This is a genomic window from Amycolatopsis sp. NPDC051373 (genome assembly GCF_040689465.1).
In the GTDB taxonomy this organism is placed as follows: Bacteria; Actinomycetota; Actinomycetes; order Mycobacteriales; family Pseudonocardiaceae; genus Amycolatopsis.
Window position 1 is genome coordinate 112,087 of record NZ_JBFBAE010000013.1, and the last position, 114,558, is coordinate 226,644.

Annotated in this window: 107 protein-coding genes and 1 pseudogene (2 of these 108 cut by a window edge); 63 read left to right on the top strand and 45 right to left on the bottom strand. The window is 69.8% G+C overall.

Translation table 11 applies throughout. The features are described from left to right. The 3 genes from AB0383_RS25005 to groL all read left to right on the top strand — a co-directional run. Positions 1–385: the 3' end of an alkyl sulfatase dimerization domain-containing protein gene (locus tag AB0383_RS25005; protein ID WP_366188676.1), read on the top strand. The gene continues 1,415 nt to the left of window position 1, outside the view; the window shows 385 of its 1,800 coding nt (coding positions 1,416–1,800); the start codon falls outside the window, past its left edge; its stop codon occupies positions 383–385. A gap of 352 nt (positions 386–737) precedes the next feature. Continuing rightward, positions 738–1,250, top strand: coding sequence for an ATP-binding protein (locus tag AB0383_RS25010; protein ID WP_366188677.1), 513 nt, complete (start codon positions 738–740; stop codon positions 1,248–1,250). A 311-nt stretch (positions 1,251–1,561) separates the two neighbouring features. Then, positions 1,562–3,190, top strand: a complete 1,629-nt coding sequence (gene groL, locus AB0383_RS25015) for a chaperonin GroEL (RefSeq protein ID WP_326566586.1) — start codon at positions 1,562–1,564, stop codon at positions 3,188–3,190. A 578-nt stretch (positions 3,191–3,768) separates the two neighbouring features. Here groL and AB0383_RS25020 read toward each other — a convergent pair. Continuing rightward, on the bottom strand, positions 3,769–3,999 hold the full coding sequence (locus AB0383_RS25020; protein WP_366188678.1) for a PspC domain-containing protein: 231 nt from the start codon (positions 3,997–3,999) through the stop codon (positions 3,769–3,771). A 203-nt stretch (positions 4,000–4,202) separates the two neighbouring features. Continuing rightward, positions 4,203–5,138, bottom strand: coding sequence for an o-succinylbenzoate synthase (locus tag AB0383_RS25025; protein ID WP_364180241.1), 936 nt, complete (start codon positions 5,136–5,138; stop codon positions 4,203–4,205). A 57-nt stretch (positions 5,139–5,195) separates the two neighbouring features. Here AB0383_RS25025 and AB0383_RS25030 point away from each other — a divergent pair, with 57 nt between their 5' ends. Continuing rightward, positions 5,196–7,949, top strand: coding sequence for a BTAD domain-containing putative transcriptional regulator (locus AB0383_RS25030; RefSeq protein WP_366188679.1), 2,754 nt, complete (start codon positions 5,196–5,198; stop codon positions 7,947–7,949). A 1,094-nt stretch (positions 7,950–9,043) separates the two neighbouring features. Here the strand turns inward: AB0383_RS25030 and AB0383_RS25035 are convergent. Next, positions 9,044–9,889 (bottom strand): DUF72 domain-containing protein, encoded by an 846-nt coding sequence (locus tag AB0383_RS25035; RefSeq protein WP_366188680.1) that lies wholly within the window; start codon positions 9,887–9,889, stop codon positions 9,044–9,046. Positions 9,890–10,144: 255 nt separating this feature from the next. Continuing rightward, a complete protein-coding gene (locus AB0383_RS25040) occupies positions 10,145–10,906 on the bottom strand; it encodes a DUF4253 domain-containing protein (protein WP_364180249.1) in 762 nt (253 codons plus the stop codon). An 851-nt stretch (positions 10,907–11,757) separates the two neighbouring features. On the opposite strand from AB0383_RS25040, the gene AB0383_RS25045 reads away from it, so the two are divergent. Beyond that, positions 11,758–12,204: a nitroreductase family deazaflavin-dependent oxidoreductase gene (locus tag AB0383_RS25045; RefSeq protein WP_366188681.1), complete on the top strand. Its 447-nt coding sequence runs from the start codon at positions 11,758–11,760 to the stop codon at positions 12,202–12,204. On the opposite strand, the gene AB0383_RS25050 is transcribed toward AB0383_RS25045, so the two are convergent. Then, positions 12,205–13,851: a DNA repair helicase XPB gene (locus AB0383_RS25050; RefSeq protein ID WP_364180253.1), complete on the bottom strand. Its 1,647-nt coding sequence runs from the start codon at positions 13,849–13,851 to the stop codon at positions 12,205–12,207. It abuts the gene before it with no gap. 89 nt (positions 13,852–13,940) lie between these two features. Here AB0383_RS25050 and AB0383_RS25055 point away from each other — a divergent pair, with 89 nt between their 5' ends. After that, complete coding sequence (locus AB0383_RS25055) at positions 13,941–14,588, top strand: hypothetical protein (protein ID WP_364180255.1); 648 nt, start codon at positions 13,941–13,943, stop codon at positions 14,586–14,588. On the opposite strand, the gene AB0383_RS25060 is transcribed toward AB0383_RS25055, so the two are convergent. Further along, entirely contained in the window at positions 14,585–15,550 is a 966-nt protein-coding gene (locus tag AB0383_RS25060) for an ABC transporter substrate-binding protein (RefSeq protein ID WP_366188682.1), read from the bottom strand. The two genes, AB0383_RS25055 and AB0383_RS25060, sit on opposite strands and share 4 nt — an antisense overlap. A gap of 197 nt (positions 15,551–15,747) precedes the next feature. Between AB0383_RS25060 and AB0383_RS25065 the strand changes: the two genes are divergently transcribed. Genes AB0383_RS25065 through AB0383_RS25080 form a run of 4 tightly spaced genes read left to right on the top strand, consistent with a single transcriptional unit; the run spans position 15,748 to position 20,886 of the window. Continuing rightward, positions 15,748–18,621 (top strand): nitrate- and nitrite sensing domain-containing protein, encoded by a 2,874-nt coding sequence (locus tag AB0383_RS25065; RefSeq protein WP_366188683.1) that lies wholly within the window; start codon positions 15,748–15,750, stop codon positions 18,619–18,621. Positions 18,622–18,636: 15 nt separating this feature from the next. After that, positions 18,637–19,314 (top strand): copper homeostasis protein CutC, encoded by a 678-nt coding sequence (locus tag AB0383_RS25070; RefSeq protein ID WP_366188684.1) that lies wholly within the window; start codon positions 18,637–18,639, stop codon positions 19,312–19,314. 57 nt (positions 19,315–19,371) lie between these two features. Next, positions 19,372–20,109 (top strand): GAF domain-containing protein, encoded by a 738-nt coding sequence (locus AB0383_RS25075; RefSeq protein ID WP_364180263.1) that lies wholly within the window; start codon positions 19,372–19,374, stop codon positions 20,107–20,109. Positions 20,110–20,145: 36 nt separating this feature from the next. Next, on the top strand, positions 20,146–20,886 hold the full coding sequence (locus AB0383_RS25080; RefSeq protein ID WP_366188685.1) for a GAF and ANTAR domain-containing protein: 741 nt from the start codon (positions 20,146–20,148) through the stop codon (positions 20,884–20,886). Positions 20,887–21,140: 254 nt separating this feature from the next. On the opposite strand, the gene AB0383_RS25085 is transcribed toward AB0383_RS25080, so the two are convergent. After that, positions 21,141–21,734 (bottom strand): sigma-70 family RNA polymerase sigma factor, encoded by a 594-nt coding sequence (locus AB0383_RS25085; protein ID WP_366188686.1) that lies wholly within the window; start codon positions 21,732–21,734, stop codon positions 21,141–21,143. A 596-nt stretch (positions 21,735–22,330) separates the two neighbouring features. On the opposite strand from AB0383_RS25085, the gene AB0383_RS25090 reads away from it, so the two are divergent. The 4 genes from AB0383_RS25090 (at position 22,331) to AB0383_RS25105 (ending at position 28,132) form a co-directional block, all read left to right on the top strand. Then, on the top strand, positions 22,331–23,971 hold the full coding sequence (locus tag AB0383_RS25090) for a S53 family peptidase (RefSeq protein ID WP_366188687.1): 1,641 nt from the start codon (positions 22,331–22,333) through the stop codon (positions 23,969–23,971). A 326-nt stretch (positions 23,972–24,297) separates the two neighbouring features. Next, positions 24,298–25,200, top strand: a complete 903-nt coding sequence (locus AB0383_RS25095; protein ID WP_366188688.1) for a class I SAM-dependent methyltransferase — start codon at positions 24,298–24,300, stop codon at positions 25,198–25,200. An 86-nt stretch (positions 25,201–25,286) separates the two neighbouring features. After that, complete coding sequence (mdlC, locus tag AB0383_RS25100; protein WP_364180273.1) at positions 25,287–26,870, top strand: benzoylformate decarboxylase; 1,584 nt, start codon at positions 25,287–25,289, stop codon at positions 26,868–26,870. A gap of 44 nt (positions 26,871–26,914) precedes the next feature. Continuing rightward, positions 26,915–28,132 carry an acyl-CoA dehydrogenase family protein gene (locus AB0383_RS25105; protein WP_366188689.1) on the top strand — a complete coding sequence of 406 codons (1,218 nt, stop codon included), beginning with the start codon at positions 26,915–26,917 and terminating at the stop codon, positions 28,130–28,132. Positions 28,133–28,184: 52 nt separating this feature from the next. Here AB0383_RS25105 and AB0383_RS25110 read toward each other — a convergent pair whose 3' ends face one another. From AB0383_RS25110 to AB0383_RS25125, 4 genes are read right to left on the bottom strand one after another with little or no spacing between them, the layout of a single operon-like run. Beyond that, positions 28,185–29,042 (bottom strand): ABC transporter ATP-binding protein, encoded by an 858-nt coding sequence (locus tag AB0383_RS25110; protein ID WP_366188690.1) that lies wholly within the window; start codon positions 29,040–29,042, stop codon positions 28,185–28,187. 22 nt (positions 29,043–29,064) lie between these two features. Continuing rightward, positions 29,065–29,892: an ABC transporter permease gene (locus AB0383_RS25115; protein WP_366188691.1), complete on the bottom strand. Its 828-nt coding sequence runs from the start codon at positions 29,890–29,892 to the stop codon at positions 29,065–29,067. Continuing rightward, the gene (locus tag AB0383_RS25120) at positions 29,889–30,656 is read right to left on the bottom strand and encodes an ABC transporter permease (protein ID WP_364180280.1); all 768 of its coding nucleotides are present in this window, start codon (positions 30,654–30,656) and stop codon (positions 29,889–29,891) included. Before AB0383_RS25120 ends, AB0383_RS25115 begins: the two co-directional genes overlap by 4 nt. 1 nt (position 30,657) lies before the next feature. Further along, a complete protein-coding gene (locus AB0383_RS25125; protein WP_364180517.1) occupies positions 30,658–31,620 on the bottom strand; it encodes an ABC transporter substrate-binding protein in 963 nt (320 codons plus the stop codon). Positions 31,621–32,327: 707 nt separating this feature from the next. On the opposite strand from AB0383_RS25125, the gene AB0383_RS25130 reads away from it, so the two are divergent. From AB0383_RS25130 to AB0383_RS25160, 7 genes are all read left to right on the top strand, one after another. Further along, on the top strand, positions 32,328–35,462 hold the full coding sequence (locus AB0383_RS25130) for a nitrate- and nitrite sensing domain-containing protein (RefSeq protein WP_366188692.1): 3,135 nt from the start codon (positions 32,328–32,330) through the stop codon (positions 35,460–35,462). Between the two features lie 14 nt (positions 35,463–35,476). Further along, positions 35,477–35,935 (top strand): roadblock/LC7 domain-containing protein, encoded by a 459-nt coding sequence (locus AB0383_RS25135; RefSeq protein ID WP_220247186.1) that lies wholly within the window; start codon positions 35,477–35,479, stop codon positions 35,933–35,935. 27 nt (positions 35,936–35,962) lie between these two features. Further along, complete coding sequence (locus AB0383_RS25140) at positions 35,963–36,727, top strand: DUF742 domain-containing protein (RefSeq protein ID WP_364180283.1); 765 nt, start codon at positions 35,963–35,965, stop codon at positions 36,725–36,727. Continuing rightward, positions 36,708–37,316 (top strand): ATP/GTP-binding protein, encoded by a 609-nt coding sequence (locus AB0383_RS25145; RefSeq protein ID WP_220244630.1) that lies wholly within the window; start codon positions 36,708–36,710, stop codon positions 37,314–37,316. Before AB0383_RS25140 ends, AB0383_RS25145 begins: the two co-directional genes overlap by 20 nt. A 393-nt stretch (positions 37,317–37,709) precedes the next feature. After that, on the top strand, positions 37,710–38,135 hold the full coding sequence (locus tag AB0383_RS25150) for a roadblock/LC7 domain-containing protein (protein ID WP_364180285.1): 426 nt from the start codon (positions 37,710–37,712) through the stop codon (positions 38,133–38,135). Positions 38,136–38,138: 3 nt separating this feature from the next. After that, positions 38,139–39,788, top strand: a complete 1,650-nt coding sequence (locus tag AB0383_RS25155; RefSeq protein ID WP_366188693.1) for a DUF742 domain-containing protein — start codon at positions 38,139–38,141, stop codon at positions 39,786–39,788. Between the two features lie 43 nt (positions 39,789–39,831). Then, a complete protein-coding gene (locus AB0383_RS25160; protein WP_366188694.1) occupies positions 39,832–40,776 on the top strand; it encodes a 5,10-methylenetetrahydrofolate reductase in 945 nt (314 codons plus the stop codon). 37 nt (positions 40,777–40,813) lie between these two features. Here the strand turns inward: AB0383_RS25160 and AB0383_RS25165 are convergent, their stop codons facing one another. Beyond that, a complete protein-coding gene (locus AB0383_RS25165; RefSeq protein WP_366188695.1) occupies positions 40,814–43,054 on the bottom strand; it encodes a helicase-associated domain-containing protein in 2,241 nt (746 codons plus the stop codon). Between the two features lie 92 nt (positions 43,055–43,146). Here AB0383_RS25165 and AB0383_RS25170 point away from each other — a divergent pair, with 92 nt between their 5' ends. The 4 genes from AB0383_RS25170 to AB0383_RS25185 all read left to right on the top strand — a co-directional run bounded on the left by AB0383_RS25170 (position 43,147) and on the right by AB0383_RS25185 (position 46,444). Further along, entirely contained in the window at positions 43,147–43,329 is a 183-nt protein-coding gene (locus tag AB0383_RS25170) for a hypothetical protein (protein WP_366188696.1), read from the top strand. 126 nt (positions 43,330–43,455) lie between these two features. Continuing rightward, positions 43,456–44,853, top strand: coding sequence for an NAD-dependent malic enzyme (locus AB0383_RS25175; RefSeq protein WP_285972095.1), 1,398 nt, complete (start codon positions 43,456–43,458; stop codon positions 44,851–44,853). Positions 44,854–44,942: 89 nt separating this feature from the next. Beyond that, positions 44,943–45,416 carry a cyclic pyranopterin monophosphate synthase MoaC gene (gene moaC / locus AB0383_RS25180; protein WP_366188697.1) on the top strand — a complete coding sequence of 158 codons (474 nt, stop codon included), beginning with the start codon at positions 44,943–44,945 and terminating at the stop codon, positions 45,414–45,416. Next, positions 45,413–46,444, top strand: coding sequence for a molybdenum cofactor biosynthesis protein MoaE (locus AB0383_RS25185; protein ID WP_366188698.1), 1,032 nt, complete (start codon positions 45,413–45,415; stop codon positions 46,442–46,444). The genes moaC and AB0383_RS25185 overlap by 4 nt, the downstream gene beginning before the upstream one ends. Before the next feature lie 143 nt (positions 46,445–46,587). On the opposite strand, the gene AB0383_RS25190 is transcribed toward AB0383_RS25185, so the two are convergent. From AB0383_RS25190 to moaA, 3 genes are all read right to left on the bottom strand, one after another. Then, complete coding sequence (locus tag AB0383_RS25190) at positions 46,588–47,235, bottom strand: transglycosylase family protein (protein WP_364180296.1); 648 nt, start codon at positions 47,233–47,235, stop codon at positions 46,588–46,590. Between the two features lie 668 nt (positions 47,236–47,903). Then, a complete protein-coding gene (locus AB0383_RS25195; protein WP_220244621.1) occupies positions 47,904–48,155 on the bottom strand; it encodes a MoaD/ThiS family protein in 252 nt (83 codons plus the stop codon). Positions 48,156–48,180: 25 nt separating this feature from the next. Then, a complete protein-coding gene (moaA, locus tag AB0383_RS25200; RefSeq protein ID WP_364180298.1) occupies positions 48,181–49,254 on the bottom strand; it encodes a GTP 3',8-cyclase MoaA in 1,074 nt (357 codons plus the stop codon). A 450-nt stretch (positions 49,255–49,704) separates the two neighbouring features. Here moaA and AB0383_RS25205 point away from each other — a divergent pair, with 450 nt between their 5' ends. The 6 genes from AB0383_RS25205 (at position 49,705) to AB0383_RS25230 (ending at position 54,540) form a co-directional block, all read left to right on the top strand. Then, positions 49,705–50,109: a TOBE domain-containing protein gene (locus AB0383_RS25205; RefSeq protein WP_364180300.1), complete on the top strand. Its 405-nt coding sequence runs from the start codon at positions 49,705–49,707 to the stop codon at positions 50,107–50,109. Then, positions 50,106–50,912 carry a molybdate ABC transporter substrate-binding protein gene (gene modA, locus AB0383_RS25210; protein WP_366188699.1) on the top strand — a complete coding sequence of 269 codons (807 nt, stop codon included), beginning with the start codon at positions 50,106–50,108 and terminating at the stop codon, positions 50,910–50,912. The genes AB0383_RS25205 and modA overlap by 4 nt, the downstream gene beginning before the upstream one ends. 13 nt (positions 50,913–50,925) lie before the next feature. Next, a complete protein-coding gene (locus AB0383_RS25215) occupies positions 50,926–51,735 on the top strand; it encodes an ABC transporter permease (RefSeq protein ID WP_364180304.1) in 810 nt (269 codons plus the stop codon). After that, a complete protein-coding gene (locus AB0383_RS25220; protein WP_366188700.1) occupies positions 51,732–52,808 on the top strand; it encodes an ABC transporter ATP-binding protein in 1,077 nt (358 codons plus the stop codon). The genes AB0383_RS25215 and AB0383_RS25220 overlap by 4 nt, the downstream gene beginning before the upstream one ends. 105 nt (positions 52,809–52,913) lie before the next feature. Continuing rightward, positions 52,914–53,708 carry an HAD-IIA family hydrolase gene (locus tag AB0383_RS25225; protein ID WP_364180308.1) on the top strand — a complete coding sequence of 265 codons (795 nt, stop codon included), beginning with the start codon at positions 52,914–52,916 and terminating at the stop codon, positions 53,706–53,708. Between the two features lie 37 nt (positions 53,709–53,745). Continuing rightward, a complete protein-coding gene (locus AB0383_RS25230; protein WP_364180310.1) occupies positions 53,746–54,540 on the top strand; it encodes a metallophosphoesterase family protein in 795 nt (264 codons plus the stop codon). Here AB0383_RS25230 and AB0383_RS25235 read toward each other — a convergent pair. The 6 genes from AB0383_RS25235 to AB0383_RS25260 form a co-directional block, all read right to left on the bottom strand. Continuing rightward, on the bottom strand, positions 54,524–54,910 hold the full coding sequence (locus AB0383_RS25235; RefSeq protein ID WP_364180311.1) for a YccF domain-containing protein: 387 nt from the start codon (positions 54,908–54,910) through the stop codon (positions 54,524–54,526). The genes AB0383_RS25230 and AB0383_RS25235 overlap by 17 nt on opposite strands. After that, positions 54,910–55,686 (bottom strand): PhzF family phenazine biosynthesis protein, encoded by a 777-nt coding sequence (locus AB0383_RS25240; protein ID WP_366188701.1) that lies wholly within the window; start codon positions 55,684–55,686, stop codon positions 54,910–54,912. The genes AB0383_RS25235 and AB0383_RS25240 overlap by 1 nt, the downstream gene beginning before the upstream one ends. A gap of 534 nt (positions 55,687–56,220) precedes the next feature. Next, a complete protein-coding gene (locus AB0383_RS25245) occupies positions 56,221–57,684 on the bottom strand; it encodes a hypothetical protein (RefSeq protein WP_366188702.1) in 1,464 nt (487 codons plus the stop codon). Further along, positions 57,681–58,163: a hypothetical protein gene (locus AB0383_RS25250; protein WP_366188703.1), complete on the bottom strand. Its 483-nt coding sequence runs from the start codon at positions 58,161–58,163 to the stop codon at positions 57,681–57,683. The genes AB0383_RS25245 and AB0383_RS25250 overlap by 4 nt, the downstream gene beginning before the upstream one ends. A 93-nt stretch (positions 58,164–58,256) precedes the next feature. Continuing rightward, entirely contained in the window at positions 58,257–58,625 is a 369-nt protein-coding gene (locus AB0383_RS25255) for a hypothetical protein (RefSeq protein ID WP_366188704.1), read from the bottom strand. Positions 58,626–58,901: 276 nt separating this feature from the next. Then, complete coding sequence (locus AB0383_RS25260; RefSeq protein ID WP_366188705.1) at positions 58,902–59,672, bottom strand: ESX secretion-associated protein EspG; 771 nt, start codon at positions 59,670–59,672, stop codon at positions 58,902–58,904. Between the two features lie 133 nt (positions 59,673–59,805). Here AB0383_RS25260 and AB0383_RS25265 point away from each other — a divergent pair, with 133 nt between their 5' ends. Next, on the top strand, positions 59,806–61,464 hold the full coding sequence (locus tag AB0383_RS25265) for an AMP-binding protein (RefSeq protein WP_364180324.1): 1,659 nt from the start codon (positions 59,806–59,808) through the stop codon (positions 61,462–61,464). 309 nt (positions 61,465–61,773) lie between these two features. Here AB0383_RS25265 and AB0383_RS25270 read toward each other — a convergent pair whose 3' ends face one another. Both AB0383_RS25270 and AB0383_RS25275 read right to left on the bottom strand, forming a co-directional pair. Next, entirely contained in the window at positions 61,774–62,742 is a 969-nt protein-coding gene (locus tag AB0383_RS25270) for a R2-like ligand-binding oxidase (protein WP_364180326.1), read from the bottom strand. 16 nt (positions 62,743–62,758) lie between these two features. After that, positions 62,759–63,397, bottom strand: coding sequence for a TetR family transcriptional regulator (locus AB0383_RS25275; RefSeq protein ID WP_364180327.1), 639 nt, complete (start codon positions 63,395–63,397; stop codon positions 62,759–62,761). Between the two features lie 102 nt (positions 63,398–63,499). Here AB0383_RS25275 and AB0383_RS25280 point away from each other — a divergent pair, with 102 nt between their 5' ends. Further along, entirely contained in the window at positions 63,500–64,105 is a 606-nt protein-coding gene (locus tag AB0383_RS25280; protein WP_366188706.1) for an HAD hydrolase-like protein, read from the top strand. 3 nt (positions 64,106–64,108) lie between these two features. Here the strand turns inward: AB0383_RS25280 and AB0383_RS25285 are convergent, their stop codons facing one another. Continuing rightward, positions 64,109–64,339 (bottom strand): hypothetical protein, encoded by a 231-nt coding sequence (locus AB0383_RS25285; RefSeq protein ID WP_220244600.1) that lies wholly within the window; start codon positions 64,337–64,339, stop codon positions 64,109–64,111. Positions 64,340–64,470: 131 nt separating this feature from the next. On the opposite strand from AB0383_RS25285, the gene AB0383_RS25290 reads away from it, so the two are divergent. After that, complete coding sequence (locus AB0383_RS25290; RefSeq protein ID WP_364180520.1) at positions 64,471–64,857, top strand: cold-shock protein; 387 nt, start codon at positions 64,471–64,473, stop codon at positions 64,855–64,857. 60 nt (positions 64,858–64,917) lie between these two features. Here the strand turns inward: AB0383_RS25290 and AB0383_RS25295 are convergent, their stop codons facing one another. The 3 genes from AB0383_RS25295 to AB0383_RS25305 are packed head-to-tail and all read right to left on the bottom strand — an operon-like array spanning position 64,918 to position 68,280. Then, positions 64,918–65,394, bottom strand: coding sequence for a DUF2771 family protein (locus AB0383_RS25295; RefSeq protein ID WP_220244599.1), 477 nt, complete (start codon positions 65,392–65,394; stop codon positions 64,918–64,920). A gap of 10 nt (positions 65,395–65,404) precedes the next feature. After that, positions 65,405–67,444 (bottom strand): MFS transporter, encoded by a 2,040-nt coding sequence (locus AB0383_RS25300; RefSeq protein WP_366188707.1) that lies wholly within the window; start codon positions 67,442–67,444, stop codon positions 65,405–65,407. A gap of 38 nt (positions 67,445–67,482) precedes the next feature. Next, on the bottom strand, positions 67,483–68,280 hold the full coding sequence (locus AB0383_RS25305; protein WP_366188708.1) for a glutaminyl-peptide cyclotransferase: 798 nt from the start codon (positions 68,278–68,280) through the stop codon (positions 67,483–67,485). Positions 68,281–68,330: 50 nt separating this feature from the next. Between AB0383_RS25305 and AB0383_RS25310 the strand changes: the two are divergent. Beyond that, a pseudogene (locus AB0383_RS25310) lies at positions 68,331–69,074 on the top strand (DUF3027 domain-containing protein); the annotation flags it as partial. 1,517 nt (positions 69,075–70,591) lie between these two features. After that, positions 70,592–73,357: a molecular chaperone Hsp90 gene (locus AB0383_RS25315; RefSeq protein WP_366188763.1), complete on the top strand. Its 2,766-nt coding sequence runs from the start codon at positions 70,592–70,594 to the stop codon at positions 73,355–73,357. A 71-nt stretch (positions 73,358–73,428) separates the two neighbouring features. On the opposite strand, the gene AB0383_RS25320 is transcribed toward AB0383_RS25315, so the two are convergent. Further along, positions 73,429–73,656 carry a DUF2530 domain-containing protein gene (locus tag AB0383_RS25320; RefSeq protein ID WP_220247183.1) on the bottom strand — a complete coding sequence of 76 codons (228 nt, stop codon included), beginning with the start codon at positions 73,654–73,656 and terminating at the stop codon, positions 73,429–73,431. A 107-nt stretch (positions 73,657–73,763) separates the two neighbouring features. On the opposite strand from AB0383_RS25320, the gene AB0383_RS25325 reads away from it, so the two are divergent. From AB0383_RS25325 to AB0383_RS25335, 3 genes are all read left to right on the top strand, one after another. Continuing rightward, a complete protein-coding gene (locus AB0383_RS25325; protein ID WP_366188709.1) occupies positions 73,764–75,230 on the top strand; it encodes an NCS2 family permease in 1,467 nt (488 codons plus the stop codon). A gap of 64 nt (positions 75,231–75,294) precedes the next feature. After that, a complete protein-coding gene (locus AB0383_RS25330) occupies positions 75,295–75,726 on the top strand; it encodes a MarR family transcriptional regulator (protein ID WP_364180336.1) in 432 nt (143 codons plus the stop codon). Positions 75,727–75,935: 209 nt separating this feature from the next. After that, entirely contained in the window at positions 75,936–77,195 is a 1,260-nt protein-coding gene (locus AB0383_RS25335; protein WP_220247182.1) for an MFS transporter, read from the top strand. A 267-nt stretch (positions 77,196–77,462) separates the two neighbouring features. On the opposite strand, the gene AB0383_RS25340 is transcribed toward AB0383_RS25335, so the two are convergent. The 5 genes from AB0383_RS25340 to AB0383_RS25360 form a co-directional block, all read right to left on the bottom strand. Continuing rightward, complete coding sequence (locus AB0383_RS25340; RefSeq protein WP_364180338.1) at positions 77,463–78,275, bottom strand: arylamine N-acetyltransferase; 813 nt, start codon at positions 78,273–78,275, stop codon at positions 77,463–77,465. Positions 78,276–78,373: 98 nt separating this feature from the next. Then, positions 78,374–78,997 carry a superoxide dismutase gene (locus AB0383_RS25345; protein WP_364180340.1) on the bottom strand — a complete coding sequence of 208 codons (624 nt, stop codon included), beginning with the start codon at positions 78,995–78,997 and terminating at the stop codon, positions 78,374–78,376. 209 nt (positions 78,998–79,206) lie between these two features. Beyond that, positions 79,207–79,875, bottom strand: coding sequence for a biliverdin-producing heme oxygenase (locus AB0383_RS25350; protein ID WP_364180342.1), 669 nt, complete (start codon positions 79,873–79,875; stop codon positions 79,207–79,209). 66 nt (positions 79,876–79,941) lie between these two features. Next, complete coding sequence (locus AB0383_RS25355) at positions 79,942–80,559, bottom strand: TetR/AcrR family transcriptional regulator (RefSeq protein ID WP_364180344.1); 618 nt, start codon at positions 80,557–80,559, stop codon at positions 79,942–79,944. Between the two features lie 63 nt (positions 80,560–80,622). Beyond that, complete coding sequence (locus AB0383_RS25360; protein ID WP_364180345.1) at positions 80,623–82,122, bottom strand: glutamate-cysteine ligase family protein; 1,500 nt, start codon at positions 82,120–82,122, stop codon at positions 80,623–80,625. Between the two features lie 226 nt (positions 82,123–82,348). Here AB0383_RS25360 and AB0383_RS25365 point away from each other — a divergent pair, with 226 nt between their 5' ends. The 4 genes from AB0383_RS25365 (at position 82,349) to AB0383_RS25380 (ending at position 84,591) form a co-directional block, all read left to right on the top strand. Next, positions 82,349–83,152 (top strand): RNA methyltransferase, encoded by an 804-nt coding sequence (locus AB0383_RS25365; RefSeq protein WP_366188710.1) that lies wholly within the window; start codon positions 82,349–82,351, stop codon positions 83,150–83,152. Positions 83,153–83,292: 140 nt separating this feature from the next. After that, a complete protein-coding gene (locus AB0383_RS25370; protein ID WP_364180348.1) occupies positions 83,293–83,421 on the top strand; it encodes a hypothetical protein in 129 nt (42 codons plus the stop codon). Positions 83,422–83,619: 198 nt separating this feature from the next. After that, the gene (locus AB0383_RS25375) at positions 83,620–84,216 is read left to right on the top strand and encodes a DUF2537 domain-containing protein (RefSeq protein WP_364180524.1); all 597 of its coding nucleotides are present in this window, start codon (positions 83,620–83,622) and stop codon (positions 84,214–84,216) included. An 18-nt stretch (positions 84,217–84,234) separates the two neighbouring features. Continuing rightward, entirely contained in the window at positions 84,235–84,591 is a 357-nt protein-coding gene (locus tag AB0383_RS25380) for an MmcQ/YjbR family DNA-binding protein (RefSeq protein ID WP_364180350.1), read from the top strand. On the opposite strand, the gene sepH is transcribed toward AB0383_RS25380, so the two are convergent. The 7 genes from sepH to AB0383_RS25415 all read right to left on the bottom strand — a co-directional run bounded on the left by sepH (position 84,588) and on the right by AB0383_RS25415 (position 91,764). Next, a complete protein-coding gene (sepH, locus tag AB0383_RS25385) occupies positions 84,588–85,436 on the bottom strand; it encodes a septation protein SepH (RefSeq protein WP_364180352.1) in 849 nt (282 codons plus the stop codon). The genes AB0383_RS25380 and sepH overlap by 4 nt on opposite strands. 272 nt (positions 85,437–85,708) lie before the next feature. Continuing rightward, positions 85,709–86,836 (bottom strand): phosphoserine transaminase, encoded by a 1,128-nt coding sequence (gene serC / locus AB0383_RS25390; RefSeq protein ID WP_364180354.1) that lies wholly within the window; start codon positions 86,834–86,836, stop codon positions 85,709–85,711. A 116-nt stretch (positions 86,837–86,952) separates the two neighbouring features. Beyond that, on the bottom strand, positions 86,953–88,299 hold the full coding sequence (locus tag AB0383_RS25395; RefSeq protein ID WP_366188711.1) for a serine hydrolase domain-containing protein: 1,347 nt from the start codon (positions 88,297–88,299) through the stop codon (positions 86,953–86,955). A 24-nt stretch (positions 88,300–88,323) separates the two neighbouring features. Next, positions 88,324–88,947 carry a response regulator transcription factor gene (locus AB0383_RS25400; protein ID WP_220244584.1) on the bottom strand — a complete coding sequence of 208 codons (624 nt, stop codon included), beginning with the start codon at positions 88,945–88,947 and terminating at the stop codon, positions 88,324–88,326. Beyond that, entirely contained in the window at positions 88,944–90,116 is a 1,173-nt protein-coding gene (locus AB0383_RS25405) for a sensor histidine kinase (RefSeq protein ID WP_366188712.1), read from the bottom strand. Before AB0383_RS25405 ends, AB0383_RS25400 begins: the two co-directional genes overlap by 4 nt. Continuing rightward, complete coding sequence (locus AB0383_RS25410) at positions 90,113–90,928, bottom strand: ABC transporter permease (RefSeq protein ID WP_366188713.1); 816 nt, start codon at positions 90,926–90,928, stop codon at positions 90,113–90,115. The genes AB0383_RS25405 and AB0383_RS25410 overlap by 4 nt, the downstream gene beginning before the upstream one ends. Then, on the bottom strand, positions 90,925–91,764 hold the full coding sequence (locus AB0383_RS25415; protein ID WP_364180358.1) for an ABC transporter ATP-binding protein: 840 nt from the start codon (positions 91,762–91,764) through the stop codon (positions 90,925–90,927). The genes AB0383_RS25410 and AB0383_RS25415 overlap by 4 nt, the downstream gene beginning before the upstream one ends. Positions 91,765–91,992: 228 nt before the next feature. Between AB0383_RS25415 and AB0383_RS25420 the strand changes: the two genes are divergently transcribed. Together AB0383_RS25420 and AB0383_RS25425 are read left to right on the top strand one after the other, a co-directional pair. Then, entirely contained in the window at positions 91,993–93,696 is a 1,704-nt protein-coding gene (locus AB0383_RS25420) for an SDR family oxidoreductase (protein ID WP_364180526.1), read from the top strand. 14 nt (positions 93,697–93,710) lie between these two features. After that, positions 93,711–94,298 carry a TetR/AcrR family transcriptional regulator gene (locus AB0383_RS25425; protein ID WP_366188764.1) on the top strand — a complete coding sequence of 196 codons (588 nt, stop codon included), beginning with the start codon at positions 93,711–93,713 and terminating at the stop codon, positions 94,296–94,298. Between the two features lie 56 nt (positions 94,299–94,354). On the opposite strand, the gene AB0383_RS25430 is transcribed toward AB0383_RS25425, so the two are convergent. Together AB0383_RS25430 and AB0383_RS25435 are read right to left on the bottom strand one after the other, a co-directional pair. Next, positions 94,355–95,500 carry a citrate synthase 2 gene (locus tag AB0383_RS25430; protein WP_366188714.1) on the bottom strand — a complete coding sequence of 382 codons (1,146 nt, stop codon included), beginning with the start codon at positions 95,498–95,500 and terminating at the stop codon, positions 94,355–94,357. Continuing rightward, positions 95,497–95,652, bottom strand: a complete 156-nt coding sequence (locus tag AB0383_RS25435; protein WP_364180362.1) for a hypothetical protein — start codon at positions 95,650–95,652, stop codon at positions 95,497–95,499. Before AB0383_RS25435 ends, AB0383_RS25430 begins: the two co-directional genes overlap by 4 nt. A gap of 150 nt (positions 95,653–95,802) precedes the next feature. Between AB0383_RS25435 and AB0383_RS25440 the strand changes: the two genes are divergently transcribed. The 11 genes from AB0383_RS25440 (at position 95,803) to AB0383_RS25490 (ending at position 105,767) form a co-directional block, all read left to right on the top strand. Beyond that, entirely contained in the window at positions 95,803–96,105 is a 303-nt protein-coding gene (locus AB0383_RS25440) for an urease subunit gamma (protein WP_220244579.1), read from the top strand. Positions 96,106–96,114: 9 nt separating this feature from the next. After that, positions 96,115–96,435 carry an urease subunit beta gene (locus tag AB0383_RS25445; RefSeq protein WP_364180364.1) on the top strand — a complete coding sequence of 107 codons (321 nt, stop codon included), beginning with the start codon at positions 96,115–96,117 and terminating at the stop codon, positions 96,433–96,435. 1 nt (position 96,436) lies between these two features. Then, positions 96,437–98,158 carry an urease subunit alpha gene (locus AB0383_RS25450; protein WP_364180366.1) on the top strand — a complete coding sequence of 574 codons (1,722 nt, stop codon included), beginning with the start codon at positions 96,437–96,439 and terminating at the stop codon, positions 98,156–98,158. 13 nt (positions 98,159–98,171) lie between these two features. Further along, positions 98,172–98,858, top strand: coding sequence for an urease accessory UreF family protein (locus AB0383_RS25455; RefSeq protein WP_366188715.1), 687 nt, complete (start codon positions 98,172–98,174; stop codon positions 98,856–98,858). Continuing rightward, on the top strand, positions 98,815–99,561 hold the full coding sequence (ureG, locus tag AB0383_RS25460; RefSeq protein WP_364180370.1) for an urease accessory protein UreG: 747 nt from the start codon (positions 98,815–98,817) through the stop codon (positions 99,559–99,561). Before AB0383_RS25455 ends, ureG begins: the two co-directional genes overlap by 44 nt. Beyond that, entirely contained in the window at positions 99,558–100,256 is a 699-nt protein-coding gene (locus AB0383_RS25465) for an urease accessory protein UreD (protein ID WP_364180372.1), read from the top strand. Before ureG ends, AB0383_RS25465 begins: the two co-directional genes overlap by 4 nt. 498 nt (positions 100,257–100,754) lie before the next feature. After that, positions 100,755–101,372, top strand: coding sequence for a TetR/AcrR family transcriptional regulator (locus tag AB0383_RS25470; RefSeq protein WP_364180374.1), 618 nt, complete (start codon positions 100,755–100,757; stop codon positions 101,370–101,372). A gap of 160 nt (positions 101,373–101,532) precedes the next feature. Further along, positions 101,533–102,216 (top strand): pyridoxamine 5'-phosphate oxidase, encoded by a 684-nt coding sequence (pdxH, locus tag AB0383_RS25475; protein WP_364180376.1) that lies wholly within the window; start codon positions 101,533–101,535, stop codon positions 102,214–102,216. A 246-nt stretch (positions 102,217–102,462) separates the two neighbouring features. Next, on the top strand, positions 102,463–103,803 hold the full coding sequence (locus AB0383_RS25480) for an MFS transporter (RefSeq protein ID WP_364180377.1): 1,341 nt from the start codon (positions 102,463–102,465) through the stop codon (positions 103,801–103,803). Positions 103,804–103,827: 24 nt separating this feature from the next. Further along, the gene (locus tag AB0383_RS25485) at positions 103,828–104,358 is read left to right on the top strand and encodes a hypothetical protein (protein WP_364180379.1); all 531 of its coding nucleotides are present in this window, start codon (positions 103,828–103,830) and stop codon (positions 104,356–104,358) included. 38 nt (positions 104,359–104,396) lie between these two features. Then, positions 104,397–105,767 (top strand): APC family permease, encoded by a 1,371-nt coding sequence (locus AB0383_RS25490; protein WP_364180381.1) that lies wholly within the window; start codon positions 104,397–104,399, stop codon positions 105,765–105,767. Here AB0383_RS25490 and AB0383_RS25495 read toward each other — a convergent pair. Next, the gene (locus AB0383_RS25495) at positions 105,745–106,548 is read right to left on the bottom strand and encodes an MBL fold metallo-hydrolase (protein WP_366188716.1); all 804 of its coding nucleotides are present in this window, start codon (positions 106,546–106,548) and stop codon (positions 105,745–105,747) included. The genes AB0383_RS25490 and AB0383_RS25495 overlap by 23 nt on opposite strands. Further along, positions 106,548–107,126: a TetR/AcrR family transcriptional regulator gene (locus tag AB0383_RS25500; RefSeq protein ID WP_366188717.1), complete on the bottom strand. Its 579-nt coding sequence runs from the start codon at positions 107,124–107,126 to the stop codon at positions 106,548–106,550. The genes AB0383_RS25495 and AB0383_RS25500 overlap by 1 nt, the downstream gene beginning before the upstream one ends. A gap of 88 nt (positions 107,127–107,214) precedes the next feature. Between AB0383_RS25500 and AB0383_RS25505 the strand changes: the two genes are divergently transcribed. The 3 genes from AB0383_RS25505 to AB0383_RS25515 are packed head-to-tail and all read left to right on the top strand — an operon-like array spanning position 107,215 to position 109,837. Next, complete coding sequence (locus tag AB0383_RS25505; RefSeq protein WP_364180385.1) at positions 107,215–108,120, top strand: aldose 1-epimerase family protein; 906 nt, start codon at positions 107,215–107,217, stop codon at positions 108,118–108,120. Further along, positions 108,087–108,605, top strand: coding sequence for a GNAT family N-acetyltransferase (locus tag AB0383_RS25510; protein WP_366188718.1), 519 nt, complete (start codon positions 108,087–108,089; stop codon positions 108,603–108,605). The genes AB0383_RS25505 and AB0383_RS25510 overlap by 34 nt, the downstream gene beginning before the upstream one ends. Before the next feature lie 11 nt (positions 108,606–108,616). Continuing rightward, positions 108,617–109,837, top strand: a complete 1,221-nt coding sequence (locus tag AB0383_RS25515; protein WP_364180389.1) for an amidohydrolase — start codon at positions 108,617–108,619, stop codon at positions 109,835–109,837. A gap of 265 nt (positions 109,838–110,102) precedes the next feature. Here AB0383_RS25515 and AB0383_RS25520 read toward each other — a convergent pair whose 3' ends face one another. Continuing rightward, positions 110,103–111,248, bottom strand: coding sequence for an acyl-CoA dehydrogenase family protein (locus AB0383_RS25520; protein ID WP_364180391.1), 1,146 nt, complete (start codon positions 111,246–111,248; stop codon positions 110,103–110,105). Between the two features lie 125 nt (positions 111,249–111,373). On the opposite strand from AB0383_RS25520, the gene AB0383_RS25525 reads away from it, so the two are divergent. The 4 genes from AB0383_RS25525 to AB0383_RS25540 form a co-directional block, all read left to right on the top strand. Then, the gene (locus AB0383_RS25525) at positions 111,374–111,970 is read left to right on the top strand and encodes a TetR/AcrR family transcriptional regulator (protein ID WP_364180393.1); all 597 of its coding nucleotides are present in this window, start codon (positions 111,374–111,376) and stop codon (positions 111,968–111,970) included. Positions 111,971–112,011: 41 nt separating this feature from the next. After that, the gene (locus AB0383_RS25530; RefSeq protein WP_366188719.1) at positions 112,012–112,953 is read left to right on the top strand and encodes a carbohydrate kinase; all 942 of its coding nucleotides are present in this window, start codon (positions 112,012–112,014) and stop codon (positions 112,951–112,953) included. Between the two features lie 191 nt (positions 112,954–113,144). Continuing rightward, positions 113,145–114,461 (top strand): citrate synthase, encoded by a 1,317-nt coding sequence (locus AB0383_RS25535; protein WP_364049496.1) that lies wholly within the window; start codon positions 113,145–113,147, stop codon positions 114,459–114,461. Between the two features lie 70 nt (positions 114,462–114,531). Continuing rightward, a protein-coding gene (locus AB0383_RS25540; RefSeq protein ID WP_366188720.1) for a deoxyribodipyrimidine photo-lyase crosses the window boundary here: on the top strand, positions 114,532–114,558 show its 5' end (the start). It continues 1,314 nt past the right edge of the window; 27 of the gene's 1,341 nt are visible here — the first part of the coding sequence; the start codon lies at positions 114,532–114,534; its stop codon lies off the right edge, out of view.

Sequence of the window (114,558 nt, forward strand, 5' to 3'; positions counted from 1 at the left end):
CCGCAAGGGCATCACCCCGCCGCCTCTCGACATCGGCAGCGGCATGACGGCGGCGCTCACGGTCGAGCAGCTCTTCGACTCCCTCGCCATCCGCGTCGACGGTCCCCGCGCCGCCGCCGACCCGCTCACGATCGAGTGGCGCTTCACCGACCTCGCCACCACGATCCGCACCACCTTGTCCAACGGGGCGCTGATCCAGACCGCGAACCCGACGTCCGCCGCGGACGTCGACCTGACCCTCACGTTGACCAAGGAACAGCTGCTCGGCCTCCTGTCCGGCGGCGACCCGGCTGACCTCGACCACACCGGCGACCCCGCGCTCCTCGGGCGCCTGCTCGCCCTCCTGGACTCGGACGACCCGGGCTTCGCCATCGTCACGCCCTGACAAGCGTGATCACTGACCTGCGGCAAGCACAGGGCAGATATCCGTCCCCACAGGATCGGCTGTCCGCTATGGTCAAGGCATGTGCTGCTGCGCACCCACGACGACAACCGCCGCTTAGCGGCGGTACCGCGGTTGCTGCAACCGCGGCCATTGCCTGCCCCCTCGCGCGGGGCAGCGCCATGACGTACCGCCGGATCAGTGTCCTGCCGGCAGTCACTCGTATTCCTGTGATGCCGGGTCATCCTGCCTGATCAGGGAAGTCATGTCTCAGTCGCAGCGCTTCGATTCACAGCACCCGCACACAGCCGGACCCAGCACTGCACAGCACCTGCGTGCCGCCACCCTGCTCCTGATGGTCGGGCTCCCCGGTGCTGGGAAAACCACCCGTGCCAAAGAGTTCGCCGCAACCCGGCGGGCGCTGCGGCTGACCCCGGATCACTGGATGATCCCGCTGTTCGGCGATTCGATGGCCGACGGCAAGCGCTGGGTGCTCGAAGGGCGGCTCATCTCGGTCGCCCTTCAGGCGCTGCGGCTGGGGACCAGCGTCGTACTCGACTTCGGGCTCTGGAGCCGCGATGAACGGTCGGCACTGCGCTGGCTGGCCCGGTCGGTCGGGGCGTCATGCCAGGTGGTCTACCTGCCCGTGGACAAGGACGTCCAGCTCGCCCGGATCGTGCACCGCCAGGAAACGACACCGCATCAGACGTTCCCGATGAGCGAGGCCGACCTGGATGCGTGGCGAGAGCAGTTCCAGGTGCCTGACGCCGCCGAACTCGACGGCGGCGAGATTCCCACCGCACCGGCGGGCTGGCCGAGCTGGCTGGAATGGGCGGCAGACAAATGGCCCTCGTGCACCGATAGCTGACCCGGACGGCCCGCCAACTCGACGACCATCGCCGATGGTGACCTTGACGAGCGAGATCAGCCGCCACTGACCTGCGGTTCTTGCACTCTCACCGTGGGAGTGCTAAACACGGCATTGGCACTCGACGCCGTTGAGTGCCAAGCACGCGGTCACCGACTGCGCGCTTGAAGGTCGGGACGGTGAGGCTGGCCCAGGTCAGTCGTCCGTCGCGGGCACCGAGCCTGGCCGAGGACGTGTCCTGCTGCCGCCGCTGACAGTCGTTTGACGACACAGCGCGGCGGTGGCGCCCAATACCGGAGGACCACACCGCAATGGCCAAACTGATCGCGTTCGACGAGGACGCCCGCCGCGGTCTCGAGCGCGGCCTGAACACCCTCGCCGAAGCCGTCAAGGTGACGCTCGGCCCGCGTGGCCGCAACGTCGTGCTCGAAAAGAAGTGGGGCGCGCCGACGATCACCAACGACGGTGTCTCCATCGCCAAGGAGATCGAGCTCGAGGACCCGTGGGAGAAGATCGGGGCCGAGCTCGTCAAGGAAGTTGCCAAGAAGACCGACGACGTCGCGGGTGACGGCACCACCACCGCCACCGTGCTCGCCCAGGCGCTCGTGCGCGAGGGCCTGCGCAACGTCGCCGCGGGTGCCGACCCGATCAGCCTGAAGCGCGGCATCGAGGCGGCCGTCGAGGCCATCACCGAGCAGCTGCACAAGATGGCCGTCCAGATCGAGACCAAGGAGCAGATCGCTGCTACCGCCTCGATTTCGGCCGCTGACCGCACCATCGGCGAGCTGATCGCCGAGGCGCTGGACAAGGTCGGCAAGGAAGGCGTCGTCACCGTCGAGGAGAGCAACACCTTCGGCCTCGAGCTCGAGCTCACCGAGGGCATGCGCTTCGACAAGGGCTACGTGTCGGGCTACTTCGTGACCGACCCGGAGCGCCAGGAAGCCGAGCTGGAGGACCCCTACATCCTCCTCTTCGGTTCCAAGATCTCGAACGTCAAGGACGTTCTGCCGCTGCTGGAGAAGGTCATCCAGTCCGGCAAGCCGCTGCTGATCATCGCCGAGGACGTCGAGGGCGAAGCCCTGGCCACCCTGGTCGTCAACAAGATCCGCGGCACCTTCAAGTCCGTCGCCGTCAAGGCCCCGGGCTTCGGTGACCGCCGCAAGGCCATCCTGCAGGACATCGCGATCCTGTCTGGTGGCCAGGTGATCTCGGAGGACGTCGGCCTCAAGCTGGAGAACGCGGACCTGTCGCTGCTGGGCCGCGCCCGCAAGGCCGTGATCACGCGCGACGAGACCACGATCGTCGAGGGTGCGGGCGACGCCGACCAGATCCAGGGTCGCGTCAACCAGATCCGCGCGGAGATCGAGAACTCGGACTCCGACTACGACCGTGAGAAGCTGCAGGAGCGCCTCGCGAAGCTGGCCGGCGGCGTCGCCGTCATCAAGGCCGGTGCCGCGACGGAGGTCGAGCTCAAGGAGCGCAAGCACCGCATCGAGGACGCGGTGCGCAACGCCAAGGCCGCCGTGGAAGAGGGCATCGTCGCCGGTGGTGGCGTGGCTCTGATCCAGGCCGCCGAGGCTGCCTTCGCGGGCCTGAAGCTCGAGGGCGACGAGGCCACTGGTGCCAACATCGTCAAGGTCGCCGTCGAGGCGCCGCTCAAGCAGATCGCCATCAACGCCGGCCTCGAGGGCGGCGTCGTGGCGGAGAAGGTCAAGTCCCTCCCGCAGGGCCACGGCCTCAACGCCGCCACCGGTGTCTACGAGGACCTGCTCGCCGCCGGCGTGCCGGACCCCACGAAGGTCACCCGCTCCGCGCTCCAGAACGCCGCCTCCATCGCGGCGCTGTTCCTGACCACCGAGGCTGTCGTCGCGGACAAGCCGGAGAAGGCTTCCGCCGCTCCGGCCGACCCGTCCGGCGGCATGGGTGGCATGGACTTCTGAGTTCGGCTGCTGTTCGACGCTAGATCCGGAAAAGCCCGGTCCACTTCGGTGGGCCGGGCTTTTCCCTTTGTCGGCCACGGTTTCGTGCCTGCGGTCGGGCTTCGGCGGCTTCGATCGGTGCCGGTCCTGCGGCGCGATGTAGCGGTCGGCTGTGGGCATGGGCGTTGGTCTGGCTGGTGCCTGTGGCGTGTGAGCCGTTCCGATGTGCGCGTCGGCCCGTGTGGTGTTGCGGGTGGGCGCGGGTTTGACTGCCGTGGGTCGGTTGCGGGTGGTGGCGGTGAGGCAGTCGGCCGGCGGAGGTCGGTCGTCGTCGGTGCCGATGTGCGGGTTACCTGGCATCGTGTGGGTGCGAGATCGGCCGGTATCGATCGGGTCGTCGGCGGCAGTGACACGCAAGCCGGCGAGGCGAGTCGGTTCGTGTCGTCTGGTGTTCGGCCGGCCGGCCGGCGCATTCGCGCGTCTCGTCCGATGTGGACATACGAAAAGACCGGGGCGCTCCCCACGCCCGGGTCTTGCCGTCCCCCTTGGTTGTGCCACCCCGTTCCCCCAGTGCCGCGGCCCTCCCCGGCCGCGGTGGGTCAGGCGGCTTCGGTCAGCTGGGTCGCTTCGGGCGTCAGCACGGCAGCGGCGACGTAAACCGGCAACATGATCCCGGCCGACAGCACCGTCGCGGCCACGACCGCGATGCGGACCATCGTCGGGTCGACGCCGAGGTAGTCGGCCCAACCCCCGCACACCCCGGTCAACATCCGGTCGGTGCGGCTGCGGAAGAGCTTCTTGGTTTCCGGGGTGTACACGCTGTTCGTCATGCCATGAATACTCCGCCGCGCGGCCCCTCGGCACATCGGGGAACGGCCCGGAGGCCGACCCTGGACTCCGACCCTGAGGTGAGGTCAGGGAAATTCGCGTGCGCACCAAGGCCCGCCGCCGCGCCGGTGCGTCTCCGCTGGCGGAGGAGCCGGACCAGGAGTGGGCGGGGGCCCGTGCTCACCCGGGCCGGTGGCGCTGAAGGTCAGCGCAGCGCGCGCACCCGGTCCAACCGCGCCAGCCAGGCCTCGGTGACGTCCGGCGCTGCGGCGAATTCCTCGAACCGATCCGGCACCGGTGCCTGCGGCAGGACCGGGAGGTAACCGTCTACAGGGGACAGCGACGTCGTGCTGACGTCGCCGTTCAGCAGGGACATCGTGCCCAGGCCGCAGGCGAAGTCGAGCTGCGGGAGGGCGCCCGCGAGGGCCAGGCCGGCGGCGAGGCCCACGCTGGTCTCCACGGCGGACGACACGACGCACGGCAGCCCGCACGCCTCGGCCACCTCCAGCGCGCGCCGCACGCCGCCGAGGGGGGCGACCTTCAGCACGGCGATGTCGGCGGCCCCGGCGACAGCGACCTTCAGCGGGTCCTCGGCGCGGCGGATCGACTCGTCGGCGGCGATGCGCACGGACACGCGGCGCCGGACGGCGGCCAGCTCGTCGATGGTGCGGCACGGCTGTTCGGCGTACTCGAGGCCGCCGGCCGCCTTGTCGAGGGCGGCGAGCGCGGTGACGGCGGTGTCGACGTCCCAGGCCGTGTTGGCGTCGACGCGGATGGCGCCGGCCGGGCCGAGGGCGTCGCGGACGGCTTCGAGGCGGGCGCAGTCGTCGGCGAGCGTGGAGCGCTTGTCGGCGACCTTCACCTTCGCCGTGCGGCAGCCGGAGGCGCGGACCAGCGCGTGGGCGCGGTCCGGCGGCACGACGGGGACGGTCGTGTTGACCTCGACACGTTCGCGCACCGCGGCGGGCCAGCCCTGCTCGCTCGCCTCCAGGGCGCTCGCCAGCCACGGCACGCTCTCGGCGTCCGAATAGTCCGCGAACGGGCAGAATTCACCCCACCCGGCGGGTCCTTCGAGCAGGACGCCTTCACGGACGGTGATGTCCCGGAACCGGTTGTGCAGGGGCAGCGCGTAGACCTTCATCACCGCAGATCATGCCACTGGCGAAGTCACGTGCCGATCGGGCGGCGACCGGCCAGAATGAGACGTGTGGACGGCCTCGACTTCCGGGTGCTCGGCCCGGCCGAGGTCGTGGCCGGGGGCCGAGCCGTGCCGCTCGGCGGGAGCCGCCCGCTGATCGTGCTCGCCGGGCTGCTGCTGCGCGCCAACCGCGTGGTGTCCGTGGACGAGCTCGGCCGCTGGCTGTGGGACGACGACCAGCGCCGTTCGAAGGGCGCCCTTCAGACGTACGTGCTGAGGCTGCGGCGCGCGCTGGGCCCGGGTGTTGCGATTCGCACAGAGCGTGGTGGTTATCTGCTGGAGCTTGATCCGTTGGCAACGGATCTTGGTCGTTTTCGCACACTCGCCGCCCGGGGGAGGGCAGCTTTCGAACAAGGCGAACACCGTCGTGCCGCGGGGTTGTTCGCCGACGCACTCGCGGAGTGGCGCGGGCCGGCGCTGCAGAACGTCGAGTCCGACGCCCTGCACCGCGATGAGGCCGGCCAGCTCGCCGAGGAACGCATCCGGGTGCGCGAGCTGTGGGCCGACGCGCTGATCGCCGTCGGCGAGTTCGGCACCGTCGTGCCGGAGCTGACGCGGCTGACCCGGGAACACCCGTTACGGGAACGGCTGCACGAGCAGCTCGTGCTCGCGTTGTTCCATTCCGGACGGCAGGCCGAGGCGTTGGAGGTGTACCGGCGGATCAGCGCGGTGCTCGCCGAGGAGCTGGGCCTCGATCCCGGCGCCGGCCTGCAGCGCGTGCACCGGCTCGTGCTGGGTGGGGCGCCTTATCAGCCGGCGGTGGAGCCGCAGGTGCCGCACCAGTTGCCGGCCGACCTCGGCGCTTTTGCCGGTCGTGAGGCGGATTTGAAGGCGCTGCGTGCTTTGCTTCCGGCGGAGGACAGCACGTCGACGCCCATCGCCTCCGTGGAAGGCATGGGTGGCATGGGGAAAACCACGCTGTCCGTACACTTCGCACACGAGATAGCGGATGCGTTCCCGGGTGGACAGGTGTTCCTGAACCTGCGCGGGTACGGCCCTGGCGAGCCGGTGGAACCGTTGTCGGCGCTGGAAACTTTACTGTCGGCGCTGGGTGTCCCCGGTGACCAGATGCCGGCCGATGTGGACGGTCGCGCCGCGACGTGGCGCACGCACACGGCGGGGCGGCGGCTGCTCGTGGTGCTGGACAACGCCAATAGCACCGATCAGGTGCGGCCGCTGCTGCCGGGGCCGGGCTGCCTGGTCGTGGTGACGAGCCGCTGGCAGCTGCGCGGCCTCGTCGCGACGCACGGCGCGCGCCGGATCGCGCTCGAGGAGCTGGACGAGGCGGGCGCCGTCGAGCTGCTGGCCTCGGCGATCGGCGTCGACCGGGTCAACGCGGATCCTGGTGCCACGTCACGCTTTGTGGAGTACTGCGGTGGGCTGCCGCTGGCGATCCGGATCCTGGCCGTGCGGGCGGCGCAGTTCCCGGACTACCCGCTGGGTTCCTTTGTGGACGCGCTGGACGCCGAGCCTGACCGGCTCGGGTTGTTCGACCTCGGTGATGGCGAGGAGACGAACATCCGCTCGGTGTTCTCCTACTCGTACCGGGCGTTGCCGCCGGATGCCGCGCGGTTGTTGCGGCTACTGGGCCTGCCTTCGGGCCCGGATGCGACGCCCGCCGTCGCCGCGGTGCTGCTGGGGTCGCCGCCGGGGTTCGCTCTGGACGCCCTGGTGTCCGCGCACCTCCTTACTCAGCCGCAGCCGGGGCGCTACCAGTTCCACGATCTGATTCGGGCGTACGCGGCAGAGCTCGCGTACCATGTGGACAGTTCGGAGGAGACGTCGGCGGCGCGGTTGCGACTGTTGGATTTCTACCTTTCTTCGGCGTTGAACGCTTCGCGAGCGATGCGGCCCGAGCGGATCTACGGGTCGCTGGAGTTGCGTGTGGACGGTGGCCTCGAGTTCGCCGACTACCACGCCGGGCTGGCGTGGTTCGCCGCGGAGTACGGGAACCTCGTCGCGGCAGTGCACCTGGCGTTCCGGCTGCGGGAATACGCGCATTGCTGGAAGCTCACTTGGCTGATGTTCACCTACTTCGCCGGCCGTGCGGGCGCCGACGACTGGCGGGCGCTCAACGAGCTGGCCCTCCGGGGCACGAGGCTGTCCGGCGATCGGGTTGGCGAGGCCGGGATCCTCAACTGTCTCGGCGTGATCGACGGGGTCGTGCGCGATTACGCGTCGGCGCGGCGGTACCTCGAGCAGGCGCTGGTGCTGCAACGCGAGCTCGGCTCGCGCGAGGGCGAGGCGCGGGCGCTGTACAACCTGGCCATGGCGGCCGATTCGTCGGCCGACTTCCCCGCGGCGCTCGCCCACGGCACGCGGGCGCTGGAGATCGTGCGGGACCTGCGGATGACCGGCTTCGAGGCCAACGTGCTGCGCGCGCTGGGGGATTTGTGCTGCCGGTTCGGGGATTTCCCCCGAGCGCTGGCTTTGGCAGACGAGGCCTTGGCCTTGTCGCCTTCTCCTCGTGACGGCCGCTTCTCCCTGACCACCCGCGCCAAAGCCCTCCTCGGCGTGGGCCGGTCGGCTGAGGGCATCGAGTGCATGTCGGACGCCGTGGACATGTTCTTCGCGATGGACGAGCACTACGAAGCCGCCGACGTCCTGTCCCAACTCGGCACGGCCCACCTGCGCCTCGGCCACCCCGCCGCCGCCCGCGACTGCTGGCTCCGCTCGGTCCACCTCCTCACCGACCTCGCCCACCCCGACGCGGCCGACGTCCGGGCCAAACTGGCGGCGATGGTTTCGGGCTGAGTTGCCGGCCGTGGCTGGGGTGTTGTTCGGTGTGGTGGGTTGCTGGTCGTTCGTGTGCTGCTGGGGTTGTACGTCACGCGGGCTGGCGGTGATGGTTTCGGGCTGAGCTGCCGGCCGTGGCTGGCTTGCCGTTCGACGTGGCGTGATGCCAGGCGCTCCTGCGCTGCTGGGGTCGTACGTCGCGCGGGGCTGGCGGCGATGGTTCGGGCTGAGTTGCCGGCCGTGGCTGGGGTGTCGTTCGGTGGTGGGGTGCCGGTCGCTGGTGTGCTGCTGGGATCGGACGTCGCGCGGGGCTGGCGGTGTTGGTTTCGGGGTGAGTTGTCGGCTGTGGTTGGCGTGGCGTGGTGCCAGGTGCTCCTGCGCAGTTGGGGTCGTACGTCACGCGGAGCTGGCGGCGATGGTCTCGGGGTGAGTTGTCGGCTGTGGTTGGCGTGCCGGTCGGTGCGGCGGGCTGCCATCCGCTCGAGCCAGGCCGCGGCCGACGTGCACCCGAACTTGGCCGAGTTGCTTCGGAGCGAGCGTCTGGGCTTGCCATTGAGTGTGGCGAGATGCCACGTGCTCCTGGCGTCGCCGCGGCAGACGTCTGGGCGGAGCTGGCGGTGGTGGTCTCGGGGCGAGCTGCCGGTGGCGGCCGGCTTGCCATTTGGTGCGGCGTGGTGCCACTCGCTCCCATGCCGCCGTCCGGCGTTCATGCGAAGTTGGCCGGGATGTATCGCGGTGAGCGGCGAGCGTGCCGTTCGATGTGGCGAGATGCCGCCGGTGCAGGCGATGTGCCGGTCAGCGGGGAATGTTGCTGTGGGGTTTGGCAAATTGCCAGTGGGCTTGGCGACGGTCGCTGGTTTGTCAGGCTGTGGGAGTTGCCGCGATGTCTGGCATGTTGCCGGGGGCATTGGCGCTTGCCAGGGCTTGCCGTGGATTGCCGGTTCGGGTTGCGAGTTGCCGGATCATGGTGGGGATTGCCGTGGGGCGTGGCAAGTTGCCAGGGGCACGTGGTGCGGTGGTCTGCGTGCCGACCCCCAGAGACAGCAGGCAGACCACCTGCACCCGTACGCCTCAGCCAACCGGATGGCGCTCACTGTGCGCTCACTGTGCGCTCACTGTGCCGGTGGCGGCTTGAGGTGCAGGAGGTTCGAGAGGGTGATGGCGTTGCGGGGAGCTTCGACTTTGACGTCGTTGTCGAAGTATACGTGGACGTCGCGGTGGCCGTCGGTGTGCCAAGCGGTGATCTTGGTGGCCCAGGTGCGCAGGGCGGAATCGGTGTAGCCGCTGGTGTAGAGCTCGACGTCGCCGTGAAGGCGGACGTAGGTGAAGTCCGTGGTCTGGTCCTCGCGGTACGGCCAGCGGCCGGCGGTGTCGGCGACGACGAGGGCGACGTCGTGTTTTCGCAGCAGGTCGAGGGCTTCCGGCGTGACGAAGCTGGGGTGGCGGACTTCCAACGCGTGCCGGATGGGCCGGTTCTTGCCGGGTTCGAGGTGGGGCGGGATCTTGAGCTTGTCGTCGTGCTTCGCGCCGAGCGCGGCGGCTTCGGTGGTGGTGCGGGGCAGCAGGCCGAGGAAGGTCTCGACGCGGTCGGGGTCGAACTCGAGCCGCGCGGGCAGCTGCCACAGGACCGGGCCCAGTTTTTCGCCGAGCGCGAGCACGCCGGAGGCGAAGAAGTTGGCGACGGCGGGCTCGACGTCACGCAGCTGCTTGAGGTGCGTGATGAAGCGCCCGCCTTTCACGGCGAACACGAAATCGGCCGGGGTCTGGTCGACCCAGGCGCGGTAGCGGTCGGGGGTCTGCAGTGAATAGAACGACCCGTTGAGCTCCACGGAGTTCAGCCGCCGCGACAGGTACTCCAGCTCGCGGCGCTGCGCCAGCCCCTCGGGGTAGAACTCGCGGCGCCACGGCGGGTACCGCCACCCCGACGTCCCGATCCGAATCCCGGCGATCTCCCTCACCGCCTTCCTCCGCGGCGTGATTCCCCTCGGCAGATTCCGGTAAACCCGCCCGCGCAACCGCCGCCCGGACACCCGCACCGGACTTCGGGACAGCCGACCCAACCGAGAGGACATCTGTCTCACGTCCTGTCTTGCTCAGTGTGGTGGAAAGTGCGGTGGACCGCCTCGCCCCGCCGCCGGGAAACGACGGCGACGTTGGGTGCGCCGGCCGGGCCTCGGGGACCAGGAGGCCCGGCCGGCGCGGGTGGGGTGGTGTCAGGCCCACGAGAAGGTCCACAGGCGGGTCTGCACGAGGCCGCTGGCGTACTCGCGAAGGGTGCCGGGCTGGGAGAGGTACGTGGGGAGGCTGAAGGCGCGATGCTCGGCCGCCACGGTGAGGGCGCGGGCCTGCGTCCGCGGCGGGGCGGAGACGGACAGCGTGAGGGAGTCGAAGCCCAGGGAAAGCAGGGTGGCGCCGAAGCGGTCTTCCCAGCTGCGCAGGACGGCGGAGAGCTCGGCGACCTGGTCGGTGGACTTGATCATGCCCGTCCAGCCGAGGAGGGCGGGGATGTCGGCCGGGCGGTCGGTCTGGACCAGGCCGAGGCGGTGGGCGCTGCGGTTGGCCAGGATGGAGCCGGTGTTGCCCGCCTCGGCGAGGGGGTCGGCGCGGCGGTGCGAGCGGCGCGCGAGGCCGGGGAAGCGGGCGCCGAAGGGACGCAGGCACGCGCCGTCGCAGCACGAGGTGTCCCACCAGCGCGCGAGGGCGTCGGCGGGGTCCACGGAGTCGACGCGGTGGCCCGCCGGGGCGAGGCGGCCGCGGTCGTCGAGCCAGTCTTCCCCGCGTGCGGCGAACCGCTGGTCGTGCGGGATGAGCACGGGCCAGAGCCCGGAGCGCTCGAACTCCGCGACGCACTCCAGGTACCGGTGCGGCCGCGCGAGCGGCTCCTCGGACACCCAGATGCGCCCGTGCCACTGCCCGGGTGGCAACGTCTGGACCGGCGGTGCCCCGAGGCCGGGGCGGAACGGTGCGATCGTCATGAGCTTCCCCTCGAACTGGTGTTCGGTCCTGCATGTCGAACAGTAGTTCGAGGGACCGACAATTTCCAGGGAGAGTTTCGCTCATCCGTTCGAGTGAATGTGGAAAAGTGCAGGTCGGGGTGAGTCGCGAGGGGCTGCTGTGACCGATGAGGTCACTGCGGCAGATGGGTGACGCGAAAGTTCGATGTTCACCGGCGGCTAGGCGCTGTGAGGCACCGCGGCGCGGCGAGTGCGACGCGGTGCTGGCGCGTTCATCGCGGGTGGGGTGCGTGATGGCGAGCGGTGTGGGGCTTGGCGGGTGGGGTGCGCGGCGGTGAGGGGTGTGGGGCATGGCGGGTGGGGTGCGCGGCGGTGAGGGGTGTGGGGCATGGCAGGTGGGGTGCGCGATGGCGAGCGGTGTGGGGCTTGGCGGGTGGGGTGCGCGGCGGTGAGGGGTGTGGGACATGGCAGGTGGGGTGCGCGGCGGCGAGCGGTGTGGGCATGGCGAGTGGGGTGCGCGGCGCGGGCAGGGCAGGGCCGACCAATGGTGCGTGGGGCGCGACCACAGGCAAGTCGCGGAGTGGCACCAGCGCGGCGAGGGGCACTCCGATCTTCGTTCACCACCGCGAGTTCGGCTTCCACGTCCACGCCCATGCGCGCGCGAGCCCGGACCCGCACCACGCCATCCGCCCAGGCCAACCGAACGACAAGCGCCAACTCAACCCACAGGCCGGCGCGATCCCCGATCACCACGAGCGAAGAACCGGTAATTTCCCGTCCACCCGATGTCGAGAACCCGCCACCGGCTCCGTCTCCCGGGCACGAACGGCCGCCGAGGCCGTAACCCAGAGCAACACGAGAGGACCACCACCATGGCCGTCGCCGAGGACATCGACCGCGCTACCGACTCGAAGTGGGACTGGGTGGCCGAGCAGACGCGCAAGTACGTGAGCTCGGGCGGCCGGGAGGGGCACGAGCAGAACGGCGTCTACACCCTCATCCTCGCCACCACCGGCCGCAAGACCGGCGAGCCCCGCCGCACCTGCCTGATCTACGGCACTAGCGGCGAGGACTTCGTCGTGGTCGCCTCCAAGGGTGGGGACGACGACCACCCGGCCTGGTTCAAGAACCTCGAGGCCGAGCCGAGCGTCGGCGTGGAGGTCGGTGCGCGGAGGTTCGACGCGCGCGCCCGGATCGCCGGCAACCAAGAGCGCGCGAAGCTCTGGCCGAAGATGGCCGAGATCTTCCCGTTGTACAACGAATACGCGCAGAAGACCGAGCGCGTCATCCCGATCGTCCTGCTCACGCCGAACCGGTGACTACAGCGGTCGGCGCAGGTCCTCCGCATCCACGATGTGGTACGCGTACCCCTGCTCCGCCAAGAACCGCTGCCGGTGCGCCGCGTACTCGGTGTCCACTGTGTCCCGGGAAACGATCGAATAGAAGTGCGCCTGCCGTCCGTCGCCCTTGGGGCGCAGCAGCCGGCCGAGCCGTTGCGCCTCTTCCTGCCGGGAGCCGAAGGTGCCCGAGATCTGGATGGCCACCGACGCTTCCGGCAGGTCGATCGAGAAGTTCGCCACCTTCGACACCACGAGGGTCCGCAGCTCACCGCGGCGGAAGCGGTCGAACAGCTCCTCCCGCTCCTTGTTGCGCGTCGATCCCTGGATCACGGGTGCGTCCAGCTCCGCGCCCAGCATCTCCAGCTGGTCCAGGTACGCCCCGATCACCAGGGTGGGCTCGCCGACGTGGCGCTCCACAATGGACTTGATCACGGGCATCTTCGTCATCGCCGTCGCCGCGAGCTTGTACCGCTCGTCCGGCTCCGAAGTCGCGTAGGCGAGCCGCTCGGCGTCCGTCAGGGTCACGCGGACCTCGGTGCACTCCGCGGGCGCGATCCACCCCTGCGCCTCGATGTCCCGCCAGGGAACGTCGTACCGCTTGGGTCCGATCAACGAGAAGACGTCACCCTCACGGCCGTCCTCGCGCACCAGGGTTGCCGTCAAACCCAGGCGACGGCGCGACTGCAGATCCGCCGTCATGCGGAACACAGGCGCCGGCAACAGGTGGACCTCGTCGTACACAACGAGGCCCCAGTCCCGCGAGTCGAACAGCTCCAGGTGCCGATACTCGCCCTTGGTCTTGCGCGTCACGACCTGGTACGTCGCGATCGTGACCGGGCGGATCTCCTTCTTCTCACCGGAGTACTCGCCGATCTCGTCCTCGGTCAGCGAAGTGCGCGCCACCAGCTCGCGCTTCCACTGCCGCCCCGCGACGGTGTTGGTCACCAGGATCAGCGTGGTCGCCTTGGCGTGCGCCATGGCCGCCGCGCCCACCAGCGTTTTGCCCGCGCCACAGGGCAGAACCACCACGCCCGAGCCGCCGGCCCAGAACGCCTCCGCGGCCTGGCGCTGGTAGTCGCGCAGGTGCCAGTCCTGCTCGTCGAGATCAATGTGGTGCGCTTCGCCGTCCACGTAGCCCGCGAGGTCCTCCGCGGGCCAGCCGACCTTCAGCAGCGCCTGCTTGAGCCGCCCGCGTTCGGACGGGTGCACGAGCATCGTGTCCTCGTCGATGCGGGCGCCCAGCATCGGGCTGATCTTCTTGTGCCGCGACACCTCTTCCAGCACCGCGCGGTCCGTGGTCGACATCACCAGGCCGTGGGCCGGGTGGTTGGTGATCTGCAGCCGCCCGAAGCGGCCCATCACGTCGACCACGTCGATCAGCAGCGGCTGCGGCACGGGGAAGCGCGAGTACGTGGTGAGCGCGTCCACCACCTGCTCCGCGTCGTGCCCGGCGGCGCGCGCGTTCCACAACGCCAGGGGCGTGATGCGGTACGTGTGCACGTGCTCGGGCGCGCGTTCCAGCTCGGCGAACGGCGCGATGGCGATCCGCGCGTCGTTGGCCTGAGGGTTGTCGACCTCGAGCAGCACGGTCTTGTCGGACTGGACGATCAGGGGGCCATCAGTCACCCGTCCTTTATACGTTCCCCCGAGCCGTCCCCTCCCGTCGCGGCCGTCCGGGTGCCAAGATGATCGGCAGGAAAAGCTGGAGGGGACCTTTGACCACACCACCGTTCGGCGTGCCGTCCGCCGCCAACCCGTTCCAGCCGCCGGGCACCGGCTCGTTCAAGCCGCCTCGGCCTGGCGCGCCCCGAGCGTTCTCGAGCACCGCGAAGGTGCTGGTCGCAGCTGGAATCGTGGTGGCGCTCGGCGTGGGCGTGCTCGCCGCGTTCGGCGTGGCCGCGATCGCCCGCTCATCGGGCACGCCGGTGGCCGGCAGCTGCCTGTACCTGTCCGACGAGAGCGTCAGCACGCAGAGTTACCACGGCGTGAGCTGCTCCGAGCAGCGCGCCACCTACCGCGTCGACGACGTCGAAGACGGCACCTCGAGCTGCCACGGCGGCGACTACGTGCGCTTCCAGCTCTTCCGCGGCACCAGCAGCTCCAGTAGTTCGAGCCGCACCAGCGCACCGCGCGAGACGCTGTGCCTGGCGCTCAACGTCTCGTCCGGCGACTGCCTGCGCGACGTCGACGACGAGGCCGAGATCAGCAAGGTCACCTGCAGCGACCCCGACGCCGAGGCCCGCGCGGTCGTCCACCAGGGCAGCAGCGACGAGGACTCGTGCGGCGCCGCCGACACCGCCCTCGTCTACGCCGGCCCACCCGAGCGCACGGTCTGCCTGCAGCCCGCCGGCGAGAACATCTAGGGCTGGTCCTCCTCCGGCAGCATCGCCTGCACGTCGAGCCGGCTCGGGAGCAGGCCCGAGGTGTGCATGAGGTCGGCCACGCGCTGCAGCCGGATGCCGGACAACGTGGTCGGGTAGGTGCCCAGCGAGATCAGCGCCGCCGTGGTCGGGTCGATGTCGGAGAACGTGGGCAGCGCGTCGCGGACGATTGCCGGGTCGGCGGCCGTCTGCTGCGCCTGCATGAGCACGCGCCGAAAAACGGCCAGCGTGCGCGGGTTGTCGCGCGCGAACGCGCCGGTCGCCGCGTAGCCCGAAGCCGGGAAGTCGAGGGTGGCGCCACTGGACCCGTCGGCGAGGATCTGCGCGCCGAGCTCCTTCTCCGCCCGGGTGATGTACGGCTCCACCATCAGCGCCGCGTCGGCGTCGCCGGACTGCAGCGCGTCGGGCATCCGGTCGAAAGGCTTGGGCACGAAGTGGATCTTCGCCGCGTCGACGCCCGCGGTCGCGAGCACGGAACGCGCGGTCAACGCGCCGATGTCGTCGAGATCGTCCACCGCGATCTTCGGCGACTTCTTCGCCGTCGGCTCGGTGTAGTCGGAGTCCGGCAGCGTCACCAGCGCGATCGTGTTGTTGCCCGACGTGTACGCCTCGCCTTGCAGCTGCAACGCGGTTCCGGCGTTGGCGGCGCGGAAGAGCGACACGTCGCTGGCGAACGTCACGTCCAGCTGCCCGGAGTTGAGTTTCGCCAGGCCGTCCTGGGTCCCGAGGTCCACGAGCGTCACGTTCAGCCCTGCCTCGCGGAACTTCCCGGCGGCCGCCGCGATGCGCAGCGGCGCGGTGTCGATCGGCCCGCCGACGCCCACGCGCAGAGTGGTCCGCTCCAATGGCGCCGGCGCCGCTGCGTCACCGGAATCGAACAGCGAGCAGCCGCTGATGGCCAGCAAGACCGCCACCAGCGGCAACACCAGTGCACGCACGTTCATCCGCTCTCACCTACCGGGAGAATCTCGGCATCACGCTGGATCGTATGGGCCGCTGCCCATACGATCCCCGACAGGGCCGTGACCCCGCCAGTGCGGCTTCCCGATCCGATCGAGCCAAGTTACTGCCGAGTAGACTCGATTCGGACACCCCCGATGTCGTCCGCGGATGAGGTGCCGCGGTGGAAAAGGAAGCTTAGGTGAGCCGTCGCGACCAGCGTCCCCGAACGGGCGACGCGACGGATCCCGCTGCCGCCAGACAGGTCGGGGGCCGCTGGCGCCTTCGCAACTGGCACCTGCGGACCAAGCTCTTCGTCGTCCTGCTGATTCCCGCGCTCGCCGTGATCGGGCTCGTCGGCCTGCGCGTGAGCACGGACCTGCGCGACGCCCAGCAGCTCGCCGAGTTCGCCGCCCGCGGCCGCGTGGACAGCACCGTGGCCGAGGTCCTGCACCAGCTGCAGCGCGAGCGCGACGTCACGGTGCGGTTCGTCGCCGGCAACCGCCAGGGCGCCACCACCGACCTCACGGGCCAGCGCACGCGCGTGGACCAGGCGATCGGCACGTTCGAGAAGACGCTCGCCGACAGCAAGCCGCGCCTCGACGCCGTGGCTGCCAGCAGCCTGCAGCAGAGTGACGACCGGCTGCGCGTGCTCAGCGGCCTGCGCTACTCCGCCGAGCACTCCGCGTTCCCCGCCGATGCCGTGCTCCGCTCCTACAGCGAACTGATCTCCGGCCTGCTCGACATCAGCGACATGGCCGCCGCCGACGTGTCCGATCCCGATCTCGCCCGGCTTCGCCTGGCCGGCAACGCCCTCGCGCGGATCAAGGACCAGATGTCGGTCAAGCGCGCGATCATGTCCGAGGCGCTCGCCGAGGGCAGCCTCAACCGCGACCGCACGCGCGCGCTGCTCGGCGCGGAGGCCGAGCTCAACGCGGCCCGCAACGACTACCGCACCTTCGCCTCGCCCGACCAGCAGCGGATGTACGACGACACGGTGATCGGCCTCGTCGTCGACATCGGCAACGACATGGTCGAATCGGCCCTCACCCGCGCGGAGAACGGCCAGTCGCTGCAAGGTCTGGACCCCAACCAGTGGGACACCGCCGCCACCTACACCGTGAACCTCGCCCACCAGGTGCAGGAAGCGCTGCTCGTGCAGCTCCAGGAGCAGACCGATTCGCTCGCCGCGCGCGCCCGCACGTCGACGATCTGGGACGGCGGCGTGGTCCTCGCCGTGCTGCTCGTGGCCGGCATCCTGTCCGTGGTCATCGCGCGCTCGCTGCTGCGGCCGCTGCGCGTGCTGCGGCGCACGGCGCTGGACGTGGCCGACCACCGGCTGCCCGAGGCCGTCCAGCGGCTGTTGACCGATCCCGATCCGGCGCCGGAGAACCTGCGCCACCGCGCGGCCGTCGCGCCCGTGCCGGTGTTCACGCGCGAAGAGGTGGGCCAGGTCGCGCGCGCGTTCGACGCGGTCCACGGCGAGGCCGTGCGGCTGGCGGCCGAGCAGGCGATGCTGCGCGAGAACGTCAACTCGATGTTCGTCAACCTCTCCCAGCGAAGCCAAGATCTCGTCGAACGACAGCTGTCCGTGCTCGACCGCATGGAGGCCGGTGAGCAGGACCCGGACACGCTCGCGGGCCTGTTCGAGCTCGACCACCTCGCCACGCGCATGCGCCGCAACAGCGAGAACCTGCTGGTGCTCTCGGGCACCGACCTCGTGCGCGAGGACAGCGGGCCGGTGGTGGCCGACGAGATCGTGGGCGCCGCACTGTCCGAAGTGGAGGATTACCAGCGCATCGAGCTCGGCTCCGCGCCGACGCTCGCGGTGCGCGGCGAGGCCGTGAACGACCTCGTGCACGTGGTGTCCGAGCTGCTCGAGAACGCCACGCGCTACTCCTCGGAGCGCGCAGGCGTCACCGTCGAGAGCGCGGAAACCGAAGACGGCGGCTGGCGCATCGAGATCACCGACCGCGGCGCCGGCATGCCGCAGGCCGAGATCGACCGCACCAACGCGCGCCTGGCCAACCCGCCGGACGTCGATGTCGAGGTCTCGCGCCGGATGGGCCTGTACGTGGTCGCGACGCTGGCTCAGCGCCACCACATCGACGTCTCGCTGCGGCTGGCCGAGGGCACCGGCATCACCGCGACGGTGCTCGTGCCCACCCAACTGATCGTCGACGCGCCGCCGCTGCCCGAGCCGCCCGCGCCCGTCGCCGCCGAACCTGAACCGGCTCCGGACCTGCTGCCGCCGCTCGCTCCGCTGGTCGCGGCGCCCGTCGTCGAGGAAGAAGAACCCGAGCCGCCGGCGGAGGCGCCGATCGTTCCCGTGCTGGAGCCCGGCCCGCCGCGGCGCGCGCCGGTGGTGGAGAGCACGCCGTGGCCGGCGCCCGAGGACCGGTCGCATCTCGATCTCGACGCGCCCACCGAACGCATGCCGGCCTACCGGGACGTGTTGTCGCGGTGGTTCGACGCCGCCGCGCCGCCGCCCGAGGGACGCGCGCCCGCGCCGCCGGAACCGCTGTCGGTGGCGGAACCCGCACCGCAGCCGGAACGCCGGCCGGAACCGCAGCCGGTACGCCGGCCGGAACCGCAGCCGGCACTCGCACCGCAGCCGGAACGCGGACTCGCACCGCAGCCGGTACGCCGGCCGGAACCGCAGCCGGAACCAGTGCCGGAACCCCCAGCTCCGGAAGCCCTCCCACAACCCGAGCAACCCGCGCGCCACGCCCGCGCCGCGCCGGAACCCGGCTACGTCGAGCCCGCGTTCCCGGCCGAGCAGTTCCCCACCACCGACCCCGACGAGAACCCCTCCCCGCCGGAATGGCCGACGTCGGACGAGCTGGCGCAGGAGGACGGCGCAGAGGAAACCTGGCCGTTCCTGCGCGTCTCCGATGTCGAAAACGCAGGCGGGGAAGACGGCGAGGACGGCATGGAGGCCAGCCCCGGGCAGGTGCCCGAGCAGCGGCCGATACTCTCGCTTTCCCCCGAAGCGGTGCGCGAGCGGATGACGAGCCTTCAAGGCGGGTTCAGGCGTGGTCGCCACGCCCGGGGGGACGAGAACCCCACGACCTGATCGAACGGATGACCCATGAGCTCGAAGACCGCCCTGCTGGAAGTGATCGCGCTGGGGCCGGAAGACGCGCAGCGCGCTCAGGAAGGCGGGGCGGACCGGCTCGAACTGGTCGCGGACATGGCCCAGGACGGGCTCACGCCTTCGGAGCAGACGGTGCGCGACGTGCTCGCCGCCACCGACTTGCCGGTGCGCGTGATGCTGCGTGGTGGCGCCGGTTTCGCTGCCGGTGATCTCGACGCGCTGCGCGCCGACACCGCCAAGCTTGTGGCCGCCGGTGCGCGCGAGTTCGTGTTCGGGTTCCTCACCGAGGACAACGAGATCGACATCGACGCGTGCCAAGCGCTGCTGAAGGAGATCAACGGCTCGCCTTGGACTTTTCACCGCGCGATCGATCGCGCGCACAACCCGCTCGCCGCATTCGACGTGCTCACCGAGCTCGGCTGCGACACGGTGCTGGCGGCGGGCAGCCCGCACGGTGTCGGCAGCGGGCTGTCGGTGTTGCAGCAGCTCGCGCGGCGGACTGATGGCCCCGCACTGCTCGTCGGGGGTGGCCTGAGAGCGCAGCAGGTGCACCTCTTGCGCGCCGGGGGCGTCCGCGGGTTCCACGTCGGCAGCGCCGTTCGCCCGGATGGCTGGGGGTCCCCCGTAGGTGTCGCCGCCGTTCGCGAGTGGGCCGAATTGGTCAGGGGCTGAGCTAAAGTTTCGGCAGTTCTCCGGGGCATCCGGGTAATCGAGCCGAAAGCGCGGGCTGTGGAGGCGAGTCAGCACGGGCGAAGCAACGAGACCGCACTTTCTCGTGCCTGGAAGCGGGTCAATGAGCAGGCGCGGCGGCTGCGCAGCGATGTCAACGTGTCGATCTTGTGCCGATCGGCGGTCTCGTGGCTCGGTGTTGAGGGTGGCTGTTTGTTGGTTAATACCGGACCGGGAACACAGGAAGTGAGGGTGGCGACCGACAACCTCGCCGCAGTGCTCGCCGAGCTCGAGACCACGGTCGGGGAGGGACCGATGCGCAGTGCCCGCAAACTCGGTTCGCCGGTACTCGTGGGTGACTTCGACGGCGCCGAGCAGTCGCGCCGCTGGCCGTTGTACGCTCCGCTCGCCGTGCAGGCGGGCGTCCACGCCCAGTTCGTGCTGCCATTGCGCGTCGGTCTCATTGATGTCGGGACACTTGTGTTCCACCGAAAGGACCCAGCTCCGCTGGAACCGGTTCTGCTGGCCGACGCGCTGGCCTACGGTGAACTAATGCTCCTGCTCCTGCTTGATGAACAGTCCGGTGCGGCGCATACGGAACCCGTCGGCCTCTCGCTGAAATCCACGTACGTGCACCAGGCCACCGGCATGGTCGCGGCGCAACTCGACGTGAGTCTCGACGACGCATTTGCCGCACTGCGCGCGCGGGCGTTCGCCGAGCAGCGTCCCCTATCGGAAGTTGCGGCAGATGTAGTGGCCAGACGGTTTAGGTTCGAACGCGAGGGGGGAACCCGATGATGGTCGCGTGTTGTGCGTGGCGTGGTGTGGTGGGAGATGGTGCCGGTGATTGACGGACGCCTGGTCGACACGTTCGTCGAATTGGCGGACACGCTCACGGACGACTTCGATGTGATCGACTTCCTGCACCTGCTGACGGCGCGCAGCGTGGAGCTGCTGCCGATCGACGCAGCGGGGCTCCTCGTCGCCGGCCCGGCCGGTGACCTGCAGCTCGTCGCGAGTTCGAACGAGCAGGTACGGATGCTGGAGCTCTTCCAGCTCCAGCGAGACGAAGGACCTTGTCTCGACGCATACCGGCAGCGTAGCTCCGTGACCGTTCCCGACCTGGCTCGCGACACCGGGAGCTGGCCGTCGTTCGCCGCGGCCGCGCTCGGGCACGGGTTCCGCGCGGTGCATGCGCTGCCGATGCTGCTGCGCTCCGAGGTGATCGGCGCGCTGAACCTCTTCTCGGTAGGCCCCGGCGAGCTGTCGGAGGAAAGCCTGCGGATCGCGCGCGCGATGGTCGACGTCGCGACCATCGGCCTGCTGCAGGCGCGCACGATCCAGCAGCACGAGGTGCTGGTCGAGCAATTGCAGACCGCGTTGAGCAGCCGGGTCGTGATCGAACAGGCGAAGGGGTTCATCGCGGAGCGGCTGAACCTGGAGACGGACGAGGCGTTCGCCTTGCTGCGGCGGTTCGCGCGGCGCACCAGCCGCAAGCTGAGCGCGGTGGCGGCCGACGTCGTGAACCGGTCCGAGAGCGCGCGCGAGCTGTTCCAAACGCCGCCCGTGCACTGAAACGTTTCGACCGGTCGGTGGAGTGCACGGCGGCGTTTCGGCGCTAACGTCGGTTACTTCGTCCTGGACCCCGGCGGAAATCGGTTCCGGTCCGGCAGGTGCGGGGAGGCGCGTGATGGCCGTGCGGATCAGCTTTGGTGTGCGCTCGAGGAATCGGCGAGGGGTTTCCTCGATCGCGGCGCACCCGCTTGTGGTGGGTGTGCGGCTGATCCGAAGGCTCTCGCATCACCGGGCTTGGAGCCGGCGTTGACGGGTCAGTCGTCCTTCTTTTTGGGCGCCGGCCCGTTGTGCATCAGGCGACGCAGCTTCGTGAGCGCGCGGTGCTGGCTCACGCGCACGGCGACGGCGCTCGGCAGGCCCAGCGCGGCCGCCGTCTCCTCCGCCGAGTAGCCGAGGACGACGCGCAGGGTCAGCAGCTCGCGCTGCTCCGGCGGCAGGTGGCCCAGCAACTCCTCGATCTGCAGCCGGGAATCGGTCTGGGCGAACTCGTCGGGGCCGGGGCTGTCTTCGTCGCCCGCGTCGGCGACCGGGTCGGCGCGGTTGCGGGAGCGGCGGCGGAATTCGTCGGCGACCTTGTGGCCCGCGATGCCGAACACGAACGGCAGGAAGCTGTCGGTCTCGTAGCGGTAGCGCGGCAGCTCCACGAGCACGGCGAGCAGCACCTCCTGCGCGCAGTCCTCGGCGCCCCCGTCGGCTCCGCGCATGCCGAGCCGGCCGCGGCAATAACGGAGCACGAAGGGACGTAAGAATTTCACGAGCTCGGCCACCGCGGCGCGATCGCCCGCCACGGCAGCCGCGACGAGCCGGCTGTCCGGACGCGGCGAGGGCGCGCGCTCGTCGGTGGCCATTCACATCGTTTCCCAGGTCGAGCGGGCCGCCGGACCGGAGTGCCGCGACGGGAGAGCGCGCTAGACAACCGGGGACTGGGGACGCTTCGCGGGCCGAACGAAAGCCTGCTCCGCAGGGCCCGGATTGTCCAATGCAAAACGACCTCGGGCACTCGCGTGTCTTCGCGCCTTCCACGAAGACGTCAAAGGGATTCCGCGCGGCCAGAGGTATTCCCCGGAGCCGCCAGACGAAGCACTTCGCCCTTCCGGCCCGGCCGAGTTCGCGAGCGAAAGCGTCGACGCTGCCGTCGTCGGGTTCGATGTGCCGCGCGTTGGCCTGGGCGCCATCCCTAGCCGTGGATGGCTCGTCTGGCCAGGGCCGGGAGGCTCATCGGGCAACCGGCGAAGGATCCGACAAAAGCGTCAATAACGAGTAAAGCGGCAATGCGGGAGTTACCGATCGGTACTGCCATAAACGTCGCGAAATTGCTTCCGTGAAACATAAACGGACTGTGAAAAGCTCAGCCAAAAGTAGGTTCCTCGGCGGCTTATGCTCCTTCCCGGGTCGGGACACGATGTGTTTCGGCCAGGTCCCCCACCGTTTGAGAGGAATTGCCATGCGCTTGCGCAAGCTCGTCGCCGCAGCGGTCCCGCTGCCGGCGTTGCTGTGCCTTTCCCTGGCCGGCGTGGCCCACGCCGATCCCTTGATCACCATGAGCGCCAACACCGCGCCGCTCGCGTCAAGCGCCCGCAGTGGCGACGTCGACGCTGGTCAGCAGATCAACGCCGCCCTGTCGCTCAAGCTGCACAACCAGCAGGCCCTCCAGCAGTTCCTCTCCGACGTCCAGAACCCGGCCTCGCCGCAGTACGACCACTTCCTCACTCCGGAGCAATTCAATACGGCATTCGGCCCAACGCAGGCCGACGTGGCGAAGGCCGTTTCATTCCTGAAACAAAACGGCGCGAAGGGAATCGAGGTTTCCGGTAACCGGCAGGCGATCACGTTCACCGGTTCGGCCGCACAGCTTGAATCGACATTCCACACCCGCCTCGGCAATTACACCGACACCACCAACGGTCGCAAGTTCTTCGCCAACGACTCCGCCCCCGCTCTGCCCGCCTCCGTTTCCTCGGTGGTGCAGGCCGTGGTCGGCCTCGACAACCACGCCGTGAAGGAGCACTCGGCCACCACCGCCGCTCCGAAGGTCGTGAAGGCCGTGACGCCGAGCATTCTGAAGACGGCGTACTCCACCAGCGGCCTCTCGGCCACGGGCTCGGGCGTGAACGTCGGCTTCGTCGAGTTCGACGGCTACCGCAAGTCCGACATCACCAGCTACGACTCGAAGTACGGCCTGTCCGGCGGCACTGTCACCACCGTCCCGGTGAGCGGCGCCAACTACGACTCGAGCCCGGGCGACGGCGAGGTCGAGGTCGACCTGGACATCGAGGTCGTGCACGCGCTCGCGTCGAAGGTGAGCTCGTACGTCTACGAGGCCCCGAACTCCAACGCCGGCGAGCTGGCGATGTACCAGAAGATCGCGTCGGACGCGCGGGTCAACGTCGTCTCCATCTCGTGGGGCTCGTGCGAGCCGGCTGAGGGTTCGTCGGCCGCCAACAGCGTGAACAACGCGATCGCCTCCGGCACCGCCGAGGGCATCACGTACTTCGCCGCCGCGGGCGACGACGGCACCACCGACTGCGCCCGCCAGACCGGCAGCCTGTCGAAGGCCGTCGACTTCCCGGCGTCGAGCCCCAACGTCACCGGCGTCGGCGGCACCCAGCTCACCGTGACTTCGACCAACGCCTACAGCAGCGAGAAGGCCTGGAACGACGGCGCCTCGGCCGGCGCCGGCGGCGGCGGCATCTCGACGCTGTTCAACGCGCCGTCCTGGCAGTCGCACCAGAGCACCACGAAGCGCAAGGTCCCCGACGTGGCCGGCGACGCCGCTTCGGGCTCCGCGTACACCATCGTCAGCGAGGGCAGCAGCGGCAACGTCTGGGGCACCTCCGGCGCGGCCCCGCTGTGGGCCGCCTTCACCGCCCTGCAGAACCAGGTCCACGGCGGCTCGCTCGGCAACCTGAACCCGACCTTCTACAGCATCGGCAACGGTTCCTCGTACTCCACGGGCTTCCACGACGTGACCACCGGCAACAACACCTTCAACGGCACCACCGGTTTCACGGCCGGTACGGGTTATGACCAGGTGACTGGCTGGGGCTCGTTCAAGGGCACTGGGCTTTCGGGTCTGATCGGCTGAGTTTTCCTTCTTTTCGTTGCGGCGGGGCCCTTTCCGGTTGGGAGGGGCCCGCTTCGCTGTTTACGGCGGGCGACACCAGGCCCGAAAGGAGGGCTCGAAGGTTGCCGCGTTCCGCTGGGCTGACCGCCGACTGTGACCCAGCTGTCCACAGCGATCGCGAGTTGTGGACAACTCGATGCCTCAACGGCTTGCGGCCCGGTTTTTGTCGGGGGTGGCCGATAGGCTGGACATGGGCGCGCCCCCCTAGGGAGGGGGTTTGTGTCGGAGGGTGGCTGCCCCCGGTGCAAGAGAAGGCTTGTGGGTTAACGGAAAGGCAAAGGCGGCGCATGACTTCCACCCGGAGAGACGGAGACACCTGGGACCTCGCGTCCAGCGTCGGCGCGACGGCGACCATGGCCGCGGCGGCGAGGGCGATCGCGACGCGCGAGGGCAGCGCGCTGTTCGCGGATCCGTTCGCCGAGCCGCTTGTGCGGGCGGTGGGCATCGACCTGCTGACGCGGCTGGCGAGTGGCGAAGAGCCGCCGGGAGACCTGGTCGGGCGGGTGGCGATCGAGGTCGCCAAGGTGCGCGGGAAGTTCTACGACGATTTCTTCCGAGAAGCGACCAAAGCGGGCATCAAGCAAGCCGTGATCCTGGCCGCCGGCCTGGATTCGCGCGCCTATCGGCTGCCGTGGCCATCCGAAACGGTCGTGTACGAGCTCGACCAGCCCGAGGTCATCGAGTTCAAGACCCGGGCCCTGGGCGAACTCGGTGCGGAGCCGACCGCGAAGCGCCGAGTCGTCGGGGTTGATCTGCGGGAGGATTGGCCGGCCGCGCTGCGGGGCAAGGGGTTCGACGCGACCGAAAAGACCGCGTGGAGCGCCGAGGGCCTGCTGGGGTACCTGCCGCCGGAGGCGCAGGACCGGCTGCTGGACACCATCACCGAGCTCAGCGCGCCGGGCAGCCGCGTGGCCACCGAGAGCCGGCCCAACCCGAAGCCGGGTGACGAAGAGAAGACCAAAGCCGGCTTGAACCAGATCGCGCAACGCTGGCGTGAGCATGGTTTCGACACCGACATGGCGAAGGTGCGTTATTACGGCGCGCGCAACGAAGCGGGTCCCTACCTGACCAGTCGAGGCTGGGAGCTGAGCGGCGCCACCATCGCGGAACTCCTCTCCACCAACGGCCTGCCCCTCGACGACGACTCCCTGCGCCTGAGCAACGTGCTCTACGTGAGTGGCACGCGCTGACCGGCGTTCCCGGCCGGGAACACCACCCGCAACGTTCACTCGGGTGGGTGAGACAACGCGCCGGGAGCCGGGATAACCTCCGGATCATGCGCACGATTCGCGACGCCACGCGGGAACTGCTCCGGAACCTCGGCCTGACCACGGTGTTCGGCAACCCCGGCACCACGGAGATCGCGTTCTTGACCGAGTGGCCCGACGACTTCACCTACGTCCTCGGGCTGCAGGAGTCGGCCGTGGTGGCGATGGCGGACGGGTACGCGCAGGCGACGCGCCGGCCGGTGCTCGTGAACCTGCACTCGGCGGGTGGCGTGGGCCATTCGCTGGGCCACGTGTTCACCGCCTTCCGCGACCGGGCGCCGCTGATCGTGCTGGCGGGGCAGCAGACGCGTTCGCTGCTGCCGGACGAGCCGTTCCTGGGGGCCGTCGAAGCGGCGAACTTCCCGAAGCCCTACGTGAAGTGGAGCATCGAGCCGGCGCGGGCGCAGGACGTGCCGGCCGCGATCGCGCACGCCTACTACATCGCGACGCAGGCGCCGCAGGGTCCGGTGTTCGTCTCGGTGCCCGTGGACGACTGGGACGCCGAGGCGACCATGCCGCTGCCCGTCGGCAGCAGGACACAGAGCTTCGCGCCCGACCCCGCGGCGCTGCAGGAGCTCGCGAAAGTCCTGGACCACGCGGAAAACCCGGCCCTCGTCGTCGGTGCCAGTGTGGACGGGGACGGCGCCGTGCCGGACGTGGTCGCGCTCGCCGAGAAGCTCAAGGCCGGGGTCTGGGCCGCGCCGATGTCGTCGCGGTGCTCGTTCCCCGAGGACCACGACCTGTTCCTCGGCTTCCTGCAGCCCGAGCGCAAGGCGGTGGCCGAGGCGCTGCGCGAGCACGACGTCGTGGTGGTGCTGGGCGCGCCCGCGTTCACCTACCACGTGTACCGCGGCGAGCCGGAGGAGCCGCTGCCGCCGCTGTACCTCGTGAGCGACGACGAGCAGATCCTCGCCCGGGCGGGCAACGGCACCGGCATCCGCTCCACGCCGAAGCTGGCAATCCAGGCGCTCGCCCAAGAAGTCACCGCGAAGAGCCGGGAAATCCCAGCCCGGCAAGCAAAGTCCGCCAAGCCCGCCGAAACCACGCCGATCTCGCCGGACTTCGCCTACGCCACCGTCGCGGAGCTGTTGCCGGACAACGCGATCGTCGTCGAGGAGACGCCGAGCCACCGCAACTGCCTCCACGACCACCTGCCGATCACGTCCACCGACACGGGGTTCCTCACGGTCGCGAGCGGCACGCTCGGTTACGGCCTCCCGGCGGCCGTCGGCGCGGCGCTGGGGCGGCCCGACCGCAAGGTGGTCGCGATCCTCGGCGACGGCTCCAGCATGTACTGCGTGCAGGCACTGTGGACGGCCGCGCGCGAGAACGTGCCGGTCACCTTCGTGGTGCTGGACAACGCGCAGTACGCGGCCGTGCGGATCCTCGGCGAGTCGGCCGGTGGCAAGAAGGTGCCGGGCACCGAGCTCGGCGGCATCGACTTCGCGCAGCTCGCGCAGAGCATGGGCGTGCCGGCGCGGACCGTGGAGGAAGGCGCCGACCTGCGCGACGCGCTCGCGGAAGCCCTCGCTGAAAACGGTCCCGCGCTCGTGCACGTCAAGGTGGACCCGAATCCGCAGAAACTGTATTGATCTTCGCGATTGACCCGACCGGGTGACGCTGTTTGGATGACCGGGTGCAGCCTCTACTGACTCCCGGACAGCAGGAACTCGTCGCACAGGCCGGCAAGCTCGCCGATGTCTTCGCCGAGCGCGCCAGCCTGCACGACCGCGAGAACTCCTTCCCTCACGAGAACTACGACGACCTGCGGGAAGCGGGTTTCCTGCGCCTGTCCGTGCCGGAGGAGCTGGGCGGCTTCGGCGCGGGTCTGCCGGAGATCCTGCCTGTGCTGGAGCGTCTGGCGATGGGCGACGGCGCCACCGCGCTGGCGTTCACGATGCACCTTTCGCCGCTGGGGCAGTGGGCGAGCGTCTGGCGGCGCACGCAGTCGCCGCGCCTGGCCGAGTTGCTCACGAAAGCGGCTGAGGGCCGGCTGATCTGGGCGTCGGTGACCAGTGAAACGGGCCTGCGCAACGACATGACGGACTCGAACACCGAGGCCGTCCGCGTCGAGGGCGGGTTCGAGCTCACAGGCCGCAAGAGCTTCGCCACCAACACGGCCGTGGCCACGCACTGCTCCACCACCGCGCGTTACGAAGACGCCGAAGGCGGCCCGCGGCTGCTGCTGTGCCAGATCGCCCTCGACCAGCCCGGGGTCCGGATCCACCAGACCTGGGACACCATGGGCATGCGCGGCACGCAGAGCAACGACGTCGAGCTCACCAAGGTGTTCGTCGAGGACAGCGCCGTCGTCCACTCGCTGCCGGTCAAGCACCTCGACGCGCGGGTACTGGAAACCGTGTGGTCGTGGGCGATGCCGGCGTTCTCGGCCGTCTACACGGGAGTCGCGGCCAGTGCGCTCGACTGGACCGTCCGCTCGCTGCGCAAGCGCGGCAAGACGGGCGACCCGGTGCTGCAGGACGTGATCGGCGAGTGCCAGATCCTGCTCGACAGCTCGCGGGCGCTGATCCGCGGCCACGCCGAAGACGTGATGTCGCGGCGCCTCTTCACCGGCGACGTGCAGGACGGAGTGGCCCGCTGCGCCGTCGTGAAGTACGTGGCGGCCAACAACGCCGTGCAGGTGATGCAGCGCCTCGTCGACGTGCTGGGCGGCATGTCGTACACGAAGAAGCTGCCGTTCGAGCGGATGTGGCGCGACGTGCAGGCGAGCACGTTCATGCCGATGGGCAACCTCGCCACGCGCAAGCTGGTGGGCGCCAACGTGCTCGGCGTGCGGACGCTGCCGGAGATCGGCCCCGACGAGACCGGGCCGGACTCGCGAGCGAAGGCCTGAGACGCGAGAACGGGGCACCCAGGCCTGGGTGCCCCGTTCAGCAAGAACAGCCTCAGCTCTTGGCTTCGGCCTTCACCGCGGCCTCTTCGGCAACCTCGGACTCCACCAGCTCACGCTCGGCTTCGTCCGCCACCGCCGCTGAAGCCGGCCCGTGCAGCAACCGAGCCACCTCGCCGCGCAGCGTCACGAACTCCGGAGACTCCCGCGTCGTGATCTGGTCCCGCTCCGCCGGCAGGTCCACGGGTAGATCGGCGACGATCGACGCCGGCGACTTCGACAGCACCAGCACCCGGTCGCCCAGGTACACGCTCTCGTCGATGTCGTGCGTCACCAGCAGGACCGTGGTGCCCTGCTCGCGCTGCACGCGCCGCAGCAGGTCCTCCAGCTCGAAGCGCGTCTGCGCGTCGACGGAGGCGAAGGGCTCGTCCATGATCAGCAGTGCCGGCCGCGAAGCCAGCGCCCGCGCGATCGACACGCGCTGCTGCATCCCGCCCGAAAGCTGCCAGGGGAACTTCGCCCCAACCCCGTCCAGACCGACAGCCGACAGAGCCGCGGCGGCCCGCTTGCGCCGCTCGGCCTTTTCGAGTTTGGTCCAGCGCAAAGGGAACTCGACGTTCTTCCCCACCGTCAGCCACGGGAACAGCGAGCGGCTGTAGTCCTGGAACACCACGGCGAGGTCGTCGGGCACGCCGGTGACCAGGTCGCCGTGCAGGCTCACGGTGCCCGAAGACGGCGGCAGCAGGCCCGCGATCGCGCGCAGCAGCGTCGACTTGCCGCACCCCGAAGGGCCGACGATGCACGCCAGCTGGCCCGCCTCGACGGTGAACGACAGGTCGTTCACGGCGACGTGCGCCTTGTCGCCCGTGCCGTAGCGGTGGCTGAGGTCGGAGACCTCGAGCATGGTCGACATTCTGACTACCTTCCGGAAAGTTCTAGTGACGGCCGGGCTGCCACTTGAGCACCCGGCGCTCGACGGCGAGCAGGGCCGCGTTGAACCCGTAACCCAGGATGCCCAGCAGCACGATCCACGCCCACATCTGGTCGAAGTCGTACGCGCGCTGGGCGGCGATCAGCGCGTAGCCGATGCCGTTGAGCGAGCCGACGAGCTCCGAGATCGCCATGAGGATCAGCGAGATCGACAGCGAGAGCCGCAGACCCGCGAAGATCTTCGGCATCGCGGCCGGCAGCACGACCGTGGTGATCCAGTAGAACCGCGGCGTGCGGAACGCCCGCGCGGTCTCCACCTTCACCTTGTCGACCGAACGCACGCCGTCCACCGTGTTCATCACGATCGGCCACACCGAACCGAAGATGATCGTGGCGATCTGCATGCCCGGTCCGATGTGGAACAACACGATGAACACCGGAACCAGCGCGGGCGGCGGGATCGCGCGGAAGAAGGCGAACAGCGGGCCCACGTAGTCCATGCCGGTCTTCGAGCGCCCGAGCGCTGTTCCCAGTGCGACACCCAGCACCACCGAGAGCAGCCAGCCGCCGAGCACCCGCGCGAGGCTGGGCAGGACGTGGTCGAACACCGCCTGGCCGAGGAAGACGTGCGAAGCCGGGCCGGAGAACCACAGCTTCACCGCCGCCGCGACGATCTTGGTGGGCGACGGGAAGAACACGCTTTCCGTGAACTGCGTGATGACCTGCCAGATCACCACGAGCACCACGAACAGCAGCCACTTGCGCGCGAAGCCGCTCAGGCCGCGGCTCACGCGGCCGCGCGCGGCGCTTACCGGTTTGCCGACGACGGTCACGCGACGTCCCCTTCGTCGTTGCTGCTCCAGCGGAACAGCCGCTTGCCCAGCCGTTCGAGCCCTTCGTTGGCGAGGAAACCCAGCACCCCGGCCACGACGGTGCCCGCGAGCACCAGGTCCATCCGCCCGGAGCCGGAGGACGCCTCGAGCACGAACTGCCCGATGCCCAGCTTCGCGCCGGCGAGGAACTCCGTGCTGATCACCAGGATCAGCGAGATCGCCGCCGACATCCGGATGCCGGTGAACACGAACGGCGCCGCGTGCGGCAGTGCCACCGAGGTCAGCAGCCGCGACTTCGGCGTGCCGTAGGAGCGCGCGGTCTCAATCAGCACCGGGTCGATCTCGGCCATCGCGTAGATGGTGTTGAACAGGATCGGCCACACCGCCGCGTAGACCGCGAGCAGGATCTTCGACTCGGGCCCGCCGCCGACCACGATCAGGATCAGCGGGATCCACGCCACCGACGGGATGGGCCGCAGGAATTCGACGATCGCCTTGGTCGCGTCGCGCAGCCAGCGGACGCTGCCGAGCAGCAGCCCGGCCGGCACTGCGACAGCGATGGACACGGCCATCGCGATCAGCCACGCCAGCACCGACGCGATCACATCACGCACGAACTCGGTGTCGCCGAACAGCTCGCCGATGCGCGCGAACACCACCGTGGGCGGCGGCACGTCGTTCTGGTCGATCAGGCCGGCCCGCACGGCGACCTCCCAGATCAGGAGGAAGCCGAGCAGGCCGACCAGGTTCCGAACGATTCGCACGTCAGGAGGCGCTCGGCTGCGCCACGATCATCTGCGCGACGTCGATCTTGGCCGGGATCGACCCGAACTGCTGCAGCAGGTCCGGCACGCGCTGCAGACGACGGGCGTCCAGAGTGGACTGGAAGGTGAGCAGCGCGGTGAGCGAGGCGGTGGCCTCGTCGACCTTCGAGAACTGCACCATCAGCGGCTCGATCTTCGAGCGGTCCGCGGATTCCTTGGTGGCGCGCAGCATCGCCCGCTGGAACGCCGCCACGGTCTTCGGGCTCGACGAGGTGAACTTGCCCAGCGAGCCGTAGCCCGCAGTCGGGAAGTCCTGCGTGGCACCGGTCGCGGTGTCGATGATCGGGACGGTGCCGTTGGTCTTCGCCGAGCCGGTGATGAACGGCTCCGTGAGGAAGCCCGCGTCCACGTCGCCGCGCTTCACGGCCGCGCCGATGCTCGGGAACGGCAGGGAAACCCACTGCACCTTGGAGAAGTCCACGCCGTTGTCGCGCATCACGGACTTGGTCAGGGTGTCGCAAATGGTGTTCTGCGCGGTGATGGCGATCTTCTTGCCCGCCAGGTCGCGCACGCTCTTCACCGAACCGTTGGGCATGGCCACGATCTCGGTGCTCTTCGGGCCGGCCGAGGAGGCGTCGGACACGAACTTGATGTCCGCGTTGCCCTTGCTCTTCGCGATGAAGAACGGCGTGTAGCTCGCGTACGCGACGTCGACCTCTCCGGACAGGAGCTTCGTCACGGACGCGTCACCGCTGGCGGCGTCGACGGACTCGACCTCGAGGCCTTCGTCCTTAAAGTAGCCGTTCTGCACGGCGAGGTGGAACGGCGCGACGTCGATCGTCGGCATGATCGAGACCTTGATCTTCGTCTTCTCGAGTCCCGACGCGCCGTTGGTGCTGCCCGAGTCGTCCGAACCCCCGAGCAGGCCGCAGCCGCTCGCGGTCAGTGCGACGCCGCTCGCCAGGGCGAGGGAGAGGAAGCCACGGCGCCCGAGTCTTGCCTGGCTGCTCCCGGCTGTTTCAAACAATGCCACTCCTTGGAGAATGAGGTCACATGGGTGTTGACCGTGCTGGGTTTGGTGGGTGTGGCTCATTGTCCGGAGTCACGCGGCTACTGTAGAGAAGCGCCGCATCCATCACAATGGGTGTTCATCAACGGTCCGACAGTGGCGCGAATCACTCGATCAGGGGATCGAGGTGGTCGAGTTGAAGATCATCCGGCACGTCGGAGCCAACTACGAATCGGCTTGATCCGCTACTTGGGTGTTCTGGATCGGCTGTCAAGAGGGTTACAAATCACCGAGTCGTTCGCTACCCTCTGCTCCGGCAGTGTGAGGTGTGGACCACCGATGTAGTGAGAGTCAGCCTCGCTGAGAGGCACTCTGCACAGGCCGACGCTCGTCGGCGAACTGGTGGCTTAGGCCTAATGGACCAGTGATCGACCAGTGCGGGGACCGAACGCCATGCAAGTACTGAACCGATTCCGCGTCCAGGGCGGCGCGAAACCGCACCTGGAAGTGGATCTTTTACCCCGAAAGGGTGTAATGGCCCAGGCCGACCGGGCCGCTGAGGTGCCGGGCGGCCTGCCGGGAGCGTGCGGGTAGTGGTCGCGGGCACGGCAGGCTTCAACTCACAAGGTCCCTCGGGCCCGGACGAAGATGGTGATGCGGCGGTGCCGAACGAAGACACCGCGGGGGTGGGAGGGGCCCCTGCGCGCGAAAGCGGGGCGAATCCCGCACGACGGGGTTCGGTCTTCGCGCTGAACAACTGGCGGCTTCGCTCGAAGCTCGCCCTGATCCTGATCATCCCGACGCTCACCGCGCTGGTGCTCGGCGCGTTGCGGGTGGCGGACGACGCGCAGCAGGCCGTGCAGCTCGGCCACACCGCGGACCAGGTCGCGTTCGCGGGCAAGGTGACCGCGGTCATCCACGACCTGCAGGGCGAGCGCAGCCTCGCCGTCGCCCGGATCTCCTCCGGCGACGCGCTGCGCCAGACCGGGCTCGACGCGCAGATCGCGAAGGTCGACCACGACGTCGAGGACCTGCGCAACTCGTTGGTCAACTTGAATCCCGATGACCAGGCCACCGCTGATCGGTACGCCCGCGGAATCCAGCGCCTCGACGCGCTGCGCCCGTTGCGCGCGGCCGTGGGCTCCTCTTCCTACTCGGACGTCGCGGTGCTGGACACCTACTCCTCGATCCTCAACTCGCTGATCCAGCTGGGCCGCGAGGTGACCACCGCGGTCACCGACCGGGACCTGCTGCGCCTGGGCAACAGCACGCAGGCCATCAGCGAGGCCAAGGAGTTCACGCTCCGCGGCGACACGGCCCTGGAGATCGCGGCCTTCCGCAACGGTTTCCCCGGCGACCTCCTCGACGAGACGCGCGCCGCCGAAGCCAGTGGCGACGCGTCGATCGCGGCGTTCCTCGCGAACGCCACCGACGACCAGGTGCAGCTGTACTCCGACACGGTCTCGGGCCCGGAGGTCGACGACCGGCGCCGCATCCAGACGCAGGCGTTCTCCTTCGCGCAGCAAGGCGAAGCGCTCAACATCGACCCGACGCAGCTCGGGCAGGACAGCACCGTCGCCTCCGACAAGATGCGCGCGGTCGAGACGAACCTGCTCACGCAGCTGCGAACCCAAGCCGACGACCTGGCCAGCTCGGCCGTGCGCTCGGCGTGGGTCGGCGGTGTGATCGTGCTCGCGGCCCTCATCGCGGCGCTGATCCTCATGCTCGTGATCGCCCGCCTGATGCTGCGGCCGCTGCGCGTGCTGCGGACCACGGCGCTCGACGTGGCCTACACGAGGCTGCCGGAGACGGTTCAGTCCATTCTGGACGATCCGGATCCGGTCAACGCCTCCAAGAAGGCCGTCGACCCGGTGCCGGTGACCTCACGCGACGAGATCGGTGAAGTGGCGCGCTCGTTCGACGTGGTCCACGGCCAGGCCGTGAAGATGGCCGCCGAACAGGCTCTGCTGCGCGAGAACGTCAACGGCATCTTCGTGAACCTCTCGCGGCGGTCGCAGCGGCTGGTGGAACGCCAGCTCGGTGTGATCGACCGGCTCGAGGCCGACGAGCAGGACCCGGACCACTTGGCGAGCCTGTTCGAGCTCGACCACCTCGCCACCCGGTTGCGGCGCAACGGTGAATCGCTGCTGGTGCTCTCGGGCGCCGGCCTGGCGAAGTCCGTGCCCAAGCCGGTGCCGGCGGCCGACGTGATCGGCGCCGCGGTGTCGGAGATCGAGCAGTACGCCCGCATCGAGGTCGGCATCGTCCCCGAGGTCGCCGTGCAGGGCCTCGCGATCCACGACCTCGTGCACGTGCTCGCCGAACTGCTCGACAATGCGACCTACTTCTCCGAGCCGGAGACGAAGGTCACAGTGCGGGCGGTCGTCACGCGCAAGAAGGCGCTGGCCATCCAGATCACCGACCACGGCGTCGGTATGACGGAGGACCGCCTCGCCGAGGTCAACCAGCGCCTGGCCGACCCGCCGGACCTCGACGTGTCGGTGACGCGGCGAATGGGTCTGTACGTGGTCGCGCGCCTGGCCCAGCGCCACGGCATCGAGGTGCGGCTGCGCGAGAACGAGGACATCGAGGGCGGCGTGATCGCCCGCGTGGTGGTGCCGGCCGAGCTGCTCACGCAGCTGCGCGTGGCCAACCCCATGCCGCGCCACACGCCGCCGCCGCTGAACCGCAACGAGGTCTCGCACCCGAGCCTGCCGCCGGTCAACCGGCAGCAGTTCGACCAGTTCGACTCGCAGTTCGACTCGACGCCACCGCTCCCTTCGGCACCGCCCGCGGCTCCGCCCGCACCGGCCGTGCCGGCGCAGTCCAACGGTGGCCTCGTGCCGCTCGACCAGCCGATCAGCCTCGACGACCTCGTGGCCGGAAACCGCGCTGCCGGGCCGTTCCTGAGCCCGGAGGCGTCGCTGCCCGAGGCGCCGGCGTGGCCGACGGCGGAGGATCTCGCCCCGCTCACCCAGCAGCCCAACGGGGATGGTGCGAGCCTGGCGGAGACCCAGTTCCCGCCGCTGGTGCTCCCGAAGCGCGAACCGAAGTACGTCGCGCCGGAGGAGCCGCAGCGGCAGGAGCCGGCCGTGGACGACGGCGCGTCGGCCCTCGAGGACGACGTGCCCACGCGGCGCCTGCCGATCTACCAGTCGGTGCTTTCGCGGTGGTTCAGCGAGGGCAGCGACGACGGCGAACCCGGTGCAGCCGACGAGCTCGGCGCCCCGGCAGCCGAAGCGGCTCCGGCCGAGGCTCCGGTCGAACGGGAAGCCGCCGGGGCCCGCGAGGCCGCAGCGGCCAACGGATCCTCGGCTGCCTCGGTGGCGGCTGAGGAGCCGGCCGGGATCGGCGGCGCCTTCGACAGCCGTGAGGAGGAGCCGATCGAAGCAACGCCTCTCTACCCCGGTTCCGACGACGGCTGGAGCAGCGCGTCGGACGAGGGCTGGCAGGCCGCGCAGTCGCTGCTGGAGAAGAAGGCCGAGGAGATCACGCCGGCGGGCCTGCCCAAGCGGGTGCCCAACGCGTACCTCGTGCCGGGCTCGATCGGCGGTGACTCCGCACCGGATGACCAGCACAATTCGTTCACCGACGCGACTTCCGGTCTGCCCGGAACGGGTGCTATCACCCGCTCGGCCGCCGCGGCCCGCAACAGGATGGCAAGCTTCCAGCGTGGGTACACCTCCGGACGGCACAGTTTGAAGGAACGGCCGGCCGACGAAGCCCGGCTCGACGACGAAGGCGTACGAGTCACCGGGTCCGGGTATGTGAGCGACAGCAGTGAGGAGCGACAGTGACACGGGCGGGTGCAGTGCAGCCGGGGGGCGGCTCGGCGCAGCCGAACGGCAGGGCCGGCGGCGGCGTGGCGGGCAGCTTCGCGTGGCTGATCACGGACTTCGTCCACCGGGTTCCGGGCGCGGCCCACGCGGTGGTCGTTTCGGCCGACGGGCTCCTGCTCGCGGCTTCGCGGGGGCTGCCGAAGGACCGGGCCGACCAGCTGGCGGCGGTCGCCTCCGGGCTGACCAGCTTGGCGCGCGGCGCGGCGAAGGTGTTCGAAGGCGGCCCGGTCGCGCAGACCGTGGTCGAGATGGCCAACGGCTTCCTCTTCCTGATGTCGGTCTCCGACGGCTCGTGCCTCGCGGTGCTGGGCGCGCCGGACAGCGACATCGGTCTCGTCGTATACGAGATGACGTTGCTGGTCGAACGAGTCGGCCAGCAGCTGACGCCGGAAATGCGCGCGCAACTGCAGGGCGCTGCGATCCGCCGCTAGGCGGATCGGGAACTTCAGGAGCAGACCGTGGACGACGGGCGCTTGAGGGGCGATGGCCGGCTCGGTGACGATTTCACCGGCGGTTGGGCCGAGGCCGGAGATGGCCGGGAGGACTGGAAGTCCTTCCGGGATCGAGTGGACCGCGAGTGGCGCGCCCGGCGCGCCACGGGATCCGACGCGGACCCGGTGCGGGAGCCGCCGAACTGGCTGACGGACTCAAACGCCGGGCAGCAGCCGATCACCGGCGAGTACCGCGACCGCCTCCTGGGTGGTCCGGGCGCCGAACTGTTCGGCGGCGCGAGCGGGCCGCTGTACGACTCCGCGGAGTTCGCGGCGTTCAGCGCGCAGCGCGACGGCTCGCCGGGACCGTCGTCCAATGAGCTCGCCGAAGCCCTGCCGCAGCAGGCCGCGGGCGAGTACGTGGACGAACCTCCGGTGGCCGAGGTGGAGACGTCCGGGCTCGTGCGCCCGTACTTCCGCACGCGCGGCCGGACGAAGCCGACCTACGACCTCGCGATCGAGGCACTGGTCTCGACCAGCGAGCAGGGGCGCGTGCTCGACCGCGTGCGCGTGCCCGAGCACCGGTCCATCTGCGATCTGTGCATCGACACCCGGTCGGTGGCCGAGGTGGCGGCGCTGCTGCGCCTGCCGCTCGGCGTCGTGCGGGTGCTCATTGGTGACGTGGCGGGTCTCGGACTGGTGCTGGTGCACACGAGCAGCAGCACGACCTCGGGCGACCGCCCCAGTATCGAGTTCATGGAAAGGGTGCTCAGTGGGCTTCGGAGAATTTGACTCCGACGCGAACACACCGCAGGTGACAGGTCCGACCTCGTCGGCCAAGATCGTGGTCGCGGGTGGGTTCGGTTCGGGCAAGACGACAATGGTCGGGGCGATTTCTGAGATCGACCCGCTGACCACCGAGGCCATGATGACCGAGGCGAGTGTCGGCCACGACGACACTTCGGCCACGCCGAACAAGACGACCACCACGGTCGCCATGGACTTCGGCCGGATCTCGCTCGACTCGGACCTCGTGCTGTACGTGTTCGGCACGCCGGGCCAGCACCGGTTCTGGTTCATGTGGGACGACCTCGCCGTCGGTGCGATCGGCGCCGTGGTGCTGGTGGACACGCGGCGGCTCGCCGACGCGTTCCCGTCCATCGACTTCTTCGAGAACCGGAAACTGCCGTACGTGGTCGCGATCAACTGCTTCGACCGGTTGCTGCACCACCAGATCGAAGACGTGCGGCACGCGCTGACGATCTCCCCGTCGGTGCCGATCATGGCCTGCGACGCGCGCGAGCGTGACTCCGCCAAGCAGGTGCTGATCTCGGTCGTGCAGCACGCCATCGCTCACGACACGGCACTGAGGGCAGGCTAGAACCCGAGTACCCGAAACCGGGTGCGGCCGTTGGAGTGAACTCCACGTGCTTCACCCGCTTCGGGGAGTGGTGTCTCCGACCGGGGTAGGACTCCCCGCCCGCTCTTCGGTACGGTCGGGGCCGGCAAGGCCCGAACGGGCAGCCGAACGGCCGGTGACCTGCGCAGACACCCCGCTGCGCACAGTTGCCGGCGCCACCACCGAGTGACCCACGTATGCGTGGTCCCGTATGGGTTCGCGCGATGCGCGTGCGTATGAGTACGCACAGTGCACGGGCGCTCGCCCGACGCGGGCTCGACAGGGTCGGGCGGGTGAATACGCTGGAACGGGTTCTTCACGCCCGCTCGGCGATCATGGCGGTGTTCGGCGGTGTTCGACCAGTTTGGAGGGACAGTGACCGTTTCCGGCCAGGAAGGCCAGGGCACGTTCAGCTGGCTGATCACGGATTTCGTGCGCCGGGTAGCCGGTGCCGCCCACGCCGTGCTGGTGTCGGCCGACGGTCTCCTGCTCGCGCCGTCGGAAGGTCTGCCGCAGGAGCGCGCCGAGCAACTGTCGGCCGTCGCGTCGGGCCTCGTGAGCCTCACTCAGGGCGCCGCACGGTGCTTCGAGGCCGGTGGTGTGAACCAGACCGTGGTCGAGATGGAGCTCGGGTACCTGTTCCTGATGTCGGTGTCCGACGGGTCGTCGCTGGCCGTGCTGGCCGCCCCCACGTGCGACATCGGCACGGTCGCGTACGAGATGACGCTGCTCGTGGAGCGCGTCGGCCAGCAGATCACGCCCGAACTGCGCGCCCAGCTCCAGGGCGGGGTGCGTGGTTAGTACATGAGGATCTCCGGCTTCGGCGAGCAGGACACGGGCGCTTGGGACGCGCTGCACAAGGGCACCGACCGTGAAGGCGTGGACTCGCCGAGCCATTTCGAGCTGAGCACGCTGAAGACGATGCTGCCGCACCGGCGGCCGGCTGCTTCCGCTGTGCCGCCGCCTGCGCCTGTTCGTCCGGTTGCTCCTGTTCCTGCTTCTCCCGGGTCTTCGTCTTCTTCGTCTTCTGAGTACTACGACGATGACGGGTACGAGTGGGTCGAGGACGGCGAGTCGGGGTACTGGGAGGAGACCGGGACCTCCTCGGGGTACTACGACGCCGAGTCGTACTTGACGCACGAGGACCGTCAGGTTCCGGAGGACTCGGCTTATTACCAGGCTCCGGAGCGGCGGCATTTGGCTGCGGTGGAAGAGCCGGCTGGTGGGGCCGGGTACGAGCAGGATGCTGCTCATGCGTCGGGGTACCAGCGTGTTCCGGAATCCGCCGGCTACGAGCGGGCGCCTGCTTCGGATGCCGCGTACGCCTCGGGTTATCACCAGACGCCGGCTGCTGACGACTACGCCTCGGGTTATCACCAGGTGTCGGCTTCGGATGCGTACGCGTCGGGGTACCAGCCGACTCCTACTGCGGATGCTTACGCATCGAGGTACCACCAGGCTTCCGCTGCGGATCCTTACGCCTCGGAGTACCGGCAGGCTGAGCCGTATCCCTCCGGCTACCACCAGGCTCCCGCTTCGGATCCTTACGCCTCGGGGTACCAGCACGCTGAGCCGTATTCCGCTGGCTACCACCAGCTGCCTGCTGCTGACGCGGACTATCCGACGGAGTACACCCGTGCTGTCGCACCGGATTCGCACCCCGCCGAGCGCCACCAGGCACCTGCCACCGAGTACTCCTCGGGCTACTTCGAAGCGCCTGCCTCCGAGTCGACCGGCCGCCACGCCGTCGTGGCGCCTTCGCACTCGGACCAGCGTGGCCGCCGCGCCGCCGTCGACACCGCCGACCGCGATCGGCCCTACCGCCCCACCCCGGCCGACGTCGGCTACCTCCCGCCGGCCGACAACCAGCACCGCCTCGCCGAACCCCCGGAGCGCACCACCGGCCGCCGCCGCGCGCCCGAACCCGTTGCGCCGCAGCATGATTCGTACCCGGTTGAGCCGTACTCGCCCGAGCCTGCCGCGTACCAGCCTGAAGCCGAGCAGTACGCGGCTGAATCCGTTGCGACACAACAGGATCAGTACGCGGCCGAGCCGTACTCACCTGAGTCCGAACAGACGTGGTCCCGCGAAGACCCGCCCCCAGCGGCAAAGCCGGCCAAATCCCGCGTCCGCCCCTACGCCCGCACCCGCGGACGCACCCGCTCCGACCACAACCTCGCCCTCGAAGCCCTCGTCTCCACCAGCGACGACGGTCGCCGCTATCGGGGCGTGCGCTCCATCGAGCACCGCCGCATCTGCGACCTCTGCCTGGACACCCGCTCGGTCGCCGAGATCGCCGCCCACCTCCACCTGCCACTCGGCGTGGTGAAAATCCTGGTCGGCGACATGGCCGACATCGGCCTGGTCCTCATCCACCAAACCGAACTCGTCCTGGGCGACCGCTCCTCGCGCGACTTCATGGAGCGCGTCCTGCAGGGCCTGCGCAACCTCTGACGGGGGAGCGCCGCGCGACGCCTGAAGCTGCTAGCTTCCGGGCATGGTGGACGACAGTGACGGAGCGGCTCTTCGGACGTTGGTGACCGATGCGGGCAGCGAGATCTTGTTGTTCGGGATTACGCCGCCCCGTCTGAGTACTGATCCCGGGCGGATCCGGGAGATCACCGCGGCGACGTTGGCGCGGTTGGGCTCCTTGGAGGTGGACGGTCTGGCGTTGTACGACATCGACGACGAGAGCGACCGTAACCCGGTGGAGCGGCCGTTTCCGTACCTGCCGACCCTTGATCCCGCTGTGTATCACGCGGAATACCTCGGCGAGTGGAACCGTGCGGTGGTCGTCTACCGCTGTGTGGGCAAGTACACCGAGGCGCAGTTGCGGGCCTGGTTGCAGACGGCCGAGGCTGACCGGGTGCTCAGTGTGTTCGTCGGTGCGTCTTCGAAGGACAAGGAGGTGCGGACCCGCCTGTCGCAGGCTCAGGCGCTGCGCCGGGACGCTCGCCCGGACCTGCTGCTGGGCGGTGTCGCCATCACTGAACGCCGCGACGAGCATCGGCGGCTGATCGCCAAGCAGCAGGCGGGCTGTGCGTATTTCATTTCGCAGGTGATCTACAGCTCCGACGCGGCGAAGAGCATGGTCTCCGACTACTTCTACGCTTGCCGCGAGCAGCACCTGGAACCGAAGCCCGTGGTGTTCACGCTCTCGGTGTGTGGCTCGGTGAAGACGCTGGCCTTCCTCAAGTGGCTCGGCGTCCACGTCCCGCGCTGGCTGGAAAACTCGCTGCGTCATGCCGATGACACGCTGGCCGAGTCCTACCAGCACTGCCTGGCGACCGCCCGTGACCTGATCGCCTTCTGCCGCAAACTCGGTCTGCCCTTCGGGTTCCTGGTGGAAAGCGTGTCCATCCGCAAGGCCGAGATCGAGGCATCGGTCGCCCTCGCCGACGAGCTGAGCCGACTGCTCGAACGGGGCAGACCATCCGTGTGATGCAGGACCTGCGCAACCTGCGAGGGCGGTGGAGGGCCTACTCCTCCACCAACGCGGCCGAAGTGATCCGGTGCAACGGGTACCGCTCGTGATCCGTCCCCTCCAGCACGCCGCCGCCGACGCGGACCGGGCGCACGACGCGCTGGCTGGCCGTGCCGCGGGAGTCGACGAAGCCGATCCACACTTCGCGGCGTTCGAGGGTTGCGCGGGAGAGCAGTTCCAGTGTCGAGGTGGTGTCGGCGCCGCCGCCGGAGGGGGCGCGGACGGCGGAGCCTCGGCGGCGGGCGGTGGCGGCGTCGCCGGCGCGGAGGTTGGCGACGATGCGCGTGGCCTGGTCGTCGGTGAGGACGGCCTGCTCGCCGGGGCGCGCGCGGGCCGCGCGGGCGCGCGCGGGGAGGCGGCGGCCGGACGGGCGGATGTCGACGACGCGGCCGTCGGGGCCTTCGGCGGCGGGGGCGAAACCCGCGCCGCGCAAGGCTTCCAGGACTTCGCCGAGTGGCACGGGGCTGATGAGGACGGTCGGCGCGATCATGCGCAGGTCGTACTCCGCGGCGACGGGGTGGGCGAGCACCTCGGCCAGCAAGGCCTCATCGTCACAACGAAGGAACGACCCGGCGGCGCCGCCGCGGAGGCGGCCGTGGCGGCGGGCGACGTCGTCGATCAGGTAGGTGAGCGACTGCGGCACGGGGGTGGCGGACTTGGCGCGGAACAGCGCGTGCAGCTCGTCGGCGGTGCGGCCGGTGTCGAGGGCGCGGCGCACGGTCGGCTCGGTGACGCGGTAGACCGTCGCGTGCCCGGCCGACTCGATGTCGGCGACGGCGGCCATGGCGGTCGCCAGCTCGGGCTCGAGCGGTCCCGGCGCGACGACCGTGAGGTCCGCCTGCACCAGCACGTGGTTGACGGGCTTGGGCAGCGCGTCGTGCATCGCCTCGACGGCGCCGGGGCGGTCGTCCTCCAGCAGCAGCCGCGTGGCGGTGGTCAGCGCGCCCAGTCCGACCAGGCCCAGCGCCGACGCCTCGGCCATCGTCCAGCGCACGGTCTCGTCCCGCAGCCGTCCGCCCCGTCGCGGCGCGCGCCACGCGAGCACGGCCACCAGCTCGTCCACGCTCTTCACGCCGGACCCAGGCGCCAAATCCCCCAAAGCAACCAGCACCCGGCGACGCGAAACCGGCGCGAGCGGGCGACGCAGATCCTCCGACAACGGCGCGATCGGCTTGTCCTTCGCGTCTCGCCCGCCGGCGAGCCCGGGCAGCCGCGGCAGCTCCAGCCACGCCTGCGCGAGGGTCATCCAGCGCTGCACCGTCGGCGACGCGAGCCACGAGTCCGTGAGCGTCGTCGGCACCCACTCGGGCGTCGTCGCCTCGCTGTCGGCCACCAAGCCGGCGCCCGTGGCCAGCTCCGCGACGAAGGAAGCGCGCGCCTCGTCGGACTCCAGGTCCTTCGCCAGCTTCCGCAACTCCCGCACGCCCAGCCCTCCGGACTTGAGCACGGGCGGCGGTGTGACCGACCACGAACGCAGCAGTGTTTCTGTCTGCCGCAACAATTCCATCGCCTCGCCGGCCGCCGTGGAATCCACAGTGTCCGTCTGATGTGGATGGACGGGCAGCTCCGGCTCGACCAGTGTGGCCGCCTCGAACGCCACCCCGCCGCGCAGCAACAGCCCCAGCTCGCGCGGCAGCTCCACCGTCTGGTCGTCGCGGCGCAGCAACAGCGAGCGCGCTAGCAGCTTCTGCACGGGCGTGGCCGCATCGGAGAGCGAGACGTCGAAGCTCGCGTCACGCGTGCGCCCGATCGGTGGGCCCGCGGCCAGCGCCGTGAGCACCTTGCGCTCGTCCTCGCCGACCTCCGCCAGCCGCGCGGCCAAGTCCGAAGCCGCCAACGCCGGCGACGGCGCCCCGAGGCCCGCCGGGAACGGCCCCAGCGCGTCGCGCGCCGCCGGGGGCACCCTCAGCTCGTCGTCCGCGCCCCACACCAGCGCCCGCGCACGCAGCCGCGCCAGCGGGCCCGAAATGTCTGTTCCGAGCAGTGTTGCGACAGAAGCCAGCGAAACCGGCGCGGTGTCCGCTCCCGCCACGAGGAAGCCGTCGAGCACGGCCAACGTGAACGTGTCGAGGTCCTCGCAAGCGCGCGCGACGGAGCCCGGTGTGCCGGCGCGCGTGGCCAGCACGGTGGTGTCGGAAGGCGGCGGGGTCGACAGATCGCGACGGGTGCGCAGCAGGTCGGCGAGTGCGTCGTCGGACTCCGCACGCAGCCAGTCCGCCAGAGAGGTCGCGGGCATAGACGTCCAGGATACCGGGCGGGTGAGCGGGCGCCGGGGGTGTTCGGGCAGACTGTGGGCGAACCGGCGGCACCAGGTCAATGGAGGGCGTTGTGGCGAAGGGCGAGAACGGCAGGAAAAAGGGCATCGACCCCACCTGGCCGGCGGAAGACGGTGAGCACCCCGTGTCGGAGCTCGCGTCCGACCGTCAGGGCGCGCTGTCGCCCTTCGGCGACCTGACCTTCCCTCTCGACACGGTGCCCTACGTGCACCCGGAGACGGAAATCAACCGCTGATTCCCGACTTCTCGGGAAACGACCGTAGTTACTGGTCGGTCACCCGGTTGGGGTCGGGTGGCGGCGGTCACGGGGCTAGTGTTCGAAGTGTCCTAGCCACAGGTTTCCCAGCGGGGAGTTAGTGCCATGCCGGTTCCCGGTCCCGGGTATTCGATCACCGTCCGGGTCGAGGCCCCGGCTTCCTCCACGGCCGCCGGTGACCTCACCACCGCCGTCGGCCGTGTCGGCGGGGTGCTCACGGCGTTCGACGTCGTCGAGTCGCACGCCGACACGATCGTGGTCGACATCAGTGCCAACGCGCTGTCGGAGAACCACGCGCAGGACATCACCCAGGCGCTCGACTCGCTGCCGGGCGTGAAGGTCCGCAAGGTCTCCGACCGGACGTTCCTGATCCACCTCGGCGGCAAGATCGAGGTCACGCCCAAGGTCGCGCTCCGCAACCGTGACGACCTCTCCCGCGCGTACACGCCGGGTGTTGCCCGAGTGTGCCAGGCGATCGCCGCGAACCCCGAGGACGCGCGCCGCCTGACCATCAAGCGCAACACCGTGGCCGTGGTCACGGACGGCTCGGCCGTGCTCGGCCTCGGCAACATCGGCCCGGCCGCCGCGCTGCCCGTGATGGAGGGCAAGGCGGCGCTGTTCAAGAAGTTCGCGGGCGTCGACGCGTGGCCGGTGTGCCTGGACACGCAGGACACCGAGGAGATCATCAAGATCGTCAAGGCGATCGCTCCGGTCTACGCGGGGATCAACCTCGAGGACATCGCCGCGCCGCGCTGCTTCGAGATCGAGGCGCGCCTGCGTGAGCAGCTCGACATTCCGGTGTTCCACGACGACCAGCACGGCACGGCGATCGTCGTGGTCGCGGCCCTGCGCAACGCGCTGCGCGTGGTCGGCAAGGAGATCGAGGACTGCAAGATCGTGGTCAGCGGCGTCGGCGCGGCCGGCTCGGCGATCATCCGGCTGCTGCTGCGCAAGAACCCGGGTGACATCGTGGCCGCCGACATCGACGGCATCGTCCACCCCGACCGCGGCAACCTCGACGACAACCTCACCTGGATCGCGAACCACACCAACCGCGACAAGCAGGCCGGCACGCTGCACGAGGCGCTTGTGAACGCGGACGTCTTCATCGGCGTTTCCGCCCCGAACCTCTTCGGCGCCGACCAGGTGGCGACGATGAACAAGGACGCCGTGGTCTTCGCGCTGGCCAACCCGGACCCGGAGATCGACCCGCTCGAGGCGCAGCAGCACGCCGCCGTGGTCGCCACCGGCCGCAGCGACTTCCCGAACCAGATCAACAACGTGCTGGCGTTCCCCGGCGTCTTCCGCGGCCTGCTCGACGCAGCCGCGCACAACATCGACGACAACATGCTGCTCGCGGCCGCCGATGCGATCGCCGACGTGGTGGACCAGAGCCGGCTCAACGCGTCGTTCATCGTGCCGAGCGTCTTCGACAACGCGGTGGCCCCGGCCGTCGCGGAGGCCGTGAAGGCGGCCGTCCGCGCGGAAGCCACGGCTGGCTGAGCTTCTCAGACCCCAGGAGGCCCCGTCATCGCCAACCGCGGTGACGGGGCCTTTTTGTCGGCCGGACACCGCTGGCATAGCCTCCTGGGGTGAGTGAACTCAGCCACGTCGACGAAACCGGCGCCGCGCGGATGGTCGACGTATCCGGCAAGACGGCGACTGCGCGCACGGCGCTCGCCGGCGGCACGGTGCACACCACCGCCGAAGTGGTGGATCTGTTGTCCGCCAACGGGTTGCCGAAGGGCGACGCATTGGCGACGGCCCGGATCGCCGGCATCATGGGCGCCAAGCGCGTGCCGGAACTCATCCCGTTGTGCCACCAGATCGCGTTGTCCGGCGTGAAAGTGGAGTTCGACCTGGACGGGAGCGCCGTCCACATCAGCGCGACGGCGAAGACCACCGACGTCACCGGCGTCGAGATGGAGGCCCTCACGGCGGTCGCGGTCGCGGGGCTCACGCTGCACGACATGATCAAGGCCGTGGATCCGGCGGCGACGCTCGACAACGTCCGCCTGATCCGCAAGGACGGCGGCAAGACCGGCACGTGGGAGCGGAAGTCATGAGCGAGGCACGAGTGATCGTGGCGTCCAACCGCGCCGCGAAGGGCGTCTACGAGGACAAAACCGGGCCGGTGCTCGTGGAGTGGCTCGCGGCGCACGGTTATGCGGTGCCCGACCCGGCGGTCGTCGAGGACGGCGAACCGGTGGGGATCGCCTTGCGCGCGGCGGTTTCCGAGGGCGTCGCGGTGGTCCTGACCACAGGCGGCACGGGCATTTCGCCGACGGACCGCACTCCGGACGTCACGCGCGAAGTGCTGGACTACGAGCTTCCGGGCGTCGCGGACGCGATTCGCTCCGCGGGCCTGCCGCACGTGCCGACGGCCGTGTTGTCGCGCGGCCTCGCGGGTGTCGCTGGCCGCACGCTCGTCGTCAACCTGCCCGGCTCGCGCGGCGGCGTGAAGGACGGGTTGGGCGTGCTGGAGGGAATCCTCGACCACGCCGTGGACCAGCTCGCCGGCGGCGACCACCCGCGGCCTGCTTCAGAAGAGCTGGCCAAGGCCGAACAAGCCGCGGAGTCCACGGAAAACTCGGCTTCCGTCGCCGACGCGCTCGCCGCGGACTCGCTCCCGGCGGATCCGCTCGAAGCCAAAACCCCGAGCACACCCGCGGTCCGCATCCTGCGCGCGGAGGTCAGCGACCAGCCGCTGTCCGTCGACGACCACGCCCGCCTCGTGGAGGACGACGCGGCCGGCGCCGTCGTCACCTTCGGCGGGGTCGTGCGCGACCACGACGGCGGCAAGGGCGTGCTCGACCTCGTCTACGAGGGCCACCCCACCGCGAGCGAGGTGCTCGCCCAGGTCGTCACCGAGCTCGCCACGGGCTGGACGGGCGTCCGCGCCGTGGCCGTGAGCCATCGAGTCGGCCCGCTCGCCATCGGCGACGTGGCGCTGGCGTGCGCTGTCGCCGCCGAACACCGCGGCCAGGCCTTCGCGGCCTGCGCGGAGCTCGTCGACGAGGTGAAGGCCCGGCTCCCGATCTGGAAGCACCAGCACTTCACCGACGGCTCCGACGAATGGGTCAACTCACCCTGATCCGCCGCGGCCGTGGCCGTTCGTCAGACCCCACGAAGGGCCCCACCGCCGGGGGAAATTCGCGGTGGGGCCCTTTCGTCGGATCACAGCCAACCGAACGCTGCGCCCTGAAGGACTTCACGACCTCACGAGGAGGTCAGGGGTCACTTGGTGGCGATCTTCTGACCGACCAGGATCAGGTCGGGGTTCGGGATGTAGGCCTTGTTCAGGTTCTGCAGCTTCGAGAAGCCACCCTGAACGTTGAGCTGCTTGGCGATCTTCGACAGGCTGTCGCCGGACACGACGGTGTAGTCACCGTTCGGGTTCGAGCTCGGCACGCCGGTGACCGGAGTGCTGGCGACCTTCTTGGGGGCGCTCGTGCTCTTCTTCGGGGTCGCCTTCTTGGTGGTCGACTTCGAGGTCGACTTGGTCGACTTCGTCGACTTGTGCGCGGCGGTCGAGCCGCCGGCACCCTTGCCGTAGCAGTTCGGCCACGCGCCGCCGCCCTGGCCCGCGAGAACGCGCTCGGCCACGGCGATCTGCTGCTCGCGGGAAGCGTTCGCCGCGCTGCCGGTGCCGCCGTAGGCCTTCCAGGTGCTCTGCGTGAACTGCAGGCCGCCGTAGTAGCCGTTGCCGGTGTTGGTGTTCCAGTTGCCGCTGCTCTCACACTGCGCGACAGCGTCCCAGTTGGTCGCCGACGCGGGGGTCGCGGCGATCGCGATGGGCGCGCCGACCGCGATACCCGCGACAGCGACGCGGGCGATGGTGCGGGTGGCGGCGGACATCTTGCGGTGCTTGCCTCGGTAAGACATGGGAATACTTCTCGGTTTTCCTGCGCCTACGAGCCCGAAGGCTGAGGGCCGGGTTGGGAGCCCGTCCGCCCGTTGCCGGGCGGCAGACGCGGACAGCGCACGACGCGCGGTCTTCGTCCCCTCGTCCCTGTCCGGAAATGCTTTCGCTCGGGGTATGGGTCCGGGGATCCGCTGGACAGGGCTAGGCACTACGGATTCCCGGTCTTGCTCGGTCGGTCGGGGCCAACCGAAAAGCGACGGTACGTAATGAGAGCCGTGATCGGAAATTATTCGGCATGTGACCTACGTCACAGTAACAGCACGCAACCTCTCGCGATCGGCATGTTTGCGCAGGTCAGAGGGCCGTTATCTGCCCGTTTTCTGCCAGGGATATTTCACGGATCGTGAGGCTTGGATCACGTCGATAAGGCGTCAACGGTCCATTCGCGCAGCCATTGAGTCGGGCACCTTAAACCACTCAGTGCGAAGTCCGCCAGTGCTCGCCGAGTGGTTCTGTTGGGGTCCGGGAATACGCCGTGAGCGAACTACTCCGGAGAGTAGGTATTGACGAAAATGGCCGCTCACGGCGCCTTGAGCGCCGCTCGGCGTGGTCCGGACCAAATGGCCGGACAGGAGGGTTCGAGAGCCCAGTGAGCCACTGAGCCGGGTCTGACGGGGTCTCGCGAGGGTCAGCCGCCGGCGAAGGGCGGGAGTACGTCGAGTTGCGCTCCGTCACTGAGGGCGCGATTCTGATTACGGACGGCAACCTCGTTCAACAGGAAGCTCGCCGCGTCGAGGATGCGCGGCAGCGGTCCCGGATGCAGCTCGCGCACCAGGCGGACGGCGTCCGCGACGGTCGAGCCCTCGGGAAGCTTCAGCTTCTCCTCTTCCACTCCCGCCGCCGCGCGGGCGGAGGCGAAGTAGCGGACCAGCACGGTCATCGGTTCCAGGGATGGGGGTGACATGTCATCCGCCGATCGCACTCATGGGCCGGATCGGCTGCGCGAACCCGGCTTCGTTGATCTCGTGGCCCGCGAGCTTGCCCCACATCGTGGCCCGCCACGCGTCCGCCACCTCCTCATCGCGCGCGCCCGCGCGCACGAGGGCGCGCAGGTCCGTCTCGTCGTTGGAGAAGAGGCAGGAGCGCACCGCGCCGTCGGCCGTGAGCCGGGTGCGCTCGCACGCGGCGCAGAACGGCCTGGTCACCGACGCGATCACACCCACGTCGCCGGGTCCGCCGTCGACCAGCCATCGCTCGGCCGGCGCGCCGCCGCGGGCGGCCGGGAACGGCGACAGCGAGAACTCCTCGCCCAGCATGCGCAGGATCTCCTCGGCCGTGATCATTTCGCCGCGGTTCCAGCCGTGCTGCGCGTCGAGCGGCATCTGCTCGATGAACCGCAGGTGGTAGCCCTCGTCGAGGCAGAACCGCAGCAGCGACACGGCCTCGTGCTCGTTGATCCCGCGCATCAGCACGGAGTTGACCTTCACCGGCGCCAGCCCCGCGTCGCGCGCGGCGGCGAGGCCCGCCAGCACGTGGGACAGGCGGTCGCGGCGGGTGATCTGCTCGAACAGGGCGCGGTCCACGGTGTCGAGCGACACGTTGATCCGGTCCAGGCCGGCCTCGGCGAGGCGCTTCGCCCGCTTCGCGAGCCCGATCCCGTTGGTGGTCATGGAAACCCGCGGCCGAGGCTCGAGCGCGGTGATGCGCGCCACGATGTCCTCCAGACCCGGGCGCAGCAACGGCTCGCCGCCGGTCAGGCGGATGTCGGTGACGCCCAGCGTCTCGACGGCGATGCGCATCAGCCGCACCAGCTCGTCGTCGCTGAGCACCTGCTCGCCGGGCATCCAGTCGAGGCCTTCGGCGGGCATGCAGTACGTGCAGCGCAGGTTGCAGCGGTCTGTGAGCGAAACCCGCAGATCCGTGGCCACGCGGCCGAACTGGTCGAGCAGGCCCGGATGATCGGGGCGGGGCGCCGAGGGCGCGCCGGACGAACCTCGTGTACCGGGGACGCGAGGAAACCCGAGATGTACTGCCGTCATTACTCACAGCTTAACTCGTGAACGCCGGAAAAGCCGACCCGTCCTTATCCTCGGACGCTCCCGGGAACGGACTTCCGGCGGCGTGTCGTGACCTGCGCGTGACGGTCCGCGCACGGGCCGCGGCAGACGGTGCGCGCGCCGGCTCCGTGAGGACTGGCCGGAATCGACCGCACCGCCTCCGGCCTCGCGGGATGCACCGCAGAACCCCTGGTGGTGACGTGGATTACGCAGCCGCCGCGACTGTCCACACCGGCTGTGACGCGGGTCATCCGCCCGCGTGGGCGACGGTGGCCGTGGTCGGTCGCGGACGGCTCCTGGGGCTCTCCGGGTGGGCCCGGTGAAAACTTCGAGCGTTATCAGAACGCAATAATCAAGGAGTTGCACAACGAAGTGCTCGACAATTCACGTTTCACATAGCTTTTCCTCAACTGCGGCGATAATCTTCCGGTCATGCCGCAATTTCGGTTGTCCGAGGCCGCTCGGCTCCTCGGCGTCAGTGACGACACCGTCCGGCGCTGGGTCCGCGGCGGTCAGTTGACCGCGACGGACGACGCCGCCGGCCGAAAGGTCGTCGACGGTGCCCAGCTGGCGGGGTTCGCCCGCGCGCAGGCCGCCGGTCCCGAGGACCCGTCGGCAGTCGGCCGCTCCGCCCGCAACCGCTTCGTGGGGCTCGTCACCGAGGTCATCGCCGACAAGGTGATGGCCCAGGTCGAGCTGCAGTGCGGGGCGCACCGAGTGGTGTCACTGATGAGTTCAGAAGCCGTCCGCGAGCTCGGGTTGCGCCCGGGTGTGCTCGCGGTGGCCGTTGTCAAGGCGACCACCGTCGTGGTGGAGACCCCGGAAGGAAACAGATGAAGAAGCTCGCCATCGCCGTAGCGGCGGTCGCGTTGTTGGCCGGTGCGTGCAGCGCGAACGACGAGGCCAGCACCAGTCCGGGCTCCGGCGGCCCGGCGGTGCCCTCGCCCGCCGGCTCGAGCGCGACGGGCACGCTCACGGTGTTCGCCGCCGCGTCGCTCACCGAGTCGTTCAACGAGCTCGGCAAGGAGTTCGAGGCGGCGCACCCGGGTGTCACCGTCAAGTTCGACTACGAGGGCTCGTCGGCGCTCGTGCAGAAACTGGACAACGGGGCCAAGGCCGACGTGTTCGCCTCCGCCGACCAGGCCAACATGGACAAGGCCGTGCAGGGCGGCGTGATCGACGGGCAGCCGACGGTGTTCGCCACCAACAAGCTGGCGATCGCCGTGGCCAAGGGCAACCCCAAGGGCATCAAGACCTTCGCGGACCTGAACAAGGGCGGCCTGACCGTGGTCGTCTGCGCGCAGCAGGTGCCGTGCGGCTCGGCGACCAAGAAGATCGAGGACAACACCCACGTCACGCTGAAGCCGGCCAGCGAGGAGACCGACGTCAAGCAGGTGCTGGCGAAGGTGCAGTCGGGTGACGCCGACGCGGGCCTGGTCTACGTCACCGACGCGACCTCGGCCGCGGACAAGGTCGACAAGGTGGACTTCCCGGAGTCTTCCGGCGCGATCAACAGCTACCCGATCGCCGTCGTGAAGGACGCTCCGCAGGCCGCTCTGGCCAAGGAGTTCGACGACTTCGTGCTCGGCGCGCAGGGCAAGGCCGAGCTGACCAAGATCGGGTTTGGCCCGGCTCAGTAAGGGGCGACGCGGTGTGGCGGCCGAGCAACGGCCGCCGCATTCGCGGGTTCCCCTTGTTCTCTGGATCCCCGCCGTGGTGGCGCTCGCGCTCGTGGTGCTGCCCGTCGTCGGGCTGCTCGTGCGCTCGGACGTCGCCCGGTTCCCGTCTCTCCTGATCTCGGCGTCTTCGCTGGCCGCGCTCAGGCTGTCGATGATCACGGCGCTGCTCTCGACGGTGGCGTGCGTGATCCTCGGTGTGCCGCTGGCCGTGGTGCTGGCTCGTTCGCGCGTGCGCGGCACGCGGCTGCTGCGCTCGATCGTGCTGCTGCCGCTGGTGCTCCCGCCCGTGGTCGGCGGCCTCGCGCTGCTGTACCTGCTGGGACGCAAGGGTTTCCTCGGCATCCTGATCGGCGCGTTGACCGGGCAGCAGATCCCGTTCACGACCGCGGCCGTGGTGATCGCGCAGACGTTCGTGGCCATGCCGTTCCTGGTCGTGAGCCTCGAAGGGGCGCTGCGCGGCTCCGGTGACCGTTACGAGCAGGTGGCTTCGACGCTCGGCGCGCGGCCGTGGACGGTGTTCCGCCGCGTGACGCTGCCGCTGCTGCTGCCCGCACTCGGCTCCGGTGTGGTGCTCAGCTTCGCCCGCGCGCTGGGCGAGTTCGGCGCGACCATCACGTTCGCCGGTAGCCTGGAAGGCGTCACGCGGACGCTGCCGCTGGAGGTCTACACGCAGGCCGAGGTGGACGTCGACAGTGCGGTGGCGCTCGCCTTGCTGCTGATCGTGGTGGCGATCGTGGTCATCGCGGTGGCGCGGCCGCGGTCGTTCGAAGGTGGTTTCCGGTGACGCTCTCGGCTCGGATCGCGCTCTCGCGCGGCACGTTCTCCCTCGACGTCGAGTTCACCGTGCCCGAGGGAACGGTGCTGGCGTTACTCGGCCCGAACGGCTCGGGAAAGTCCACTGTGCTCGGTGGCCTGGCCGGGCTCGTGCCCGTGACGTCGGCCGACATCACGTTGTCCGGCCGCGTGCTGGCGGGGGACGAGGTGAACCTGCCGCCGCACGCGCGGGGGATCGGGTTGCTGTCGCAGGACGCGTTGCTGTTCCCGCATCTGTCCGCTTTGGACAATGTCGCTTTCGCCCCGCGTTCGGCCGGTGCGGGCAGGGTGAAGTCCCGGGAAGTGGCCCAGATGTGGCTGGCGGAGGTGGACGCGGCGGCGTTCGCGCGCCGGCGGCCCGGCCAGCTCTCGGGCGGCCAACAGCAGCGGGTGGCGATCGCGCGGGCGCTGGCTTCGGCGCCGTCGTTGCTGCTGCTCGACGAGCCGTTCGCCGCTCTCGACGTGGACGCGGCGCCCGCGATCCGCGGCCTGCTGCGGCGGGTGCTGCGCGACGGGCCGACGACGGTGCTGGTCACGCACGATCCGCTCGATGCGCTCGCGCTGGCCGACCACGTGGCCGTGATGTCGGGCGGGCGGATCGTCGAACGCGGGGCCACTCGTGAGGTGCTGGCCGCGCCACGCACGGCGTTCACGGCCCGGATCGCGGGGCTCAACCTGGTTGCGGGCGTCGCGGAGGCCGAGGGGCTGCGCACGAAGTCGGGTGACCTGGTGTCGGGGCTGCTCTCGCCGGACGCCGTGCTGGGGGAGGCCGCGGTCGCGGTGTTCGAGCCCAGCGCGGTGGCCGTGTACCCGCACGACGGCGAGCACCACGGCAGCCCGCGCAACACCGCCGAGGCCACGGTCGCGGCCCTGGAACCGCACGGGCCCGTGATCCGGCTGCGCGTGACCGGCGGCGGCTGGGCCGAGGGCCTGACCGCGGACCTGACGCCGGCGGCGGTCGCCGACCTGGAGCTGGAGCCGGGCTCGTCCGTGACGCTGTCGGTGAAGGCCGCGACGGTGGCGGTGCATCCCGCGCAAGCCTGACTGCGTTGTGCCGCAACGGAAATCCGTTGCGGGGGCAGCCTGCCGGGGTGCCGTGGTACGGTTCGCCTGTTTCGATCAAGTACCGCAGAACAGAGGACGGCGAGGGTGACAGAAGGCGGCTGGACGTACCTGAGCGACATGGACGGCGTCCTGGTTCGTGAGGAGCACCTCGTGCCGCGCGCGGACGAGTTCCTCGGCGAGCTGCGGGACAACGGTATCGGCTTCCTGGTGCTCACGAACAACTCCATCTACACCCCGCGCGACCTGCGGGCGCGGCTGCTGCGCACCGGGCTCGACGTCCCGGAGGAGTCGATCTGGACCTCCGCGCTGGCCACGGCGCAGTTCCTCGACTCGCAACGTCCGGGCGGCACGGCGTTCGTGATCGGCGAGGCCGGGCTGACCACCGCGTTGCACGAGGTCGGTTACGTGCTGACCGAACGCGATCCGGACTACGTGGTGCTGGGCGAAACCCGCACGTACAGCTTCAGTTCCATCACCAACGCCATCCGCCTGATCGACCGCGGCGCGAAGTTCATCGCCACCAACCCGGACGCGACCGGCCCGACGATGGAGGGCTCGCTGCCGGCCACCGGGTCCGTCGCGGCGCTGATCGAGAAGGCCACCGGGCGTTCGCCGTACTTTGTAGGCAAGCCGAACCCGCTGATGATGCGCTCGGCGTTGCGGCGGCTCGGTGCGCACTCGGAGTCGACGCTGATGATCGGCGACCGCATGGACACCGACATCCACGCGGGCATCGAAGCGGGGCTGCAGACGGTCCTCGTGCTCACCGGGATTTCCACTCCGGAGTCGGCCGAACGCTATCCGTACCGGCCGACGAAGGTGATCGACTCGGTCGCGGACCTGATCGGGCGAACCCTGGACCCGTTCGGCGAAGGCTGACCGGCGTGTGCGCCGGAGCAGGGCCTATCGTCGAACGATGAGCGTGTATGTGGTGGGCGACGTCCACGGGCACCGCGACGCCCTGGCCGACGCACTGCGCGCCGAGGGGCTCGTCGACAGCGACGGCAAGTGGAGCGGCGCCGAAGACCAGCTGTGGTTCCTCGGCGACTTCGTGGACCGCGGTCCCGACGGCGTCGGCGTGATCGACTTCGTGCGTTCGCTGCAGGAACAGGCGCCGGAGGCGGGCGGCTCCGTGCAGATGCTGCTGGGGAACCACGAGATCCTGCTGCTGGGGATGTACCACTTCGGCGACCGCCAAGTGCCGTCGGACTTCGGGCCGCGCAGCTTCGCGCGCAGCTGGGAGATCAACGGCGGCCTGCTGTCCGATCAGGACCGCCTGACGCCGGAACACATCGAGTGGCTTTCGGCGCGTCCGTTGGTGGCGCTGGTCGACGACCACCTGCTGATGCACTCGGACACGCTGGAGTACCTCGACTGGGGCTCGGACATCACGTCGATCAACGCGTCGGTGGGGGAAATCCTGACCGGCAGCGACATCGAGGCGTGGTGGGACGTCTGGCGCCGGATGACCACGCGCTACGCCTTCCGTGGCCCGGCCGGTGAGGAGAACGCGGACGCGTTGATGGAAGCCCTGGGCGGTTCGCGGATCGTCCACGGCCACAGCGTGATCGCCGACCAGCTGGGCATCCACCCGGCGCAGATCGAGGGGCCTTACCTGTACGCCGGCGGCAAGGCCCTGGGCATCGACGGCGGTTTGTTCGTGGGCGGCCCGTGCCTCGTGGTGCCCTTGCCGTTCACACCTGAGTCGTAGGGACGTCGACGATCTCCTTGCCCAGCGGCATGAGCGACACGGGGATCAGCTTGAAGTTCGCGATCCCCAACGGGATCCCGATGATCGTGATGCACAACGCGATGCCGGTGACCACGTGGCCGATCGCCAGCCATAGGCCGGCGAAGATGAACCAGATGATGTTGCCCAGCACCGACCCGACACCCGCGTCGCGCCGGTCGACCACCGTCCGGCCGAACGGCCACAACGCGTAGTTCGCGATCCGGAACGACGCCAGCCCGAACGGGATGGTGATGATCAGGATGCAGCACACGATGCCCGCGACGACGTAGCCCACGGCCATCCAGAATCCGCAGAGCACGAGCCAGATGATGTTCAGCAGCAGGCGCATCAGACGTGCAGCTCCCCACTCACCACGGTGACCGCCCGCCCACTGATGCGGACGCGGTCGCTGTCGAGTTCGGTTTTCACGATCCCGCCTCTTCGGGAGATCTGGTGGCCGGTCAGGTCTTTTCTGCCCAGCTTCCTGGCCCAGTAGGGCGCCAGGGCGCAGTGGGCGGACCCGGTGACGGGGTCTTCGTCGACGCCGACGCCGGGGCCGAAGAACCGGCTGACGAAGTCGGCGTTGTCGCCGCTTTCGCCGCTCGCGGTGATGATCATGCGCCCGGTCCAGGTGTTCTTGAGTTCTTGCATCGCCGGTTGTGCCTGGGCGACCTGCTCGGGCCTCTCGAGCTCGACGAACAGGTTCTCCCTGCTGCGGCCGACGTAGAGGGGCTTCACGCCCTCGTCGGCGAGGATGTGGCTGACGTCCTCTTGGGTCTCCCGCGGCTCGTCGACGGGGAAGTCCATCTCGATCCAGCCGTCTTCGTGCTTGGTGCACCGGAGGATGCCGCTGCGGGTCTCGTAGGTCTGGGTTCCGCCGAGGACCTGGGTCGCCGCGATCGTCGCGTGCCCACACAGGTCGACCTCGGTGGCCGGCGTGAACCACCGCAGGCTCGTGGTGCCCTGGCCTTTTCCCTGCTCGACGAACGCGGTTTCGGAGTGCTTCATCTCCGCCGCCACCCGCTGCATCCACGCGTCTTCCGGGGGCTCCTCCAGCACCACCACCCCGGCCGGATTCCCGGCGAACGCCTCCCCGGTGAACGCATCGACCACGTAGAACCGCATGGGGTTGACGGTACCGGGGCGGGGTGGGTGGGGGTGTCAGGGATTAACCCTGGATTTTGTGGGGTGTCGCTTTGTCGACTTGGGCGGTTCGGGCTGGAGCTGAGGTGCCTGGCTTGCTCGCTCGCCGCCCAGGCGCGCACGCCCGCGTGCGCGATGACCTGTGTGGCACCACTCGACGTCGCGGCCTCGCGTTATGCAGCGCACAGGTCGCTGCTTTGCGCCGCGGCGGCGCATGAGCTTGGCTTTGTAGGTTCGCCTTGCGGACGCCGCGGGTTCGCCGCCGCAGGGGTCATTTGTGAGGTGTCAGGCGTTGCCGCGCACCTTTCGCGCTTGATCCACACCGTCCGTTAAGCCCGCCGCGCCGCCGCAGGTCGGCGCGACTGTCGTGGGCGCCTGTGTGAGGTTCGAGTGTCGGCCCCGTCGGCTTCGGCTCTCGGTTCCGCTGTGTTCACGAGCCTGCCGCGCCTGCTCGACCGCGGCAGAAACACCACGCGGCGCCACCCGCAGGCGGCGCCGCGTGGTGTCAGCCTCTACTCACCCGCCGATGACCGGCGGTGTGATCTTCTCCCCGTCGGGCCCGCGTTCGGGCCGAACCTCGAACACCTCGTCGGGGTCTTCCTGGTTGGGGAGCTTGTTCTTGTGCTCCTTGTCGTCTTCCTTCTTCTTGCCGGCCCCAGCCGCGCCGGCCGCTCCGCCCGCACCGGCCTTTCCAGCTTTGCCCGCGTTGGCCGCCGCGGTGGCTCCGCGCTCGAGCCGCTCGCCGGCGCCCTTGCCGGACCCGGGGCCTTCGCCTTCGCCGGGCTTCGCTGTGGTTCCGCCGCCTGATACGCGGCTGCCGGCGAATCCGCCGCCGGACCGACCGCCGCCTGCCCCGGGCCGCCCGCCGCGCAGTGTCTCCTCACCCGCGCCACCGGCACCACCCGGCCCGCCCCCGCCGAACGCCAACGCGTCCGGCGAGAGCCGCCCGAAGCCGCCGCCACCCGTGGGCGGCGGGACCCCTCCACCACCTGTGCCACCGGGCCCACCGAAGGTCCCGGCACCAGTGCTGGACCCCGCGCCGGGCGGGGTGAACGCGTTGCCGTTGAAGCCGGCCGCCCCACCACCGGGGCCACCACCGCCGGGCGCACCTCCACCAGTCGTGCCGAAACTGCCGGCCCCGCTGTTCAACGCGCTGGAGTGACCGAGCCCGGCGCCGGGCTGGGCGCTGCTGGCGTGCGTGCTGTCGTCCCCACCCCCGATGGGCGGCGGAGCCGAGAACTGTGGCTGAGTCGTGGACGTCTCGTGGTACGTGTTGTCCAGCCCCTGCATCACCTGCACCGCCTGCTGATGCGCGGCGTCCGCCTGCCGCTGCTTGGCGGCGATGTCACTCATCGTCTGCGCGGCGGCCGCAGGATCCGCGACGCTCAACTGCTGCGTGGCCTTGTCCATCTCGGCCTGCTGGTTGAACTTCACGGGCTCCGGCATGTTCGTCTGCGCATGCCCAGCCGCGGCGGCCTGCTGCGAGTAGCGATTGGAGCTCAGCTGCGCGGCGTTCGCGGTGTTCGCCGCGTAGGTCGCGGTGTTCTGGAAGAAGTTGTGGGCCTGCGACGCGCCCGAGCCCTGCCACTCGATCTGGCTGGAGTTGGCCGCGTCGTTGATTGAGTTGGACACGGCGGCCAGCCAGTTGCCGAGGTCGTTGGCGACTCGCCCGCGGGCGTCGAGGTCGCCGGGGTCCATGTTCGTGTGGACCATGTCGTAAAGCTGCTGGTGATCGTGTGCCGCGTAGTTCGCATTGGGAGCGGGGGCGTCGCCGCGGGTCGCTTGGCCTTGCAGCAGCTGATCACCCTGGGTGACCGAGTAGTTCGACGCCGCCTGACCGGTGCGCTGGTCGACCGAGTCGCGAATGTTCTGCTGGTCCTCGGCGCCGAAACGACCAGGCGCAGCTTTTTTCGAGAGGTCTGCGTGAGTCTGGCTGTAGTAGTCGGCTTCGTATTCGCGGGGTTGGGCGCGTTCGCTCATGAGTCCGCCTTGCCGATGCCGGAGAAGGTCTGGGCGTGCTCGCTGTCGGCCGCACGGTAGTTGGCCTTCGCGATCTTCAGCGCGTCCTGGACCTGGAGGATGCTCTTCCTGAGCAGTTCGAGGTTGGGGATCAACGACTGCTCGTCACCATTCGCGATCTTGATGTTGAAGTCGGCGACTTGATTCGCGTAGTCGCTAGAACCCATCTTCGCGCGTGTTGCGAGCGTGCCGAACTTCACCGCCATGCCGCCGTAGCCATCGATGAATTCGTTGCACACGCGGTTGTATGCGTCGAACCCTGCCTCGTTGATCGCGAAGCCGCCCTGCTCGGCCAGCGCCTTGAACTTGGTCGCGTTGTCGTTGAGGCGTTTGACCCCCTCCGTGTCGAGAGGGTTGACGACGAGGTCCGGTATAGCTTCCTGTGTCGGGTCGCCGCTCGCTGGGACGGGCGACCCTTCGAAATTGGACGCGCTTGTCATCGCTAAGTCACCCTCCCGGACACGCTACGTGCTCCCCCGCCCACTCTAGATGGAGGGTCGCGGGCTGTCAGCGAGTTCCGGACAACCGCCTGGTCACGTGTTCTTTGGGAGCAGGAGCTCCACTGCTTCTGCGACCTTCCGAGTTTGAATGCACGCTTGGTCTGTGTCGGTTGACGTGAGCGCCCCGAACACGATTGCCCGAGATTTTGGCTTGACTTCGATGCTGACGGCACAGGTGCCGGCTTGGTGATTGGTCTCGAGCTGGAGGACCGCTAGCCGGTCGCGCACGTGGCCGGTCTGGGTCGAGGCAGGATTGGCAAAGTTGGTGTCGTAGCTCTGGCCGTCTTGCAAGTCCAGGCCGAAGGTGCCGGCGCCGGGTTTCGTGGTGTCGCAAGCGTGCTCCAGATCGGCGCTCGACGGAGCGGAAGCTGGGAATCCTTGCGCGGCGAGTGCCTGGTCCAACGTCTTGCAAGGGCTCATACCCGCAAGCGGCGTGTTCGACGGCGACCCCGTCGCGCTGCTCGTCCGCGGGCTGCCTGAAGTCGCAGGTGACGGGTTGCCTCCGACCGAGCCGTCGCACGCGGTGAGCGCGAACGTGAGGGTGGCGAGACAGGCGAGTGTTAAAAGGCCACGAGACGGTCCAGTCACTTGGTGAACACTACGGGTAGACGTGTAGTGCCCGCGAGAAGATGCCTGAATTGGCCCGCCCGAACATCAACATCAAGTCGACAAGGCGACTCAGCGAATGCCTTCCTCAATCGTCTCGAACAGCCACCTACGCAGGTGAGACCCATCGGAGGGCACGAATCGCAGTCGGAAGCCGCCGTCACGGAGAGGTTCCGAGAAGGTGACGTACCGGCCCCCATCCGTGTCCACGAAGGTGGCCGTCGACACCGGGCGCAGGACGCCGTGGCGGGGGCGCAGGGACAGTTCCACTGTGCCGTGGCGGTGGATTGGCCACTGAGAGTAAGCGCCCAACGCGTCCCGATCGCGGCGAGAAGGAGCCGAGGTGAAATCTCGGTCCGAAAAGTCCGAATCATCCGACGAGGCAGATGAATGCCGAGCTGGCGCCTGCGTAAGCGAAACAGGAGCCACCGGCAGCGGCGGATAAGCCGGGAACATGCTCAACACCGTCTCCACCAGCCGATCCGGCCGGGTCTGCAAGAACCGGATCCCGTCGGCCTCAGAGGACGAAAACACCCCCAGCCCCTCACCGACACAAGCCCGGTACAACACCGTCCCCGAAGGAAGCTCCGCGGCACGCACGATGATCAGCACCTCAGGCCGCGTCCAAGCCTGCAAGGTGGCCAGAACGTCATGGTCCAGCTTGTCGGAGACAGCCAACCCCCGAGAACGCAGCGCGTCCCAAGCCTCATCCGACAGGCGCGCGTGGTCGGAAAGAGTCAGGCCCGGGCTGCGGATCTCGAAGGGATGCCACGAAGCCGGCAGGCCGCTCCGGCGGACGGCGACGTCGACTTCGGTCCAGCTCAGGGAGAACTCCTCCGGCACGGCCCAACCCCAACCCCTCGTGAAACGAACCCGCACCGAGCGTAGCGGAAGGTGGGTTTCCGGCCGGGTGGTCGTCGAACCGTGGGGTTCCTAGACTCGCGGGTGTCGACGAAGACCCCACCGGGAGGCAACCATGCCCGACGCGCCCGCCCTGCCCAGTTACGCCTCCGGGACGTCCGACGTCCCCCTGCTGGGTGACACCATCGGGGACAACCTCGACCGCACCGTGGCCGCGTTCCCCGAGCGCGACGCGATGGTGGACCGCGCGGCCGGCACGAAGTGGTCGTATGCCGACCTCAGGAAAGACGTCGACCAGCTCGCGCACGGGCTCGTCGCCACCGGGATCGGCAAGGGGGACCGCGTCGGGATCTGGTCGCCGAATCGCGCGGAGTGGACGCTCCTCCAGTACGCGACGGCCAAGATCGGCGCGATCCTCGTCAACATCAACCCCGCGTATCGGTCGCACGAGCTCGAATACGTGCTCAACCAGTCCGGCGTGCGGATGCTGGTCGCGGCGGACAAGTTCAAGACGTCGGACTACGCGGCGATGGTGGAGCAGGTCCGGCCGAACTGCGCGGGGCTCGAGTTCGTGGTGCTGTTGGGCACCGACGCCTGGACGGACCTCATGGCCAAGGGCGAGGGTGGCGACCCGGCCAAGCTGAGCGCACTCCAGCAGAACCTGAGCGCCGACGACCCCATCAACATCCAGTACACCTCCGGCACCACGGGCTTCCCCAAGGGCGCCACGCTGTCCCACCACAACATCCTCAACAACGGCTACTTCGTCGGCGAGCTCTGCAACTACACCGAAGAAGACCGCGTGTGCATCCCCGTGCCGTTCTACCACTGCTTCGGCATGGTGATGGGCAACCTTGCGTGCACCAGCCACGGCGCGTGCATGGTGATCCCGGCGCCGGCGTTCGACCCGCGCGCGACGTTGGAGGCCGTGGAGGCGGAGCGGTGCACGTCGCTGTACGGAGTACCGACGATGTTCATCGCGGAGCTGAACCACCCGGACTTCGGCGAGTTCGACCTGTCGTCGCTGCGCACCGGGATCATGGCGGGCTCGCCTTGCCCGGTCGAGGTGATGAAGCAGGTGATCGACCGGATGGGCATGACGGAAGTGTCGATCTGCTACGGCATGACGGAAACCTCGCCGGTCTCCACGCAGACGCGCGCGGACGATTCAGTGGAGCGCCGCGTGTCCACGGTCGGCCGCGTCGGGCCGCACCTCGAGTCCAAAGTGGTGGATCCCGAGACGGGCCTCACCGTGCCGCGCGGCGTGCCCGGCGAGCTCTGCACGCGCGGTTACTCCGTGATGCTCGGTTACTGGGAACAGCCCGACAAGACGGCCGAGGCGATCGACGCCGCGCGCTGGATGCACACCGGCGACCTCGCCGTGATGGACGAGGCCGGCTACCTCAACATCACCGGCCGCATCAAGGACATGGTAATCCGCGGCGGCGAGAACGTGTACCCGCGCGAGATCGAGGAGTTCCTCTACACGCACCCGGACGTGCTCGACGCACAGGTCATCGGCGTGCCCGACGTCAAGTACGGCGAAGAGCTCATGGCCTGGATCCAGATGCGCGAGGGCGCGCGGCCGCTCACCGCCGAGGCCGTGCGCGAGTTCTCGCAGGGCAAGCTGGCGCACTACAAGATCCCGCGCTACGTCCACATCGTCGACGGGTTCCCGATGACCGTGACGGGCAAGGTGCGCAAGGTCGAGATGCGCGAGCAGTCCGTGACGCTGCTGGGCCTCGAAGACGCTGCTTCGGCGAAACACGCATAGGGCAGGCAACCGGACAACAGAGTCGCGCGCGTTCCCCCTCCCTCGGAGACCGACGGAGGGGGAACAACGTGAGGGTCAGTCGAAGAGCGTTCGTCGCGGGGGTGGCGGCGGCGATCTCCGTGCTCGCACCAGCGGACACTGCCATGACCGATCGAGCCCGCGCGGCGGCCCGGGCACACTTCCGCGGCGGAACTGCTGATCAACTCCCGCGGCCTTACCGCGGAGATGTCCGACGGCGTCATCTGGCACGGCGTGATCTGGAGGTGACGCGGCGGGCCGTCCCCGAAGGGGTCGGGGGCGGCCTGTCCGTCAGGAAGCCGCTGCGGCCGCCTCGGCCAGCGCCTTCTCGTCTTCCTCCCCGAAGGTCTCCTCCAGTTGCTCCGGCGAGTAGTCCAGGTCGATCTGCTCCACCGGCGTCCCGCGGGCCGACTCGATGGCGCCCAACCGCCGTTGCGCGCGGTCGGCCGCGTACTGGAGCAGCTCCTGTGGGTCGTTGTCGAAGGGGACTTCCTCGAACTGGTCCTGCACCCACTGGATCATGTTGAGCGCGTGGGGCAGCAGTTCGCCCATGCGCTGCTGCACGGCGTCCCACATCGAGTCGTCGGCGGCGACGTGGCGGCGGCAGGTGAAGGTGCCCCACGCCATGTGGCGGCGTTCGTCGTCGCCGATGTGGCGGACGAGGTCCTGCATGCCGGGCAGGATCTGGTTCTGGGTGCAGATGAGCTGCCACGAGTAGTAGCCCGTCAGCGCGAGGCTGCCCTCGATCACGTGGTTGTACGTGACGCTCGCGCGGATCTGGTTGAGGGGACTGGGATCGTCCTCCAGGGCGCGCAGCGACCGCGGCAGCTCTTCGTAGAAAAGCTTGCGGTAGTGGGGGTTTTCGGCGACGTACGGGTGCAGATCGTCGTCGAGGCCGACGGCGTCCATCCAGCGGCGGAAGACCTCGACGTGCTTGGCCTCCTCGAAGCAGAACTGCGTCAGGTACATCTCGTCGCCGAAGCGGCCGGTCGAGGACATCGCGCGCATGAAGGGCTGGATGTCCTCCGTCACGGCCTCCTCGCCGGCGATGAACTGCGCCACGAGGTACGTCGTCGAGCGGCGCTGCTCCGGCGTCAGGCTTTCCCAGCCCTCGCGTTCGCGGCTGAAGTCGAGGTCGGCGGGGTTCCAGAACTTCTTGTTGCCCTTCACGAACAGGCGCAGCGGGAACGAGTCCCAGTTGAGCCCACCCTTGCGCAGCGACGAAAACCCGCTGCGCAGCTCGGGAAGCGTGTCCGTCATGTCCGGCCCTTTCGTGTCACTCCGTTGTGGACGAATCTGTGGACGATTTCGTGGACGAGCGTGTCGGCGAATCCGCCAGGAAGCTCTCGATCGCCGGCGCCAGAACCGCCACCACGGCGTCGGCCGCTTCGGTCGCGGAGTGCGTCGGCAGCACCAGGTGGCTCAGGGACAGCCGCACCACCGTCTCCGCCAGCAGTGCGGCGGACTTCTGCGACAGGCGGGGCTCCAGCGAGCGGTACTGCTCGGTCGCTAGGTCGGCGGCGGCCGTGAGGATGGGCTCGCCCTTGGTGGTGAGCAGGGGGAGCAGGTCCTCGCCCGCCTCCGTGCCGAGCGCGGCGGCGACAAGCCGGTTCTCGCGGGCGTGCTCGATCGTGTAGACGACGGCGCCGTGGATGCCGGGGATCAGCCCGTCGGCGTTCTCGAAGCGGCGGCGGATTCCGTCGAGGAACTCCGCCGCCGTGCGCAGCGCCACGGCCTGTGTGAGCGCCGCCTTGCTGCCGAACTCGTTGTAGACGGTCTGCCTGCTCACGCCGGCGCGCGCCGCGACGTCGGCCATGCGAAGCGCCTGGTAGCCGCGGTCGGGGAGCAGGTCCGCGGCCGCGTCGAGCAGTGCTTCGCGCAGCGATGCCTTGGTGCGCTCGGTGAAGCTCGTCACACCGCCAGCTTGACACAGATCGAGGTCGTGTCAAGAAGGTTTACTGGCCACGATCGGATGTACAGGGCGGTTCTGTCGGTGGTCCCCGCTACCGTGGCGGACGTGGGCATCACCGTGGGCTTCGACCTGGACATGACACTGATCGACCCGCGGCCGGGCATGGTCGCGGCGATGAACGCGCTGGGCGTGGAGTCGGGCCTGTCGCTCGACGGCGAGCACTTCGCCGCCAACCTCGGCCCGCCGCTCGACGACATCCTGCGCGGCTTCGAGGCGCCCGAGGAGCGGATCCCGGGTCTCGTGGACCGGTTCCGCGCGCTGTACCCCGGCCTCGTCGTGCCGAGCACCGTCGCGCTGCCAGGAGCGGCGGAAGCGCTGAAGGCCGTGCGCGCGGCGGGCGGGCGCACGCTCGTGGTCACCGGCAAGTACGGGCCCAACGCGCGCCTGCACGTCGAGGCGCTCGGGCTGGAGGTCGACGAGCTCGTGGGCGAGCTGTGGTCCACGCAGAAAGCCGTGGCGCTCAAAGAGCACGATGCGCGGGCGTATGTCGGAGATCACCTCGGCGACGTCCGGGGTGCCCGCGCGGCCGGCGCGCTCGCAGTCGGCGTCACCACCGGGCCGTGCACGAGGGAAGAACTGCTCGCCGAGGGAGCCGACGTGGTGTTCGGCTCGCTGGCGCAGTTCCCGGAGTGGTTCGCCGGCGCGTTCTGAGGCTCAGCCGTGCTTGCCGGCGCGCGCCTCGCGGACCAGCGCGATCAGGCCGAGCAGCAGGCCCAGTGGCGTCACCACGCCGGCGACCGCGCTGAGCCACACCGGCAGGTTCTCCAGACCGGCGGCGAACATCACGAACACGGCCAGCACGGCGAGCAGCCCGATGGCGAACAGGCCGATCCCGATCCGCATGAGGATCGGTTTGCCCGCGGTCTGCTTTGCTGCGTTGTCCATGGCGCTGAGGGTAACGGCCGTATCCGCTTCTCCCCAGGGCATGTGGCGAGATACGCTAAGCGGACGCGCGCCCTGGGTACGCCCGGGGCGCGTTCGTCGTGAGCAGCACAGCAGAAGGACTGGTGAGGGAAGTGCCGACCGGCAAGGTCAAGTGGTACGACGCGGAGAAGGGGTTCGGGTTCGTCACGCAGGACGGCGGAGCCGACGTCTACATCCGCAAGGCCGCGCTGCCGCAGGGCGTCGAGGGGCTCAAGGCCGGGCAGCGGCTGGAGTTCGGCGTCGCCGACGGCCGTCGCGGGCCGCAGGCGCTCTCCGTCCGGCTGCTGGACCCGCCGCCGTCGGTCGCCGAAGCGCGCCGGCGTCCCGCCGAGGAGCTGCACGGCCTGATCGAGGACATGATCAAGCTCCTCGAGCTGAAGGTCCAGCCCGACCTGCGTCGCAACCGCTACCCGGATCGCAAGAACACCAAGCAGATCGCGGAGATCTTGCGCGCGGTCGCCCGGGACCTGGATCCCTAAACCCGCGTCGGACGCTGGGGTGAAGGGCATCTCGACGGGTGCCCTTCACCCGTCGTGCCGTCAGGCGGGCTGAACCTGCAGCGACCACAGGGCCGAGGTGATCGGCTCCGCATCGTTGGGGTCACCCGTGCGGCTGACCACGGTGGCCTGCGCGATCTCCACCACCACGATCTGGTCGTCCTTGGTGGGCGGCGTCGCGGTGTAGGCGTAGCGGTCGCCGCTGGTGATGATGTCTTCCTTCAACGGCTGGGGCTGGCCCTTGCCGTTGACGAACTGCACCGTCACCTTCCACGGACCTTCCGCGACCTCCTTCGGCACGGAGATCTGCACGGACTTGCCCGGGCGCAGCTTCAGCGTGCCCGCGGCGCCGGGGTTGGCGGCGCAGATGCCGGTCTTGACGTCGCAGTTGCCGATGGGCCCGACGTTGATCGTGTGCCCATCGCCGTAGAACGTCACCTCGGCCGGCCCGGGCGCCGAGCAGCCGGCCACGGCGAGACCACCGGCCGCGAGCACGGCCACCAATCGGGAACGTCGCATGGTCCGAAGATTACCGGCGCTCTCGCGGCAGACCCTGCGCGGGGAAGCTGCCGGTCGGTTCGGGCCGCAGTGGCCGGTTTCCGCCCAGCCCCGGCAGGAGCGAACCGCCGCGCTGCACGAGATAGGTCTGCGTGAGGCCGACGGCGAGCAGCACCGTGACCACGAGGAAGCCGATCCAGTACGTCGGCGGCAGCAGCAGGCCCACGGCACCGCCGATGCACCAGGCCAGCTGCAGCACCGTTTCCGAGCGCCCGAACGCCGACGCGCGCGACTGCTCCGGCAGGTCTTCCTGGATCACGGCGTCGAGGCTGATCTTCGCGAGCGCGCTCGCCGTGGCGCCGACGAGGCTGACGACCGCGGCCGTCGCGAGTCCGGGCAGGAGGGTGGCGATGAGCGTCACACCTGTGCACGCGGTTACGCACCACACGATCACCTGGTCCGGCGCGCCGAACTGCAGGCGCGAGCCCAGCGCGTTGCCGACGAAGCCACCCGCTCCGGCCGCGGCGCCGATGATGCCCAGCAGGAGCAGCTGCATGAACGGGCTGTGGCCCGTGCCCTCCGTCTGCGCCTTCACCGCGAACGCGGCGAACATCATGAGGAACCCGGTGAGCACGCGCACGGATCCGTTGCCCCACAAGGCGACCACGATGTGGCGGCCCATCGGCTGGCGTTGTTTCTTCTGCTTCGGCTCGGGCCGCGCCGACAGCGACGTGGGCACCTCGCCCTCGGTCACCTCGACCCACGACGGGATTCGCATCGACTGCACGGCCGCGGCCACGCAGATCAACGCGGTGAACCACAGCGCGCCCGCGGAACCGCTGATCGCGTTGACGCCGCTGGCCAGCCCGCCGAACACGCCTGCGGCGACGAGGCCGAAGATCGTGAGCCGCGCGTTGGTCTTCGACAGCGTGATCTCCGGCGGCACCACGCGGGGCGTGATGGCGGCCTTGAGCACGGTGAACGACTTCGACAGCACCATCATCCCGAGCGCGGCGGGGTAGAGCAGCCAGTCGTCGAAGTGCAGCGCCATCACCACGGCCATGAGGCCCTGGCCGATCGACGCCACGCACATCGCGAGCCGGCGGCCGCGCTGGATCTTGTCCAGCGCCGGGCCGATCACGGGCGCGACGAGCGCGAACGGCGCGATGGTGATCAGTAGGTACAGCGCCACTTTGCCCTTGCTCTCGCCGCTGGTGGCGGCGAAGAAGAGCGTGTTGGCGAGCGCGATGGCCATTGCGGCGTCGCTGGCGTAGTTGAGCATCACCGCGTACATCAGCGACGTGAGGCCCGACTTGTCCGCGCCGTCGGCCTTGGTGGCGCGCTGGAACATGCCGATGGCCTGTCCGCTCAGCTGCCGGCTGCGCAACGCGGCGACGCGCGTGACGGTGATCTTCTTCGGCAGCTTCGGGATCGAGCCGGCACCGGGGACCGCGGTGGTGCGGAGTTCTTCGTCACGTTCGGGGTCGACGCGCGGCTCGCCGGCGTAGCCGCCGGTGTCGTAGTGCTCGTATTCGCCGCTGCCGGGCCGGGGATTGTCCTGGCGTGGCCGGACGGGTTCGGTGCGGTGGTCTTGCGGCGGGTACGGCCGCGCCCCCCTGGATGGCGGCGGCCGGTGGCCGAGGGGGACGGCGCCGGTGGGGGCCTCGTCGGCCGTCGGGGTGCGGGGCTCGTCGTAGAACGGGCTTCGGGCGCGCGGCTCCCGGCCTTCGGCGGGGATGCGCTCAGGACGGGGACGGGGCTCGTACCGCTCTTCGTATCGCTCAGGACGGGCGCGGGGCTCGTACCGCTCTTCGTATCGCTCAGGACGGGCGCGCGGCGGGTCGGCCGGGACGCGCCGGGTCGGGGGCTCTGCCGGGACGCCCCGGGTCGGTGGTTCGACCGGGTGCGCGGCGGGGTCGACGTGGGTGGGCTGCGGCGAGTCGCGCCAGGAGCGGGCCTGGGCGGCGCTGGGCTCCGGCGTCCACTTGCGCTTGGACTTCCGGCCGCGACCCTTGCCCGACCGCCCGGAGAAGGTGCCGTCGGGTTCGGAGTGCGAACCGAAGAGTGCCACGCGTCAATCCTGCCTCATCCGGGTGCCGTTCCGCCCGATCACGTGCCGTTCTGTGTCCCGGCGGCGCCGGCGGGTACGAACTTCACCCGGTACATCGCGGGCCAGAGCTTGCCCGTGACGAGGAATTCGTCGGTGCCGGGGACGGCCGCGATGCCGTTGAGCACGTCTTCTCCGGGGTTGACCGGGGTGCGAAGTCCGCCGGCGTCGATGCGTCCGGTGATGTGTCCGGTTTTGGAATCGATGCGCAGGATGGTGCCGGTTTTCCACACGTTCGCGTACACGGTGTCACCGACGCACTCGAGTTCGTTGAGCTGGTCCACTCCGACGTCGACGCTCCCGGTGACCGCAAACGTCTGCGGGTCACGGAACGTGAGCTGCGAGGTGCCGTTGCTCATGACCAGACGCCCGCTGGGCTGGTGGCACAGGCCCCAGCCCTCGCCGTTGAAGGGCACGCGGCGCAGCTCCGCCAAGGTTTTCGAATCGCGTTCGATGGCGAAGCCGTCCTGCCAGGTCAGCTGCCACAGCTTGGGCCCGAGGATCGTGATGCCCTCCGCGAACAGCGGCGACGGCAGCGCCACGCGCGTGGTGGACGTCTGACCGGCGGGGCCGGCGGTGAGCGCGGACTCGCCGGAGAGGCCGCGGCTCTCGTACAGCGTCGTGCCGGCGAACTCGAGGCCCTCGGTGAAGGCCGACGTGTCGTGCGGCAGCGTCTGCAGCACCTGCACAGTGAGGTCTTCGGGCGGGGGTTGTGTCGCCTGCGTGCCGGCGCAACCGCCGAGCAGGGCCACCGCCAGCAGCGGCCAGATCAACCGGGTTCGCGTGGGGGGAGTGCGCACGGGAACAGCCTGGCACGGGCGGCGCGGATGCGTGCGGCACAATTGGGGTCATGACGTTGCTGTTGACCCTGGACGACGGCTCTATCCAGCGGAAGCTCGCGGACGCGGAAGACTTTGCGCGCGAAGCTGTGCTGGCGGACGCCCCGGCCGAGCAGGTCGGCGAGCACGTCGGCGTGACCTCCGAGGACGCCGTCTCGGCGACCCACCTGTTCGAGGCGTCGGTGCCCGGCTACCGCGGCTGGCGCTGGGCCGTGACGGTCGCCGTCGCCGGCCTGGACGAGCCGGTGACCGTGAGCGAGCTCGCCCTCCTGCCCGGCCCGGACTCCCTGGTCGCACCCACGTGGGTCCCCTGGGAGCAACGCGTGCGCGCCGGCGACCTCGGCGTGGGCGACATCTTCCCCACCGACAAGGACGACCCGCGCCTCGCGCCCGCGTACCTGCTGTCCGACGACCCGGCCGTCGAAGAGGTCGCCCACGACGTCGGCTTGGGCCGCGTCCACGTCCTGTCCCGCTACGGCCGCCAGGACGCCGCCACCCGCTGGCACGGCGGCGAGTTCGGCCCGCGCTCCGACATGGCCCGGAGTGCTCCGGCGACTTGTGGGTCCTGTGGGTTTTTCGTGCCGCTCGCCGGGTCTCTGCGCGGGGCGTTCGGGGTGTGCACCAACGACATCGCCCCGGCGGACGGCCATGTGGTGGACGTCGAGTACGGGTGCGGGGCGCATTCCGAGGTGGAGGTGGAGATCACCTCGTCGATCCCGGTGGCGGAACTGGTTTATGACGACTCGTTGATCGACTTCGTTTCGGATGCTGAGCCTGAGGCCTCGCCGGCGGCGGCTGCTGCTTCGTCGGAGGAGGCTTCGTCGGCTGCCGCTGAAGAGGCTTCCACCGTGGCGACGGTGGAGCCGGAGGCTGCTGCTGAGGTTGCCGCTGTTGAGGTGGCGCTTGAGGAGACTGCCTCGGCTGGGATCACCCCGGCCGCCGAAACCCTCACGACGAACGCGGCCGCGGAGACGGCTTCGGCCGCTTCTTCGGACACGACCGCCGCCGGGCAGCCCGCGGCCACGGTCTCTGCCGAGCCGGCCGCCGATGCGGTGGACTCGATCGCCGTCGCCGAGCCGACCGCGGTCACCCCGGCGCCGGATGCAGCTGCCGACGCTGCGGCCGTGACCTCGCAGCCTGAGGCGACTGTCTCTGTCGAGTCGGCTGCGGCGGCCCCGGCTCCGGGGGCTCCCGCCGACGCTGCGGCCGTGACCTCGCAGCCCGAGGCGGCTGTCTCTGCGGAGCCGGCTGCGGCGACTCCCGCGGCCGAGGCTGGAACTGCGGACCCGGAGGCGATTGCCTCGGCCGAACCGGCCGCGACGACCTCTGCACCGGAGGCGGCTTCCGCCTCCGAAGCGGCAGGGTTGCCGCCGGCTGCCTTGCCCGAGGTCGAGGCTGCCGAGCCGGCGGTGGAAGAAGCGCCTGCGGACTCGGCCGTTGAAGTTGCGACTTCGCAGGCGGCTCCCGCCACCGAGTCGCTCGCGGAGGCTTCGGCCGACTCGATCGCCGAACCGGCTGCGGTCACCCCGGCTCCGGATGCAGCTGGCGACGCCGCGGCTGTGACCTTGGAGCCCGAGGCCGCTGCCCCCGCTGAGCCGGCTGCTGCGGCCTGGGAAGCGGTGGGGCTGTGGGCTGATCACACCGCCGAGCAGGGTTCGGAACCGGCCGGCGAGGTTCACGCCGGAGCTTCTGAGGAAGCTGCCACCGAGTCGGCAGCGCAGGATGGCGCGGGCGCGGAAACCACAGCGGTCGCCGACCTTGCGGCGCCCGAGGCCCAGGCGGTTTCCGCGGCAGACGAGATCGCGGACAGCGCGGCGCCGGAAGCGGCGACGGTCGAGGAGTCGGCTGCGGAGTCGTTCGAGGAAGCTGCCGGCGATTCTGCGGAACCCGCCGATGCAACGAACGCGACCGAAGCCACCAACGTCGCTGAAGCGCGCGAAGGCGCCGAAGCGATCGGAGTGAGCCGGGCAGCTGAAGCTGGCCAGGCTGGCGACGCCAGCACGGTGGCCGAAGCGCACACAGCGACCGAAGCCGCTGAAGTGGCCCAGGTTGCCGAAGCGAGTGAAGGCGCCGAAGCCGGCGAAGCAGTCCACGCCGCCGAAGCTGGACAGGTTGGCGAAGCGGACCGCGCCGCCGAGGTGCAGGCCGCCGAGGTGCAGGCCGCCGAGGTGCAGGCCGGCGAGGGTGACCGGGGTGCTGAGAGTGGTGACGGCCCCCGGTGAGTGAGGGCGTGGGGGCGGATCCGTTCGGGACGGGGCGGCTGCGCGAGGCGATGTTGCGCGCGTGGCGGGACTCGCCGACGCGGTTTGTGGAGGACACCAACGCCGAGCGGGATCTGAGGGTTGGGGCGTATCGCGATCGGCTGTTCGTGGAGCTGGCGCAGAACGCGGCGGACGCGGCGCAGGCGGCCGAGACCCCCGGCCGGGTCAGGGTGTCCGTTGTGGACGGTGAGCTGAGGTTCGCCAACACCGGGGCGCCGCTGGATACGCGCGGTGTGGAGTCGTTGGCGTCGTTGCGGGCGTCGGCGAAGGAGCGGCTGGACACGGTCGGGCGGTTTGGCGTCGGGTTTGCCGCGGTGTTGACCGTGTCCGACGAGCCGCGGGTCGTGTCGGCGGGAGGTGGGGTGCGGTTCTCCGCGGAGCGGACGCGGGAGGCGGCCGGGCGGGACGGGGATGTGCCCGTGCTGAGGCTGCCGTGGCCTGCCGAGGAGGCTCCGCCGGAGGGGTTCGACACGGAGGTGCGGCTGCCGCTGCGGGAGCCGGAGAGTGGGAAGGCGCTGCTCGACGCCCTCCAGGAAGAGATTTCCGACCTTCTGCTCGCCTTGCCGTGGTTGGGTGAGGCTGAAGTGGACGGTCGCGTTTGGACGCGCACCGGCACGGATCAGGTGGAGATCGCCGGGCCCGAGAAGAGCCGAAGGTGGCTGACGCACGAGGGCTGGGCCGTGCCGATCGATGCGGACGGGGTGCCGCAGCCGCTGGGCGAAGACGTGTTGCACGCGCCGACGCCGACGGATGAGGCGTTGTCGCTGCCGGCGCGGTTGATCGCGCCCGTGCCGCTGGAGCCGTCGCGGCGGAGGGTGTTGCCCGGGGCGGCGCTGGACGAGGCGATCGCAGCGGCGGCGAAGAAATACGTCGGGCTCGTCAGGGCTGTGCCGCAGGAGCATCGGTTCGTGCTGGTGCCCCAGGCCGGATTCCCGCGGTCCACAGTGGATGCGCAGCTGAGGGATCAGGTTTTCGCCGAGCTGTCGACGCAGCCATGGCTGTCCATAATGGACAACAAGGAGGTGTCCGGCCGGCAGGCGAAGGTGCTCGACGTCGACGTGCCGGACTTGCCGCCACTCTTGGCCGACCTCGTGCCGGGCCTGGTGGCCGCGCCGGCGGGGGCGGCGCGGGCGCTGAAGCCCGTGTCGGCGCAGGCGATCGGCGTCGAGGACGTGCTGGAGGTGCTCACCGGGATCGACCGTGAACCCGGTTGGTGGCACCGGCTGTACGCGGCGCTCGCCGTGGCCGTGGACACGCACGACGTGTCGCCGGCACAGCTCGACGGGCTCCCGGTGCCGCTGTCCGACGGACGCACGCTGCCCGGTGCGCGCGGCACATTGCTGCTCGACGGGTCAAACGAGCTGCTCGAACTCCTGTCCGATGTGGACGTTCCGGGACTGCGGCTCGTGCACCCCGCCGCAGCGCACCCGTTGCTGGAACGCTTGGGCGCCAAGCACGCCGACGCCCGCCAGCTGCTCGAAGCCGAGCAGGTGCAGTACGCCGTGGAACGCAGCGTGGAGGACGTCCGGTCCGGTTTGGACGGGATGAACCTCGCGGGCGCCGTGCTGCGGCTGATCGCGGAGTGCGGTGACGACGCGCCGGAGTGGGCCGGTGCGCTCGCCCTCCCGTCCGAAGACGGCTGGCGCCGGGCAGACGAGCTCGTGCTGCCTTCGTCTCCTCTTCTCGACGTGTTCGACCCTGAAGTGTTCGAAGAGGACGGTGCCCTGTCCGTTCTCGACGAGGAGTTCGCCGAGGACTGGCCACAGCCGACACTCGAAGCGGTCGGCGTGCTCGACTCGTTCGCCGTCGTCCGCGACGAAGAGCCGCACGAGCCCGACCACGGTCTGCCCGACGAAGACACGTGGTGGGACTCGGCCGAACCGACGACTGTCCTGGCGATCAGAGACCTCGACCTCGTCGCCGACGACGCCTGGCCGGCCGCGCTGCGCCTCATCGCCGCGCGCCCGGAGACGTGGCAGGCGCTGCACACGCCCGAAGGCCACGCGGGCTGGTGGCTCGCCCGCTACGCCCTGCTCGCCGGCGAAGCCCCCGGCTCCTGGCGCCTGCCCGCCGCGGCCGACCTCGCGGGCCTCTACGACGAGGTGCCCGACCTCGAGCTCACCGTCGAGCTGCTCCAGGCCGCCGGCGTCCGGACCACGCTCGACCTCGCGACGGCCGAAGACGTCACCGATCTGCTCGACCGCCTCGGCGACCCCGCCCGCACGCTCACGCCGGGCCTCGCCGCGCGCGCCCACCGCGCGCTCGTGCAATCGCCCGTGGACGTCGACGACCTCGACGCCCCGGTCCGCGTCCGCACGGCCGACGCGAGCGTGGCAGACGCCGACAAAGCCGTGGTCCTCGACGTCCCGTGGCCGGCGTCCGCGCTGCCGGCGACCAAGATCGTCGCCGCCCCCGAAGACCCCGAACGCCTCGCCGAACTGCTCGACGTCCCTCTCGCCGGCGCCCTGCCGAACGAGGTGACCAGCGCCGGCGAGTACGTCGCCTGGGCCGACCTGCCCGCGATCCGCCTCGTCGCCGACCAGCTCGGCCTCACCGTGCCCGAGGGCGGCCCGCTGCTGCACGACGCGCTCACCGTGACCGTCGACGGCACCACCGCCGACGTCCCGTGGTGGTCGGACGAGGACAACCGGCTCCACGCCGCCGACACGTCGGAAGGTCTGGCCCGCGCGTTCGCCTGGGCCACCGACCACTGGGCCGAGCGCTACCGCATCACCGCACTGCTCGACGACCCGGCGCCGCACACGTTCCTGAACTAGAGGCGCTGTGTCGAACCAAGCCGTTGCACCGAACTGGAGCCGCGGTGCCGAACTGGAGACGTGGCGCCGAACTAGAGACGTTGCGCCGACTTTGACCCCCGCCGGGCCGCCGCGCGCTGCCAGAAGATGATGCCGAAGCCGATGAACCCCAGGACGATCCCGGCGAACGCCGTCCACACCCACACCCCGTCGGCGACGAAAAAGAGCACCACCAGCGCGACGGCCCACAGCGAGGTACCTACGATCACCACCGGGGTCAGGTCGGTCAGGCGCTTGGGCAGGTCCGGCGTGTGCCGCAACGAGCCCGTAACCTCCGCGGGATTGATCGGTTCATCCACGTGGTGAAGGGTACCCCCGGGCGTTCACGGAACGAGCACGACAGCAGCGAGCAAGACAGGGGCACGGCATGACGGATCAGCGCGAGCGGGAGACCGTGTCCACTCTGGACCGGTTCTTCAAGATCACCGAACGCGGCTCCACGGCCGGGCGGGAGATCCGCGGCGGCGTCGTCACGTTCGTGACCATGGCCTACATCGTGGTGCTCAACCCGCTCATCATCGGCAGCTTCGCCGCGGGCACGCCCTCGGCGCACGCCGACGTGCTCGGCCACATCCTGCCCGTGCCGGCCGTGGCCGCGGTGACGGCGCTGGTCGCCGGTGTGATGACGATCCTGATGGGCCTGATCGCCAACTACCCGTTCGCCATCGCCACCGGTCTGGGCCTCAACAGCCTGCTCGCCGTCACGCTCGCACCCCAGATGACCTGGCCCGAGGCCATGGGCCTGGTGGTGATCGAGGGCGTGATCATCGTCCTGCTGGTCCTCACCGGCTTCCGCACGGCCGTGTTCCGCGCGGTGCCGCCGGCGCTCAAGTCGGCGATCGCGGTCGGCATCGGCCTGTTCATCTGCCTCATCGGGCTCGTCGACGCCGGTTTCGTGCGCCGCCTGCCCGACGACGCGCACACGACCGTCCCGGTCGGCCTCGGCATCAACGGCTCGGTCGCCTCCTGGCCGACGGCCGTGTTCGTGGTCGGCCTGCTGCTCACCGCGATCCTCGTGGCGAAGAAGGTCAAGGGCGCGATCCTCATCGGCGTGCTGGGCTCGACCGTGCTGGCCATCGTCGTCGAGGCGATCGTGAAGGCCGGGCCGTCGAACGGCACAAATCCCAAGGGCTGGAACCTCGGCTACCCGGCGCTTCCGTCGAACGTTCTGGGCATCCCCGACCTGTCGCTGGTCGGCGACGTGTCCTTCGGCGCGTGGACGCGGCTGCCGATCATCACCGTCGTGCTGCTCGTGTTCACGCTCGTGCTCGCCGATTTCTTCGACGCCATGGGCACCATGACCGGCCTCGGCAAGGAAGCCGGCTTGATCGGCAAGGACGGCCAGCTCCCCAACGTCGGGCGCGCCCTGTTCGTCGAGGGCCTCGCCGGCGCGGCCGGTGGCTTCGGCTCGGCCAGCTCCAACACCGTCTTCGTCGAGTCCGCCTCCGGCATCGCGGAGGGCGCGCGCACGGGCCTCGCCAACGTCGTCACCGGTGTGCTCTTCCTCGCCGCCATGTTCCTGACGCCGCTCTACCAGATCGTGCCCGTCGAGGCCGCCGCGCCGGCGCTGGCGGTCGTGGGCGCGCTGATGATGGGACAGGTCCGCGAAATCGATTTCACGGACTTCTCGATCGCGCTGCCGGCCTTCCTGACGATCGTCGTCATGCCATTCACCTACTCCATCGCCAACGGCATCGGCGCGGGCTTCGTGAGCTACGTCGTCATCCGCGCCGCCACCGGCAAGGCCCGCCAGGTCCACCCGCTGATGTGGGTGATCGCGGTGGCGTTCGTGGCCTACTTCGCGGTGGGTCCGATCCAGGCGGCGTTGAGCTGAGCGTGATCGCGGAGGGTGGCGGGGTTCACCCTTCGGCGCCATTTTCGTGAGGTAAGCTAACTATATGTCCGGCGACACGCATGAGCGCTCCCTGGCGAGCCGCCTGCGTCTCGCGGTGGTCCGGCTCAACCGCCGGCTCCGGGCACAGCGCGTGGGCGACGACGTGACGTTGACACAGACCGCGGCGCTGTCCACCTTGCACAAGTGCGGCCCGCTGACGCCTGGTCAGCTGGCCGCCAAGGAAGGCGTCCAGCCGCCCTCGATGACGAGGGTCATCGCCGCGCTCGAGGAGATGGGGTTCGTCGAGCGGCGCCCGCACCCGACCGATGGCCGGCAGGCCATCGTCGAGCTGTCCGACAGCGGCATGGCCTACGTGAAGAAGGCCATTTCCGTCCGGGAGGCGTGGCTGGATCGGCAACTGGCCGAACTCGGCGAGGAAGAGCTGGAAGTGCTCTCCCGCGCCGCTGAGATCATCGACAGGATGGCGGGGAACTAACACCGGTGGCGACCACGGGTAGCGAAGCAGAGCGTACGACCGAAACCATTGCTACCCGGGACACGGCGCCACAGCCGGCCAGCCCGCCCGCGTCCGGACCACCCGGCACCCCAGCGCAGCGCACCCCGAGCCTGCCCGACGGCGCCGATCACGTGCGCAAGGAACCGGCCGAACCCGACAGACCCGCGGAGCCCAAGCGCGGCAAGGGCATGTTCGCGTCGCTGCGCGTGCGCAACTACCGGCTGTTCTTCACCGGCCAGGTCATCTCCAACGTCGGCACCTGGATGCAGCGCATCGCCCAGGACTGGCTGGTGTTCCAGCTCTCGGGCAACAACCCGGTCGCGCTGGGGATCGCCGTCGCGTTCCAGTTCACGCCCACACTGCTGCTGTCGCTGCAGGCCGGCGTGATCGCGGACCGCGTGGACAAGCGGCGGCTGCTGATCCTCATCCAGAGCGTCAACTGCTTGCAGGCGACGCTGCTGGGCGTACTGAATCTGACCGGTGTCGTGCAGATCTGGCACGTGTACCTGCTGTGCATGATGCTCGGCATCACCTCGGCGATGGAGGTGCCGACGCGGCAGTCGTTCGTGGCCGAGATGGTGGGCCGCGACCAGATCGCCAACGCCGTGGCGCTGAACTCGTCGATCTTCAACCTGGCGCGCATCGTCGGCCCGGCCATCGCCGGGTTCGCGATCACCTGGGTGGGCACCGGCTGGCTCTTCATCGCCAACGCGGTGAGCACGATCGCCGTGGTCACCGGGCTGGCGATGATGAACCCCGCCAAGCTCTTCCGCGGCCCCGCGATCCCCCGCGCGAAGGGCCAGCTCATGGAGGGCCTGCGCTACGTGCGCCACCGCTCCGACCTGGTCACGGTGATGGTGCTGATGTTCTTCGTCAGCACGTTCGGGATCACCTACTTCACGTCGCTGCCGATCGTCGCCGCCAACGTCTTCCACACCCAGGCCGACGGTTACGGTCTGTTGTCCACGCTGGTCGCCGTGGGGACCTTCGTGGGCGCGCTGTTGTCCGCGCGCCGCGGGATCAAGAGCCGGCCCCGCGTGCGGCTCATGCTGATCTCCGGCGCGCTGCTCGGCCTGTTCGAGTTCGTCACGGCGTTCATGCCGACGTACCTGACCTTCGGCCTCGGCCTCATCCCGCTCGGCTTCGCCACCATCACGTTCCTGAACACGGCCAACGCGCTGGTGCAGACGTCCGTCTCGCCCGAGATGCGCGGCCGCGTGATGGGCATCTACGTGCTGGTGCTGATCGGCGGCAACCCGATCGGCGGTCCGATGACCGGCTGGATGGCCGACGCGTTCGGCGGCCGCTCGCCGTTCTACATCGGCGGTGCGATCTCCCTGATCGCCGCCGTGGTGTGCGCGCTGGTGCTCATCCGGCGCGGCGGCGTCTCGCTGCCCGTGCGCCGATTCGGCAACGGCCTGCGTGTGCTCAAACGCGAACGCGTCTGACCTGCGGCTTCGAAGGGCACCTCGGTTCGCCGGGGTGCCTTTCACGTTTTTCGGGGACTTTTCACGCCCTCACCCGGACGAGTGAGAGGTGGGTCTCCGCAAGAGGGGGCTTGCCGGAGCTGCTGAGGTTAGGCTAACCTCATACACGTCCGCTTCGTGGTGGGAGCGGCAGTCAGTTCGGGAACGGACGGAGCCCCGCACCTGGGAACCCCAGGAGCGGGGCTCCGTTCATATACGAGGGTCTTGGGCAAAGCGTCCTTCACCGGCTCAGGACGGGTTCATGGTCGGGTCGGCCGCGGGCTCCGTCAAGGGGTACTCACCTGGTGGGGTCGGCAGCCGCGAGAGCTCCAGGCCGAAGTACACGCGGTACGCGGTGCGCACGGCGTCGTCTGTGCCCAGCGGCAGCTCGTTGCGCACGCCGTCGACCGTCTCGATCAGCCGGTTCCCCGACAGCGTCACGCGGCCCTGAGACGTCGGGCGCGAGCACGTGAGCCGCCGGGTGAAGCCCGAAAGCGGCGACGTCGACTGCCACCACGCCATCGGCACGAAGTCCGTCAGCGGCCGCGTGCGCGCCTCCAAGCGGTACACGGGCTCACCGTCCATGACCACGTCCACGTCGCCGAACGGGGCGTCCAGGAAGAGGAACTCACCGTCCGGATCGGCCTGGACCTCTACGGCCGAGAGGCGCAGCGGGCCACGGCTGAAGCGGCCGAAACCGACGTCCACCAGCCACTGTTCGCCGTCGAGCTCCACGACCACGGCCGCGTGGTCCAGCGGCGGCCCGGGCTTGCCCTCGTCGGTGAAAACCTGCGCGCCGCGCAACGCGGCGTCGAAGCCGAGCTCGCGCAGCAAGGCCGAGAAGAGCCCGTTGAGCTCGTAGCAGAAGCCGCCGCGCCGGCGGCGCACAATCTTGTCGAACAGCGCTTCCTCGGTCAGCTCGATGGGTTCACCGAGGTGCACGCTCAGGTTTTCGAACGGCACGCGTTCGAGGTGGCGCTCCTGCAACTGCCGAAGGGCCGCGAGGTCGGCCTTGGCGGGCAACGCGAGGTCGAGGCGGGCGAGGTAGGCGTCGACGTCCATGACCCCAGCCTCACACCTGGAGTGCACTCGAAGTCAAGCGAGAAACGAAAAACGGGGTCCTCCGAGAAGGAGAACCCCGCTTTGCCGAGATGGCAGGCTCAGCCGAGCAGCAGGCCGTTGCCGCCGGCGACGGCGTTGTCGAAGCGCTTGCTGATCTCACCCCAGTTGAAGATGTTCCACAGGGCCTTGACGTAGTCCGGCTTCACGTTCTTGTAGTCCAGGTAGAACGCGTGCTCCCACACGTCGACCAGCAGGATCGGCGTGGTCGGCAGGATCAGGTTGTTGTGGTGGTCGCGCAGCTGCTGGGTGATCAGCGTCTTGCCGATCGGGTCCCAGGAGAGCGCACCCCAGCCGTTGCCCTGGATCGTGGTGGAGACGGCGGTGAACTGCGCCTTGAACTTGTCGAAGGAGCCGAACGCGTCGTCGATCGCCGCGGCCAGTTCGCCGGTCGGCTTGTCGCCGCCTTCCGGGGAAAGGATCTTCCACCAGACGACGTGGTTCGCGTGGCCGGCCAGGTTGAAGGCCAGCGTGGTCTCGAGACCGACGATGTTGCCGAAGTCGCCGGCTTCGCGCGCTTCCGCGAGCTTGTCGAGCGTGTCGTTCGCGCCCTTGACGTAGGTCGCGTGGTGCTTGCTGTGGTGCAGCTCGTTGATCTGACCGGAGATGTGGGGCGCGAGAGCGCCGTAGTCGTAGTCGAGATCGGGCAGGTTGTACCGGGCCATTGGCCCTCCTTCAGTCTTCGACACAAGTTCCTACTACCGAACCTAGTAGCACACCCGGGTTCGCGGCGACCGGGGGCGGCCTCCGTGCCACTGGGTGGACCCACTCGTTCGGCCACTGCGTACCCGGGTGGGCACTGTGCGAAACCGAGCTTTGTACCTCCACCAAACTGGAGGTCAACTTCTTGTGATCAGCCTCATCCGCCCGGGCGTCAGGCGAGCCGGTAGCGGTCCAGGCCGAGTGCCAGCTCGTCGAACACGGCGACGTTGTGCTCGAAGGCGACCAGTGTCTCGTTGATCACCCGGGCGCGGGCGTCGTCGTCCCACGGCGCGGCGTCGAGCTTCGCGCGGTAGCGGTCGCGGAACGCGGGCGCGCTGCCGATCTCGTCGAAGTGGTAGAACAGCGAACCCGCCTGGGCGAGGTCGAAGTTCTTCTCCAGCAGCCGCCGGATGATCTGGCCGCCCGCGATGTCACCCAGGTAGCGCGTGTAGTGGTGCGCCACGTACCCGCCGGCCCACGCCGACGCTTCGGCGATGCGCGCGGCGTACGCCTCCGTGCTGGCGAGCGGCCGGATCTCGGTGCGCCAGGCCGGCCCGGCGAGGCGCGTGAGGTCGCGCTCGAGCGCGGGCAGCCGGCGCAGCTCGTCGAACACGAACTCGCGGCCCACGGCGTCATCGATCATCGTGTCGCTGACGCGCTCGATGGCCTGGTAGATGAAGTAGTACTGGATCGCGAGCTGCGTGTAGCCCTCCAGCGAGAGCTCGCCGCCGAGCAGCGCGTTCATGTATGTGGAGTGGTTGGCCCGGTCGTGCACGCCCCTGGTCGACTCCCGCAGCTGTCCGGAGAACGGCCGGGCTTCGAGCTCAGTGGTCACCGACATGGCGGCACCTCTCTTTCTGACAAGCTGTCAGATAGAGCGTAGGCCACGATGGGGGCTTAGGCTACCCTAAATTGAACCGTGATCCGGAAGTTCACTCGAACCGACGGCCTGCAAGACGAACTGCACGGCCGCCTCGATCACGCCGGCCAGCCGCTCGGCGGGCACGTCGATCACCTGCCGTGTCCCCAGTGCCGCGGTGATCATGGGGACCACCACGTCCACGTCCTGCGCGGGCCAGCTGCCGGCGCCGACGCCCGCGAGCAGTACCGCGCGCAGCTGCCCGGTGATCGGGTCGGCGTGGGCGCTGATGCGCCGGTAGGCCGCGGGCGCGAGCGCCGATTCCAGCGCGCCGCCGGGCGGCAGGTGGTGCTCGGCGAGCACGTGCAGCTGCAGCCGGACGAACGTCGCCAGCTGCGCGATCGGGTCCGTCTCGGCTTCCACGGCCGCGCGCAGCCGCTCGACGTAACGCGCCGCCTCGTCCTCGACGAACGCGACGAGCAGGCTTTCCTTGTCGGGGAAGTGGTTGTACAGCGCGGTCCGACCCAGCCCGGCCTCGGCGGCGACGCCGGCGAGCGTGATCGCGTCGAAGCCACGCTCGTACAGCTGCGCGCGCAGCACCTCGAACACCCGCGCGCGAACCTCGCGCCGGTGCGCTTCGAGCGAGCCGCCGAGTACCTTCGGCACCGTTGTTCCCCTGCCTGCCTGAGACCTGCTCCAGCCACCCTAAGGCCGGACGGGGGCTCGTACTCAGTCGGTGAGCGACCAGGTGTGCACGGGTTCGCCGGCGGCCGAGAGCTCGAGGTAGCGGCCCAGCATGCGGTTGAGCGCCGTCTCGCGGTCGGCGCCGCGGTCCTGCGCGCGCAGCACGTAGTCGCGCTGCCAGGCGGCGCCGCTGCGCCGCGCGAGGCAGCGCCGTTCGATCACGCCGAGGTACTTCACGCGGGCCTCGTCGGACACGCCGGAGCGGCGCAGGCCCTCGTGGGCGAGCGGCAGGAGCACGCGCAGCGCGAGCTCGTCTGGCGGGATCCAGCCGATGCCCGGCCAGTACAGCTGCGCATCGAAGCCCTTGCGCGCGCCCGCGTAGAGGTTCTCCTCCGCGGCCTGGAACGACATCTGCGTCCACACCGGGCGTTCCTGCTCGGCCAGCGCACGCTGGGCGCCGTAGAAGAACGCGGCGTTGGCCACGATGTCGACGATCGTGGGCCCGGCCGGCAGCACGCGGTTCTCGACACGCAGGTGCGGCAGGCCGTCGACGACGTCGTACACCGGCCGGTTCCAGCGCCAGATCGTGCCGTTGTGCATGCGCAGCTCGGTGAGCTTCGGCGCCTGGCCCGACTCCAGCGTCTCGATCGGGTCTTCCGTGTCGGTCTGCGGCAGCAGGCCCGGGAAGTACCGCACGTTCTCCTCGAACAGGTCGAAGATCGACGTGATCCACCGCTCGCCGAACCACACCCGCGGGCGGACGCCCTGGTTCTTCAGCTCTTCCGGGCGGGTGTCGGTGGCTTGCTGGAACAGCGGGATGCGCGTCTCGTGCCACAACGCCTTGCCCAGCAGGAAGGGCGAGTTGGCGGCCAGCGCCGTCTGTACGCCGGCGAGGCACTGCGCCGCGTTCCAGTGCGCGGCGAATTCCTCAGGCGCCACCTGGAGATGCAGCTGAACCGACGTGCACGCGGCTTCCGGCAGGATGGATTCCGCGAAACTGCGCAGCCTTTCCGGCTGTTCGCCCGGAAGCGCCGCGCCGTCCATGGAAAGCGCGATTCGCTCACCGCGCGCGGCGAAGATCTGGTCGTTCAGCGACGAATACCGTGCGTTGTTGGTGAGCCATTTCTGATCGAAGTGTTCTTGACGCAGTGTCGGCAGGATCCCGATCATCGCGAGTGTCGAACCGGCGTCGGTGGCCTTGGCTGATGCTTTGCCGAGGTATGCGCGCAGATCGTCTTCCAGCTGCAGAGCCGAATCGCCGGCGAGCGGGCGCGGCGGCACGTTCAGCTCGAGGTTGTGCTGCCCGAGTTCAGTGGTGAACGACGGGTCGTCGAGCGCTTCCAGCACCGCCGTGTTGGTCATCGACGGGCGCAATTGCCCGTCGACGAGGTTCAGCTCCACCTCGAGCCCGATATTCTTGCGGGGAAAGGAAAAGCTGCCGTCCGTGAGCATCCGGGCGAGCGTGTCGAGACAGCGCTGGACCTTGCGGCGGTACCGTCCTCGGTCCAGCTGGTCGAACGGTTTCGCCGAAAGATCGGTACCCATGTCTGACGCGCTCCTTGGCTGCTGTCCGCAGGTGTCCGGGCGGGGACTGCCAGGCCGCCCACGGTCGCACAGTGCGGCGCATCCGGGCTAGCGGCCAAACTGGTGCTCTCCGTCACGGGGGGTTGACTGTGCGCAAAAATGGCCCATTCGTACCAGAGTTATCCGGTCGTTCGGACCAGCTTTGTACCGGGCGGGGTCCCGGCATGCGGATGTCACACTGTGCGGTGTGGCTGAACTGATCTTCACCGAGGATCCCGAAGATCCCCGGCTCGACGATTTCCGCGACTTGTCCACTGCGGACCGGCGACCGGACCGTCCCGGTGGGCGGGGACTCGTGATCGCGGAAGGCGCCGTAGTGGTCGAGCGGATGCTCGCTTCGCGGTACCCCGTGCGAGCGTTGCTCGGCGTGGAACGGCGGGTGCGTGACCTCGACCTTTCCGGCGTCGACGCGCCCGCGTATGTGACTTCGGCGGAGACGATGGCTTCCGTGGTGGGGTTCCACCTCAACCGCGGGGTGCTGGCGGTGGCCGATCGTCCGGCGCCGCCCGCGGTTTCGGAGATCATCGCCGGGGCGCAGGTGCTCGCCGTGCTCGAAGGAGTCGGCGACCACGAGAACCTCGGTTCGATCTTCCGCAACGCGTCCGCGCTCGGTGTCGACGGTGTCCTGCTCGGGCCGGGTTGTTCGGATCCGCTGTACCGGCGCAGCGTGCGCGTGTCGATGGGCCACGTGCTCCGCGTGCCCTTCGCTCCGCTGGACGGGTGGCCCGACGGACTGAACCTCTTGCGGGAAAGCGGTTTCACCGTGGCGGCGCTCACACCGCGGCCGGGATCCGTTCCGCTGCGCGGACTGCGCGAGAAGGTCGGCGAGCGCGTGGCGCTGATGCTCGGCGCCGAGGGACCCGGGCTCACCGAGGAGGCGATCACGGCGGCGGATCTGGCCGTGCGCATCGAGATGGTGCCGGGCGTCGACTCGCTGAACGTCGCCACCGCCGCCGCGGTCGCGTTCCACGAGGTCGCCGCCACGCGTTGAGGTGCTCACCCTTCCGGGATACCCATTTCGCGCCGGTAACCACAGGCGGAGATGTCGATCGGTCAACGACGTTGGTCCGTCCGGCCTCGCCCGCGCGGCAACCCTTGGCATCGGCGGGCCTGCGCGGCTATTTTCGCGCGGTGATCAACATTCGGGTGAGCCGGATTTCGCCGGCTGTTGATCTGGGCATGGAGTCCGACGACTTCGAGGCCCCTGCGGCCGGGTTCGCGAACTCGGCGCACCCGATCGACGCCGAGCACAGCGTGTGATGGCGGCGGGGGCGGCACGCCGGTGGCGGTGGAGGAGTTGCTCGACGCGCGGCTCTGAGTTCGGGCGCTTTCCGCGCCGGGTGCCGGTCCCGCCGGGAGGCTCGCGGGGCTTACGCTGCTGCGGGCAGGTGCGGGCAGACGCAGTCGCGTTCGACGGCAGGCACCTGCGGGTGGGAAATGCCCAGCGGGAGGACGTCAGTGGAGCTGCGGATCCGGGGCGAGCGCGCAGTGCTCGCCGGCCCGGGTGGCGAGGGTGCGCGCGAAGTCGACCCGCGGCGGTTGGCGATCGGGCCGGACCTGGCGCAGGCGCTGCACGAGTGGGCGCGCGTCGCGTCGGCGGTGTCGCGGGCGGGGGGCGACGCGGAGGTCGCGACGTCCGTCGTGTCGCAGCGGGGGCGGCAGCTGGCCGGGCGGCTGGCGACGGTGATGGGGACGACGGTGCGGTTCGTGGATCCGGTGTCCGGCGTCGAGACGGTGATCGACCCGCCCGCGCGCGTGGTGGCGCGGCGGCGTGGGATGCCTGGAGCCGCGACTGAGCCGACGCCTTGGCTGACCGGGCTGACGGTGTCGGCGTTCGCCGCGGTGCTCGTCGCCGTGGCGATGCTCGCGCTGGCGGGAACCCTCGCACGCGAGACGAGCGCGTGGATCGCGGTGGTGGCGTCGGTCGTGGTGACGGCCGGGATCGGGCCGTCGCTGTGGCTCGGGCGGCGGCTGCCGATCGTGCGGTGGGCGGTGTACGGCGCGGGCGCGGGGATCATCGCGGCGTGGTTGGGTGTGCTGGCGATCGTGCTCTGACCGGCCGATACTGGCCCGATGGCGCCCCTCGACGAGTTGCGCAAGCTGTGCCTCGCGCTGCCCGAGTCCACCGAACGGCTCAGCCACGGCGAGCCGACGTGGTTCGTGCGCGGCAAGAAGACGTTCGTGACGTTCGCGAACCACCACCACGACGACGGACGCCTGGCCTTCTGGTGCCCGGCGCCGCCCGGTGCGCAGGAGGACCTCGTGCGCACCGAGCCGGAACGATTCTTCCGCCCGCCCTATGTCGGGCACCGCGGCTGGCTCGGCGTGCGCCTCGACGTGGACGTCGACTGGGCCGAGATCGACCACATCGTGCGCGACGCCTACCGGCTGGTCGCGCCGAAGTCGCTGGCCGTGCTCCTCGGGGACTAGCCGCGCTGGGAACGCACGCCCAGCAGGACGTCTTCCCACGAAGGCACGATGGGGTGGTTCTTCTTGGGCTTCGCGCGCGGCTGGTCGTCGTCGGCGGCCTCGTCGTCGGACGGGACGCGCGGGATCTCCCGGGTGTCGTCGTCCTCCTCGTGCGGCTCGGCGGGCGCCTCGATCGCCAGCCGCTCGTCCTCGGCCGAATCCAGCGTCGGCTGCACGACGGCGTCACGCGCCGGGTCGAGGGCGCGGACCGTGCGCGGCGGGCGGTAGGAGTTGGGGTTGAGCAGCACCTCGGCGTTCTCGTCGAGGGCGTGCACGGTGCCGCCGTGGGCGCCGGGCGAGAAGGACCAGTGGGCGCGGTTGTCGGAGCGCCCGGCCTTCCACTGCAGCACGACGACCCACTTGCCGTCGTCGCCACGCCAGGAGTCCCAGCGGGCCTGGCTGTAGTCGTGGCCACGGACGCCGAACGCGTACGCGATCACCTCACCGAGCGTCTGCACGTCGGGCCCGTCTTCGCGGACAGGGTGGGCGCTCTGGGCGAGGTCGGCCGTGCGCGAGCGCTCCAGCAGTACGGGGTAGGCGTACCGTTCCACGCGCTGCGCCGAGACGCCGGCGCCGCTCGCGACCTGTTCGACGGACTCGCCGGCGCGGATTCGCGCCTGGATCTCGCGTGGCCGCATCTGGCTCTCCAACTCGATTTCGATCTGGCCCAGCCGGGCGATGTCCCCCCTAGCCGCCGCTCGCAGTGTTTCATCGGCCGGGAGCAGGAAGCGGGTACGGCTCGCCGGGTCCTCGAGCACGATGGACTTGCCGTCCTCGTGCAGCCCGACCACCCGTAGCGCCCGCATTTCTCGCCTCCCCGATCTTCACCTTTGTGGGTGCTCACGTTAGAACGGCGCGTCGGCTTGACGTGCGAGGCGCGCCGATGCATCACCCAACCGTCACCTTTTTTGGCGACGGTCTCCGTCATCCTCCCGGGCCCGCTCACCGGGAGCCCGTGGGACACGCCGACCACGTTCCGTCACGAATGAGTGGTGTTCTGTGTTCGTCGCGCAACGCACGACGGGCCCCTCCCGGAGTGAGAGGGGCCCGTCGTGTGCGGAACTCAGCGGTGCGGAGCTCAGCCCAGCCGCTCGACGACGTACTCGATGCTCTGCGTGAGCTTCGTGATGTCGTCGGGGTCGATGGCCGGGAACAGGCCGATGCGCAGCTGGTTGCGGCCCAGCTTGCGGTACGGCTCGGTGTCGACGATGCCGTTGGCGCGCAGCACCTTGGCCACAGCGGCGGCGTCGACCTCGTCGGCGAAGTCGACGGTGCCGACGACCTGCGAGCGCAGTTCCGGGTCCTTCACGAACGGCGTGGTGTAGGAGGTCTTCTCGGCCCACTCGTAGAGCCGGTTCGACGAGTCCTGCGTGCGCGCGGTCGTCCAGGCGAGCCCGCCCTGGCCGTTCATCCACTCGATCTGGTCGGCGAGCAGGAAGAGCGTGGCCACGGCCGGGGTGTTGTACGTCTGGTCCTTGCGCGAGTTGTCCAGCGCCGTGGTGAGCGACAGGAACTCGGGGATCCAGCGGTCACCGCCGCCGAGCTCGCCGATGCGCTCGACCGCGGCCGGCGACGCGAGGGCGATCCACAGGCCACCGTCGGACGCGAAGGACTTCTGCGGCGCGAAGTAGTAGACGTCGAAGTCCTCGGCCTTCACCGGCAGGCCGCCGGCGCCGGACGTCGCGTCGATCGCGACCAGCGCGCCGTCACTGCCCTCGGGGCGACGCACCGGCACCGCGACACCGGTCGAGGTTTCGTTGTGCGCCCAGCCGACGAGGTCGGCACCGGTTTCGTACGCGATGTCGGGCGCGCTGCCCGCGTCCGCCTTCACGATGATCGAGTCGGCGAGGAACGGCGCCTTGTTCGTGACGCTCGCGAACTTCGAGGAGAACTCGCCGTAGGTGAAGTGCTGCGCGCGCTCGCGCACGAGCCCGAACGCGGCGGCGTCCCAGAACGCGGTGGTGCCGCCGTTGCCGAGGATGACCTCGTAGCCCTCCGGCAGGGAGAACAGCTCGGACAGCCCCGCGCGCACGCGCCCGACCAGCGACTTCACCGGCTTCTGGCGGTGCGATGTGCCGAGGTAGGTGTGGCCGGACTCAGCCAGCTTGGCGAGCTGCTCGTCACGGACCTTGGACGGTCCGCAACCAAAGCGCCCATCGGCCGGCTTGAGGTCTTCGGGGATGCTCAACTCCGCTGCGTCGGTCATGTGGGCAGTCTCTCAGGTCGGGATGCGCCTGCTCAATGCGGTGGGGAGGTGTCCGACATGTGGAATCGGACACCCCGGCCGCTCCCGGCGAACGGGACACACCCAGGCCGGAACGCTCAGCGCCACCCGTTCTCGTCGACACCGCCCGGAATCGGCGCGGCGGGGTCGTACGGGGTGCGGGTGAAGATGAACGTCGCGAGGTCGAGGTGGTTCGCCGTGCCCGACGCGTCGCGTCCGACGACGAGGGTCTCGCCGGCGTAGTACCCGTCGAGGCCGAGCCAGGTGTCCGGGCCAGTGGACCGGAAGCGGGACGCGCGCCCGCCGCCGTTGGCGGGGTCGAGCGAGATGAGGTCCGACCCGAGCACTCGCAGGTGGTACGGCGTCGGGCCCCAGTGCCACAGGCCCGTGAGCGCGAGCAGTGCCGGGTCCACAGTGGACGGCTCCCACTCGTCGGGCAGCGCGGGCTCGAGCTCGTCGGTCATCGTGAGCAGGTCGAGGGTCAGCTGCGTGATGCCGACGCCCGCGGTGGCGTTGGTGAGGCACAGCGCGCCGGTGCCGGTGTTGGCGTCGACGAGGGACGCGGCGAGGAAGCCGGGCATCGAGCCGGTGTGGCCCGCGAGGTGGCGGCCCTCGTAGCGAACCACCATCACGCCGAGGCCGAAGCCTGTGGTCCAGACCTCGGCGTCGTCGACGGTGTTCATCGTCCGCATCTCGGCCACGGTGTCCTCGCTCAGCACGCCACCGGTGTGGCCGCCGATGAACGAGGTCCAGCGGCCGAGGTCCTTGACCGTCGACCAGAGCTGGCCGGCCGGGGCCATCGCGCCGGCGTCGGGTGAGGGCTCGGGCAGCAGGACGTCGGCGAACGGGTGCACGGCGAAGCCTTCGGCGTGCGCGCCCTGGGGGTGCGGCGTCGTTCGGGTCATGCCCAGCGGCGTGAGGATCTCCTCGCGCACGACGTCGAACCACGGCTTCCCACGCAGGCGAGCCACGAGCTCGCCCAGCACGCCGAAGCCGACGTTGGAGTAGTGGAACTTGAAGCCGGGACGCAGTTTCGTCGCGTCCTTGTCGAGGCTCGCCACGAGCGCGGCCCAGTCGCCGCCCGGCGTGCGTTCCCACCACTGGCCCGGCGACTCCGAAGTGAGGCCGGAGGTGTGCGAGAGCAGCTGCGCCACCGTCGCCGTGGCGAACGCCGTGCCGGGCAGATGCTTCTCGATCGGGTCGGTGAGCTCGAGCCGGCCCTCGTCGCGCAGGCGCAGCACGGCCGTGGCGATCATCGTCTTGGTGATCGAGCCGAGGCGGTACTGCGTGTCGTCGTCGGGGCGCGCGGAGCCGACGCGGCCGCGCGCGCCGGACCACACGAGGTTCCCGTCGCGCACCACGGCGGCGAGGAGGGACGGCGTGCGGGAGGACGCCTGCTCCCGCGCGAGCCGGCGGTACAGGGCGAGTTCGGTGGAAGCGAGCATGCGGGCCATTCTGCCCCGCGCGGGTCAGCCCAGCAGCTGCCGGTCCAGCGCCGTGGTCACGGCCGCGGTGCGGTCGGACACCCCGAGCTTGCCGAACACGCGCAGCAGGTGCGTTTTCACCGTTGCCTCGCCGATGTGCAGCGAGCGCCCGATTTCGGCGTTCGTCAGTCCCTTCGCGACCAGCCGCAGCACCTCGACCTCGCGCGCCGACAGCGGCGACGCGGGTTCCGGGTTCCGCACGCGGTTCACGAGCTTGCCCGCCACCGACGGCGCCAGCACCGTCTCGCCGCGCGCCGCCGCCCGGATCGCGCCGGCCAGCTCGGCGCGGGACGCGTCCTTGAGCAGGTACCCCGCCGCGCCCGCCTCGACGGCCCGCAGGATGTCGGCGTCGGTCTCGTACGTGGTGAGCACGACGATCCGCCGCTTCGGCGTCTCCTTGAGGATGCCGCGGATCGCGCCGACGCCGTCGAGGCCCGGCATGCGCAGGTCCATCAGCACGACGTCGGGCTGCTTCACGCGGTCGAGCGCGATGGCTTCGTGGCCCGAGCCCGCTTCGCCGACGACGGTCAGATCGGCCTCGGCCTCGAGCATCCCGCGCAGGCCTTCGCGCACCACGGGGTGGTCGTCGACCAGCATGATCGTGATCACGCGGGCACCTCCAGCTCGAGTTCCGTACCGCCGTCCGCGCCGCCGCGCAGGCTCAGCCGGCCGCCCACCTGCTCCACGCGCGAACGCATCCCGCGCAGGCCGAAGCCCTCGGTGGGCGCGTCGGGGGAGAAGCCGCGGCCGTCGTCGCGCACGCGCAACCGTACCGTTCCGTCCACAGCGGACAGCCGCACCAGCACCGAGTCCGCGCCCGAGTGCTTGCGGACGTTGGCCAGTGCCTCCTGCGCGCCGCGCAGCAGCACGACCTCGGTGGCCATGGCCAGCGGTGGCAGGGGATCGTCCACTTCGTACTCGACGTGCAGGCCGGCTTCGTCGGCGAGGCGCTCGGCCGCGCGGCGCACCGCGTCGGTGAGGGTCCCGGCCGCGAGGTCCGAAGGTGCGAGCGCCGCCACCATCGCGCGGGCCTCGGCGAGGTTCTCGCGGGCCGTGGCCGACGCCAGCGCGAGGTGCCGGCGGACCGCCACCAGGTCGGTGTCCAGTTCGGACTCGATGGCCTGCGTGAGCGTGACGATGCTGGTGAACCCCTGCGCCAGCGTGTCGTGGATTTCGCGCGCCAGGCGTTCGCGTTCGGCCGCCGTGCCGGCCTCGCGCGAGAGCCGCGAGACCTCGGCCTGGCTGTCTTCCAGCTGCCGGATGAGCTCGGCGCGCGCGGCGCTCTGCTTGATGACGTCGGTGGTGAACTTGCCGGCCAGCACGCTGAACACCACGAGGATCGCGGTCATCGGCAGCAGGATCGGCAGGCTCGGGTTCTCCCAGCCGCCACGGACGACGGCGGCCACCGGGTCCAGCAGGATCAGCACCGTCGTGAGCACGATGCCCGGGCGGATCTCCTGCAGCATGAACAGCATCGGGCACGCCATGAACAGGATGAACGAGGCCGTGGTGTCCGAGAAGATCGCCGTGGCCACGAGCACGACCAGCGCACTTGTCGCGACAATGCGGGGCACGGGGTTGTCGTCGGTGCGTACGATCCGGCGCCCGGCAGCGAAATAGCTGAGCAGCAGCGCCGCGAGCGCCGTCTCCGCGACCACCTTCTCCGCCAGGGAGACGTCGTCGAAGAGCACCAGGAGGGCGGTCGCCAGGTAGACGACCGCGAACAGCACCTCCCAGACCCAGAACGAGCGCTCCCACGCGTCGTCCGGGGCGCTCACTTCGGTTCGTTCGTCCACCGGAACGTGAGCCGCGCGAGCACGAGCCCAGCCACGCACCAGGCGCCGAGCACCAGCGCCACCGTCGGAAGTTCCCATGACCCCGCCATCTCCTGACTCGCGGCCGCCTCCGGGAGGAAGACCGACCGGAAACCCTGGCAGATCCATTTCAGCGGGAAGAAGGACGCGATGTCGACCATGATCTTCGGCAGGTGCGTGATCGGCGTGACGAACACACCCGAGATGAACTGCAGTACCAGGTAGACCAATTGCACCACGGCCACCGTGCCGTTGGCCGTGCGGGTGAGCGAGCTGATCGAGATGCCGAGCAGCGTCGAGGAGATCACGCCGAGCAGCATCACCCAGACCAGCGTGGCCCACTTCTCGCCGTCGGTTGGCAGCTTCAGCCCGAACAGCAGCATCGCGACCGCGGACATGATCACCGTCTGCGCCACGCTCGTCACGAGCACCATGATCATCTTGCCGATGAAGTACGACGCGGCGGGCATCGGCGTGCCGCGCAGGCGTTTGAGCGCGCCCACCTCGCGGTCGGCCGCGATCCCGATGCCGACGCTGTTGAACGACGTCGACACGATGCCCGCGCCGATCATGCTCGCGGCGAGCAGCTGGCCCGACGAGACGCCGGCCTGTCCGGTCGGTCCGTCCAGAATGGACCCGAGCAGGATCATCAGCACCGCGGGCAGGGAGAAGGTGAAGACCACCTGCTCCTTGTTGCGGAAGAACTGCCGCAGCTCGAAACTGCCTCGCGCGGCGCCGAGGGTGAAGGTGCCCGGGAGGGCGAGTGCGGTGCTCACGATTTCTCCCCGATCAGTTCAAGGTAGATGTCCTCCAGGCTGGGGCGCGTCACGGTGAGGCCGGTGAGCTCCCTCGTCCCACCGGACACCTGCATGACGAGTTTCGTCGGGTACGCGGTGCGTTCCTCGTGCTCCCCGGTTTCGTCGCTCCACCGCACGATCGCCTCCGCCTGGCCGCGGCCGCCGAGCGTTTCGGGGGTCCCCTGGGCGACCACGCTGCCTTCGGCGATCACCACGAGCCGATCGGCCAGCGCCTCCACCTCGTCGAGGTAGTGCGAGGTCAGCAGGATCGTGGTGCCCTCCTTCGCGAGACCTTCGATCAGGCCCCAGAACTGCCGCCGCGCCTCTGGGTCGAAACCCGTGGTGGGCTCGTCGAGGAAGAGCAGCTCGGGCCGGCCGATGATGCCGAGCGCCACGTCGACGCGACGGCGCTGCCCGCCCGAAAGCGACTTCACGCGGGCGCCGGCCTTCTCGGTGAGCCCGACCTGGTCGATCACCGCCTCCGGGTCTCGCGGGTTGGGGTAGTACTTCGCGAAGTGCCGCACGGTTTCCGTGACGGTCAGTTCGGCCGCGTCGGTCGCGGTCTGCAGCACGATGCCGAGGCGGGAGCGCCATACGCGCCCGGCCTTGCCGGGGTCTTCGCCGAGCACATCGGCTTCGCCGGACGTGCGCTGCCGATGTCCTTCGAGGATCTCGACGGTCGTGGTCTTGCCCGCGCCGTTGGGCCCCAGAAGCGCGAACACCTCGCCGTGGTGGATGTCGAGGTCGAGGCCACCCACGGCGACGCGGCCGGGGTACTCCTTGCGCAGTCCGCGCACCCTCACTGCTGTGGTCATGGGTCAATCCTGCGGCCACGCACCGTCGCCGCGGGACGTCCGGCCAGTGGAATCCGGCTGTCCACCGAACGGTGGACAAGAGCCGGTGTTTCCCGTGGAACCAGCGAAAACGCCGTTGCGAACCCCGAAAATCAACCGCTGCACGAACGCCCGGCAGCGGCAACCGCCGCCGAGGTGAACCGCCACTATTGACAAATTGCCTAACATGACAGAATGTCTCACAAGCAGGTGACCGCCAGTGACGGTGTCCGCCTCTCGGTCCGCGTGACCGGCGCCGCGGACGGACCCACGGTCGTGCTCGTCCACGGCTACCCGGACAACGGCTCGATGTGGGACGGCGTGGCCGCCGAGCTCGGCCGTCGCCACCGCGTCGTGGTTTACGACGTGCGCGGTGCGGGCGAGTCCGACAAGCCGAAGGCGCGCAGCGCGTATCGCCTCGACCAGCTCGCCTCCGACCTCGTCGCGGTCATCGACGCCGTGCAACCGACCGGCAAGGTCCACCTGCTCGCCCACGACTGGGGCTCGATCCAGACCTGGCACGCGGTCACCGGCGACGAGCTGCGCGGGCGGATCGCGTCGTACACGTCGATCTCCGGCCCGAGCCTCGACCACGCCGGCGCGTGGTTCCGCGCGCAGCTGCGGCGGCCGTCGGGTCTGCCGCGTGCACTCCGGCAATTCCTGCACTCGTACTACATCCTGCTCTTCCAGCTCCCGCTCGTGCCGGAGCTGGGCTGGCGCTCGGGGATCGTGCCCGCGTTGATCCGCCGGCTGGACCCGGCCGCGGGAAACGTCTCGACGGCCGACGCCGTGCACGGCCTGAAGCTCTACCGCGCCAACATGTTCACGCGCCTGTCCCGGCCCGCGCCGCGTTCGGCCGACGTGCCGGTGCAGGTGCTCGCGCCGACCGGCGACGCGTTCGTGACCACGCCGCTGCAGACGGAGATCTCGCGCTGGGTGCCGGACCTGCGCGTGCGGCGGCTCACCGGTTCGCACTGGATCGCGCGCAGCAACCCGGACGTCATCGCCTCGGCCACGGCGGAGCTGATCGACCACGTCGAGGGCGGCGAGGAGAGCCGGGCGTTGAAACGCGCTCGCGTCGGCGACGCCGGGCGTGGCCGCTTCGCCAACCAGCTCGTGGTCGTCACCGGGGCCGGCAGCGGCATCGGGCGGGCGACCGCGCTGGCGTTCGCCGACGAAGGTGCCGACGTGATCGTCACCGACCTGGACAAGGTCGCGGCGACGGAGACGGCGAAGCTGGCGCGGGACAAGGGCGTCGAAGCCGGTGAGTACACAGTGGACGCTGCCGACGGCGACGCGATGGCCCGGTTCGCCGAGCAGGTGCGCGCGGAGTTCGGGGTGCCCGACATCGTGGTGAACAACGCCGGGATCGGGATGTCCGGGCCGTTTCTGGACACGTCGCTCGCCGACTGGGAGAAGGTCGTGGACGTGAACCTGTGGGGCGTGATCCACGGGTGCCGCGCGTTCGCGCCGATGATGGTCGAGCGCGCCGAGGGCGGGCAGATCGTGAACCTCGCGTCGGCCGCCGCGTACCTGCCGTCGAAGGTGCTCACGGCGTACGGGACGACGAAGGCCGCGGTGCTCGCGCTGAGCGTCGGGCTGCGGGCGGAGCTGGCGGGTGACGGCATCGGCGTCACGGCGATCTGCCCGGGTCTGGTGAACACCAACATCACCAGCACCACGCGATTCGTCGGCGTCGCGCCGGACGAGGAAGCGCGGCGGCAGAAGGCGTCGACGAAGCTCTACGCGCGGCGCGGCTTCGGCCCGGAGAAGGTGGCGCGCGACATCCTGCGGGCCGTCGAGCGCGACCGCGCGATCCAGCCGTCGACTCCTGAAGCGAAGGTCGCGCTGGTCCTGTCGCGCCTGACGCCCGGCCTGCTGCGCGCGGCGGCGAAACTGGACGTCACGCCATGAGCCGCCCGCGCCGGATGACCCCGCAGGCCCGGCGCGACGACCTGATCGCCGCCGCGCTGGACCTGTTCGGCAGCCGCGCGCCGGAGCTGGTGACGGTGGACGACATCGTCGCGCGCGCCGAGGTGTCGCGGCCGCTGTTCTACCGCTACTTCCCGAGCCTGCGCGAGCTGCAGGTCGAGGCGCTGCGCACGGTGACCGACGGCCTCGTCGACGGCCTCGCGCACCTCGAGAAGGGGCCACCGGAGGACCGGCTGCGCACAGCCGTGCGGGGGCTCATCGACGTGGCCGACCACTACCGCGCGGGCTACGTCGCCTTGCTGCGCAGCGGTTCCGTGATCGCGACCTCGGAGACGGACGCGGCCATCGACGAGGTGCGCAACCGGTCCGTGGAGCTGATCCTCGACGCGCTGGGCCTGGCCGAGCCGTCGCCGCTGGTGCTGCTCACGCTGCGGTGCTGGACCGCCGTGGTCGAGGGCGCGCTGCTGTCGTGGCTTCAGGAACGCGACGTGCCCCTCGAAATCCTCGACGGCTGGCTCGTCGACCAGCTCACGGCGATGCTCACCACGACCGCCGCCCACGACCCGGCGCGCGTTTCCCCGTGAAACGCCGTGAAGGGCACCTCGAGAGTCCTCGAAATGCCCTTCACGCCAAGCGCCGGTCAGTGCTTGGTGACGGTTTCCCAGCCCTCGACGTCCTCGGGCTTGCGGGGCTCCGGGCCCACGTACTTCGCCGACGGGCGCACGAGGCGGCCGGTCTGCTTCTGCTCCAGGATGTGCGCCGCCCAGCCGGCGGTGCGCGCGGAGGAGAACATCGCCGGCATCATGTGCGGCGGCACCTTCGCGAAGTCCAGGATCACGGCGGCCCAGAACTCCACGTTCGTCTCGATCGGGTGGTCCGGGCGGCGCTCGCGCAGCTCGGTCAGCGCGGCCTGCTCCAGCGCCGCGGCGACCTCGTAGCGCTCGGAGCCGAGCTCCTGGCAGGTGCGGCGCAGCACGCGGGCGCGCGGGTCCTCCGCGCGGTACACGCGGTGGCCGAAGCCCATCAGGCGCTCCTTGCGGTCGAGGATGCCCTTGACCAGGCCTGCGGCGTCACCGGTCCGCTCGACCTCTTCGATCATCGGCAGCACGCGCGCGGGCGCCCCACCGTGCAGCGGGCCCGACATCGCGCCGATGGCACCCGAGAGCGCGGCGGCCACGTCGGCACCGGTCGACGCGATCACGCGCGCGGTGAAGGTCGACGCGTTGAGGCCGTGCTCGGCGGCGGAGACCCAGTAGGCGTCGAGCGCCTTCACGTGGGCCGGGTCCGGCTCGCCGCGCCAGCGCACCATGAAGCGCTCGGTGATCGTCGAGGCCTCGTCGACCTTCGACTCCGGCACGGCCGGCTGCGAAATGCCGCGCGCCGACTGCGCGATGTAGGACAGCGCCATCACCGACACGCGCGCGAGCTGGTCACGAGCCTGCTCGTCGGTGATGTCGAGCAGCGGTTCGTAACCCCAGATCGGCGCGAGCATCGGCAGCGCCGCCTGCACGTCCACGCGTACGTCGCCCGTGTGCACCGGGAGCGGGAACGGCTCGGCGGGCGGGAGCCCGTTGCCGAACCGGCCGTCGACGAGAAGGCCCCACACGTCCCCGAAGCTCACCTTGCCGGCGAGGTCCTCGATGTCGACACCGCGGTACCGCAGCGCGCCGCCGTCCCGGTCGGGTTCGGCGATTTCGGTGCGGAACGCCACCACGCCTTCGAGGCCGGGGCGGAAGCCGTCGTCGGCCTGGTCGGAGTTCGTCTGCTTGATGGTGGAGGTAGTCACTTCGCGAACCTTTCGATGCGCATTTCCCCGGCTTTGTCTGACCACTCGCGCTGACGGGATACACGCAACTCGGCGCGCCTCATCGCACGGTTGGACAAACTTTGCTCCTCCGCCGAGCCGTGGGCAATGAAAGATGTGGTGGTTTCGGTCACGATTCCGAGAACGATTCAGTCCAGGAAGGCGTGTCGCGGCAAGTTCTTCAGCAACGGGCTGTGACCGAGCCCGAAGACGGGCGGTGTACCGGAGGTAAATCCTGTGTTTCCGAACCCGGCGACGCGGCGGGCCGGTGATACACCTGTCGCATGCACCTGAGCCCGCAGGAACGCGACAAGCTGCTGGTCCACGTCGCCGCCGATGTCGCGCGCCGCAGGCTCGACCGCGGCGTGCTGCTCAACTACCCCGAGGCCGTCGCGCTGATCACCGACCACGTGCTCGAAGGGGCGCGCGACGGGCTTTCCGTAAGCGAGCTCGCATCGAGCGGCCGCAGCGTGCTCTCGCGTGCGCAGGTGCTTTCCGGAGTGCCCGAAATGGTCGACTCCGTGCAGGTGGAGGCCACTTTCCCGGACGGGACGAAACTCGTCACCGTGCACGACCCGATCGTCTAGGAGAAGCGCGTGCGGCCAGGCGAGATCATTCCCGGCGACGAGCCCGTGGAGCTGAACCCCGGACGGGAGAGGGTGCGGCTGCTCGTGCGCAACCTCGGTGACCGGCCCGTGCAGGTCGGTTCGCATTACCACTTCGCGGCGGTGAACCCGGGGCTGGAGTTCGACCGCGAAGCCGCGCGCGGGCACCGGCTCGACGTTCCGGCCGGGACGTCGGTGCGGTTCGAGCCGGGCGTGGAGCGAGAAGTCGATCTTGTTCCGCTGGGGGGAAACCGGCGGGTGCCTGGGTTGCGTGCCGAATGGCGGCTTGTCGAAGGCGCTGGAGAGTTCTGAAATGCCCCGAATCGATCGTGAGCGTTATGCGGAATTGTTCGGTCCGACCACCGGTGATCGGATCCGGCTGGCCGACACGGACCTGCTCATCGAGGTGACCGAAGACCGGTCGGCGGGTTCGTCGGGTTCCGGCGACGAGGTGCTCTTCGGTGGCGGCAAGGTCATCCGCGAGTCGATGGGCCAGGGCATGGCCACGCGCGCGGAAGGGGCCCCCGACCTGGTCATCACCGGCGCCGTGATCCTTGACCACTGGGGTGTCGTGAAGGCCGACGTCGGCGTGCGCGACGGGCGGATCGTAGGCATCGGCAAGGCCGGCAACCCCGACACGATGGACGGTGTCGACCCGGCGCTCGTGATCGGTCCGGCCACGGAAGTCCTGTCGGGCAACGGGAAAATCCTCACCGCCGGCGGCATCGACTGCCACGTGCACTTCGTCTGCCCGCAGCTCGTGGACACCGCGCTCGCCGCCGGCCTGACCACGCTCGTGGGTGGCGGGACCGGGCCGAACGAGGGCACCAAGGCCACCACCGTCACGCCCGGCGCGTGGAACCTCGGCCGCATGCTGTCCGCAATGGACGGTTACCCGGTCAACGTCCTGCTGCTGGGCAAGGGCAACACCGTGCGCCACGAGGCTCTGCGCGAGCAGCTGGCCGGCGGTGCCGGCGGGTTCAAGCTGCACGAGGACTGGGGCAGTACGCCCGCCGCCATCGACGCGTGCCTCACCGTGGCCGACGAGTCCGGCGTGCAGGTGGCCATCCACACCGACACACTGAACGAGGCCGGCTTCCTCGAGTCCACTGTGGAGGCGATCCGCGGCCGCTCGATCAACGCCTACCACACCGAAGGCGCCGGCGGCGGCCACGCGCCGGACATCATCCAGGTCGTCTCGCTGCCGCACATCCTGCCGTCCTCGACCAACCCGACGCGCCCGCACACCGTCAACACACTCGACGAGCACCTCGACATGCTCGTGGTCTGCCACCACCTCAACCCGTCGGTGCCCGAGGACCTGGCGTTCGCCGAGAGCCGGATCCGGCCGAGTACCATCGCCGCCGAGGACGTGCTGCACGACCTCGGCGCCATCTCGATGATGAGCTCCGACTCGCAGGCCATGGGCCGCATCGGCGAGGTGATCATCCGGACCTGGCAGACCGCGCACGTGATGAAACGCCGCCGCGGCGCCCTGCCCGGCGACGGCGCGGCCGACAACCTACGCGCGCGTCGTTATGTCGCCAAGTACACGATCAACCCCGCCATCGCCCACGGCATGGACGCCGAGATCGGCTCGGTGGAGGTCGGCAAGCTCGCGGACCTCGTGCTGTGGGAACCGAAGTTCTTCGGCGTGCGCCCGCACGTGGTGCTCAAGGGCGGCTTCCCGGCGTGGGCGGCGATGGGGGACGCGAACGCGTCGATCCCCACTCCGCAGCCGGTGCTGGCGCGGCCGATGTTCGGGGCCGTGCCCCGGGTGGCCGCCGCGTCGAGTCTCCATTTCGTGGCGCCGGAGGCGCTCAGTTCAGGACTGGTCGAGACGTTCGGCATCAACCGGCCGCTGGTCGCCGTCGCGAACACGCGGGCGCGGACCAAAGCCGACATGGTGCTCAACGACGCGACCCCGGACGTGCGCGTGGAGCCCGACAGCTTCGCAGTGCTCGTGGACGGTGAGCTGATCGAGCCGATGCCGGTGGCGGAGCTGCCGATGGCCCAACGGTACTTCTTGTTCTGATGGAGCTTCTTTGATGGACTCAGTCGCGCTGATTCTCGCCGACTCCCGGTTCCCCGGGGGCGGCCACGTGCACTCCGGCGGCCTGGAGGAAGCCGTGAGCCGCAAGCTCGTGACGACCGAGGCCGACCTGCCGGGCTTCCTGCTCAGCCGCCTGCGCACGGCGGGCGCTCTGTCAGCCGCGTTCGCCGCGGCCTCGGCCCACGCCGCCGGCCGTGGCGTCCATAGCGGACATTGGCAGCGACTGGACCAGGAGCTCGACGCGCGCACGCCCTCTCCGGCCCAACGCGTGTCGTCGCGGGCCCAGGGCCGTGGCACCGCTCGGGCCGGGGCCGTCGCGTGGCCGTCGCCGGTGCTGACCGCGCTGCTCGCCGAGACGCCGCGGCCGCACCACCCGATCGTCTGCGGAGCGCTGGTGGGCATCGCCGGTGGCGAGCCGGCCGAGGCCGCGGCGGCCGTGGCGTACCTGGCCGTGAGCGGGCCGGCGAGCGCGGCCGTGCGGCTGCTGGGGCTCGACCCGTTCGCCGTCAACGCCGTGGTGGCCCGGCTCGGCGCCGAGCTGCGCGCCGTAGCCGGGGCCGCCGCCGACGTCGCCGGGCTGGACCCGTCGGACCTGCCCGCGCCGGGCTCACCCGCATTGGACCTGTTCGCCGAGGCGCATGCCCGGCACCACGAGGAAGAGGTGCGTCTCTTTGCCAGCTGAACACGGCCACGGTCATGGTCACGGTCACACCCATCCGGTCAGCTTCGATCCGACGGAGACCGAACCGGACCACTACGAACCGGCCCCGACGGCCGGGCGCGCTTACCGCATCGGCATCGGCGGTCCCGTCGGCAGCGGCAAGACGGCGCTGACGGCGGCGCTGTGCCGCGCGCTCGGTGGTGAGCTCAACCTGGCCGTGGTCACCAACGACATCTACACCACCGAAGACGCCGACTTCCTTCGCAAGGCCGGCGTGCTCGCGCCCGAGCGCATCGCGGCCGTGCAGACCGGCGCCTGCCCGCACACCGCGATCCGCGACGACATCACCGCCAATCTCGACGCCGTCGAGCAGCTGGAGGAGCGCTTCCCCGGGCTGGACCTGGTCATCATCGAGAGCGGCGGCGACAACCTCACCGCCGTGTTCAGCCGCGGCCTCGCCGACAGCCAGGTGTTCGTGGTCGACGTCGCGGGCGGCGACAAGGTGCCGCGCAAGGGCGGCCCGGGCGTGACGACGGCCGACCTGCTGGTGATCAACAAGATCGACATCGCCCACCTCGTCGGCGCGGACCTCGCCGTGATGACGTCCGACGCGCACCGCATGCGTGGCGACCTGCCGGTCATCGCGCAGTCGCTCGTGGACACGCCGGACGCGCACGCCGTCGCGCAGTGGGTGCGGTCGGTGCTGCCGGTGCGCGCGGGGTGAAGGCCCACGCGCGGGTGGTCGCGTGCTTCGAGGACGGCCGCACGGTGCTGCGTGAGCTGCGTTCGATGGCGCCGCTGACGTTGTTCCCGCGCCGCCGCACCGGGCGGGAAGCCGTGGTGCACCTCGTCAGTTCGGCCACCGCGCCGCTGGGCGGCGACGAGCTGCTGCTCGACGTCCACGTCGGGCCCGGCGCGGTGCTGCGGCTGTCCGGGGTGGCCGCGACGCTCGCGTTGCCGGGGCCGTCCGGCGGCCGCAGTTCGTCCACTGTGGACATCGAGGTGGCCGACGGCGGTTCGCTGGCCTACCTGCCCGAGCCGACGGTCGTCACCGCCCGCGCGGACCACGTGGCCGTGCTGCGCGCGAGGCTGGGGGAAAATTCCCGTTTCCACACGCGGGAAGTCCTGGTACTGGGCCGCGCGGGCGAACGGCCCGGCCGGCTCACCACGTCCACGCACGTGCTCCGCGGCGGAGTGCCGCTGCTGCGCCAGACGCAGACGATCGGCGACCTCGCGCTGGACGGCGGACTGGCCGTGCTGGCGGGCAGGCGGGTGCTCGCGACGGACCTCGAGGTGGGTTTTCCCGCGCGTCCCACGGCTTCGGGCGACTGGTGGGCGCGCACCTCACCGGCCGCCGGGGTCACGCTCACCACGGCGCTGGCGGAAGACGCCGTGGTTGCCTTGCGACTGTTGCCTTGAAACGCTTGGGCTGCTAAAACTTCGTGCCCAGCCAGCGCACGTCGACCGGGAACGCCGACACGGTGTTCCAGCGAGGGGAAGCCCTGCCAGTCCACGTCGGTACCGAGCGCGCGGCGGCGTCCGCGCTGTGTCGTGCACGCCGGACCGCGGATCGGCGCGTGCCGCCGTGACGCACCGGTGCAGAACAGCGTTCAAGCGCGAGGTGCAGGGACGATTCCCAGGCGTGGCAACGACTTAGCTTTCGGTGATCGCCTGTGATGGGGCCTGCGCGAGCCGGTGTTCCGCTGCTCGATACCGTGATCGCCGCGGGTTCGACGGCGCGACCGGCCGCCGGACCGTGCGCGTGGGCCACGTTTCGTGAGTGCTCGGCGGAGTGGCCACCGCGATTACCGGAATTAATTTTCGAGCGCTCCCGCGTCCGTTCGATCGGTAATTGGGATTTTCACAAGATGGACGCCGGTGTCGCCTCTGGGCGGCGCGCGGCGGGAAGGAGGGCCGGTGGCCCGTACCTACGGTGGCGTCCCGCCGGAGCAGAGACGCGCCGAGCGCCGGGAGCGGCTGCTGACGGCCGCACTGGAGCTGTTCACCTCGACGGGCTTCCGGCAGGCGAAGATCACCCAGTTGTGTACTCGTGCCGGGGTGTCCACCCGGAACTTCTACGAGGAGTTCGGCAGCAAGGAAGAGGTGCTGCGGACCCTGCACGACCGGATCAACTCGCTCGCGCTCACGCACGTCTCCGCCGCGCTGGAGGAGGTCAGGGACGCCGATGCGATGACGCGCATCGCGAAGCTGCTCGACGTCTTCGTCGCCACTGTGACGATCGACCCGCGCATGCCACGGCTGAACTACGTCGAGGCCGTGGGCGTGAGCCCGGAGCTGGAGGCGCAGCACCAGGTGTGGGTGGACCGCTGGGCGACGTTCATCGAGACGGAGGCGCGCCGCGCGGCCGAAGCCGGCGTCGCGCCGGATCGGGACTACCGGCTCACGGCGATCGCGCTCGTCGGCGCCGCCACGGGCCTGCTGAGGGAGTGGCAGGCGCACGAACCGCCGTTGCCGGTCGAGGACGTCGGCACCGAGCTGCGGGGGTTGATGCTGGCGGCGATCACACGAGCTTGATCGATTCGGGACCACGGGGTTAACCACGGGTTACGCCGCCCGGTCCGGTGAGGGTGGCAGGAGTCACCGTTCGGTGGGTTTCGCCGCAGCTGGGGAGCCAATACCGTCTCCGGATACCGATGAGTCGACACCCTCACCAGGGGTACGGAGGTTGGGGCCCATGATGCCGGAGACCGACGAGGTGGCCGACGTAGCCGACGCGGTGGTCCGGCTGCCTGGGATGCGGGTGGCCTACGACGGCGCTCCGTTCGACGAGACGGCGCTCGCGGCCACCTGGACCGAGCAACTGCAGAACTGGCTGGGCCAGGCGATCTCCGAAGGCGTCGCCGAACCCAACGCGATGGTGCTCGCCACGGCCGATCAGGAGGGGCACCCCTCGTCGCGCACGGTCCTGTGCAAGGGGCTGGACGAGCGGGGTGTGGTGTTCTACACGAATTACACGTCGGCGAAGAGCCATGACCTCACGGCGACGCGGTATGCGTCGGCCACGTTCCCCTGGTACTCGCTGCAGCGGCAGGTGACGGTGCGCGGTGAGGTGGAGAAGGTGGGTTCCGCGGAGACGGCTGAGTATTGGGCGCAGCGGCCGCGAGGGTCTCAGCTGGGGGCCTGGGCCTCGCCGCAGTCGCGGATCGTCGACGGCCGGCGGGCGTTGGAGAACGCGCTGCGGGGGATCGAGCGTCGGTTCGGGGATGTGGAGCACATTCCGGCGCCGCCGCATTGGGGTGGGTGGCGGATTCGGCCTGACTTTGTCGAGTTCTGGCAGGGGCGGGAGGACCGGATGCATGACCGGTTGAGGTTCAGGCGGACGGATGATGGGTGGCAGGTGGAGAGGTTGGCTCCCTGATCTGTCGGTTCTGTGGCTGAGTGGGTGCGTGGCTGCTGGTTGCTTCGCGCGGGGATCGAGGTGCAGGGGCGGGTCTGGGTGCATGGGTGAGTTGGGTGCATCGGTGGCCGTTGGTAGGTGGGGTTGGCTGCGGTTTCGAGGTGGGTGAGTTTCACTGAGGGGCTGGTGAAAGCGGCATTTCGGACGTGTGCCCGGCGATCAAAATCACCCGCGGGGCGATAGTTAGCGCGGCTAAGATAGTGAGTCGTGAGTTCTGATCCGGGGGCGGCGCGCCCTCGTCGGGGGGCGCGCGGAGTCCTCGGGCGCATCGTGGTCGATACGCGGCCGTTGAAGATTCCGGCGTTCCGGCGGTTGTGGATGTCGACGGCGGTGACCGCGGTCGGGTCGCAGCTGACGGCGGTGGCGGTGCCGAAGCAGGTGTTCGACCTGACCGGGTCGTCCGGGTATGTGGGGCTGACCGGGGCCGTCGCGCTGGTGCCGCTGCTCGTGTTCGGGTTGTGGGGCGGGGCGATCGCCGATGCGGTGGACCGGCGGAAGCTGCTGCTGGTCACGAACATCGGTGTGGCGATCTCGTCCGCGCTGCTGTGGTTGCAGGCCTTCGCGAATTTCCGCTCCGTGACGCTGGTGCTGGTGTTGCTGGCGGCCAACCAGGCGTTCTTCGCGATCAACATGCCCACGCGCGGCGCCGTCGTCGCGCGGCTGGTGCCGCCTGAACTGCTGCCGTCGGCCAATGCGCTGAACACGACGATGTCGACGTTCGGCGCGGTGTTCGGGCCGCTGTTCGGTGGGGCGCTGATCCCCGTGATCGGCCTGTCGACGCTGTACCTCGTCGACGTGTGCGCGTTGCTGATCACGCTCATCTCCGTGTGGCGGCTGCCGCCGATCCCACCGCTGAACGGGCCGTCGCGGCGGGCGGGGTTCGGCGATGTGGTCGACGGATTCCGCTACCTGGCCACGCAGAAGGTGCTGCTGGCGTCGTTCGTCGCCGACATCATCGCGATGGTCGCCGGCATGCCGCGCGCGCTGATCCCGGAGATGGCCGAGCGCACGTTCGGCGACCCGCCGGGCGGCGGTCCGGCGCTGGGCCTGCTCTACGCGGCCCTCCCGGCCGGCGCGATGCTGATCGGCCTGTTCTCCGGCTGGCTGCACCGCGTTTCGCGGCAGGGTGTGGCCGTCGTGGTCTCGATCTGCCTGTGGGGCGCGGCGGTCGCGGCGTTCGGGCTCGCGCACTCACTGTGGCTCGCGGTGATCTTCATGGCGCTGGCCGGCGGCGCCGACATGGTCAGCTCCGTCTACCGCCAGGCCATCCTGCAGACCGCCACCACCGATGAGATGCGCGGCCGCCTCCAGGGCGTGTTCACGGTCGTCGTCGCGGGCGGGCCGCGGCTGGCCGACCTGACGCACGGCTGGGCCGGCGCCGCGTGGGGCACCGAGGCCGCCGCGACGGGCGGTGGGCTGCTGGTGATCGTGCTGGTGCTCGCGGCGATGCTGGTCCTGCCCGCGTTCTGGCGCTACCGCGCGCCCACGGCAGAGGCCAAGCCCGAGCCGGTCGCGGCGAAGGACGCCGAACCGGTCGCGGGGGACTAGTCCGAACGGCCTAGCATGCCGGGCATGCGTGTTTACCCGGTCGCCCTGTTGCTCACCGCCGCCGCGCTCACCGCCTGCTCCTCGGGTGAGCAGCAGGCCGCCCCGCCGAAACCGTCTTCCACGAAGCCCGCGCCGCCGGGGTCGACGTGCTCGCTGCTCTCGGCAAGTGAGGTCGGCAGCGCCATCAAGATCCCCGGCGTCACCTCGAAGGCCGGCCCGAACCAGGAGAACGCCGCCAACGGGGGCAAGGCCACGAGCTGCGAATACCTCGTCGGCGACAAGCAGGCCGGCGCGCTGGCTGTGACCCGCTACGAGGGCCGCCAGGCCGACCCGGCCGAGATGGTCGCGGCGATCAAGAAGGCCAAGCCGGGCGCCGTCGACGTGCCGGGCTTCGCCAACGGCGCCGTGTACTACGTCGACGAGCAGAAGACCGCGACGCTGGCCACGGCCAAGATCGCCAAGGGCGTGCCCGTGCTCGTCAACTACACCGGTCCGGTGAAGATGACCCAGCAGATGATGGTTCCGCTGGTCAAAACGGCTGTCACCGCCGTCTGACTTTCGCTGGACTGCCGGACAAGGCAGACTATTCGCCCATGACGGACGTTAGAGCGGACGGTCCGCAGGTGGGTGGACCGGGTCTCCGGCGCGTGATGGGGCCGAAGCTCCTGTTGTTCTTCGTGGTCGGCGACATCATCGGTACGGGGATCTACGCGCTGACCGGCCAGGTTGCCGGCCGGGTCGGCGGTGCGCTGTGGCTGCCGTTCCTGCTGGCGTTCGTGGTCGCGTTCATGACCGCGTTCAGCTACCTGGAGCTGGTCGGCAAGTACCCACGGGCCGCGGGCGCCGCGCTGTACACGAACAAGGCGTTCGGGGTGCCGTTCCTGACGTTCATGGTCGCGTTCGCGGTGATGTGCTCCGGCATCACGTCGGCGTCGTCGGCCGCGGTCGCGTTCGGTGCGACGTACCTGGCGGCGTTCGTGAAGCTGCCGATGGTGCTGGTCGGGATCGTGTTCGTGATCGCGCTGGGACTGATCAACTTTCGCGGCGTGGGCGAATCGGTGAAGGCCAACGCGGTGCTCACCTGCATCGAACTGTCCGGTCTGCTGATCATCATCGGTGTCGGCGTGTGGGCCGTGATCAACGGCAACGGCGAACCGTCGCGGCTGGTCGAGATCAACACCGCCGACAAGACGTGGCTGGTGGCGATCACGTCGGCCACCTCGCTGGCCTTCTTCGCCATGGTCGGCTTCGAGGACTCCGTGAACATGGCCGAGGAATGCCACGACCCGGTGCGCATCTTCCCGAAGGCCATGCTCTGGGGCATGGTCGTCGCCGCGACGATCTACGTGCTGGTCTCCATCACGTCCTCGCTGCTCGTCCCGGCCGACGACCTGGCCGCGGCCAAGAGCAGCGCGCTGCTCACCGTGCTCGACGTCGGCGCCCCGGGCTTCCCGCGCGAAGTCTTCTCGGCCATCGGCCTGTTCGCGGTCATCAACTCGGCGCTGATCAACATGCTCATGGCCAGCCGCCTGCTCTACGGCCTGGCCAACGAGCGCGTGCTGCCGTCGGTCTTCGGCCGCGTGCACCCGACGCGCCGCACTCCGTGGGTGTCGATCATCTTCACGAGCGCCATCGCGATCCTCCTGGTGTCCTTTGTGGACATCAGTGCGCTCGGCGGGACCACGGCGTTGCTGCTGCTGGTCGTGTTCGCCATCGTCAACGTCGCGCTGCTCGTGCTGCGCAAGGACAAGGTCGAGCACAAGCACTTCCGCGCGCCCACGGCGATCCCCGTGCTGGCCGCGATCTTCTGCCTCTACCTCGTGAGTCCACTGTCGGGCCGGCCGGCGAGCGACTACACCGTGGGTGCCATCCTGCTCGGGGTGGGTGTGGTGCTGTGGTTCGTGAACTGGCTGGTCAAGCGGGGTCTTGACCGGCGCGACGTCAAGCGTGAGCCGGTCGGCTGAGGTGTTCGAAGTCTGTGCGGTCGTGGGCGGCGAAGATGGTGACGTCGCTCGTCAGCCGCAGCTCGCGGAGGCGCTGTTGGTTCTCCAGGCGTTGCGCGGGCACAGTCTGCACGAGGCGTTCGAACAGGGCCAGGCCCGGCGGGATGACGCCCGGTGAGTCGATCTCCGAGTGGTAGAAGTACGCGTCCCCGGCGTTGAGAAGCCATCCGGTGTCCGTGTGCACGGCGACGCCGGCGTGGCCGAGGGTGTGGCCGGCCAGGGGGATCAGGGCGACGTCGGGGAGGATTTCCGTCACCGCGGAGAAGTCGAACCAGTCGTCGCCGGCGTCCTCATGGGGAGTCCACTGTGGACCGTGGGCGAACTGCACCTGCCGGTAGCGCTTGTTCCCCGCGTGGTAGGCGGCGAGCTCGGCCGCGTAGACGTGCACGCGGGCCTGCGGGAAGTCGACGAGGCCACCCGCGTGGTCGAGGTCGAGGTGGGTCAGCACGATGTCGCGCACGTCGGCCGGGTCGAAGCCGAGGGCGCGGATCTGGCTCACGGCGGTTTCCTCGGCGCGGGAAACGGGCTTCGACAGGGTGAGGAACCGGCGGCCCAGCCAGCGTTCCGGGTCGGCGACGGCGGGCGTGCCCATGCCCGTCTCGATCAGCACGAGGCCGGTGGCGGTCTCGAGCAGCAGGCAGTGGCACACGAGTGTGGCGTGCCGGAACAGGCCGGGGCGGCCGTCGACGAGCCGGCCGCCGATGGGGGTCATGGTGCCGCAGTTCAGGTGGTGCACGCGCATCAGGCGAACTCCCTCTCGACGGTGGTGTGCAGGTGGGCGGCGATGTCGCGCAGGGGCGCGACGTCGCGGCGGGTCCTGGCGAATAGCAGCGCGCCTTCGATCGACGCGAGCACCACCGTGGCCAAGGAGGCAGCGCGGTCAACCGCAAGACCCTGGGCGGTGAAGTATCCGGTCAGCCGCGTGTGCCAGCCGGCGTAACCGTCCTGGCAGGCCTCGCGGATCGGTTCGCTCTCCGCGGCGGCCTCCAGTGCGACTGTTGCAAGTGGACACCCGCGCCGGAAGCCGGACTCGGTGAGCGAGGCGGCCAGTGCGTCGACCACCGCGTCGATCGCCGAAGCCGGGTTCGGCGCGGCCGTGACCACGGCGGTCAGCACGTCGGCCACCCGTTCGCTCGACAGCCGCACGGCCTCGGCCGCCAGCTGCTCCTTGCCGCCGGGGAAGTGGAAGTACAGCGAGCCCTTCGGGGCGCCGCCCGCGGCGACGAGCTGCGTGAGGCCGGTGGCGTGGTAACCCTGCGCCTGGAACAGTTCGGCGGCGGAGTCGAGCATGCGGCGGCGGGAGTCGGTGCGGCGGACCATGTGGCTCACCGTAGCTCGAACTATGACGACCGGTCTAGTTAGTTTGACCGGCCGCAGCCACGTGGTGTCCGCCGGTAATGTCTGCGGCATGGCCAACCCCACCGGAGAGCAGTTCGAAATCACCCGCGGCAACGCGCGCGCCATCGTCACCGAGATCGGTGCCGGCCTGCGTGCGTTCGAGGTCGGCGGCGTGCCCTACGTCGAGGAGTTCGCGGCCGACGAGATGCCGCCGAAGGGCCTCGGCCAGGTACTGCTCCCGTGGCCGAACCGCACGAAGGGCGGCGAGTGGGAGTTCCAGGGCGAGAAGCAGCAGCTGGAGATCACGGAAGCCGCGCGCGGCAACGCGATCCACGGCCTCACGCGCCACAAGGAGTGGGAGCTGCTGGAGCACGCGGAGTCGTCGATCACGCTCGCGGTCGACGTCGAGGTGCAGCCAGGCTGGCCGGTGCCGTTGCGCGCCACCATCACCTACGAACTGCAGCCACGCGAGCTCACGATCACGCACGAGATCCGCAACGAGGGTGAGCAACCCATCGGCGTCGGCGTGGGCACGCACCCGTACTTCCGCATCGGCGACGTGCCGACCGACGAGCTCACGCTCACGCTGCCGGCTTCGCGCGTGCGCCCGTACGTCGGTGACCAGCAGATGCCGTACGCGGACGAGCAGGATGTCGCGGACACCGAATACGACTTCCGCGGCGGCCGGGTGCTCGCGGGCGTCGACCTCGACACCGCGTTCGGCTCGCTTTCCCTGGCCGACGACGGCACGCACCACCACGTGCTCTCCCACGAGGACCAGCGGCTGGTGGTCTGGACCGGGCCCGACTTCCGCTGGGTGCAGGTGTTCACGCCCGACGACCTGACCGGCCGCGGCCGCGCCGTCGCGCTCGAGCCGATGACCTGCCCGGCCGACGCGCTCAACACCGGCACGGACCTGATCGAGCTGGAGCCCGCGACGTCGTGGACCGGCAGCTGGGGCATCCGCGTTCCGTGACCGTGTCGCCCGAGCTGCTGACCGAGGCCGACGCCGGTGAGCTGCTCACGCTGCAGCGCGCCGCGTACCTCAGCGAGGCCCGCGCGCACGACAACTTCGAGCTTCCGCCGCTGGTGGAGCCGTTGGAGAGCGTGCGCGCGGCGCTCGCCGACCCGTCGCTGCCGGTGTGGGGCGTGCGCGCCGGCTCGCGGCTGATCGCGACGGTGCGGGTCCGGGCGAACGGTGACGTCGGTGAAGTCGGGCGGCTGGCCGTGGCGCCGGATCGGCAGGGCGAGGGCCTCGGCACGGCGTTGCTGCTCGCGGCGGAAGAGCTTGCCCCCGCTGAGGTCACGCGGTTCCGGCTGTTCACCGGCGAACGTTCCGCCGGGCCGCTGCGGCTGTACGCGAAGCTGGGCTACCGCGAGACCCACCGCAGCCCCGAGGCCAACTACGAGCTCATCCACCTGGAGAAACCCCGCGAGCGGGCACCCGCGGCAATTCGTTAGCGTGTCAAACTATGGCTTCTAAGGCGATTGTGGGGGGCTACGTCGTCCCCGTCGGTTCGGCTCCCATCGAAGACGGCACCGTGCTCATCGAAGACGGCCGGATCGTCCAGGTCGGCGCCGCCGCCGACGTGGACGTGCCGGAGGACGCCGAGCTCGTCGACGCGTCCGGCAGCTGGGTCCTGCCCGGCTTCATCGACGCGCACGCGCACCTCGGCGTCCACGAGGACGGCGAAGGCTGGGCCGGCAACGACACCAACGAGATGACCGACCCGAACGGCGCGCGCTTCCGCGCGGTCGACGGCATCGACCCGTACGAGCCGGGCTTCGACGACGCGCTGGCCGGCGGCGTCACGAGCGTGGTGATCAAGCCGGGGTCGGGCAACCCGATCGGTGGCCAGACCATCGGCGTGAAGACGTGGGGCCGCAGCATCCTGGACATGACGTTCGCCGAGCAGGTGAGCGTGAAGAGCGCCCTGGGCGAGAACCCGAAGCGCGTGTACGGCGACAAGAAGCAGACGCCGTCGACCCGCCTCGGCGTGGCCGCGATCCTGCGTGAGGCGTTCACGAAGGCCCGCAACTACCAGGCCAAGCGCGAGCACGCCCTCGCGGAAGGCAAGCCGCACGAGGTCGACCTGACGCACGAGACGCTGTCGAAGGTCCTCGACGGCGAGCTGTACTGGGACCAGCACGTGCACCGCGCCGACGACATGGTCACGGCCATCCGGCTGGCCGACGAGTTCGGCTACAAGCTCGTGATCAACCACGGCACCGAGGGCCACCTCATCGCCGACCTGCTGGCCGAACGCGGCGTGCCCGTCATCCTGGGGCCCCTGTTCACCACCAAGTCCAAGGTCGAGCTGCGCAACCGATCCCTTCGCTCGGCCGGCATCCTGGCGCGCGCGGGTGTGAAGATCGCCATCACCACCGACCACCCCGTGGTGCCGATCAACTTCCTCGTCTACCAGGCCGCCCTCGCCGTGAAGGACGGCCTGGACCCCGAGACGGCGCTGCGCTCGCTCACCGTGCACCCGGCCGAGATGCTCGGCCTGGACGACCGCATCGGCTCCCTGGCCCCCGGCCTCGACGCCGACGTGGTCCTCTGGTCGGGCGACCCGCTGGACGTCATGAACCGCGCCCTGCGCGTCTTCATCCGGGGCCGCGAGGTCTACCACTACGACGAGTCCACGGGCGAGGGCGTCGCGGCGGACCGCCGGTACCGCGAAACCCGCTGACGCACCACCGCTTGGGGCGCCGAGGGTTCGGTGCCTCAAGCGGTGAGCGTGGTGAGGTCGATCTTCGCGGGATCGACGATCCAGTAGAACGGGATGCCGGCGGCGACAGCACGAGGCGCCTCTCGGGCAGCTCGGTGTATCCGGGCTCGGTCTCGCCGCGCGCCAGGCAGGTCTCGATCGTGAGCAGCCGCCGGGGCGTCGCGTAAGAGGTCATCTTGGACACGCTGCGTGACTGTGAGCCGAGTACGTGCTGGGTCACGATCCGTCAGGCTGCCTTCAGCGCCCTCGCGATCAGCATCCGCTGGATCTGGTTCGTCCCCTCGAAGATCTGGGGCACCTTCGCCTCGCGCATGTAGCGCTCGACCGGGAAGTCGCGCGTGTAGCCGGCGCCGCCGAGGACCTGGACGGCGTCGGTGGTCACCTGCATGGCGCCGTCGGTGGCGACGAGTTTCGCGATGGACGACTGGCGCTGGAAGTCGAGGCCGCGGTCGCGGCGGCGGGCGGCGTCGAGGTAAGTCGCGCGGGCGGATTCGACGGTGGCGGCCATGTCGGCGAGCAGGAACTCCAGGCCCTGGAACTCGATGATGGGCCTGCCGAACTGGGTGCGGCCCTTGGCGTAGGCCACGGCCTCGTCCAGCGCGGCCTGTGCCAGGCCCACGGCACACGCGGCGATGCCGAGGCGGCCGGAGCTCAGGGACGACAGGGCGATCTTCAGGCCGGAACCCTCGTCGCCGATCCGGCGGGAGACCGGCACCCGCGCGTTGTCGAAGATCATCTGCGCGGTCGGGGAGCCCGTGAGGCCCATCTTGCGTTCGCGAGGAGCCGCGGACAGACCGGAAGTGGCGGCGTCGACGAGCAGGCACGAGATGCCGTGGCCGCCGTCGTCGCTCGTGCGGGCCATGGTGGTGTAGAAGTCGGCGGCGCCGGCGTGGGTGATCCAGGCCTTGGTGCCGTTGACCACGTAGTCGTCGCCGTCGCGGCGGGCGCGGGTCGACAAAGCGGCCGCGTCGGAGCCGGCCTGCGTTTCCGACAGGGCGTACGCGCCCAGCAGCGCGCCGCCGAGCATGTCCGGCAGCCAGCGTGAGCGCTGCTCGTCGGTGCCGTGGTGGGCCAGCGCGTAGCAGGACATCGTGTGCACCGACAGCCCCACGCCGACGGTCATCCACGCGGCGGCGATCTCCTCCAGCGCCTGCAGGTACACCTCGTACGGCAGGTCGGAGCCACCCCAGCGCTCGGCGTAGGGCAGCCCCAGCAGCCCGGACTTGCCCAGCAGCGTGAACGCGTCGCGCGGGAACTCCTCGGCCTCCTCGGCCGCCGCGGCGCGGGGCTTCAACTCGTCGCGCGCGATCTCCCTGACCAGCGCGAGCAGGTCCTCGGCCTCGGGGGTGGGCAGCAAACGTTCCGCCGGCATGGCTCCTCCAGTGGCAGGAGTACTGAAAACAGTACTGGGGGCCGTTTGAGAGTACCGTACGGAGGTGGGAGCTGTCCTGACTTCATGAGGGATAGTGACGCGATCAGGAAAGCTGGTGGCCCCCGATGGCAGTACCGTCTGACCCCGAAGCCCGACGACGCCCGACGGCGCGGCAGCAGGCGTTGCTCGCCGAGCTCGAGGCGCTGTTCCTGGCGGAGGGTTTCGCCGGCTTCACGCTCGACGACCTGGCCGCCCGCCTGCGCTGCTCCAAGTCGACCCTCTACGCGCTCGCCCCCAGCAAGGAGCAGCTGGCGGTGAAGGTCGTCGCCCACTTCTTCAGGGGCGCCGCGAAGCGCATCGAGACCCGCATCGAGGGCATCGACGACGCGCGCAAGCTGATCGGGGAGTACCTCGCCGGTGTCTCGGAGCACCTGAACCGCGCGTCGCCCGCCTTCATGACCGACATCGCGCAGTTCGAGCCGGCCCGCGACAGCTACCAGCTCAACAGCCGCGCCGCCGCCCGCCGCATCCGCGCGTTCATCGACAAGGGTGTGGCCGACGGTGTGTTCCGCGACGTGCACGCCCGCCTCGTCGCCGAGATGACGGGCCTGATCGTCGAGGGCATCCAGACCGGCGTGCTCGGGCGCCGCACCGACGTGTCCGACGCCGAGGCGTTCACCGCGCTCGGCGAGCTCCTCCTCGGTGGGTTGAACAAGGACTGAGGACAGGATTTGTCACGAACAGGTCCTCTACACTCGCGCTCGTGATCGTGGTGGGTGGAGAGGCGCTGGTCGACCTCGTTCCGGGTGAACTGCTGGACTCCAATGTGGACGGTGGGCTGCGGGCATTGCTGCCCCGGTTGGGCGGCGGGCCCTACAACGTCGCGCTGGCCGCCGCGCGGCTCGGTGTGCCGGCGTCGTTCCTGTCGCGCGTGTCCACCGACCGGTTCGGTGTCGCGCTCGTCGACCGGCTCGTCGACTCCGGCGTGGACACCACGCTGCTGCAGCGCGGCGACGAGCCGACCACGCTCGCCGTGGTGGCACTGGACCAAACGGGTGCCGCCCGTTACACCTTCTACGTCGAGGGCACGGCCGACCGGCTCGTGACCGACCCGGGCACGCTGCCCGACGACGCCACCGCGCTTTCGCTCGGCACGCTCGGCCTGGTGCTGGAGCCGGGCGCCAGCGCGTACGAAGCGATGCTGCGCCGCGAGGCCGCGCGCGGCACGCTCACCGCGCTCGACCCGAACATCCGCGAGGCGCTCATCGCCGACCCGGCCGCCTACCGCGCACGGTTCGCGTCGTGGCTTCCCGATGTCCGGTTGCTGAAGATCTCCGACGACGATGCGGCGTGGCTCACCGAAGGAGCCGATCCGGTGGCGGCCGCGAAGACGTGGGTCGAGTCCGGTGTGGACGCGGTTGTGCTGACCCGCGGCGCCGAAGGGCTGTCCGTGATCACCGCCGCAGGTGAGCTGGCCCACGTGCCTTCGCGGCGGGTGCCGGTGGTCGACACGATCGGGGCGGGCGACACCGTGCAGGGCGCGCTGCTGGCGTGGCTGCACACCCGCGAGGTCCGTGACCTGGCCGCACTCGACGCCGACGCGTGGCGCGAGGCTCTCGGCTACGCCGCGAAAGCGGCCTCGATCACCGTCTCGCGCAGCGGCGCGGAGCCGCCGACGGCGCGGGAAATGGCTTCCACCGTGTGAACCTGGTCCCAAAGGGGCTATTGAGGGCAACGCAGCGGCTGCGCGCACACCCTTATTTCGACTAGCGTAGGGGGGAATTCATACCCCAGCGGGGCGGTGTGCAGCGAGGCGCGTGTTTCCTCGCGTGAACACGTGGCTACCTGTGGAACGTACAGGCGCCGCCGGCCCGTGCCAACGTGAGAGGGACCTGCATGTCCGACGCGACGAATGCGGGGCAGTCCGGCGGCGAAACCGCGACGCTGCGCCTGCCGAGTGGCGAGCACGAATTCAAGGTCGTCCACCCGGTGGAGGGCGCACCCGGGATCGAGCTGGGGAAGCTGCTCGCGCAGACGGGGTACATCACTTACGACCCCGGGTTCGTGAACACCGGTGCCGCGTCGTCGGCCATCACCTACATCGACGGTGATGCGGGCATCCTGCGCTACCGCGGGTACCCGATCGAGCAGCTCGCCGAGAAGTCCAGCTTCATCGAGGTGTCCTACCTGCTCATCTACGGTGAGCTGCCCACCGAGGCCCAGCTCGCCGACTTCACCGAGAAGATCCAGCGCCACACGCTGCTGCACGAGGACCTCAAGGCCTTCTTCTCGGGCTTCCCGCGCGACGCGCACCCGATGCCCGTGCTCTCGAGCGCGGTCTCGGCGCTGTCGACCTTCTACCAGGACTCGCTGAACCCCTTCGACGAGCCCAACGTGGAGCTGTCCACCATCCGCCTGCTCGCGAAGGTGCCGACCTTGGCTGCCTACGCGTACAAGAAGTCCGTGGGCCAGCCGCTGCTGTACCCGGACAACTCTCTGGGCCTGGTGGAGAACTTCCTGCGGATGACCTTCGGCTTCCCCGCGGAGCCGTACGAGGTGGACCCGGCCGTCGCCAAGGCGCTCGACCTGCTGTTCATCCTGCACGCCGACCACGAGCAGAACTGCTCGACGTCGACGGTGCGTCTGGTCGGCTCGTCGGAGGCGAACCTGTTCGCCAGCATCTCGGCGGGCATCAACGCGCTGTTCGGCCCGCTCCACGGCGGTGCCAACGCGGCCGTTCTCGACATGCTCGAGGGCATTCGCGACGAGGGCGGCGACGTCGCCTCGTTCGTGAACCGCGTGAAGAACAAGGAAAAGGGTGTCAAGCTCATGGGCTTCGGGCACCGGGTCTACAAGAACTACGACCCGCGCGCGAAGATCATCAAGAACACCGCCGACGAGATCCTCGGCAAGATCGCGGGCGGCGACCAGCTGCTCGACATCGCCAAGAAGCTCGAGGAGACGGCGCTTTCCGACGACTACTTCGTCGAGCGCAAGCTGTACCCGAACGTGGACTTCTACACCGGCCTCATCTACCGGGCGCTCGGGTTCCCGACGAAGTTCTTCACCGTGCTCTTCGCGCTGGGCCGGCTCCCTGGCTGGATCGCGCACTGGCGCGAGATGATCAACGACCCGCAGACGAAGATCGGGCGCCCGCGCCAGATCTACACCGGTCACGCGTCGCGCGACTACAAGTCGATCTCGGAGCGCTGAGTTCCCGCTCTGAACTGTTCTGAACGCCCCGCCGTGCAGCCGCACGGCGGGGCGTTTAGCGTTGGCGGGTATGACGAGCGTGCTGTGGTTCCGGCGA

Excerpts from the sequence above, each read along its gene's own strand:
- AB0383_RS25010 (WP_366188677.1), top strand. The coding sequence starts at position 738 with ATGGTCGGGCTCCCCGGTGCTGGGAAAACCACCCGTGCCAAAGAGTTC.
- groL (WP_326566586.1), top strand. The coding sequence starts at position 1,562 with ATGGCCAAACTGATCGCGTTCGACGAGGACGCCCGCCGCGGTCTCGAG.
- AB0383_RS25020 (WP_366188678.1), bottom strand. The coding sequence starts at position 3,999 with ATGACGAACAGCGTGTACACCCCGGAAACCAAGAAGCTCTTCCGCAGC.
- AB0383_RS25025 (WP_364180241.1), bottom strand. The coding sequence starts at position 5,138 with ATGAAGGTCTACGCGCTGCCCCTGCACAACCGGTTCCGGGACATCACC.
- AB0383_RS25030 (WP_366188679.1), top strand. The coding sequence starts at position 5,196 with ATGAGACGTGTGGACGGCCTCGACTTCCGGGTGCTCGGCCCGGCCGAG.
- AB0383_RS25040 (WP_364180249.1), bottom strand. The coding sequence starts at position 10,906 with ATGACGATCGCACCGTTCCGCCCCGGCCTCGGGGCACCGCCGGTCCAG.
- AB0383_RS25045 (WP_366188681.1), top strand. The coding sequence starts at position 11,758 with ATGGCCGTCGCCGAGGACATCGACCGCGCTACCGACTCGAAGTGGGAC.
- AB0383_RS25060 (WP_366188682.1), bottom strand. The coding sequence starts at position 15,550 with ATGAACGTGCGTGCACTGGTGTTGCCGCTGGTGGCGGTCTTGCTGGCC.
- AB0383_RS25070 (WP_366188684.1), top strand. The coding sequence starts at position 18,637 with ATGAGCTCGAAGACCGCCCTGCTGGAAGTGATCGCGCTGGGGCCGGAA.
- AB0383_RS25080 (WP_366188685.1), top strand. The coding sequence starts at position 20,146 with ATGGTGCCGGTGATTGACGGACGCCTGGTCGACACGTTCGTCGAATTG.
- AB0383_RS25085 (WP_366188686.1), bottom strand. The coding sequence starts at position 21,734 with ATGGCCACCGACGAGCGCGCGCCCTCGCCGCGTCCGGACAGCCGGCTC.
- AB0383_RS25090 (WP_366188687.1), top strand. The coding sequence starts at position 22,331 with ATGCGCTTGCGCAAGCTCGTCGCCGCAGCGGTCCCGCTGCCGGCGTTG.
- AB0383_RS25095 (WP_366188688.1), top strand. The coding sequence starts at position 24,298 with ATGACTTCCACCCGGAGAGACGGAGACACCTGGGACCTCGCGTCCAGC.
- mdlC (WP_364180273.1), top strand. The coding sequence starts at position 25,287 with ATGCGCACGATTCGCGACGCCACGCGGGAACTGCTCCGGAACCTCGGC.
- AB0383_RS25110 (WP_366188690.1), bottom strand. The coding sequence starts at position 29,042 with ATGTCGACCATGCTCGAGGTCTCCGACCTCAGCCACCGCTACGGCACG.
- AB0383_RS25155 (WP_366188693.1), top strand. The coding sequence starts at position 38,139 with ATGAGGATCTCCGGCTTCGGCGAGCAGGACACGGGCGCTTGGGACGCG.
- AB0383_RS25160 (WP_366188694.1), top strand. The coding sequence starts at position 39,832 with ATGGTGGACGACAGTGACGGAGCGGCTCTTCGGACGTTGGTGACCGAT.
- AB0383_RS25165 (WP_366188695.1), bottom strand. The coding sequence starts at position 43,054 with ATGCCCGCGACCTCTCTGGCGGACTGGCTGCGTGCGGAGTCCGACGAC.
- AB0383_RS25175 (WP_285972095.1), top strand. The coding sequence starts at position 43,456 with ATGCCGGTTCCCGGTCCCGGGTATTCGATCACCGTCCGGGTCGAGGCC.
- AB0383_RS25185 (WP_366188698.1), top strand. The coding sequence starts at position 45,413 with ATGAGCGAGGCACGAGTGATCGTGGCGTCCAACCGCGCCGCGAAGGGC.
- AB0383_RS25190 (WP_364180296.1), bottom strand. The coding sequence starts at position 47,235 with ATGTCTTACCGAGGCAAGCACCGCAAGATGTCCGCCGCCACCCGCACC.
- AB0383_RS25195 (WP_220244621.1), bottom strand. The coding sequence starts at position 48,155 with ATGACCGTGCTGGTCCGCTACTTCGCCTCCGCCCGCGCGGCGGCGGGA.
- moaA (WP_364180298.1), bottom strand. The coding sequence starts at position 49,254 with ATGACGGCAGTACATCTCGGGTTTCCTCGCGTCCCCGGTACACGAGGT.
- AB0383_RS25205 (WP_364180300.1), top strand. The coding sequence starts at position 49,705 with ATGCCGCAATTTCGGTTGTCCGAGGCCGCTCGGCTCCTCGGCGTCAGT.
- modA (WP_366188699.1), top strand. The coding sequence starts at position 50,106 with ATGAAGAAGCTCGCCATCGCCGTAGCGGCGGTCGCGTTGTTGGCCGGT.
- AB0383_RS25230 (WP_364180310.1), top strand. The coding sequence starts at position 53,746 with ATGAGCGTGTATGTGGTGGGCGACGTCCACGGGCACCGCGACGCCCTG.
- AB0383_RS25235 (WP_364180311.1), bottom strand. The coding sequence starts at position 54,910 with ATGCGCCTGCTGCTGAACATCATCTGGCTCGTGCTCTGCGGATTCTGG.
- AB0383_RS25240 (WP_366188701.1), bottom strand. The coding sequence starts at position 55,686 with ATGCGGTTCTACGTGGTCGATGCGTTCACCGGGGAGGCGTTCGCCGGG.
- AB0383_RS25245 (WP_366188702.1), bottom strand. The coding sequence starts at position 57,684 with ATGAGCGAACGCGCCCAACCCCGCGAATACGAAGCCGACTACTACAGC.
- AB0383_RS25250 (WP_366188703.1), bottom strand. The coding sequence starts at position 58,163 with ATGACAAGCGCGTCCAATTTCGAAGGGTCGCCCGTCCCAGCGAGCGGC.
- AB0383_RS25265 (WP_364180324.1), top strand. The coding sequence starts at position 59,806 with ATGCCCGACGCGCCCGCCCTGCCCAGTTACGCCTCCGGGACGTCCGAC.
- AB0383_RS25270 (WP_364180326.1), bottom strand. The coding sequence starts at position 62,742 with ATGACGGACACGCTTCCCGAGCTGCGCAGCGGGTTTTCGTCGCTGCGC.
- AB0383_RS25285 (WP_220244600.1), bottom strand. The coding sequence starts at position 64,339 with ATGGACAACGCAGCAAAGCAGACCGCGGGCAAACCGATCCTCATGCGG.
- AB0383_RS25295 (WP_220244599.1), bottom strand. The coding sequence starts at position 65,394 with ATGCGACGTTCCCGATTGGTGGCCGTGCTCGCGGCCGGTGGTCTCGCC.
- AB0383_RS25315 (WP_366188763.1), top strand. The coding sequence starts at position 70,592 with ATGTTGCGCGCGTGGCGGGACTCGCCGACGCGGTTTGTGGAGGACACC.
- AB0383_RS25325 (WP_366188709.1), top strand. The coding sequence starts at position 73,764 with ATGACGGATCAGCGCGAGCGGGAGACCGTGTCCACTCTGGACCGGTTC.
- AB0383_RS25330 (WP_364180336.1), top strand. The coding sequence starts at position 75,295 with ATGTCCGGCGACACGCATGAGCGCTCCCTGGCGAGCCGCCTGCGTCTC.
- AB0383_RS25335 (WP_220247182.1), top strand. The coding sequence starts at position 75,936 with ATGTTCGCGTCGCTGCGCGTGCGCAACTACCGGCTGTTCTTCACCGGC.
- AB0383_RS25340 (WP_364180338.1), bottom strand. The coding sequence starts at position 78,275 with ATGGACGTCGACGCCTACCTCGCCCGCCTCGACCTCGCGTTGCCCGCC.
- AB0383_RS25345 (WP_364180340.1), bottom strand. The coding sequence starts at position 78,997 with ATGGCCCGGTACAACCTGCCCGATCTCGACTACGACTACGGCGCTCTC.
- AB0383_RS25350 (WP_364180342.1), bottom strand. The coding sequence starts at position 79,875 with ATGTCGGTGACCACTGAGCTCGAAGCCCGGCCGTTCTCCGGACAGCTG.
- AB0383_RS25360 (WP_364180345.1), bottom strand. The coding sequence starts at position 82,122 with ATGGGTACCGATCTTTCGGCGAAACCGTTCGACCAGCTGGACCGAGGA.
- AB0383_RS25380 (WP_364180350.1), top strand. The coding sequence starts at position 84,235 with ATGGCGCCCCTCGACGAGTTGCGCAAGCTGTGCCTCGCGCTGCCCGAG.
- sepH (WP_364180352.1), bottom strand. The coding sequence starts at position 85,436 with ATGCGGGCGCTACGGGTGGTCGGGCTGCACGAGGACGGCAAGTCCATC.
- serC (WP_364180354.1), bottom strand. The coding sequence starts at position 86,836 with ATGACCGACGCAGCGGAGTTGAGCATCCCCGAAGACCTCAAGCCGGCC.
- AB0383_RS25395 (WP_366188711.1), bottom strand. The coding sequence starts at position 88,299 with ATGCTCGCTTCCACCGAACTCGCCCTGTACCGCCGGCTCGCGCGGGAG.
- AB0383_RS25415 (WP_364180358.1), bottom strand. The coding sequence starts at position 91,764 with ATGACCACAGCAGTGAGGGTGCGCGGACTGCGCAAGGAGTACCCCGGC.
- AB0383_RS25425 (WP_366188764.1), top strand. The coding sequence starts at position 93,711 with ATGACCCCGCAGGCCCGGCGCGACGACCTGATCGCCGCCGCGCTGGAC.
- AB0383_RS25440 (WP_220244579.1), top strand. The coding sequence starts at position 95,803 with ATGCACCTGAGCCCGCAGGAACGCGACAAGCTGCTGGTCCACGTCGCC.
- AB0383_RS25450 (WP_364180366.1), top strand. The coding sequence starts at position 96,437 with ATGCCCCGAATCGATCGTGAGCGTTATGCGGAATTGTTCGGTCCGACC.
- AB0383_RS25455 (WP_366188715.1), top strand. The coding sequence starts at position 98,172 with ATGGACTCAGTCGCGCTGATTCTCGCCGACTCCCGGTTCCCCGGGGGC.
- ureG (WP_364180370.1), top strand. The coding sequence starts at position 98,815 with ATGCCCGGCACCACGAGGAAGAGGTGCGTCTCTTTGCCAGCTGAACAC.
- pdxH (WP_364180376.1), top strand. The coding sequence starts at position 101,533 with ATGATGCCGGAGACCGACGAGGTGGCCGACGTAGCCGACGCGGTGGTC.
- AB0383_RS25485 (WP_364180379.1), top strand. The coding sequence starts at position 103,828 with ATGCGTGTTTACCCGGTCGCCCTGTTGCTCACCGCCGCCGCGCTCACC.
- AB0383_RS25490 (WP_364180381.1), top strand. The coding sequence starts at position 104,397 with ATGACGGACGTTAGAGCGGACGGTCCGCAGGTGGGTGGACCGGGTCTC.
- AB0383_RS25495 (WP_366188716.1), bottom strand. The coding sequence starts at position 106,548 with ATGCGCGTGCACCACCTGAACTGCGGCACCATGACCCCCATCGGCGGC.
- AB0383_RS25500 (WP_366188717.1), bottom strand. The coding sequence starts at position 107,126 with ATGGTCCGCCGCACCGACTCCCGCCGCCGCATGCTCGACTCCGCCGCC.
- AB0383_RS25505 (WP_364180385.1), top strand. The coding sequence starts at position 107,215 with ATGGCCAACCCCACCGGAGAGCAGTTCGAAATCACCCGCGGCAACGCG.
- AB0383_RS25515 (WP_364180389.1), top strand. The coding sequence starts at position 108,617 with ATGGCTTCTAAGGCGATTGTGGGGGGCTACGTCGTCCCCGTCGGTTCG.
- AB0383_RS25520 (WP_364180391.1), bottom strand. The coding sequence starts at position 111,248 with ATGCCGGCGGAACGTTTGCTGCCCACCCCCGAGGCCGAGGACCTGCTC.
- AB0383_RS25525 (WP_364180393.1), top strand. The coding sequence starts at position 111,374 with ATGGCAGTACCGTCTGACCCCGAAGCCCGACGACGCCCGACGGCGCGG.
- AB0383_RS25535 (WP_364049496.1), top strand. The coding sequence starts at position 113,145 with ATGTCCGACGCGACGAATGCGGGGCAGTCCGGCGGCGAAACCGCGACG.